The sequence below is a fragment of the Paenimyroides ceti genome, assembly GCF_030409925.1.
In genome coordinates this window covers 1-87,614 of sequence record NZ_JAUFQU010000069.1, presented here as the reverse complement: position 1 = coordinate 87,614, position 87,614 = coordinate 1, and the positions used below count along the sequence as shown (strand labels likewise).

At 32.1% G+C, this 87,614-nt stretch carries 83 protein-coding genes and 6 pseudogenes; 18 read left to right on the top strand and 71 right to left on the bottom strand.

Features of this window, described 5'->3' with window-relative positions; genetic code table 11:
- Positions 1–215: 215 nt before the first annotated feature.
- From mobB (QW060_RS24135) to QW060_RS28705, 3 genes and pseudogenes are all read right to left on the bottom strand, one after another.
- Complete coding sequence (gene mobB / locus QW060_RS24135) at positions 216–1,373, bottom strand: MobB family relaxase (RefSeq protein ID WP_290365304.1); 1,158 nt, start codon at positions 1,371–1,373, stop codon at positions 216–218.
- Complete coding sequence (locus QW060_RS24130) at positions 1,373–1,660, bottom strand: hypothetical protein (RefSeq protein ID WP_290365303.1); 288 nt, start codon at positions 1,658–1,660, stop codon at positions 1,373–1,375. The genes mobB (QW060_RS24135) and QW060_RS24130 overlap by 1 nt, the downstream gene beginning before the upstream one ends.
- Before the next feature lie 21 nt (positions 1,661–1,681).
- Positions 1,682–1,936 (bottom strand): annotated as a pseudogene (locus QW060_RS28705) (BfmA/BtgA family mobilization protein); the annotation flags it as partial.
- 332 nt (positions 1,937–2,268) lie between these two features.
- On the opposite strand from QW060_RS28705, the gene QW060_RS24125 reads away from it, so the two are divergent.
- Positions 2,269–2,421, top strand: coding sequence for a hypothetical protein (locus tag QW060_RS24125; protein ID WP_290365208.1), 153 nt, complete (start codon positions 2,269–2,271; stop codon positions 2,419–2,421).
- A gap of 102 nt (positions 2,422–2,523) precedes the next feature.
- Here the strand turns inward: QW060_RS24125 and QW060_RS24120 are convergent, their stop codons facing one another.
- From QW060_RS24120 to QW060_RS24080, 9 genes are all read right to left on the bottom strand, one after another.
- Positions 2,524–5,631 (bottom strand): type I restriction endonuclease subunit R, encoded by a 3,108-nt coding sequence (locus tag QW060_RS24120; RefSeq protein WP_290365302.1) that lies wholly within the window; start codon positions 5,629–5,631, stop codon positions 2,524–2,526.
- On the bottom strand, positions 5,624–6,814 hold the full coding sequence (locus QW060_RS24115) for an AAA family ATPase (protein ID WP_290365301.1): 1,191 nt from the start codon (positions 6,812–6,814) through the stop codon (positions 5,624–5,626). Before QW060_RS24115 ends, QW060_RS24120 begins: the two co-directional genes overlap by 8 nt.
- Before the next feature lie 20 nt (positions 6,815–6,834).
- A complete protein-coding gene (locus QW060_RS24110) occupies positions 6,835–8,025 on the bottom strand; it encodes a restriction endonuclease subunit S (RefSeq protein ID WP_290365300.1) in 1,191 nt (396 codons plus the stop codon).
- Positions 8,022–9,569, bottom strand: a complete 1,548-nt coding sequence (locus tag QW060_RS24105; protein WP_290365299.1) for a type I restriction-modification system subunit M — start codon at positions 9,567–9,569, stop codon at positions 8,022–8,024. Before QW060_RS24105 ends, QW060_RS24110 begins: the two co-directional genes overlap by 4 nt.
- A 71-nt stretch (positions 9,570–9,640) precedes the next feature.
- Positions 9,641–10,039, bottom strand: coding sequence for a hypothetical protein (locus QW060_RS24100; protein WP_290365298.1), 399 nt, complete (start codon positions 10,037–10,039; stop codon positions 9,641–9,643).
- Between the two features lie 198 nt (positions 10,040–10,237).
- Positions 10,238–10,804 (bottom strand): recombinase family protein, encoded by a 567-nt coding sequence (locus QW060_RS24095; RefSeq protein WP_290365297.1) that lies wholly within the window; start codon positions 10,802–10,804, stop codon positions 10,238–10,240.
- A gap of 125 nt (positions 10,805–10,929) precedes the next feature.
- Positions 10,930–11,493, bottom strand: a complete 564-nt coding sequence (locus QW060_RS24090; protein ID WP_290365296.1) for a PIN domain-containing protein — start codon at positions 11,491–11,493, stop codon at positions 10,930–10,932.
- Positions 11,483–11,938, bottom strand: a complete 456-nt coding sequence (locus tag QW060_RS24085; RefSeq protein WP_090410424.1) for a helix-turn-helix domain-containing protein — start codon at positions 11,936–11,938, stop codon at positions 11,483–11,485. The genes QW060_RS24090 and QW060_RS24085 overlap by 11 nt, the downstream gene beginning before the upstream one ends.
- 117 nt (positions 11,939–12,055) lie before the next feature.
- Positions 12,056–12,511, bottom strand: a complete 456-nt coding sequence (locus tag QW060_RS24080) for a hypothetical protein (RefSeq protein ID WP_290365295.1) — start codon at positions 12,509–12,511, stop codon at positions 12,056–12,058.
- Positions 12,512–12,556: 45 nt separating this feature from the next.
- On the opposite strand from QW060_RS24080, the gene QW060_RS24075 reads away from it, so the two are divergent.
- Together QW060_RS24075 and QW060_RS24070 are read left to right on the top strand one after the other, a co-directional pair.
- Positions 12,557–13,810 (top strand): Y-family DNA polymerase, encoded by a 1,254-nt coding sequence (locus QW060_RS24075; protein WP_290365294.1) that lies wholly within the window; start codon positions 12,557–12,559, stop codon positions 13,808–13,810.
- Positions 13,807–14,271: a LexA family protein gene (locus tag QW060_RS24070; RefSeq protein ID WP_125019413.1), complete on the top strand. Its 465-nt coding sequence runs from the start codon at positions 13,807–13,809 to the stop codon at positions 14,269–14,271. Before QW060_RS24075 ends, QW060_RS24070 begins: the two co-directional genes overlap by 4 nt.
- A 3-nt stretch (positions 14,272–14,274) precedes the next feature.
- Here QW060_RS24070 and QW060_RS24065 read toward each other — a convergent pair whose 3' ends face one another.
- The gene (locus tag QW060_RS24065; protein WP_125019414.1) at positions 14,275–14,613 is read right to left on the bottom strand and encodes a hypothetical protein; all 339 of its coding nucleotides are present in this window, start codon (positions 14,611–14,613) and stop codon (positions 14,275–14,277) included.
- 102 nt (positions 14,614–14,715) lie between these two features.
- Between QW060_RS24065 and QW060_RS24060 the strand changes: the two are divergent.
- Positions 14,716–15,596: pseudogene (locus QW060_RS24060) on the top strand (IS982 family transposase).
- Positions 15,597–15,901: 305 nt separating this feature from the next.
- Here the strand turns inward: QW060_RS24060 and bioA (QW060_RS24055) are convergent.
- From bioA (QW060_RS24055) to QW060_RS24035, 5 genes are read right to left on the bottom strand one after another with little or no spacing between them, the layout of a single operon-like run.
- Positions 15,902–17,167 carry an adenosylmethionine--8-amino-7-oxononanoate transaminase gene (gene bioA, locus QW060_RS24055; protein ID WP_125019415.1) on the bottom strand — a complete coding sequence of 422 codons (1,266 nt, stop codon included), beginning with the start codon at positions 17,165–17,167 and terminating at the stop codon, positions 15,902–15,904.
- Between the two features lie 43 nt (positions 17,168–17,210).
- Positions 17,211–18,209, bottom strand: a complete 999-nt coding sequence (gene bioB, locus QW060_RS24050) for a biotin synthase BioB (RefSeq protein WP_125019416.1) — start codon at positions 18,207–18,209, stop codon at positions 17,211–17,213.
- Positions 18,206–18,814, bottom strand: a complete 609-nt coding sequence (bioD, locus tag QW060_RS24045; protein ID WP_290365224.1) for a dethiobiotin synthase — start codon at positions 18,812–18,814, stop codon at positions 18,206–18,208. The genes bioB (QW060_RS24050) and bioD (QW060_RS24045) overlap by 4 nt, the downstream gene beginning before the upstream one ends.
- Positions 18,815–18,816: 2 nt before the next feature.
- Positions 18,817–19,974 (bottom strand): aminotransferase class I/II-fold pyridoxal phosphate-dependent enzyme, encoded by a 1,158-nt coding sequence (locus QW060_RS24040; protein WP_290365223.1) that lies wholly within the window; start codon positions 19,972–19,974, stop codon positions 18,817–18,819.
- Positions 19,916–20,542, bottom strand: coding sequence for a hypothetical protein (locus QW060_RS24035; RefSeq protein ID WP_125019419.1), 627 nt, complete (start codon positions 20,540–20,542; stop codon positions 19,916–19,918). Before QW060_RS24035 ends, QW060_RS24040 begins: the two co-directional genes overlap by 59 nt.
- Before the next feature lie 64 nt (positions 20,543–20,606).
- Between QW060_RS24035 and QW060_RS24030 the strand changes: the two genes are divergently transcribed.
- On the top strand, positions 20,607–22,100 hold the full coding sequence (locus QW060_RS24030) for an aminotransferase-like domain-containing protein (RefSeq protein WP_125019420.1): 1,494 nt from the start codon (positions 20,607–20,609) through the stop codon (positions 22,098–22,100).
- Between the two features lie 387 nt (positions 22,101–22,487).
- Here the strand turns inward: QW060_RS24030 and QW060_RS24025 are convergent, their stop codons facing one another.
- The 8 genes from QW060_RS24025 to QW060_RS23990 form a co-directional block, all read right to left on the bottom strand.
- Positions 22,488–22,664, bottom strand: a complete 177-nt coding sequence (locus QW060_RS24025; protein ID WP_090410428.1) for a histone H1 — start codon at positions 22,662–22,664, stop codon at positions 22,488–22,490.
- A gap of 242 nt (positions 22,665–22,906) precedes the next feature.
- A complete protein-coding gene (locus QW060_RS24020) occupies positions 22,907–23,704 on the bottom strand; it encodes a topoisomerase C-terminal repeat-containing protein (protein ID WP_125019421.1) in 798 nt (265 codons plus the stop codon).
- A 1,197-nt stretch (positions 23,705–24,901) separates the two neighbouring features.
- Positions 24,902–26,056: a hypothetical protein gene (locus tag QW060_RS24015; RefSeq protein ID WP_290365222.1), complete on the bottom strand. Its 1,155-nt coding sequence runs from the start codon at positions 26,054–26,056 to the stop codon at positions 24,902–24,904.
- Positions 26,057–26,203: 147 nt separating this feature from the next.
- A complete protein-coding gene (locus tag QW060_RS24010; protein ID WP_090410431.1) occupies positions 26,204–26,428 on the bottom strand; it encodes a hypothetical protein in 225 nt (74 codons plus the stop codon).
- Positions 26,412–26,690, bottom strand: a complete 279-nt coding sequence (locus QW060_RS24005) for a hypothetical protein (RefSeq protein ID WP_090410432.1) — start codon at positions 26,688–26,690, stop codon at positions 26,412–26,414. The genes QW060_RS24010 and QW060_RS24005 overlap by 17 nt, the downstream gene beginning before the upstream one ends.
- Positions 26,683–27,282, bottom strand: coding sequence for a ParA family protein (locus QW060_RS24000; protein ID WP_090410433.1), 600 nt, complete (start codon positions 27,280–27,282; stop codon positions 26,683–26,685). The genes QW060_RS24005 and QW060_RS24000 overlap by 8 nt, the downstream gene beginning before the upstream one ends.
- A 429-nt stretch (positions 27,283–27,711) precedes the next feature.
- Complete coding sequence (locus QW060_RS23995) at positions 27,712–28,695, bottom strand: zincin-like metallopeptidase domain-containing protein (RefSeq protein ID WP_290365221.1); 984 nt, start codon at positions 28,693–28,695, stop codon at positions 27,712–27,714.
- A gap of 192 nt (positions 28,696–28,887) precedes the next feature.
- The gene (locus QW060_RS23990) at positions 28,888–29,118 is read right to left on the bottom strand and encodes a hypothetical protein (protein ID WP_290365220.1); all 231 of its coding nucleotides are present in this window, start codon (positions 29,116–29,118) and stop codon (positions 28,888–28,890) included.
- 486 nt (positions 29,119–29,604) lie between these two features.
- Here QW060_RS23990 and QW060_RS23985 point away from each other — a divergent pair, with 486 nt between their 5' ends.
- From QW060_RS23985 to QW060_RS23975, 3 genes are read left to right on the top strand one after another with little or no spacing between them, the layout of a single operon-like run.
- Entirely contained in the window at positions 29,605–30,315 is a 711-nt protein-coding gene (locus tag QW060_RS23985) for a hypothetical protein (RefSeq protein WP_290365219.1), read from the top strand.
- A 43-nt stretch (positions 30,316–30,358) separates the two neighbouring features.
- A complete protein-coding gene (locus tag QW060_RS23980) occupies positions 30,359–30,496 on the top strand; it encodes a hypothetical protein (protein ID WP_290365218.1) in 138 nt (45 codons plus the stop codon).
- Positions 30,486–30,776, top strand: a complete 291-nt coding sequence (locus QW060_RS23975) for a DUF262 domain-containing protein (RefSeq protein WP_290365217.1) — start codon at positions 30,486–30,488, stop codon at positions 30,774–30,776. The genes QW060_RS23980 and QW060_RS23975 overlap by 11 nt, the downstream gene beginning before the upstream one ends.
- Here QW060_RS23975 and QW060_RS23970 read toward each other — a convergent pair.
- The 4 genes from QW060_RS23970 to QW060_RS23955 form a co-directional block, all read right to left on the bottom strand.
- Entirely contained in the window at positions 30,720–30,899 is a 180-nt protein-coding gene (locus QW060_RS23970) for a hypothetical protein (protein WP_290365216.1), read from the bottom strand. The genes QW060_RS23975 and QW060_RS23970 overlap by 57 nt on opposite strands.
- Positions 30,900–31,106: 207 nt before the next feature.
- Positions 31,107–33,569 carry a TonB-dependent receptor domain-containing protein gene (locus tag QW060_RS23965; protein WP_290365323.1) on the bottom strand — a complete coding sequence of 821 codons (2,463 nt, stop codon included), beginning with the start codon at positions 33,567–33,569 and terminating at the stop codon, positions 31,107–31,109.
- Between the two features lie 340 nt (positions 33,570–33,909).
- A complete protein-coding gene (locus QW060_RS23960; RefSeq protein ID WP_034751541.1) occupies positions 33,910–34,644 on the bottom strand; it encodes a LytR/AlgR family response regulator transcription factor in 735 nt (244 codons plus the stop codon).
- The gene (locus QW060_RS23955; RefSeq protein ID WP_034751539.1) at positions 34,634–35,707 is read right to left on the bottom strand and encodes a sensor histidine kinase; all 1,074 of its coding nucleotides are present in this window, start codon (positions 35,705–35,707) and stop codon (positions 34,634–34,636) included. The genes QW060_RS23960 and QW060_RS23955 overlap by 11 nt, the downstream gene beginning before the upstream one ends.
- 141 nt (positions 35,708–35,848) lie before the next feature.
- Here QW060_RS23955 and QW060_RS23950 point away from each other — a divergent pair, with 141 nt between their 5' ends.
- Both QW060_RS23950 and QW060_RS23945 read left to right on the top strand, forming a co-directional pair.
- The gene (locus QW060_RS23950) at positions 35,849–38,365 is read left to right on the top strand and encodes a TonB-dependent receptor (protein ID WP_290365322.1); all 2,517 of its coding nucleotides are present in this window, start codon (positions 35,849–35,851) and stop codon (positions 38,363–38,365) included.
- A 30-nt stretch (positions 38,366–38,395) separates the two neighbouring features.
- The gene (locus QW060_RS23945; RefSeq protein ID WP_034751532.1) at positions 38,396–38,851 is read left to right on the top strand and encodes a DUF420 domain-containing protein; all 456 of its coding nucleotides are present in this window, start codon (positions 38,396–38,398) and stop codon (positions 38,849–38,851) included.
- Positions 38,852–39,055: 204 nt separating this feature from the next.
- Here QW060_RS23945 and ilvA read toward each other — a convergent pair whose 3' ends face one another.
- From ilvA to QW060_RS23900, 9 genes and pseudogenes are all read right to left on the bottom strand, one after another.
- Complete coding sequence (ilvA, locus tag QW060_RS23940) at positions 39,056–40,300, bottom strand: threonine ammonia-lyase IlvA (RefSeq protein ID WP_034751529.1); 1,245 nt, start codon at positions 40,298–40,300, stop codon at positions 39,056–39,058.
- Positions 40,297–41,343, bottom strand: coding sequence for a ketol-acid reductoisomerase (gene ilvC / locus QW060_RS23935; RefSeq protein ID WP_034751526.1), 1,047 nt, complete (start codon positions 41,341–41,343; stop codon positions 40,297–40,299). Before ilvC ends, ilvA begins: the two co-directional genes overlap by 4 nt.
- 20 nt (positions 41,344–41,363) lie before the next feature.
- The gene (gene ilvN, locus QW060_RS23930; RefSeq protein ID WP_094772680.1) at positions 41,364–41,894 is read right to left on the bottom strand and encodes an acetolactate synthase small subunit; all 531 of its coding nucleotides are present in this window, start codon (positions 41,892–41,894) and stop codon (positions 41,364–41,366) included.
- A gap of 16 nt (positions 41,895–41,910) precedes the next feature.
- Entirely contained in the window at positions 41,911–43,611 is a 1,701-nt protein-coding gene (gene ilvB / locus QW060_RS23925; protein WP_034751523.1) for a biosynthetic-type acetolactate synthase large subunit, read from the bottom strand.
- Positions 43,612–43,618: 7 nt separating this feature from the next.
- Positions 43,619–45,295 (bottom strand): dihydroxy-acid dehydratase, encoded by a 1,677-nt coding sequence (ilvD, locus tag QW060_RS23920; protein ID WP_055133806.1) that lies wholly within the window; start codon positions 45,293–45,295, stop codon positions 43,619–43,621.
- Positions 45,295–46,182: a branched-chain amino acid transaminase gene (locus QW060_RS23915; protein WP_034751611.1), complete on the bottom strand. Its 888-nt coding sequence runs from the start codon at positions 46,180–46,182 to the stop codon at positions 45,295–45,297. Before QW060_RS23915 ends, ilvD begins: the two co-directional genes overlap by 1 nt.
- Before the next feature lie 677 nt (positions 46,183–46,859).
- Positions 46,860–48,617 (bottom strand): annotated as a pseudogene (gene mobC / locus QW060_RS23910) (conjugal transfer protein MobC); the annotation flags it as partial.
- Positions 48,618–48,800: 183 nt separating this feature from the next.
- Positions 48,801–49,031 carry a hypothetical protein gene (locus QW060_RS23905; RefSeq protein WP_290365320.1) on the bottom strand — a complete coding sequence of 77 codons (231 nt, stop codon included), beginning with the start codon at positions 49,029–49,031 and terminating at the stop codon, positions 48,801–48,803.
- A 95-nt stretch (positions 49,032–49,126) separates the two neighbouring features.
- The gene (locus QW060_RS23900; protein ID WP_290365319.1) at positions 49,127–49,357 is read right to left on the bottom strand and encodes a hypothetical protein; all 231 of its coding nucleotides are present in this window, start codon (positions 49,355–49,357) and stop codon (positions 49,127–49,129) included.
- Positions 49,358–49,717: 360 nt separating this feature from the next.
- Between QW060_RS23900 and QW060_RS23895 the strand changes: the two genes are divergently transcribed.
- Complete coding sequence (locus tag QW060_RS23895) at positions 49,718–50,251, top strand: lytic transglycosylase domain-containing protein (RefSeq protein WP_290365325.1); 534 nt, start codon at positions 49,718–49,720, stop codon at positions 50,249–50,251.
- 22 nt (positions 50,252–50,273) lie between these two features.
- On the opposite strand, the gene QW060_RS23890 is transcribed toward QW060_RS23895, so the two are convergent.
- The 11 genes from QW060_RS23890 to QW060_RS23840 all read right to left on the bottom strand — a co-directional run bounded on the left by QW060_RS23890 (position 50,274) and on the right by QW060_RS23840 (position 59,549).
- Positions 50,274–50,978, bottom strand: a complete 705-nt coding sequence (locus QW060_RS23890) for a hypothetical protein (protein ID WP_290365318.1) — start codon at positions 50,976–50,978, stop codon at positions 50,274–50,276.
- Positions 50,979–50,989: 11 nt separating this feature from the next.
- Entirely contained in the window at positions 50,990–52,204 is a 1,215-nt protein-coding gene (locus QW060_RS23885) for a hypothetical protein (RefSeq protein ID WP_290365317.1), read from the bottom strand.
- A gap of 43 nt (positions 52,205–52,247) precedes the next feature.
- Positions 52,248–52,796 carry a hypothetical protein gene (locus QW060_RS23880; RefSeq protein ID WP_290365316.1) on the bottom strand — a complete coding sequence of 183 codons (549 nt, stop codon included), beginning with the start codon at positions 52,794–52,796 and terminating at the stop codon, positions 52,248–52,250.
- Between the two features lie 11 nt (positions 52,797–52,807).
- Positions 52,808–53,575 carry a DUF4138 domain-containing protein gene (locus tag QW060_RS23875; protein ID WP_290365315.1) on the bottom strand — a complete coding sequence of 256 codons (768 nt, stop codon included), beginning with the start codon at positions 53,573–53,575 and terminating at the stop codon, positions 52,808–52,810.
- A gap of 23 nt (positions 53,576–53,598) precedes the next feature.
- The gene (gene traM, locus QW060_RS23870; RefSeq protein ID WP_290365314.1) at positions 53,599–54,630 is read right to left on the bottom strand and encodes a conjugative transposon protein TraM; all 1,032 of its coding nucleotides are present in this window, start codon (positions 54,628–54,630) and stop codon (positions 53,599–53,601) included.
- A complete protein-coding gene (locus tag QW060_RS23865) occupies positions 54,631–55,266 on the bottom strand; it encodes a hypothetical protein (protein ID WP_290365313.1) in 636 nt (211 codons plus the stop codon).
- Position 55,267: 1 nt separating this feature from the next.
- Positions 55,268–56,068: a hypothetical protein gene (locus tag QW060_RS23860; protein WP_290365312.1), complete on the bottom strand. Its 801-nt coding sequence runs from the start codon at positions 56,066–56,068 to the stop codon at positions 55,268–55,270.
- Positions 56,069–56,521, bottom strand: coding sequence for a hypothetical protein (locus tag QW060_RS23855; RefSeq protein WP_290365311.1), 453 nt, complete (start codon positions 56,519–56,521; stop codon positions 56,069–56,071).
- Positions 56,522–56,600: 79 nt separating this feature from the next.
- Entirely contained in the window at positions 56,601–59,003 is a 2,403-nt protein-coding gene (locus QW060_RS23850; RefSeq protein ID WP_290365310.1) for a TraG family conjugative transposon ATPase, read from the bottom strand.
- Positions 58,996–59,259: a hypothetical protein gene (locus QW060_RS23845; RefSeq protein ID WP_290365309.1), complete on the bottom strand. Its 264-nt coding sequence runs from the start codon at positions 59,257–59,259 to the stop codon at positions 58,996–58,998. The genes QW060_RS23850 and QW060_RS23845 overlap by 8 nt, the downstream gene beginning before the upstream one ends.
- 20 nt (positions 59,260–59,279) lie before the next feature.
- Positions 59,280–59,549: a hypothetical protein gene (locus QW060_RS23840; RefSeq protein WP_290365308.1), complete on the bottom strand. Its 270-nt coding sequence runs from the start codon at positions 59,547–59,549 to the stop codon at positions 59,280–59,282.
- Positions 59,550–59,956: 407 nt separating this feature from the next.
- On the opposite strand from QW060_RS23840, the gene QW060_RS23835 reads away from it, so the two are divergent.
- Positions 59,957–60,610: a hypothetical protein gene (locus QW060_RS23835; protein WP_290365307.1), complete on the top strand. Its 654-nt coding sequence runs from the start codon at positions 59,957–59,959 to the stop codon at positions 60,608–60,610.
- A 287-nt stretch (positions 60,611–60,897) separates the two neighbouring features.
- Here the strand turns inward: QW060_RS23835 and QW060_RS23830 are convergent, their stop codons facing one another.
- Positions 60,898–62,454, bottom strand: a complete 1,557-nt coding sequence (locus tag QW060_RS23830) for an IS1182 family transposase (RefSeq protein WP_290365306.1) — start codon at positions 62,452–62,454, stop codon at positions 60,898–60,900.
- Positions 62,455–62,504: 50 nt separating this feature from the next.
- On the opposite strand from QW060_RS23830, the gene QW060_RS23825 reads away from it, so the two are divergent.
- On the top strand, positions 62,505–63,410 hold the full coding sequence (locus QW060_RS23825) for a DUF3800 domain-containing protein (RefSeq protein ID WP_290365305.1): 906 nt from the start codon (positions 62,505–62,507) through the stop codon (positions 63,408–63,410).
- Positions 63,411–63,612: 202 nt separating this feature from the next.
- Here the strand turns inward: QW060_RS23825 and QW060_RS23820 are convergent, their stop codons facing one another.
- From QW060_RS23820 to QW060_RS28700, 4 genes and pseudogenes are all read right to left on the bottom strand, one after another.
- A complete protein-coding gene (locus QW060_RS23820; protein ID WP_290365324.1) occupies positions 63,613–64,848 on the bottom strand; it encodes a type IV secretory system conjugative DNA transfer family protein in 1,236 nt (411 codons plus the stop codon).
- 393 nt (positions 64,849–65,241) lie between these two features.
- Positions 65,242–66,399 (bottom strand): MobB family relaxase, encoded by a 1,158-nt coding sequence (gene mobB / locus QW060_RS23815; protein ID WP_290365304.1) that lies wholly within the window; start codon positions 66,397–66,399, stop codon positions 65,242–65,244.
- Positions 66,399–66,686 carry a hypothetical protein gene (locus QW060_RS23810; protein ID WP_290365303.1) on the bottom strand — a complete coding sequence of 96 codons (288 nt, stop codon included), beginning with the start codon at positions 66,684–66,686 and terminating at the stop codon, positions 66,399–66,401. Before QW060_RS23810 ends, mobB (QW060_RS23815) begins: the two co-directional genes overlap by 1 nt.
- A 21-nt stretch (positions 66,687–66,707) precedes the next feature.
- Positions 66,708–66,962: pseudogene (locus QW060_RS28700) on the bottom strand (BfmA/BtgA family mobilization protein); the annotation flags it as partial.
- A 332-nt stretch (positions 66,963–67,294) separates the two neighbouring features.
- Here QW060_RS28700 and QW060_RS23805 point away from each other — a divergent pair.
- A complete protein-coding gene (locus QW060_RS23805) occupies positions 67,295–67,447 on the top strand; it encodes a hypothetical protein (RefSeq protein ID WP_290365208.1) in 153 nt (50 codons plus the stop codon).
- A gap of 102 nt (positions 67,448–67,549) precedes the next feature.
- Here QW060_RS23805 and QW060_RS23800 read toward each other — a convergent pair whose 3' ends face one another.
- From QW060_RS23800 to QW060_RS23760, 9 genes are all read right to left on the bottom strand, one after another.
- Positions 67,550–70,657, bottom strand: coding sequence for a type I restriction endonuclease subunit R (locus tag QW060_RS23800; protein ID WP_290365302.1), 3,108 nt, complete (start codon positions 70,655–70,657; stop codon positions 67,550–67,552).
- Entirely contained in the window at positions 70,650–71,840 is a 1,191-nt protein-coding gene (locus QW060_RS23795; protein ID WP_290365301.1) for an AAA family ATPase, read from the bottom strand. Before QW060_RS23795 ends, QW060_RS23800 begins: the two co-directional genes overlap by 8 nt.
- A 20-nt stretch (positions 71,841–71,860) precedes the next feature.
- On the bottom strand, positions 71,861–73,051 hold the full coding sequence (locus tag QW060_RS23790; protein WP_290365300.1) for a restriction endonuclease subunit S: 1,191 nt from the start codon (positions 73,049–73,051) through the stop codon (positions 71,861–71,863).
- Positions 73,048–74,595, bottom strand: coding sequence for a type I restriction-modification system subunit M (locus QW060_RS23785; RefSeq protein ID WP_290365299.1), 1,548 nt, complete (start codon positions 74,593–74,595; stop codon positions 73,048–73,050). The genes QW060_RS23790 and QW060_RS23785 overlap by 4 nt, the downstream gene beginning before the upstream one ends.
- A gap of 71 nt (positions 74,596–74,666) precedes the next feature.
- Positions 74,667–75,065, bottom strand: coding sequence for a hypothetical protein (locus QW060_RS23780; RefSeq protein WP_290365298.1), 399 nt, complete (start codon positions 75,063–75,065; stop codon positions 74,667–74,669).
- Positions 75,066–75,263: 198 nt separating this feature from the next.
- Positions 75,264–75,830 carry a recombinase family protein gene (locus QW060_RS23775; protein ID WP_290365297.1) on the bottom strand — a complete coding sequence of 189 codons (567 nt, stop codon included), beginning with the start codon at positions 75,828–75,830 and terminating at the stop codon, positions 75,264–75,266.
- Between the two features lie 125 nt (positions 75,831–75,955).
- Positions 75,956–76,519, bottom strand: coding sequence for a PIN domain-containing protein (locus QW060_RS23770; protein ID WP_290365296.1), 564 nt, complete (start codon positions 76,517–76,519; stop codon positions 75,956–75,958).
- Positions 76,509–76,964, bottom strand: coding sequence for a helix-turn-helix domain-containing protein (locus tag QW060_RS23765; protein WP_090410424.1), 456 nt, complete (start codon positions 76,962–76,964; stop codon positions 76,509–76,511). Before QW060_RS23765 ends, QW060_RS23770 begins: the two co-directional genes overlap by 11 nt.
- Before the next feature lie 117 nt (positions 76,965–77,081).
- On the bottom strand, positions 77,082–77,537 hold the full coding sequence (locus QW060_RS23760; RefSeq protein WP_290365295.1) for a hypothetical protein: 456 nt from the start codon (positions 77,535–77,537) through the stop codon (positions 77,082–77,084).
- A 45-nt stretch (positions 77,538–77,582) separates the two neighbouring features.
- On the opposite strand from QW060_RS23760, the gene QW060_RS23755 reads away from it, so the two are divergent.
- Entirely contained in the window at positions 77,583–78,836 is a 1,254-nt protein-coding gene (locus QW060_RS23755) for a Y-family DNA polymerase (protein ID WP_290365294.1), read from the top strand.
- Positions 78,833–79,297 carry a LexA family protein gene (locus tag QW060_RS23750; RefSeq protein ID WP_125019413.1) on the top strand — a complete coding sequence of 155 codons (465 nt, stop codon included), beginning with the start codon at positions 78,833–78,835 and terminating at the stop codon, positions 79,295–79,297. Before QW060_RS23755 ends, QW060_RS23750 begins: the two co-directional genes overlap by 4 nt.
- A 3-nt stretch (positions 79,298–79,300) precedes the next feature.
- Here QW060_RS23750 and QW060_RS23745 read toward each other — a convergent pair whose 3' ends face one another.
- Positions 79,301–79,639, bottom strand: coding sequence for a hypothetical protein (locus QW060_RS23745; RefSeq protein WP_125019414.1), 339 nt, complete (start codon positions 79,637–79,639; stop codon positions 79,301–79,303).
- A 102-nt stretch (positions 79,640–79,741) separates the two neighbouring features.
- Here QW060_RS23745 and QW060_RS23740 point away from each other — a divergent pair.
- A pseudogene (locus QW060_RS23740) lies at positions 79,742–80,622 on the top strand (IS982 family transposase).
- 305 nt (positions 80,623–80,927) lie between these two features.
- Here QW060_RS23740 and bioA (QW060_RS23735) read toward each other — a convergent pair.
- From bioA (QW060_RS23735) to QW060_RS23715, 5 genes are read right to left on the bottom strand one after another with little or no spacing between them, the layout of a single operon-like run.
- A complete protein-coding gene (gene bioA, locus QW060_RS23735) occupies positions 80,928–82,193 on the bottom strand; it encodes an adenosylmethionine--8-amino-7-oxononanoate transaminase (RefSeq protein WP_125019415.1) in 1,266 nt (421 codons plus the stop codon).
- A 43-nt stretch (positions 82,194–82,236) separates the two neighbouring features.
- Positions 82,237–83,235, bottom strand: coding sequence for a biotin synthase BioB (gene bioB, locus QW060_RS23730; RefSeq protein ID WP_125019416.1), 999 nt, complete (start codon positions 83,233–83,235; stop codon positions 82,237–82,239).
- Positions 83,232–83,840 carry a dethiobiotin synthase gene (gene bioD / locus QW060_RS23725; RefSeq protein ID WP_290365224.1) on the bottom strand — a complete coding sequence of 203 codons (609 nt, stop codon included), beginning with the start codon at positions 83,838–83,840 and terminating at the stop codon, positions 83,232–83,234. Before bioD (QW060_RS23725) ends, bioB (QW060_RS23730) begins: the two co-directional genes overlap by 4 nt.
- Before the next feature lie 2 nt (positions 83,841–83,842).
- The gene (locus QW060_RS23720; RefSeq protein ID WP_290365223.1) at positions 83,843–85,000 is read right to left on the bottom strand and encodes an aminotransferase class I/II-fold pyridoxal phosphate-dependent enzyme; all 1,158 of its coding nucleotides are present in this window, start codon (positions 84,998–85,000) and stop codon (positions 83,843–83,845) included.
- The gene (locus tag QW060_RS23715) at positions 84,942–85,568 is read right to left on the bottom strand and encodes a hypothetical protein (protein ID WP_125019419.1); all 627 of its coding nucleotides are present in this window, start codon (positions 85,566–85,568) and stop codon (positions 84,942–84,944) included. Before QW060_RS23715 ends, QW060_RS23720 begins: the two co-directional genes overlap by 59 nt.
- A 64-nt stretch (positions 85,569–85,632) precedes the next feature.
- Here QW060_RS23715 and QW060_RS23710 point away from each other — a divergent pair, with 64 nt between their 5' ends.
- Positions 85,633–87,126, top strand: coding sequence for an aminotransferase-like domain-containing protein (locus tag QW060_RS23710; protein WP_125019420.1), 1,494 nt, complete (start codon positions 85,633–85,635; stop codon positions 87,124–87,126).
- 387 nt (positions 87,127–87,513) lie between these two features.
- On the opposite strand, the pseudogene QW060_RS23705 reads toward QW060_RS23710, so the two are convergent.
- Positions 87,514–87,614 (bottom strand): annotated as a pseudogene (locus QW060_RS23705) (histone H1-like protein); the annotation flags it as partial.

Below are 87,614 nucleotides of genomic sequence, written 5' to 3'. Positions count from 1 at the left end.
AAAACCAAGAGAGAAATAAACAAATAATTCTTTTTAAAAAAATATAGATTAAAGGCTAATGATACCTAAAGTTATTAGAAAACCTATTAGTTTGTGTATAAAAATCCTTTTCGGAAAAATAAAATAAATCCTATTATTGAAATGACAATCATTATCAATACAATCAATTTATTTTCGGTAGTTAAATTAGAGAAATATTCCATAGCAATAGTAATTTACATTCCGTAACCTTTTTCAATAGTTTTAGCAACAGTCTTGGCAACTTTAAGTGTTAATTGTACTGGGTTGGTTGGTATTTTTAAATGAGTAGGAATATTTATTCCTAATGTCTGTGACAATTGCATTTTAATAAGATTTGAAGGATTTGAAATAGTTATTCCGGCATAATTACTCAGTTCTTTTTTAACACTGTTTGCAATCCCCTGTTTAGTTAATTCACGAATTCCTTTTGTTCTTGCCTTTTTTTTATGTGCTTCATAAGATTTCGAATAATCTCTTCTGTAATTAAAATATTGATCAAAACTTTTTTCAGCGTTTTCAAAGAATACATCCCGATTAAAACCAATTGTTTTATTTACTTGATTATTCAATTTAGAATTTTGAGAACGGTATTGAGTCATTGGAGAAAGACTTATTTTATTTCTTGAATCATTGGTATTATCATGACGAGAAACAACAATATGCACATGATAGTTAAATCCACCTTTAGGAGATCCTTCTTTAATAACATCACCAGTAAAATAATCTTTTTGTAAAGATTCTTGAAGTTTTTTTATTTCGTTTTTATCAGACGAACTATTTATTTTATCTAATATTTTTTTATTTTCGATGACATTTTTATCTCGAAAATTATACGTGCGCCTCGTCTCAACTCTACCATAATACATCAGATCATTTTCAGATAATTTTTTTCCATTAATTTCTCGATTGAAATTATTTGCATACTCTTTCATCACTTCCCGGCTGTAATTCATAAGAAGATCACGCATCATCACATCACGAGCTGCAATTAAATCTTTTTCTGATAATTTAAGTTTTTCATTAATAATTTTTTCTTCTAAAAATTGATCAACTCTTTTTATAAGATGTTTCTGTTCTAAGTAAGAAGGAGAAATATTTATCATATAAAAATTAGATTCTTTAACACCTCTTTTACCTCTATTTTCATCAATATTTTGGATAACATCTTCTTTAGAAAGGTTAATATTTTCTTGATTAAAAAAACCAATAGACTCATTATTTTCCTCTTTAAAAAATGAATCTTCTTCAACAAAGCCACGCTCTTCCTTTTCTAAATATTCAAAAATATTCGCACAAGAAGAAGCGGAAGAATTATTCACGTTTGCTTTATGTGGGGTAAAATTGATGTACATTATTTATTGATTAATTGTTTTAGTTCATTTAATCTTTCAGGTGCTATAGTTGCTTCAACTTTTGAACCCATTAAACCAGATTTAGTTGTTAAAGAATTTAAAAGTTCGTTTACTAGTGGACGTAAATTATTCAATTCATTAAAATATAAATCTCTGCTTTTTTTAACCTGCGCTAATTCAATTTTATATTTTTCCAGATCCTGTTCCGCAGGAGAATTAACTTCCAAATCTTTCTTTACTTCAGTGATTACTTCGGCTTTAAAATTGACATCACTGTTATGATACATATCATAAACTTGATTACGAATTGGGATGACAGATTCCTTCTCAATATTTCGAATTATTCTGATTACATCTTCAATTCTTTTCAAACTTTTTTCGTTTGATTTTTCAATTATATTGTGCCAATCATTCGCATAATTTCTATTCAAATCAAATTTATTTTCTACGATAAATGAAGTCATTTTTTCAACAACTTCCGCAAAAGTTTTGATGTTATAATCTTCTTTTAAACGATCAAGTTTTAACTTTGTTGAAACATCAACACGAACCACATTAGACATATGTTACACTATTTAATACAGTTAATTTACTAAATTACAGTATTATAACAAAATCTTGTTACATTTTTGTTTACAAAATTATTTATAGTGTATGTTATTTTATTGATTATCAATACAATATGATTTACGGGGCAAAATTGCCCCGTATCCTCTCGCTAAACATACACTATATCTTTAATCATTCATTTTCGGATAAACAGACTTTCTTATAAAAATGGAATTTTCACTTTTTATATAAATAAAATTATTTGTAATTTTAGAATAATATTCAAACAACATTAAATTTTTAATTAGCTATGGAAGAAAAAAATGTAAAGAAATTATCTTTAAGATTGTACAAAATTCAAATGCAGTTAGAAGCATTAAATGACCAGAAACTTAATTCAATTATCAAAGAAATTGAATCCATTGACAAAGACCTTTTGAAAGAAAATAACTTAAAGTTTCCGACAAAGATGAAGCAAGAAATTTTGGAGTTTATGTAAAAAAAATGCTTTCCAATTGGAAAGCATTTTTATTTTAGTCTGAGTAAAAGTCCGAAAAAGAGAAAATTGTTTAATATTTTTTATTATTAATTTTTTTCTAAATTACAATCTCCCTCCCACTCCTTTAAACTTATCGATAAACGCACTTATCTTATGAAAAACGGTTTGCTTCTTTGTAAGATACTGAGGATTTAGAGGACTAATTTTTGGTAAAATTGTATTTAATTCAGTACCGTTTGAAGTTGCATATTCACGTTTTAATGAAGACTCAATATAACGTTTTGTTGCTTCTTCGTTTAAGTTTTCTTCTTCAATTAATTCTGTTGCTTCTTCCTTTTGTTTTACTTGTGCATATTTAAAGAACGCATCAATAACTGAAGCTTTATCTGGAATTGAATCTAAATCTGTTTCATTAATAAAATCAACCATTAAAGATTCTTTACCTCTATTACCAATACTTGCACGAATTACACGACTTACTTCTTCTACTAATTCAACTTTATCTTTTGTTTTTTTGTTGTGTTCGAAGATTAATTCTAAGATATAATCCAAATTAATTTCCTGCGATTTTAATAAATCAATTTCAAAAACTACGTCATCCCAATCTATTTCAGAATCTTCTGGTTGTTTTCCTTCCTTTTCCTTTCGTAACCAATCACGGATGTCATTATACGTTGATCTATAATCTTGAACTGTACGCTCAGGTAACAAAACGATGTCTTGCATTACTGCAATATCTTCATCAGAAACATGGTACATTTCTTTAAAGTCTTCTACTGCTTCTGAATCATTTATATCAATTGTTTGTAAAGCTTTTAAGCTTGTGAACTCATCATAATTTTGAAGTATATTCTCGACACGAAGATATTCACCAAACAACTTAGTAAACTCTTTTTTATCCTTTTCTTTTTCAATTTGATCAGGATTTGGAAATTTCTCGTTTAGTTCATTTACAACTTCTACAAAACCTCTTCTTGCTTCTCCTGTTGAATTATCTGTAAAACCTTCTAGATATTCCTTGTAACTTTTTTCTAATACAACATTCTTTGTATTGCTATTTCCAAATAAGGTAATTGCATCAACTGTTGCTTGCTCCAAATCACGGAAAGTAACAATATTCCCAAACGTTTTGGTTGCATCAAGGATACGATTCGTACGCGAAAAAGCTTGAATCAATCCGTGAAAACGTAAGTTTTTATCAACAAATAAAGTATTCATTGCCGGAGCATCAAATCCTGTTAGAAACATTCCAACTACAATCAAAAGATCGACTTCTTTATCTTTTACTCGATTAGATAAGTCACGGTAGTAATTTTGAAATGCATCACTATCAACACCATAACTTGTTTTAAACATTTTGTTGTAGTCCTTAATAGCTTTTGTAAGAAATTCTTTCGCCGTACTGTTTAATGCAGAAGGTTCAAAAGATTCATCTAAAATTTCTCCAATAGCTGTTTGTTCTTCATTAGCTGCAAATGAAAAAATGGTTGCTATTTTTAAAGGTCTATCACTGCCGATTTGCTGACGATTTAATTCTTCATAATAGCACTTTGCCGCATCTACACTACTAACGGCAAACATGGCGTTAAATCCTGAATTTCCCCCTTTAGTTCGATGCGTTTTTATGCGATAATTCTGTAAAATATATTTTGATATTTCGCTGATTCGACCAGGATGTAAAAATGCCTTTTTTGTATCTTCAGCATTCAATTTTTTTTCATCAACCTCCATTTCAACACCCTTGAATTGAGGTTTAACGTTGTGATAATCAACTTTAAACTTTAATACCTTTTCATCTCTGATGGCATCAGTAATTACATAAGAATGCAATTCTGTTCCGAAAACACTTGCTGTAGTTTCTGCACCCAATGCGTTTGTAGGAAAAATTGGTGTTCCTGTAAATCCAAACTGATAGAATTTTTTGAACTTTTTTTGTAAGTTTTTTTGCGCTTCTCCGAATTGAGAACGGTGCGCTTCATCGAAAATAAAAACTACTTGTTTATGATAAATATCTAAATCTGCATCCCCTTTCATTAAGTTGTTTAACTTCTGAATTGTGGTAACAATGATTTTATTATCACTTTTATCAATGTTTCGTTTTAAGCCAGCAGTACTATCTGATCCATTCACACTATCAGGAGAAAACTTTTGATATTCTTTCATGGTTTGAAAGTCTAAATCCTTTCGATCCACTACAAAAAACACTTTATCAATAAAATCTAATTGAGTGGCCAAACGTGCTGCTTTAAAACTAGTTAACGTTTTACCAGATCCTGTGGTGTGCCAAATGTATCCACCGCTTTCTAATGTAGACCATTTCTTTGTTTGATAAGCACTTTTTATCTTCCATAAAATACGTTCAGTTGCTGCAATCTGATAAGGTCGCATAACCAATAATGTATCTTTTACATCAAAAACAGTATAGGTTAGTAATACATTTAAAATGGTGTTTTTTTGAAAAAAAGTTGCAGTAAAATCCTTTAAATCCTTAATTAATGAATTGTCGGCTTTCGCCCAATTCATTGTGAAATCATAGCTATTTTTGTTGCGTGACACTGTATTGGCAAAATAACGAGTATCTGTACCATTAGAAATTACAAACAGTTGTAAATACTTAAATAACGAATTTGTAGAATTAAAACTCTCTTTAGAATAACGATGTACCTGGTTAAACGCCTCACGAATAGCAACACCACGCTTTTTAAGTTCTACTTGTACCATAGGTATTCCGTTGACTAAAATGGTAACGTCATAACGATTGGCATGTGTACCTGTTTGCTCTACTTGAGATATAACTTGAACCTTGTTACGAGTAACTGATTTTTTATCTACTAAATAAATATTTTGTATACGCCCATCATCAAACACAAAATCGTAAATGTGATTATCGTGTAATTTTCGGGATTTATCGATTAGACTATCGCTTGGTTTATCCAAATACTCTACTAGGAAACGATTCCATTCGTTGTCTGAGAACACGACATTATTCAGTGCCTGCAATTCGGTGCGAACATTCGCCAGCATAGCTTCATTTGATTTTAAATGCGTTGGATTCTCATAACCAAGATTTATTAAATCTTGTATAAATTCTTTTTCAAGAGCTGTTTCTGATTGATACGCCACTGGCGCTTCATTCAGCTCATAGAACTTAGTATATTTATCTAAAACAATATAATTGTTAGTTTCTGCAATGGTGTTGAAATTAGGCATCTTGTAACTGTTGTGTTTGTGGTTGTGCTTCTACTTCAAGAAGTTCATTATATTGTAATTTAAAGTTATGTTTTGTTAATAATGATTTAAAAACTTTTATAAACATATCTTTTTCTATTTCTTGAATTACTCCCATTTCATCACCTGAATGTTTACTATGACTATATAAATTAATCAAGCGAACAGCTATGGGTACATCATTCGTATTAACATACATAGGTATTAAATCTTCCCAATGATTAAAGCCTAAATAAGTAGAGGTTTTTTCTAAAACGTTTCTAAGTAAGTTAAAGTGATACTTGTGTATATTTCTGGTAATAGCCGCTGCATTTAACTCATCTAACAAGAATATATGATAAGAAAAAGGAGAATCGTTTGAGTCATTTAAAAGATATGTCCCATCATTTAGTTTTTGTAGTCTATATCTACCAGTATTTTTCTCACGATTCAATTCATTATACAAAACATTATAAAATAATGGATTATGCGTAGAAACAATGAATTTTACATTTGTCAGCTTAGCTTTCTTAATTAAATTTGATAAATCAACTGCTAGGTCAATTAAATGATTATCATCTAATGAACTCACTGGATCATCGATAAAGATATATTCTAATTCATCGAATTTATCACTTGAACGATCTTCTCTTTCCTCATTTAAAAGATCAATTATGTGCGCAATTAAACTATAGAAAACACACCAAATAAAATTACTTTCCTCTCCCTTTGATATTTTTATGTTTGTATCGCTATTATCTCCACCGGCCAAATAATCAAAGGCAATTTCTGTAAAATCATCATTTATATTTGGGGTTATATATCTGTTAGTGTATTTCTGGAAATTAGTAATAATGTTGCCATGTTGATTCTCATCTTTTAAAAAAGATAATGCTAATTCTGTAAAATTGTTAGGATGTACTAATAATTTACGATTAGTATCTGCCTCCAAGTCATTAAACCAATAAAATAAATCTTCTGTGAATGCATTGTAATACATAAACTTTATTGGAGACTCTGGTGTTTTTTGATCCTTAGGATCTACTACCTCTTTAAATTCACGAGAAAGACGTGTTTTTCCCGTACCATTAAACGCATAAATTAATTGAGTTTTACGAAATTTCTTTCCTTCCTCTTTTGTTGCTCTTATTAATTTTTGTGCTATTTCGGTTAGTGTTTGACTCATAATAGTTAGTAGGCTATTAATTAATTTTTCAAAAAGTTTAGTAACGAGTTTCTATAATATTCGTACTGCTTGTTTCTGAGTTCTATTTCTTTTTCTAATTGCGCTACAATGTTTTTGGTGGCTTCATCGTATTGATCTAATAAACGAACAATGCGTTCTTGTTCTTCAATGGATGGAACAGGTATTAAAAAGTCATTTAATTGCTTTAAATTTAAATTAGGTTGTGCTGACCCTTTCGAGTTTGATTCTATATAACTTTTCATGAGACCCGATTTCAATAAATGAAAGATATACTTTATAACAATTGAATTATTTAATCTTATAATTGCTAATGCTTGATTAGTATTAGCGGGCAGTAATTCTCTCGGTACAATGGCACATTTCCCTATTGTTGCTCCCGCAATAGTAATTAAAATGTCGTTCTCCTGTAATATTGAGCGCTTTAATTCTTTTTGATGTGTATCTTCATCGATAAATGATAATTTTTTCCGAACTATTATAGAGCCATCAAAGGCCTCTGTTTTTATGAAAGATATTCCATTGTTTGTATATCTTTTAGGTGTTGTACCCTTTGTTATTAATTTTGATATACCCTCCAAAGTTTTCCATTCCACATCCTTACTTTCAAATCTAAACAACTGCTCACGGAAGAACTCAAATTGTTTTTTACGGGTTTGGCGTTCCGTTTCTAATTCATTTTTTAATTGGTTCGTTAAAGAAGTTAATTCATCTAAAATGCGAACAATTTCTTGTTGGATTTCAAGGGATTTTTCTGGATTATCAGGGCAAGGGATTGGGATTGGGATATTTAAAATCTTATCTTTTGAAATATTATATGGAACAGCAATTTTATTTGAAATCTCGTACAAAAAATTTTGTTTACTTATTAAAAAGTAGTACAAAAATCTTTTTAGTACTAATTCTTCGTTAATTGGAAATATAGTAAATGCTACATCGTTCGCCCAGAACTTTTCAGTTTGCCATTTTACAAATCCTGCGGTACCGTACTGAGCAATTGTTATTGAATTTTCTTCACGATTATATTCATTTACATATCCCATAAATCCTACCCCTCCAGAGACTACAGGATACTTGCCATTTTCGATTAAATCTTTTTTAGTAACACGAACACCTCTAATCATTGCTGCAACTTCATACAAAGGAATCCATTCTACATTTACTCCTTGTAACAACTCTTCTAATTTGCTCATCCTTCGATTTCTTTTACAAGGTTATCAATTGCGTTACGTAAATCTGTGATGTTTTTAGCCGTAGATTCTAATTCAGAATTTAATACGTTGATATCTATAACTTCGCGTGTATCTAAAGCTTCTACATACGTACTTACCGAAAGGTTATAATCGTTTTCTGCAATTTTTTCATTTTCAATGGTAATAGCAACGTGTTCTTTGAACTCTTTCGAATCAAACAAATCCATAATTTTATCAATATGGGTATCTTCTAACATATTGTTATTAGTTACCTTTTTGTAAAATTCCTCCCCACTGGCATCAATAAACTGCGTTTTGTACTCTGACTTGTGTTTAGATAAAACCAAAATATTTACGCCAATTGAAGTTCCAAAGAATAAATTCCCTGGTAAGCTGATAACTGTTTCAACGAAATTATTATCTACTAAATATTTTCTGATTTTTTGCTCTGCCCCACTACGGTAAAAAATACCAGGAAAACATACAATGGCTGCACGTCCTTTACTTGATAAATAATTCAACGCGTGTAATACAAAAGCAAAATCTGCTTTTGATTTAGGTGCTAAAACTCCAGCCGGTGCAAAACGATCGTCATTAATTAAAGTGGGATCATCAGATCCTACCCAATTAACTGAATACGGAGGATTAGAAACAATCGCATCGAATGGTTTATCGTCAATAAAATGTGGCTCCGTTAAAGTATCTCCTAATTGAATGTTGAATTTATCGTAATTAATGTTGTGCAAAAACATATTCATACGCGCCAAGTTATAAGTGGTATGATTGATTTCTTGACCAAAGAATCCTTCTTCAATAATGTGGTTATCGAAATGTTTTTTCGCCTGTAATAACAATGCACCAGATCCTGCCGCAGGATCATAAATTTTATTTACAGAAGTTTGCTTGTGCATTGCCAATTGCGCAATTAATTTGGAAACGTTTTGAGGAGTAAAAAACTCACCACCCGATTTTCCAGCATTAGCTGCATAGTTCGAGATTAGAAATTCATATGCATCTCCAAACAAATCAATTTGACTTTCTTCGAACTTTCCAAAGTTTAATTCTGAAACTCCATTTAAAATAGATACTAAACGCTTATTTTTTTCCTCAACCGTATTACCTAAGCGTGTACTTGTAGTATCGAAATCTGCAAATAAACCTTTGATGTCTTGTTCAGAATCATAACCATTTGCTGAGTTTTCTATATCTGTAAAAATTGCTTTTAGGTCTGTATTTAAATTATCGTTTTTACCTGCTTTCTCAACCACGTTAATAAACAATTGACTTGGATATATGAAGTATCCTTTTGTTCTAATAGCATCGTCTTTGATTTCCGGTGTAATAATGTCGTTTGCTAATTTTGGATAGTTTACACTTTCGTCACCACCCTCGATATAACTAGTAAAATTCTCACTTATGAAACGATAGAATAAAGTTCCTAACACAAAGTGTTTAAAGTCCCATCCGTCTACTGAGCCACGTACTTCGTTGGCGATTTTCCATATTTTTGCTTGTAGTTCTGCTCTTTGGGCTGTGGTTGTCATTATTTAGTTTTAGTATTTATTTGTTTTAAAGGTATAAAAAGAACATTTTGTTGTTGATTCAAATTATGGATTTATTGTAAATGCTTTCTTGAATTCAAATTATTATCTGACCATAATAGCCCAATAGGTATTTCTTTTATACTTTCTATATTTTCCGCTGTAATTGGGAAAGCATATTTATCTTGAAAAAATATAACTGTTAATGGAGAATAGTCTTCTAAATCATTAAGAACCATTAATTCTAAAATAATGGTATTTTGAGGAAAATTGTCATCGGCATTTTCACGTGGATCCATAACGTAAAATGAATCTCTATTGAAGATACTTTTAGCTTGTTCTTTAATTTCAGCCAAAATCTTATCATTTAATTCTTCACCGGGTGTACCTTCAATTAAAGTATAGTACGTTTTTTGTTGATAGATTTTAGAAATTTCAACTTCAATATTGTTGATTACAATTATGTTTTCCATAATAAAGTTATTTTTGTTAAAAATAGCAATTTAGCATGACATTATACGTCAATTACCCTTTTATGTAATTTTTATAGAAATCATTATATTACTCTACCATGATAGTGATAATCTACTTCGATGTCTAAAAAATAAAATTTTTTTATTTACAATAATACATTTGGTGGGATAATATAATTCATAGAAATATATATATATTTATATATTGCTTTTTTCTACTCTATAAAACGTTGTTTTACTTATTCCAGCTTGTTTACATGCCTTATCAATACTCATTTTTTTATTGTCGTAAAGATGCTTTGCATATTGGTATTTTTCAAGAGTTTCTTTAGAAATACCTTTAGGTCTACCTAAAGTTTCATTGCGTCTCCTTGCTCCTTCTAATCCATGTTTTGTTCTTTCGCTAATAAGATTACGTTCAAATTCTGCAACTGCACTAAAAATTTGAAGTAAAAATTTTCCATTTGCAGATTGGGTATCAAATTCTGGTTCTGTTATGGATTTAAAATGAATCTTCTTTTGATTGAAAGTTTCAATTAGATCCACCATATTTTTAAGTGACCGGAATATGCGATCATTCTTATAAACCAAAATTGTATCACCTGGTCGAGCAAATTCTAAAAGTTCTAATAAACCTTTTCGATCTTCTTTTACTCCACTCGCAATATCAGAAAATATCTTCTCACATTTACGTTGTTTTAGCAGTTCAATTTGATTTTCTAGATTCTGATCTTTTGTAGAAACTCTCGCATATCCTATAATCATAAAAAGTACTATAAAAGGTTATTTTACGAAACTAATAAAAATAACGATAAAAAGCACTAAAGGAAATAAAAAAAAGACTACTAAAAAGTAGTCCTAGAAAACGGTCGATTTTTGGTATAATTAAATTACAAAAGAGCATGTAAATAATCTGCTGTTTGATTTAATCCATTTTTTCTAAAGCTTTCTAATACTTGAAATTCATCCATTGCCGGGTTTTTGCGATTTAATACCAAATCTTTAAAAGCTTGAATGGCTATTTTTGGATTTAAATCTATAATATCCGTTAGAAAATCATCAGCGCAAACTGCCTTCAATCCAAAAGAGTCTAAATAATCATCCGGAAAATCCTTTAAATTATTCGTTACAATAATATTAGCATTTACTTTAATAGCAGCAGCTAATACATGTCTATCATCTTTATCAGGTAAATTTAAATTATCAATTAATCCTTCATAATTTAATACTAAAGCATCGGGAAATGCCAAATTTGCTACGTTAATCCGCTTCTCTGCTTGTGAAGATTCAACTCCCTTTCGAATCATTACAGATTTCCATTCATCAAAAATGATTTTACTCCATTTTGGGGTATATAAATCATAATGAGCAAACCAAAATAATAAATCTCTAATAACGATAGGAAATATTACATTGGTATCAAGAACAGCTTTGTACCTTACACTATGAATCATATAAACCTATTTCGTCATCAAAGTTCATAATATCAATGATATGCTTTTTCTGTTTTTGCTTCATTTCGTTTTTATATTTGATTACATCTTCAAATAGAATACGACGATGTCTTCCAACCATTGTAAAATCAATTTCACCTTGCTCTAAAAGTTTAACTAAATGTGGTCGTGAACAACCCAATATTTCAGCTGCTTTTTGAGTAGTTACTTCCGTTGCAATAGGGACAATAGATATTGGATTTCCTTCACTCATTGACTTTAAAATTTCACTTAAAAGTTTTAAAGCCTTAAAAGGTATTTTAATTCTGTCGTTTGTTTCTTCGATTTCTATTTCAGTATCATCTTGCTTCAATTGTGATAAAATCGAAGAAAGTGCTGAATAAGATTCAATAGCCACTCGTTGTTCTTTCTTAGTGGGTCTTTTTATATAGTCTAATGCTTCCATACTTTAAATTATTTAAACAAATTTAAACGAAATAAACGAAACAAACAAAATAAACGAAAATAAATAATTTTAAACTTCGCCTATTAGTAAATAAATAACTTGCAGAAATTGGTCTTATCAATTAAATTTTCGGGAATAATCTAATATCAAATTAGTAAGATTTTCTTTTATAAAAAAGTACGAGTCCTCTTCTAAAAATCCTAATGGGGCATAATCAATATAACGTTGACGATAATTGTTATACATTTCAAAACTATGTAAAAAGTCTAACTCTGTTTTGCGATCATTTAAATAAGAATTTAAATCAAAATAACTGTCCCGAGTTGGGGAATATGAAAAAGCTAATAATTCTCCAATACCTTCAACAAACCAATTTAATAAATCATTAATTATAAATTGTTCAGGGATTTCAAAAGTATATCCATCCGTATCATAAAAAAGATAAAAATCTGTTTGAAAACGATTATTAAAATCTTCTAAATTTTTCGCTACAATCTCAATGTTAGATATATGCTCAGGTTCTAATGAATTTCCTAAATCTAACGCTAAACAAACGACGTTTCTTGGCATCATAATAATTTAACTTTAGCACGTTTACTAATTTAATAATTTTGTAGGATGTATGCTTTAGTCGATTGTAATAATTTTTACGCAAGCTGTGAAAGGGTGTTTAAACCTCAATTACGGCATAAGCCAATTGTTGTGTTAAGCAACAACGATGGCTGTGTTGTGGCGCGTTCTAACGAAGCAAAAGCACTCGGTATTCCAATGGGAGCACCCGCTTTTGAATACAGAAAGTTATTTCAGGATAATAGTGTAAATGTATTTTCATCAAACTACGCTCTGTATGGCGATATGAGTAACCGTGTAACTCGAATCCTTAGAAAATATACACCTGATTTAGAAGTTTATTCGATAGATGAAAGCTTTTTACAATTCAAGGGATTTGAAAATTATGATTTAGTATCGTATGCAAAAGCGATACGGAAAGAAGTGCTTAAAAACACTTTAATTCCAACGTGTATTGGAATTGCGCCCACAAAAGCATTAACTAAAGTGGCCAATAGGATAGCTAAAAAATATCCGCAATTAGAAGGTGTATATGCTATAGATTCCGAAGAAAAACGGATTAAAGCTTTGCGATGGTTAGCTATTGAAGATGTATGGGGTATTGGTAGACAATTTGCTAAAAAATTAAAGGCAAAAGGAGTAAATAAAGCATTAGATTTTACAAATCTTCCTGATGAATATGTCCGAAAGGAACTTACTGTAGTTGGTTTACGACTAAAAAAGGAATTAGAAGGCATATCTGCTATGGAACTTGAAGATGTAAAAACAAAAAAGAATATTGCTACGACAAGATCTTTTGATAAAACGTATGAAGATAAAACCTATCTACAAGAGCGCATTGCTACTTTTGCAACCACCTGTGCTGAAAAATTACGCAACCAACATTCTACTTGTAGAATAGTTACTGTTTTTATTTTTACCAATAGATTTCAAACAGATAAACCACAATATTACCAATCAATCAATGTAACTATCCCCTTCCCTACTAATTCATCTATTGAGATTATTAAATATGCAAAAATTGGATTAGATGCTATTTATAAAAAAGGGTATGCCTATAAAAAAGCGGGTGTTATAGTTGGTGGAATAACACCCGAAAGTGAAAAACAATTCAATTTATTCGAAGACGAGCACCCAAAGCATCGAAAACTGATGAATGTTATGGATCAAATGAATTTTAAATATGGAGTTAAAAAATTAAAAATTGGTTCTCAAGCATTAGATAAAACATGGAAAATGAGACAAGATTTATTAAGTCCTAACTATACAACAAATTGGAATGATATACTTACCATACAATGATAACATTTAAAAAAGCACCTTATTTTGGAACTGAATTAGAAAACCTAACCATCCATGCAGAAGGAGAAAAAAAGTATGTACAAGTATGTGGTGGAGTTTGTGCTGGATTCCCATCTCCTGCAGAAGATTTTTTAAGTGATCGCATCAGTTTAGACGAACGTTATCTGTCTAAAGTAGAAAGTACATTTGTAAATCGTGTGAAAGGATTATCAATGTATCCAGAGTATTTAGAAAACGATATTATCATCATACGTTCCGACTATTACCCTACGGATGGAGATGATATAGTTGTGTCTATTAATAGTTCAGAATATACATTAAAACGATACGATAAAGCGAATAATCGCTTAGTGGCTTTGAATAGTGATTATGCAAAAAGTGTAACTATTGATGAAAGCGACGAAGTCGTGATACTTGGAGTAGTTGATGCTGTGATCAGAGATAAAAGAAAAAGAAAATAAATTTTATTCATTTGAACCAAAAAAGAAATCTAAAGCACCTTGTTTTTCTTCTGGACTAAAAATCTCATCATTCACGTTATATTTTAGAACACAATTTATAATAAATTTCCTATCTTTCAATATTTCGCCTTTCATACTTTTATAATCTGATTGGTTTAAAATACCATTAAGATTAGTATTTGTTTTTAAATAAGTTATAAGTTTTGGAGATTGCAAAAACTCAATCATATCACTGCTGATATCCGTCCAATTATTTTTTAATTCTAGATCTAAATCAGTAATACTATTTAAATAGTTATAAATCTTATTTGCAGCTATTAATTGTTCCCCAGTTATCTCCATGAAGTGACTTTTTATATTTATATACCCGTAGTGCATTATAAAAAAAGTTGCTCAAAACACTAACAATTAGTATATTGTATTGACTTACAACCAGATACAGTTATGAGTAACTTAGAAGCAAGTTACAAATTAATTTTAATCGAATTACGTAAAATAGCAGAATTTGAAAATATGTATTTCAAGCCAATAAAGCCAAAGCTATCTGATATAGAATTGATTAGCTTAATGATTTTGGCGGAATTCAAATCGATTGATTCTGAACATCAACTTTTTAGAGACATAAAAGGTTTTGAAATTGCATCCAGAATTGAGCGAAGCGTTTATAACAGAAGAAAAAGAAAACTATATCCATTTATGGAAGAAATCAGAATGAAAATGGTTGAAAAATTTAATGAGTTTGAAACCTTTTTTGTAGTAGATAGTATGCCGTTGGAGGTTTGTAAAATTTCACGCTCATCACGTAGTAAAATTTGTAAAGAAACAGATTACGCTATTCCAAATAAAGGATTTTGAGCCTCTCAAAACTTACATTTTACGGGTATAAATTACATGCTGTTTGTTCAATTAATGGTGTTTTTCAGAGCTTTGATTTATCTCCTGCTTCGGTTCATGATATTCATTATTTACAAGATATTAAATTGCAACTATCCGATTGTGTGATACTTGCCGATAAGGGCTATCTTTCTAGCACTATACAGCTAGACTTATTTAATGAGGTAAATATACAATTGGAAACGCCAAAAAGAAAAAATCAGAAAGACTACAAACCACAATTTTATCAATTTAAAAAGTTTAGAAAACGTATAGAAACCTTGTTCTCACAATTGTGTGATCAGTTTATGATTAGACGTAATTATGCTAAATCTTTTAAAGGTTTTAAAACAAGGATTCTTTCCAAAATAACCACCTTAACCACTATACAATATTTAAACAGGTTCGTGTTTGGTAGAAACATCAATAATCTGAAAATTAATTTAACTTAATAATGCACTACGGGTTAAAGTAATAAAGTTATAATTTGGATACTACCTGTAAACCTTTAGGAACTAAATAATAGACCTGAGTGTATGAAAACATTTTTAGTAACAAAATTTACAGAATGCTCTAATATTAATAAATGAATCAGACATAAAATCAATCCCTTTCTGAGTATTCAGGAGTTTTAAATGAACTTTCTCGAATAAATTTTGTTTTATATTTTAGTGGAGAAAAAAACTAAACTCTAAAAACAAAATTATTTCTAGAGTTTAAGTATGTTTAATCTTAAGACGAACTAAAGAATGTCTTATTATAAGTAATCCATTACTTCTAAAATATTCTTATAAACCAAATCTAATTCTTCAGATGTAATACAATAAGGTGGAACGAGATACATTACGTTTCCTAACGGACGCATAATAATTCCCCTTTTCAGAAATTCATTATATGAAATTTTACCTATTTCATTAAAATAAGAAGTTTGTTTATCATTTTTAATTTCCCAAGCTAAAATAGTTCCGATCAATCTTACATTTTCAACTTTTGGATGTTGTTGTAATGTTTTGGAAAAATTTAAATGCTTCTCGTATATTAATTTAATATGAGTCAAAGTATCTTCTTTCAATAATAACTCCATACTTGCCAAAGCCGCGGTACAAGCTAACGGATTTGCAGTAAAAGAATGTCCATGAAATAAGGTTTTGTATTTATCATCCGACAAAAAAGCTTCGAAAATTTCATTGGAGGAAGTAGTAATTCCCATAGGCATTGTTCCTCCAGTTAATCCTTTTGAAAAACACATAATATCTGGTTTCTCAGAAAGGTAATTGGCAGCAAATAGTTTTCCTGTTCTCCCAAATCCGGTAAAGACTTCATCTTGAATCATTAAAACTTTCTGTTCTCTGCAAATTTTCATTAATACTGATAAGTCTTCCGCTTTGTGCATCAACATTCCTGCAGCTCCCTGAATCAGAGGTTCATAAATAAAGCAAGCTATTTCTTGCGAATGATTTTGAATAATTGCTTTTAAATCATTCAAATTTTCTGAAGTCGGTGTATCCATGAAAATAACTTCGAAAAGCATTTCTCCAAACGGTTTCGTCCAAACACTTCTTCCGCTTACCGACATTGCACCAAAGGTATCGCCATGATAAGCGTCTTTAAAAGCGAGAATTTTCGTCTTTTTCTTCCCTTGATTATACCAATATTGAATACACATTTTCAAAGCTACTTCAACAGCAGTCGAACCATTATCCGAATAGAAAACTTTTTGTTGATTATCAGGTAATAAACTTAATAAATTCTCCGAAAGCTGGACAGCGGGTTCATGTGTAAATCCGGCAAAAATGACCTGCTCCAACGTATTCAACTGCTCCGAAACCTTTTGTGCTATGTACGGATGTGCATGGCCGTGAATCGTTACCCACCATGAAGAAACCGCATCAATATATCGATTCCCTTGATTATCAAAAAGATAGACTCCTTTTCCTTTTACAATAGGAATTGTATCTTCGGCAATCTTCATTTGCGTATAAGGATGCCAATTGACGTCTTTGTCGCGTTGTTGTAAACTCATTGTAGAAATTAGATTTTAGAAATTATAAAAACAAACTCTTAACTTATAATTCACAGCTTATAACTTTTTCCGATGCTCTTTTCATTGGTTTTAATCCCAATGTCTGCAACATTTGCATATCCTCCGAAACTCCTGGATTTGGGGTCACCAAAAGGGTTTCTCTTTCTCCTGTAAAGATAGAATTGGCTCCTGCCATAAAACACCACCCTTGCTCAAATTCGGTCATTTCAATTCTTCCTGCGCTGAGTCGAACCATCGATGACGGCATAATTATTCTCGCTGTAGCAATCATTCTAACCATTTCCCAAGTATTCGTTTTTTCATTATCCTGAAGCGGTGTTCCTTCGACTCTAGATAATGCATTAATCGGAACAGATTCTGGATGTTTTGGCATTGTCGATAACGTTAAAAGCATCGAAATCCTGTCTCCGTGTGTTTCTCCAAGGCCTATAATTCCCCCTGAGCAAACGGTAATTCCTGCTTTTCTGACATTGTTAATAGTATTAATTCTGTTATCGAAAGTTCTTGTTGAAATAATTTCTTCATAATATTGTTCCGAAGTATCCAAATTGTGATTGTAAGCATACAATCCTGCTTCCTGAAGACGAATTGCCTGTTCCTCGGTAAGCATTCCTAACGTACAGCAAACTTCCATTCCAAGTTCGTTTACACCCTTTACCATGTCAATAACTCTATCGAAATCACGATTGTTACGAACTTCTCGCCACGCTGCTGCCATACAAAAACGTGAGGATCCACTGTCTTTTGCTTTTTGAGCATGTGCAATCACCTGTTCCGTCGGCAGCAAAGCCTGAACTTTTATATCCGTGTGATAACGTGCCGCTTGTCCACAATAAGAGCAATCTTCGGGGCAACCACCTGTCTTAATAGATAACAATGTCGACATTTGAACTTCTTCAGGATTGTGCCATTCGCGGTGAACGCTTGCTGCTTTGTAGATTAATTCTAGTAAAGGCTGATTATAAATTTCTTCGATTTCCTCTTTGGTCCAATCATTCCTCAATTTTGTTTTATCTCTCATATCTTTTCTAATTGTTTTGTAATACTTTCTATATTTTCTTTTGTTATGTTTTCGATTTCCGGAATTCTTATAATTTTTGTTTCTGATGAAATATTTTTACAAATAATCCTTTCAGTATCTGATGGGAAGTCTCCGTTGAGAATTAAATATTGCAATGTAATTTTTCTTTGATTTAAAAGCATTATCGACAATAAAGTATGATTGATACAACCTAAATAATTTTTGACAACCAATGCCGTTGGGAGATTTAATTCTTCAATTAAATCAATAATAAATTCACTGTCATTGATTGGAACCATGAGTCCCCCAGCACCTTCTACAATAAGATTATTTTTTGTTTCAGGAAGTTTTATTTTATTTAAATCAATAGTAATTCCTTCTTCTTTTGCAGATTGATGCGGTGATGCTGCCAACTGAAAACAGTAGGTTTCTGCATGGCAAACTGTATCTTTTCCAACCCATTTTTTGACTTTCATGGTGTCTGAAAAACCGAGATCTCCAGATTGAACGGGTTTCCAATACTCTGCATTAAAATATTTTGTCAAAATTGCCGAACAAACCGTTTTACCTATTTCTGTTCCGATTCCAGTAATAAATAATTTCATTTTTAAATGTTTTGCTTAATAATATTTGTAAGCGTTATAATATCCTCTTCTTTATTAAAACTATGCAAGCAGATCCTCAATCTTTCTGTTCCTTCTTTTACCGTGGGACTGAAAACAGCATATGTCAAAAATCCACTATCAAATAGAGTTTCTTTCAAAGCTATTAATTGACGATTATTGGTAATTAAAATTGCCTGAACTGGACTATTTTCTGAAGAAATACTTTGAAGGTTATGCTTTCGAAAAATTTTAATATTTTTCTTTAATTCAACGCATAAATGTTGATTTGCTTCTAGAAAATTATATCCTTCTTTTATACTCATCCATAGAAAATCATGTGCTGAAGTTGTATAGATAAAAGAGGCTGCGAAATTAATGAGGTAAGATTTAATTACTTCATTTGTTAAAATAGATGCACCATGCGTTCCCAAAGCTTTTCCGTAAGTAATTACCGTAGCTAAAACACTATTTTGCAAATGCAATTGAGCAACCAAACCATACCCAAAAACACCAAAAGCATGCGCTTCATCGATAATCAGATGTGCTTTATATTTTTTCGTTATTTCGACAATATCCTTAACAGGAGCAATATCCCCATCCATCGAATAAAGACTTTCAATCGCCACATAACAAATCCCATTTTGTCCTTTTAAAATTAGCTCTAAATGTTCAACATCATTGTGCTTAAATTTTAATTTCTTAGCATATGACATTTTACAAGCATCATGCACAGACCGATGAATTTTTTCATCCACAATAATCGTATCATGTCGATTTGGAAGTGTTGAAAACAGAGCTAAGTTCGCATTATATCCAGAAGGGAAAAGTAAAGCTGATTCAAATTTATGTTCTTTGGCAATGAAATCTTCGACTTCGGTAACAACAGAACTATTTCCACTTATTAATCTAGAGCCTGTGCTCCCTTTTAATAATTCGGGATTTTCTAAGATTTTTTTTAATAATAAATCCTGAAATTCTTTGTTTGTAGCCAATCCTAAATAATCATTGGAATAAAAGTCGATTCCTTTCTCTTTTGGTTTTAAAATTCTTAAGATTCCGTTTTCTTTTCTTTCTTCTAAAGCTTCCTTAAAATAGAGGAAATTATTGTGCATGATTCCATTTTGAAACCTCCTTTGAAATTGCATTAACCCACTGCTCATATAAATCTTTTTCAATGGTTAAAATAACTTCTGCATGAACCTTCCAGTCTTCCGAAAATTCCTCCAATTGATTAATCATTTCTTCCAAATGTCCCTCTTCTTCTAGAATAATTGATTTCACTATAATTTTGGAAGAAACCTTAGTTAAAATATCCTGATAAATAGGGTACAATTCATCAGCACGAACTTCAATAGCATAGGTCACAAATAAATAAGCCGCATATTTCAAATCTTCTTTATTCAAATTGAAATTCTGCTGAAGATATTTACAAGCTTTAATATCTAAAGAGTGTAAGTATTGCCTCGTTGCAATGGAAGCCAAAAGTTCATTATTTTTATACGTTTTGCAGACTTCAGGACTGATTTTTAAAATTTGTTTTTTCAGATAATAAGCGTGACGATGCTCTTCTGCTGCGTGTTTAAGTTGAATTAAACTAACTTTCGTCGGATGCTCGCAAGCAGATATTTTTCTTGCTCCTGCATTTTCCATGAAAGACAGCGTATTCAGCCATTTAGCATGCATTTCATTTTGCTGAACTATTTTTTGTAAAAGGTTGTAAAAATTCATTGTTTTTATTTGTGCGACAAAATTATTATCTTTCCGGACACTATAAGGTACCATTTTAAATATCATGAGTAGTCCGGTTAATATTCCTTTTCAAAGTTTCATATCTATAGATCGAGATTCTTCTACATCTATTTACTTACAAATTACTTTTCAGTTTATCAATGCTATCCAAAGAGGTTATCTACCTACTGGTCTGAAGTTACCTGGTAGTCGGACGCTTAGTGAACTTTTAGGTGTTCACAGAAAAACCATTATAGCAGTTTATGAAGAATTGGATGCGCAAGGTTGGGTTCAAATCCATTCCAATAGAGGGACATTTATTCTAGATAAAGAACCAGAAAAGATAAAAATTAAGAGCTCAGAATCTCTACAGCTTTATTCCTATCCAAGACAAACGGGATTTAGTTTCAATAAGACTAATATTCTTGATAATCCTTACGAATATGGTGATTTTTTGTATCGATGGAATGATGGTACTCCAGATTACAGAGTCACACAAATTGAGACCTTTACTAAATTTTATTCGGCTAGCTTAAAAAGAAAACAAAATCAAAAAAAATGGGCTTATTCTAAAGAAGAAGGAAGTATCTATTTTAGAAAGCAACTGTCTAATTATCTGAATTTGACTAGAGGATTACATATTTCAGATAAAAATATTCTTATAACAAGAGGAGTTGATGCAAGTATTTATATTATATCTCAAATTTTATTAGAAAAAGGAGACAAAGTTGTTGTTGCTGAAACAAGTTACTTTGCCATTAACATGATTTTTCAAAAAAATGGAGCCCAAATCCTAACAATTCCTATAGATAAATACGGTATACAAGTTGACAAATTAAGAGAATTATGTGAGCATACAACCATTAGGGCGCTATACCTTACACCACACAATCATTATCCTACAACTGTAACTTTAAGCGGTAGTAGAAGAATGGAACTTCTTCAACTTGCTGATGAATTTGGCTTTGTTATTTTAGAAGATGATTATGACTACGAATTTCAGTATGACAAAAACACCACACTTCCAATTGCCAGTGCAGACACCAACGGTATGGTGGTGTATGTAGGTTCTTTTGGAAAAACATTGCCACCAGGATTTAGAACTGGATTTGTTGTTGCTCCAGAAAATCTAATATATGAAATGCGAAAATATCTTGGCATTATTGATCGAGAAGGAGATATTATGATGGAACAGGTATTGGGGGAGTTAATAGAAGAGGGTGAAATACATCGTCACTTAAAAAAGTCAATAAAAATTTACCAGCAGCGTCGTAATAATTTTGCAAATATTTTAAAAGAGACATTCGGTAATGATATAAACTATCAAATTCCTACTGGTGGGCTTGCCTATTGGATAGAATGGCAAAAATCAGTTAATCTACTCAAAATAAGCCAAGAATGTGTTAAATATAATTTGTTAATTCCAAGAACATTACTTTATCAAAACAAATCTATCACTGCTATGCGAATCGGTTTCGGACATCTAACAACTGAAGAAATGAAAAATAGCATAGAAATATTATCAAAAAGTATAGTAAGCATATCCACCTCTCATTAATAATATGGGAGATAAGTAGATATTTATCACATAAGTAAGTTAAGTAGAAAGGTAAGGAATTAATTTAAAAATAAAAAACATGAATGTCTATTGCCTCTTTTAGAAAAATCATTTTTGCTTTTTTATAATATACTAAAGTAGAAAAACTTATAGCGAAATTTATAAAAAATTATGGTTGTATTGAAATTTATGAAAAATCGCTGCTTAAGATAATGTAAGAGTTACACTTTTATAAAACCCTATTATGGTCCTGAAAATTGGAGTTGTACAATAGTTATGCTTATATACATGTATTTACATATGTATATATTTACATATGTATATATTTATATATATCGTACTATAATCAAAAAATAAAGCCGTATCTTAATGTATACGGCTTGTCTATTATTTTTTAGATTCCTCTAAAGATAACTTTCTAAATTCTTTTAAAAGTTTCTCTAAAGCTAAAGATGATTTTCTCGCTCTAGTTCCAGCAGCTTTATTTTCTTTTTCCATTTGTAATTGAGCATCTGAATTGAACGTTTCAAATTCTGCGTTCAATTGTTCTAAAAGTTCTTTCATTATAATACTATTTTATGCAAATATAGCATTTGAAACAGTAATAGGGAGGAACTTTACATTAATATTTTAATGCTTTAAAATTGAAAATTATCGTAATCATCTTAAAAAGAAGACTAAATTATAAAACAATATTTAAATATAAAGCTATATTTATATTTAAATATGTATATATTTTTTTATATGTATATTTATATATATTACTATACATATATATTTTTAAATAAATGATAACAAGTAAGTTATTATGACACTTTACATTTAAAATTTTCATCTAATGAAAGCCTTCCCTCAAAATTCTTATCTTTCCACCTAAAAGATTTAACATCAGTTTGATCTCCTCTAAGTAATATTTCTACATCAATAAAAGATAAATTATAGTCAAAAATAGATGGCCAAATTATAAAATCACATTTAATATCTGATAAGTAATTAGTACAACCAAAGAATTTTTCCATTTTTAATACAGTACCGCTACACTTCGGACAATCTCCTAAAGAGTAATCAAATTGCACTTGAAAAGTACTGTCATTTACAAAAAGTTTTGCTTGAAAATTAATTCCTTGTTTTGAAGTAAAATTTAAAAAAGGAGTGTAGTTGCCAGTAACTAATAACCTTACAATATCTTCAGTCATTACAGTTCCATTATAAGAACGGTAAATAAACATTCCACATTTTCGATTAAAATAATTTTCACATCCCCAGCCTTGCTTTGTTCTTAGAATTTCGCCATCACAATTAACACACTTAACATTATCTACAATTTGATTTCCAAACTTATAATTAATATAACCGTGTACTATTTTTAATGCAGCTTCAAATTTTTCACCTTTATCATCCACAAAATCTGAATAAATTTTTGTTTCGTAATTGTGAAGTAAGTCAAATAGCATTTCGGGAGTGATAATTTTTTTCGAATAAGATTTATAAATAAAAAAATTGCACAACTGCTTATTATTTTCAACGAAATTACATTGAAATTTATCCTCAAACTCTAAAAGCTCCCCTTTGTTGCAAATGGGGCATGTACCAACTCGTTTCATTCTATAAAATTAGCTATTATTTACAAAAATTCGCCGGGCACTGGTGAAAATATCGTCTTTCCTTTTCGGACTTTTTTATCAATAATGGGTAAATGATTAAAAAAATTCCTTTTAAAATGGGAATATGATTTTGAACGTTTCTTATTTTAATTTTAATATTAATTTTAATATTAATTTTAAGTAACCGTTTTTTTAAGGTATAAAACATTGTTTACTAATGTTTTACACTCTATACTTTATGCTTTTTTGGGTAGTGGAATCTCGAAGTTATGGGTAGTAGAATATCGATTGAATGGGTAGTGGAATCTCGATTTTTGGGTAGTGGAATCTCGAAATAAACTCACGTGGGTAGTGAAATGTCGATTTTTGGGTAGTGAAATCTCGATTATTTACCTTAAAAACTGACTCTAAAATCAAAAAAACCTCAATGGGTAGTGGAATCTCGAATATTAAAGGGAAAAAATGCATAAAATGTGGGTAGTGGAATCTCGAAATAAAGGAGAATAGTGATTTTTCATTGATTTTTGGGTAGTGGAATGTCGATTTTTAATTACTAACTTAATAAAGGTACGATAAATAAATAATTTATATTAGGATTAATAACACAAATATGTGCTTACTTGTCCAAATTACTCTTGTATAAACAAATGATAATTAATGCATTAATACCATATGGGTAGTGAAATGTCGAAAATATATTTAAACATAGTTTAAATATCAGTACATTTATATAACGATGGGTAATGGAATGTCGAAAATTAAAAGTTATGTTAGATATCGGACCTAACTAACTTCAACCACTATATAATTTATTTTTAATTAATTAAAGTTAAATGGGTAGTGGAATCTCGAAATAGTTATATAAGTAATAGTGATATATGAAAAGCTTAATATAGTGATGGGTAGTGAAATCTCGAATATAAAATTAGATTAATTAATTGCAACTACTGTGTGACTTGTAATAGTAATAAGTTACAAAAATCCTTCGTAAAGAAGGGTAGTGGAATCTCGAAATGTAATAAAAGAACCTTCTATATTAATTTCTTCGATTTATTTTTAAAATGGGTAGTGGAATGTCGAATATTAAAACAGATATTATAATCGAAACTACTATATACATTGAAATTTCGAATAAAATATTAGACCCTCACCTTAAATATGGGTAGTGGAATGTCGAAATATTAATAAAAAATGCTCCTACAACGGAGCATTAAATATTGGGTAACCTTTGGGAGATATTTGAGCATGCTTCGTTGCAGAATAAAGAGAAATAACTTCTTCTTGAATTTCATCTAACAATGCTGAAAAAGGAATATCAGTAACGAGAGGTTTAGTTTTATCCTTTCTTCTTGCAATATTATATCTCTTAACCACATTTTTATATGCATTACTAAAAAGAAATTTTGCGCCAAAATCTATGTCAAAGATTTTTTCTAAATGCTCTAACTCTTTTTGAGTAAAATTATGCCTTTTCTTAATATAAGAAAGTTTATACAATTTGAATTGATCATCTTGACTTGATAAATTTATAGATTCTGCTGCTGCACTTCCAATAGATTTAAGTTGATATCTCGTTATACCTATGTAATTTCCATTTACAGAGCTATTAAAAGAGAAAGAGGAGGATTTGTCTAACACTTTCTTAATCGGGTCTAAAAAGCCTTTTTTAAGCGTTCTTAAATCTTTGTAGTTAATTCCCCAGGTTCTATTCATATATTCTAAAGTAACCTTGGTTCCATCTTCTCTAAGAGTATTTAACCAGAGTGCAAATAGGAACTGTTTGTGAGATTTTACAGAATAGACTAAAGAATATAGAACGTAATTATAATTAGCTAAAGCTACTATCTTTTTAAACCAATAAGGATTAATATAAAAAGATACTTGCCCTTTATAAATGGTTGGATCAATAATTAATCCACCATAAAATTGTTTTTTTTCTACTTCCCCTTTTGAGTTATAAAACTTGACCGTATGCCATTCTTGTTTATAATTAACTAAAAATTGAAGTCCTTTTTTAGTTAACTCTAAATTTCTTGATTTAGAAATATCCGCAGTTCTCATTACTATTTTAGCATAAGATTCGTCGTCTTCTAAATATGTTTTCTTAAATAAATCCAATTGAAAACTCTCATCTGAAACTCCATATTGGAACTGTTTGTTTCGTAACGTATTTAAAATATTAATTATAATACGGTTCGCTTCAATTGGCATAGATTCTTTAACAACAAAATTGCCATTATCTTCATGAAAAAATAGATCTCGATAAAATTCATTAGAAATCTTAACCTTATCAGCAATCTTATTGCTGCTAAACGTTTCCTTTACCTTATTATCTTTTTCTTCCTGATTCATGACTTATAATTTTCTTTCTCGTTAAAGTGCTGTAATTTAATAATTATTTTAGTGACCAAATAAAATTTAATCGTATATTTGAAATACGAAAAGGAAAACAAAATTTATTTTGTTTTTCGAAAGAGGGGCTTCGGCTCCTCTTTTATTTTAGGGTCGGGTAGGGTTCTTACCGTTTAAATAATTAGCTACTTGTTGCTGACTTTCTTTTTCATAAACATTACAGAATAACCATTTGTTTTCTCCTGTAAAGTTTTCATCAAAATACTTAACCAGGCGTTTTACTCCAGCTGATCCTTGTACAGCACGATATTTAACCCAGTTACCATTTAATAGCTTTACGTTTACTACATATACTTTATTTGACTTTTCCATGATAACGCTTTAAGAATTCATTGTATTCTTCCTCATAAACGTTTACTAATGCAGTATTAATTAATTCTTTCACAGTCATTCCCTCAATCAATGATGCTTTATTTTTAAGAAATGTAATCATTTCACTCGGAACTTTTACATACAATCCTTTTTCAGACGTTGAAGGTTTCTGTACCGGCACCACTTTTTGTACTGGTGTTTCTACTTGTGTTTTTTTTACCTGATTAACTAATGCAGATAAATCTACTTTTTTATTAGCCATTACTTAAAAGTTTAATCATTAATTCTCTTGTCAAATTCTGAAGTTGATTACTCGCTTTGTGCTTTCCTTCAACTCCTTTGGTTACAATACTGTTGGTAATTGCATCATAGTCGTTGATTACTGTGTTAGCAATAGGAACATCCAACTCATTAAAATTCTCACTTAATCTATCTTTAAGTGATGAATTAGCTTTAATTCTATTAAAAACGATTAAAGATCGATCTACAGCATTATTATCTTTAATAATCTGTACAGTTTTATCAATAGCTAATAAATCATTAATACTCGCTTGCGTTGGTATTACAATTAAATCAGCTTGTTGTACCAATGAGTGTATTTCTTCGAATAGGTAAGGAGGTGTATCGATAATGATGAAATCGAAATCTTCATGCGGTATTTTATTAATTTTACGATCCACATCAATATACGTCAACTGGTCATTTAAGTCTTTTACTTGAAGTAAAGTACCTTGATAATCCCAATCAATTAAGCCAACCTTCGCATCTTGGTTAAGTAAATTTGCAACATTATAAGATAATGTACTTTTTCCAACACCACCTTTCTGATGAGTAAATAAAATGATCTTAGCCATAATTCATCTATTAATTTTCATCAAAAATAAATCAAAATATATTGATATACAAATATTTGTATAGTTAAATATTAATATATCTACATATAAATATATATTTATATATTATTATCGTTTATAAAACATATATTTTATAAACACTTAATAACAAATGGGTTAAGCACACTAATTTCTATCGTAAAAGAACAACTAAAAACTAATCCGATTAAAAGAGGATTTGTTTTGTGAATGCCTCCTTTAATTATTGCACAAAGGATTATCTTCCGAGTGTAAAGTATTAAAGGAGGTCGATAGAAATTTAACTTTGAAATAGGGTGGGTGGGTAAGAGAATTATTATAATACTAATGGATGGAGCGTCTGAATAAATCCAATCCGCCCCGAAGGGGCAAATTTTTACGCCCTTTATTATTTTAAAAGGCGTAAAAGGTTTATGATTTAAGGTAATTTATTGCTTTGTTCGCATAACCAAATGCTTCTTCTAAAATTTCATGTTTTTTCTCTTCCGCTGTATGCTTTAACCAACTTTTTAGATAGATAATTGAGTTAATAAACTGCTCCGAATAATTAAATTCTAACGAAAACAATAAAGAACCCAGTTCAGCAATTAACTCTTCAAAAGCATATTTGTTTCTGCCATCTTCAAAATTTTGGTCTAAACGGTTTAATCGGTCTTTGTGTCCTGTCCAATGAATAATTTCATGAAAAACAGTTGAATAATATGCATCCTTATTTTTGAAATACTGCGGTTTTGGTAAATGAATTTCATCTCTTCCTGGAATATAATACGCTTCGCCTTGTACTAAATGTTGTAATGATAAATTTTTGGTTTCAATTAAACCATTAATAAAATTTTCGGCACATTCGTCAAGCTCAATGAGTTCAACATCAGCAATAATTGGAAACTCACAATCATTTATATTTTCAACGTTATCCGTATGAAATACACGATAATACTTCATAAAGCTTTTTACCCGATATTGCTTTTGTTTGGTGCTATCTAAAGCCTTAAAATCAGCAAGTTGAATACGTTCTTCCGTTTCTTTATGTCTAATATCATAACTAAAGTATTGTATTGGTAATGACTTTGAACCTTTCTTAATTTTACCTTTTGATTTAGTAATTTGATTAAAAGTCGCATAATAGCAATTTGAACGCTTATTTATCAACATATCAAGTGCCAATATAAATTGGTTTAATCGTGTGTAAGATTGTAAAGAAAGTCTATTAGCAGGCATAAAAGATACATTTTCTTTTAAAAAATGTTGCCAATGTTTCTCTTCTACACTTTCCAGTTGTTCAATAATTGAACTAAAGAACAAATCGTTATAATTATTCTTTGTAGTTTGAGCTTGGCTCTTTTCTGTTGTTTTAAAGGTTCTTTTTGCTTGGGGAGTTTTTACATTTGTTTCCATAATAAAATAATATTTAATAGTTCTACAATTTTTATTAATCATTCTTCGTGAGTTGTCGCTTATGGCTTTTCTGTGCGAAATAGAACTATTGCCTACCGAACGATTTATAAAAGGAAAAATCCATTTGGCCGCTACAGAACTGAAGCTGACAAATGGATTCGACTGGTAAATATATTTAGGAGTGTCTGCGAGTTAGAAATACACGATAGATATCACCTTAAAATTGGCGTTATTTTTCCTAAAAATAATGACGATTTTAATGTGATATCTATTTTTGTAGTTCTTAAGAAGTAGAAACCTCAATAGATTTTTATAAAGCGGAATAGGCAATAATTTTGCAACAAGAAAACCATATATGGCGATCACTCCGAGTAGAATGATGTAAAAAGAGGAAGATCTTTTTTCAATATGTTGATGGAACAATAAAAACCAAGCAAAAAGAATAAATTAAAACATTAATTACTTTTCCTTTTAACTGGGATAAACACACTAATTTCTATCGTAAAATGAACGACTAAAAACTCAACCGATTTTAAGAGGTTGTGTTTTGTGAATTTATTGTTTAATTGTTTACAGCAAGGGGTTATTTCCCGGGTGTAAAGTATTAAACAGTTAGATAGAAATTTAACTTTGAAATAGGGTGGGTGGGATTATTATCATGTTCATTTATAAAAAATCAATATAATAAAAGAGCTTATCAACACCTAAATTTCCATATTCGTATTTTGTATATATTTTATTTAAAATCGCATTAAAATTTAAAATTAAAATACAAATTACGCACTATATCTTTTTATTATATCCCGTATTATACCTATGTTGATAAGAATAAACAAATAATTTCTTAAATAAATGTTATTGCGTATATTTGAGAGTTATGCGGCAGCTTAAAAGACGACACAGAGACGAATGACAGATAAAAGAAACATACAGACAATTGCACCATTTTTGGCTGACGACTTTGTTGACTTGGACGAACCAATCTTCAACACAGACACTTATTCAGCTTTTTTGGAGAACAACGCAAACCGACTTGGGACTTTTAAAAAGTATTTGATTTGCAAACTACACGACAGTTGGGTAATTGACGTGAATGATAATATTGATAAATTCAGCCTAATACTTAACGACTATTCAACTTACGTTTTTGCCGACAAAATAATTGAGAGATATAACTTGCCCATTGACTCTGACAACATTGCATTTCCGTTGACAATTGAGCTTACAGGAAAGCTAAAAGTTGAATTCAATAAAGTTGACGAAGATGGAAATCTTATTCAGATTAACCAGACACAATTAGACGAATATCTTTACGAGCAAGTAACACATATAGACAAAGAACAAATTGAAATCGTTTTTCACTTTTGGAAATCAAACCTAAAAGACGACAAGCCAGGAGAAAGAATAATTGTAATAGTTTCTGCAAATAATTTGACTTTAACAGAAAATCAAGACCAATCTTGGACAGAAATTTTTGGCGACAAGTTTGACGAACTTTATAAGTATTTTAAGGAGCAATTTGACAGTGACAGATATGTTTCTGACCAAAACGAATGCGAGAAACTAATTGATGAATTTGAACAAAATCAACTGACGAATGAAAGAAAGCCGACCGCATAACACGGGTTTTGCGTCAGGCGGGATGACGTGAAAACTTGGAGCTTTGTGCTTCTATTTAAGTTCAGTGCTGGTTGACAGTTTTGTGCTCCGAAACCCGCCCGAACGCAAAGCCCGAAAACGTTATGGGCAACCCCACTACCGAGCAACCCGACATTCGATTTTAAAACACAATGGAGAATAAACCGAAAATAATAAAAGTAAGAGAGTTGCTTACAAATGACTCTCTACAAATTCCAAGTTACCAACGTCCTTACAAATGGACAACAAAAAATGTCAATCAACTTATTGACGACATTTTAATACACAAAGAAAAATCAGAATACCGTTTGGGAACGCTTGTAGTTCACAATCACGACAATATTTCTGACATTGTTGACGGACAACAACGAACAATTACATTGACGTTAATTACAACAAATGTTCTTAAATCCTCTTTTCTGAACATATTCCTTTACTTCTGAAAGACAGTTAACAATCAGGTGTATAATTGTCTCTGATCTTAATAAAAGACAATCGATTTCAATCTCCTGTTCCTGAATTGCAGCTTCCAACTTACGATATGTCTCATTGTAAAATTTATCCATTAAATAACCCTTTTTGTGATGTAATCTGATATAATTAATCCTTTGCTTTTAAAAATTTTGATATGAGCGTAAGACTTGCCATGAATTTCTTTCCATGAGTCTGCTTATCTTTTACAAAAAAACAACAATCTGGCTACTGTCGTAATTACGGACAATAAATTTCAGTCTCCTATTATCAAGCATTATCTATTCAGCAAGATCTCTGTTTTACATTCCATTACCCATTTGGATTCCCTGATTAGACTCTCCCTGCTTCTGATCGTCATTTTTAATACCTCTTTCTTTTTTAGCCTTTCCTTTCGTATCCACCTTACCAAAATTATAGCTAAAGGTCAACCCAAAAGAGCGGAATGGGAGTGTCATATTATTTGTCTGTGTATAATCAGGAGTGAATACCTCGCTTTTGAAATGGGTGTTTTCCCAGAATGGATTTGTAATATTTAATCCAATACTAGCGGTTTTGTCCCATAGTTCTTTTTTCACACCTACGGTCCACATACTCATGGAAGGGGAAGTACCCTGGAATGTACGTCTCGGTGAATTGAGCATGACAAATGTCTCTGCTATTAAATCATTGCTGATCTTGTAGCTCCCGTTTACAAAAGCCCGATACATAAAATGTAACTTGTCAACCTGCGTACTCATTTCCTCATTAAAGGGGTTTCCTTTTGCTTCATAGGTAAACAAACTGATATTGCTTCTTAGCGTTAAATTTCTAATGGGTGAAAAAGACAAAAACAAATTTGTTCCAAAAGATTCATTGGTGCCGATATTATCAAAAGTAGTCAATGAAATCTGCTGTCCAGGGGTGCTAAGACTATCTATCTGATTCAAGCTTTCGATAACGTCGTTGGTCCTGCGATAAAATACAGAAGCATTAAAAACCGTCCCCTTTTTAAATGTTGAATAACCCAACTCAACGTTGTGGGAAAGCTCAGGCTTAAGCTCTGGATTTCCTTGTCTCTGAACAATAGGGTCTGCCGTATTTCTAAATGGATTTAAATAAAACAAGCTTGGTCTTTGAATACGTTGGTTGTAACTCAGTTTTAAACTAGACATCCTTCCAAGCTTTTTCGATATCACCGCAGTGGGTAATATATTTGTATAGTCATTTTTAAAGGCTTCAAAACCACCTATTGCATCGCCATTAAGTTTTGTGTGTTCCATTCGAACACCTGCTTTTACCTCATATTTTTCTGCAAACTCAAAACCATATGATAAATACCCAGCTACTACGTCTTGGTTGTAGTTAAAGTCATAAGAGCGATCATCCGAAATATGAAAACTGCCGTCTGTTCCTTCTTGAATCAAAGATGAGCTTGTAATATCCCGAAGTATGGTTTTAACTCCCATTTCCAATGTTGTACTACCAAGAGGTTGTACGTAATCTGCTTGAAGTGTAAATTCATCATTTATTCCTTTATTTTCTCCGATTTCGTCAAGACGACCTCCTGTTTCATAAATCGTTTTGTAATCGGTAATACTGTTGCTTCTGGAAAACTGACCTGACAATGTTAATTCCTGCTTAGGATTTGCAAATTTCCTGGTGTAATCTGCTGACCAGTCAAAGCCGTCAGACGCAGTTTTTTGATCTCTATTGGACAATAATGAAGAATTACTATTATTTGGCAAGAAGAACGTTGAGTTGGTGTTTCCATCCATATTCATTTCAAATCCGTTTACTGAAAATGTGGTAGTAAATAGATCTTTATCGGTCAGGTCATAATCTATACCGATAGACCCGCGAAGTCCAGATCGAGTAGTCTTTTGGTCACTGAACTGCCTCAATACAGGGTCTCCACCAATTGTAAATTGTTCGAAATCATTGGTAACCGTTTGAGGCCACATATAATTGCCTCCTACATTGGCGACAACGCTAAATTTTCCTTTTCTAGCATTAAAGTTTGCATTTCCATTATTGTGTCTGGTTCCAAGACCTCCAGAAATAGAACCGTTAACTCCGCCAATATCTTTCTTTTTGGTAATGATGTTAATAATACCAGAAGTCCCTTCTGCATCATATTTAGCCGAGGGACTAGTAATAACCTCTACGCTTTTTATTTGATCCGCAGGAATGGTCTTTAAGGCATCGCCAACATTATTAGCCATCATACCAGATGGCTTTCCGTTGATCAAGATTCTGACATTTTGATCTCCACGCATCGAAACATTACCATCTATATCCACTGAAAGCATGGGGACTTTACGTAAAACATCTGTCGCATTGCCACCTGCAGAAGTTACGTCACGCTCAGCATTGAAAACCAATCGGTCAATTTTGTTTTCGATTATAGGTCGTTCGCCAGTAATTACAATCTCATCAAGCACGTTTGTGTTGATGCTCATCAATATTGTTCCCAAATTGTTGTCACCAGGCTTTAATGTGTAGTTTGAAAACACTTTTGGAATGTACCCTATAAAATCAATTGTAATATTGTATGTCCCCGGTTCTAAGTTTTCCAAAGAAAATTTTCCTTTCTCATCAGCAATAGTACCGGTTAATTTTTTAGCATCAGTAATCGGATGTACGGAAATGGTGGAATAATAAATTCCTTCTTTACTTATTGAATCTACCACGGTTCCTTTTATTATAGCTTTAGGGCTTTGAGCCCATACACTATGAGTAAGAGTTGTAAATAAAATTAGTGTAATAAATTGTTTTAATTTCATATAGATCTATATTTCGTTTTGCAAACTAAGCCTTTAGGGCATATTGTTTTTTTATGCCACAAACTTCCGAAAGCCTGTGTTCGCTCACAAAAATTATAGACGAAGGAGCCACTTTTGATCGTGAACTAGTATTATACTGCCTTATATAATTTGAGTAGATGAAAAAAAGAGAGGTATCATCCAAAAAAAGGATAATCTGTAAGAACAAAACATTGAAAACTACATTTTTTTCTAACAATTCTGAGTGAAAAATAAATTATTGAGGTAAGTCTGAAACCGACAAATACCTGGCAGTAAATTGATTAATTTCTTTGATTTTTATCTTTAATATAGACTTTGGTTACTTAATCCATAGATCCACAAATTGGTCATATTTATCTTTATAGGTAGCACCTACTGGGATTATTTTATCCCCGATTTTAACGCTGTTTTTTAAAAGTGCATCCACACGGGCAAAAGAAATAATATAGGAACGATGAATTCGGAGAAATCCACTTTTGGTGAGTTTCTCTTCCAACTTTTTTAAGCTCATCAACGAAAGCATAGGTTTAGCACCATTGACCAGATGAATTCTGATATAATCCTTGAGTCCCTCAATATATAAAATACTATTGATTTCCAATCGAATAACCTGTGAATCAACCTTTATAAATATAAATTGTTGGTTATCATATGATACAATATCAGCAGACTCGTTTCCTTGTTCGATTCGTTTTCTTACTTTTGAAATTGAAGTTATAAAATCTTCATAATCAAACGGTTTAAGTACGTAGTCAATAGCATCCACGCGATATCCTTCTAATGCAAATTCACTGTAAGCTGTCGTAAAGATGATAAACGGTTTATGCTTACTGGCATCTGCTGCCAAAACCCTTGCAAGTTCCATACCGGTAAGATCTGCCATTTGAATGTCGAGCAGTAGTAATTGAACAGGATTGGATTGAATATAATTAAGAGCATCGATCGCATTGTCAAATTCAGCAACAAGTTCCAGAAAAGGTGTTTGTCTGACAAAGGAGCTAATCATATTCAATGCTAAGGGCTCGTCATCTACGGTTATACATCTAATTTTCATTTAAATCAATTTTAAGTTGCACCTCAAAGCCATCAACCTTATTTATTGCCAAGGAATACCTGCCAGGATAAATTAGTTCCAGCCGTCTTTCCGTATTCTGTATTCCGATACCATGGTTTTGATCATCATCCAACTTGTTGTCCACGATTTTTTCAAAAACTTTATTCTTTGTATAGAACACCAATGATTGATCTTTTTCTGTAATCCTAATGGTAATCGGACTATGTGTCTGTGTGCTGATGCCATATTTGAATGCGTTTTCTATAAAAGGCAAAAACAGCATCGAAGCAATTTTTTGATCAGGAGAGACGATATCCACCGAAAAATCAATTGAAACCTTCTGGGCAGATCGCATTTTCATCAATTCCAAATAATTGGAAATAAACTCTATTTCTGATGCAATAGTAGAAGATTGATTGGATGTGTTATATAAAACGTGCCGCATTATTTTCCCTAATTTTTTAAGAGCATTTCTAGATTGGTCAACATCTGTATAGGTCAAAGCATTTACCGTGTTGAGACTGTTAAAGAAGAAATGAGGGTTAATTTGTGATTTTAAAAACGAAAGCTCCATTTCTATCTTGTCTTTTTCTACTTGTAGGCGTTTATTCTTCTCATCTTGCCATTTTTTAATCAATATGCCAATAATATTGACACCAAGCACCAATATTTCAATCAAGAAAATATAGAAAAATACGGATAAATTGCCATGTCCCTGTTTTTTTTGGGTATTATGTAACCCAGCTATTTTTCTTATTTCCTCCGAAACATTGAGCAACTCATCCAACTTACTGAGAATTATAATAATCAATACACACGAAAGAAATAAAGTGAGATAGTATTGAAAATATTTTCTTTGGAAGAGTAATTTAGGTGCCAACCATTTTGTATTGAAATAAGTAAGTCCCAGCATCAAAATGAAAAAGAAAAATTGATTGACCCAATAAACAAAAGGCAATGCGATCCCATAAGAATGCGGAATCATAAGAAACAGTAATACTGCTAAGAGGGTTATACCCACTAAGGTTGTAACTGTATTTTGATTTCTTGTTATGATTTTCATAGGATGCTAAATTCCATTTTCTATTAAAAATTTACAAAATTTATCGACAAACTCACTGATTTTATGAGTGAGTATGCTATTTTGTTAAGTGAAGAAACTCCGGATACTTCACGATTCAAAAATACAACTTCATGGTAAAAAATGAAAGATTGGTCTATTAGATTTCTTTCAAAGGTAGAAAAAATCTTCCTTTGCTTGTTTAAACAAGACATAATGAAAGAGAATATCAAAGTGCTTATCTATTTAAGTGTATTTTTCTTATTATCAACACCTGCGATTGCTCAAAAAATGGGAAATGTTATCGGTACTGTGGAAGATATGGACACCCACGAGAGACTTATTGGAGTGAGTATTAGCGTTAACGAGACCTCGTTTGCTACGCTTACTGACAGTACGGGAACTTTTAGGCTTAACGTTCCTGTAGGCACCTATACGATTAACGCTTCCTCAGTGGGGTATCAAAAGTTTACACAATACAATATAGAAGTAAGCTCAGGCAATGACAGGATTATGCACTTTGAATTGCAACCGGAAGCGGCACAACTTGAAGGCGTTACAATCACAGTCAATAGAAGTGCTTCTGCAACTGCAACCGATATGATTACTCCTATGTCTGTCCAGAAATTGACATCTCAGGAAATAAAATCAAACCCCGGAGGAAATTTTGATGTTTCAAAAGTGGTACAAACGTTACCCGGAGTCGGTTTAAGCAATGGTGTAGGTGAGCGGAATGATATTATCATACGTGGTGGTGCACCCAATGAAAACGTTTATTATCTGGATGGTATAGAAATACCAGTTTTAAACCACTTCCAGACACAGGGAAGTTCGGGAGGTGCACAGGGAATTTTGAACGTCTCGTTTATCGAGGATCTCAAACTGACAACATCTGCATTCGATTCGAGATACAGCGATGCATTGTCTTCTACCTTTGTTATCAATCAAAGAAACGGTAACCCCGATCGTTTGTCGGGAAATATTCGTGCAAGTATGACAGAAACCGCATTAACGCTGGAAGGTCCGCTTTCCCCTAAAACAACATTCCTGAGTTCTGTGCGTAAATCCTATTTAGGAATGCTGTTTAAAATGGTAGATCTCCCAATCCGTCCAGACTTTTATGATTTTCAATATAAAGTTAATCACAAATTCAATGATAAGACAACATTAACTGCTATTGGTATTGGAGCCATTGATAAGTTTGGATTTGCACCTACAAAGGAATCTACTCCCGAACACACTTATATTCTCCGTTCAACGCCTTATGTAAACCAATGGACTTATACCATGGGCTTTAATCTTAACAGAAAGATCGAGAATGGCTACATGAACTTCACCTTAAGTAGGAACATGTTCAATACAACATTGGATAAATTTGAAGACGAGAACAAAATTGAACAGAACAGGACTTTATTAATCGAATCAGATGAAGTGGAAAATAAGTTCCGTTTTGATTACAATAAGTTTGTTAACGGTTGGAAGTTTTCAGCTGGTTTGGATGCCCAATACGTAGGTTATAACGGAGATGTATTTAATAAAGTGTCTGCTGAGGTAAAAGATGAAGATGGCAATGTTGTAGCCCCAGAAAGAACCATCCAGTTCAACAGTAAGATCGACTTCTTCAAATATGGATTGTTTGCGCATGCTTCAAAACGTTTTCTGGATGACAGATTACTCTTATCGGGAGGTATCCGTACGGATATGAACAGCATGACCGAGACAGGAAATGATCCCTTGAAGACACTTTCTCCTCGTTTATCCGCTTCTTATCGTCTGAGTGACCAATGGAACTTGAATGCATCTGCTGGTACTTATTTTAAGGCACCTATATATACCGCATTGGGATATAAGGATGAAGCAGGTAATTTCATGAATAAAGATATGGACTATACCCGTTCAACTCATTATGTTCTGGGAACTGAGTTCTTACCAAAGAATTCACTGAGGTTCACATTGGAAGGTTTCTATAAGAGATATAGCGATTACCCTGTGTCTGAAACAACAGGAATTTCATTGGCCAATCAGGGAACTCAGTACGGATCGGTTGGTAGCGAACGCATATTATCGATAGGTATAGGAGAAACGTATGGAATTGAAGCTTTTATGCAGCAAAAGATGACTAAGAACCTTTTCTATCTGCTTAGTTATTCTTATGTAGTTAGTAAATTTTCGGGAGTAGATGGCGTATTAGCTCCTTCATCCTGGGATAACAGACATCTGTTTTCTGCAACTTTAGGGTATAAAATGAAAAATGACTGGGACTTGGGACTGAAGTATCGTTTTACAGGAGGAAATCCTTATACACCATATGATCTGGCAGCCTCACAACAAAACTATTTGTTGCTGGGCCAGGGAATTCCAGATGCTTCCTTATTGAACCAGAACAGACTTTCCAATTTCAACCAACTGGATTTCCGAGTGGATAAGAAATTCAACTTTAAAAAGACATCGTTGGGCATATATCTAGATGTACAAAACTTATTGATGCAAAAAAATGAAACCAACCCGAACTTTACGTTTAAGCGAAACGAAGATAATACAGGCTTTGTGACTACCAATGGACAACCTATTACTGCTGATGGAAGCAACGCCATACCAGTTATTCTTTACAATAAAACTGGACATCCTTTACCTTCCCTTGGAGTAATTTTCGAGTTTTAACAGAAAAACATTTAATTAAAAATCAAAATTATGAACATTACGTTGTCAATTATAGTGGGAATGCTAATATTGTCAATTTCAGCCCCCTTTATTTCGGTTTATGCTGTTTCTCAAATTAAGAAAAAGAACCTTGATGTCCACGTCAAAATTCAAAAACGATTGTTCTGGACCTGTATTGTTGCACTGATTATTTTAGAAGTTCAAATAAGGGTTTCGGGTGGATCAGGCAGTCTCGTTTCTAACAGTAAATATACCGGGACGTTATTCTTTAATAGTTTATTGATTGCACATATCATAGGTGCGGTAATCACCTATATTTTCTGGGGAATTACTGTTTTCAGTGCTAATAAGAATTTGAAAAAGAAAAAAACATTACCAGGAAAATATTCGACAGTACACAAAAAGCTAGGTTACGGAACTATCATAGGTCTATTTTATACTGCTATAACGGCTGCTATTGTTTGTACCATGGCCTTCTTCTTGTGAATTTAATTTCTCATGAGAGAATGCGTAGTCCGTTAATTTTAAAGCAGTACAGGCAGAAACAGATGTTAAGGTCTCTTTTATTTATGCTATCACATTTATCAGGAGCAATATTCTTGTTGCTCATTTGAGAATATTTTTTGAATTTTGAAAAAAGTGACGGAAGTTAAAGGAGTGGAAAGATTTCTATCCACTCCTATTTTAACCCTAGAAAATCAAATGTGTAAACAATTCTTTCTGTTCGTTTAGATGCTGATAATTTATTTTTTTAGTTTTCATTTTTTGTTCCATACTATCTAAATCAGAACTGTATTTTAGTTCTACGCCAACAACAGCCGGACCTTCTTCGCGGTTGTTCTTTTTAGTGAACTGGAAATAAGTAATGTCATCATTTTCTCCTAAGACATCATTTACAAATTCTTTTAATGCTCCTGGTCGTTGTGGAAAGTTGATGATGAAATAATGCTTCAATCCTTCAAACATCAAGGATCGCTCTTTTATTTCTTCCATTCTTGTAATGTCATTGTTGCTGCCACTAACAATGCACACCACATTTTTACCTTTGATTTGGTCTTTATACGAATCCAAGGCTGCAATACTCAATGCACCAGCTGGTTCTACAACAATGGCTTCTTCGTTATATAATTGTAAAATTGTTGTGCAAACTTTCCCTTCAGGCACTAAGACGATGTCATCTAACGAATGTTGGCAGATTTCAAATGTTTTGTCGCCCACCCGTTTTACGGCAGCTCCATCTACAAATTTATCAATGTTCGTCAATGCAGTATTTTTACCGTTTTCCAACGATGTTTTCATAGAGGCTGCTCCTTGTGGTTCTATACCGATAAGGTTAGTTTCAGGACTCAATTGTTTAAAAACCGAAACGACCCCTGCTGCCAAACCGCCACCTCCAATTGGGAAGAATAAAAAATCAATTTTACATTTGCTGTCTTCCACAATTTCCAATCCTACAGTTCCTTGTCCGGAAATAACCAATTCATCATCAAACGGATGAACGAAAACTGCCTTATTCTTCTGGCTGAAAAGAAGGGCTTCGTTGTAGGCATCGTCAAAAGTATCACCTTTCAACACAACCTCTACATTTTCTTTTCCAAAGAGTTTTACCTGCTTTATTTTTTGTGCAGGCGTGGTAATAGGCATATAAATAACGGCTTTTATGTTCAGTTTTCTACACGCAAAAGCCACTCCTTGAGCGTGATTACCCGCACTTGCACATACAACGCCTAGTTTTATATCATTTTCGGAAAGCGAACTTATTTTATGATACGCTCCACGCAATTTGTAGGATCGTACAGGTTGTAAATCTTCCCGTTTCAAATAAACCTGAGCAGCAAATCGCTCGCTCAGGTTTTCGTTTTTCACAAGAGGCGTATGCACAGCCACACCTTTCAGGTTTTCGGCTGCCTCTTGTATTTTTGCTAAATGTATCATTTGGTTTGAGGTCTTAATTTTCGAACTTGCATTCCAGTTTGCCACAACTCACTTTGTTGTATTTCTTTGAGTTCTGCGTTGAGTTTTTCTCTGTAATCTGGCTTGCTGTTGGCTTCGATAACGATGGCTGCTTCTTTACCTGAAAGCACGTCATCATACAGTTCATTAAAAACAGGAGTGGTAGCTTCTCTAAATTTACCTTTCCAATCCAATGCTCCTCGTTGTGCAGTGGTACTGCAATTGGCAAACATCCAATCCATTCCGTTTTCGGCTACCAAAGGCATTAAACTTTGGGTCAATTCTTCTACAGTTTCGTTGAAGGCTTCACTTGGCGAATGTCCTCGCTGACGAAGCACATTATATTGAGCCTCAAAAACACCTGCGATAGCTCCCATCAAAACGCCTCGTTCGCCAGTCAAATCGCTGTATACTTCTTTTTGAAATGTGGTTTCAAACAAATAACCAGAACCGATAGCGATGCCTAATGCCAATGCTTTTTCTTCAGCTTTTCCGGTTGCATTTTGAAAAACGGCATAACTGGAATTTAAACCTTGCCCTTTTAAAAATAATGTTCTTAACGAAGTTCCCGAACCTTTGGGAGCCACCAAAAACACATCTACATCTTTAGGTGGCACGATACCTGTTTTTTCATGAAAAGTAACGCCAAAACCATGTGAAAAATACAGGGCTTTTCCTGTTGTCAAATTTTTTTTCATCGTTTCCCATGCTTGTATTTGCCCTGCATCTGATAATAAATTCATGAGTAAAGTGCCTTTTTCGCAAGCGGTTTCCACTTCGAAAAGAGTTTCATTTTCTACCCAACCATCAGCAAGTGCTTTGTCCCAACTCTTTGTCCCTTTTCGTTGTCCTACAATTACTTTTACGCCATTATCTTTCAAATTTAAGGCTTGTCCCGGACCTTGCACGCCGTATCCAATGACTGCAACAGTTTCGTTTTTTAATATTTCTCTTGCTTTCTCTAATGAAAACTCTTCTCGTGTTACGACATTTTCCATTACGCCGCCAAAATTTAATTGTGCCATTTTATATTGTATTATTTTTTTTAATTGATTTCTAATTCTTTTAAATAAGTACTTAATTCTTTCATTGGTTTGGTAACTGCTACTCTTCCTGAGCGGGCAAATTCCAGAATACCAAAGGGTTTCAATTTCTCAAATAAAACCTGTGTATCTGCTTTGTGCCCTGTTTTTTCAATGACGATAAAATCGGGATCTACGGTGAGAACTTTGGCACTATTTTCTCTAACCACTTGCTCTACATTGTTGGATTTAAGTTCTGTTGTTTTGATTTTATATAACGCAATTTCCTGATGTACTACTTCATTATCTTCGTGTACAAAGGCTTTCAGAACATCAATTAATTTGTCGATTTGCCCAACAACTTTATCTATTTGTTCTCTGTTTGTTCTCAAAACGATAGTGTAACGGTGCACATTTTTAACCTCTGTTTCAGAAGCGGTGATGCTGTCAATATTCAAATGTCGTCTTGTAAATATGATGGTGATGCGGTTGAGCATTCCGATTGTATTTTCCGTAAATATGGATACGGTAAATGTTTTGTTCATTGTTTCCATTTTATCCGTTTTATAATTATTGTAATCTTATTTCAGCTACCGAAGCACCTGTTGGCACCATCGGAAAAACATTATCTTCTCTGGCAACTTTCACTTCCAACAGGTACGCATTTTCTGTGTTTAAAAGTTGGTCTAATGCGTTGTTCAAGTCCTCCTGTCTTTCAACTTTTTGACCTTTGATGTTGTAAGAGGCTGCCAAAGCCACAAAATCAGGACTTTGAATGTCGGTAAACGAATATCTTTTTTCAAAGAACATTTGTTGCCATTGCCTCACCATTCCCAAATAACCATTGTTTAAGATGATGATTTTCACGCCGATATTATTCTGCATCATGGTTCCCAATTCCTGCAAGGTCATTTGAAAACCACCATCTCCAATGATAGCTACGACTTGTTTTTCCGGATTTGCCATTTTTGCTCCAATAGCGGCTGGAAGTGCAAAACCCATCGTTCCCAATCCGCCAGATGTAACATTACTTTTGGTTTGATTATACTGATAGAACTGTGCCGCCATCATTTGGTGCTGTCCCACATCGGTTACAACGATTGCATTGCCCTTGGTTTTTTGAGAAAGTAAATCAATCACCAAATCCATTCTCAGTTCATCTGAAAATTCCTTTTCTCTATTTTCTGAAAGTACCTGTAATTCCTTTTGCTTCGCTTGATGAAATTCATCCAACCAATTTTGATGAGTTTGTTTTTCTACCAAATCTGCTAAAACGGTTAGTGCTTCTTTGGCATCGGCTACAACAGGAGCATCGGCTTTTATGATTTTATTGATTTCGGCAGTGTCTATATCAACATGAACCACTTTTGCTTGTGTTGCATACCGGGAAACATCACCTGTAACACGGTCGTCAAAACGCATTCCCACGGCAAGCAACACATCGCACTCATTGGTTTTTACATTGGGTGCATAATTGCCATGCATGCCTACCATTCCAACAAATAAAGGGTGATGACTTGGAAAAGCTCCTAATCCCAAAAGCGTAGAAGCCACCGGAATACCCGTTTTTTCGGCAAAAGCCAATAATTCTTCTTCTGCATTGGAAAGCATAATTCCTTGTCCGACAATCATCAAAGGTTTTTTTGCCTCATTCAAAAACTTGGTTGCTGCTTGCACTTGATCTACATTCAATTTTGGCTTAGGTTGGTAGCTTCTCACCGATGTACACTTTTCGTAAGAGAAATCCAGTTTTTCAAACTGGGCATCTTTGGTAATATCCACCAAAACCGGCCCCGGACGACCAGACGAGGCGATGTAAAATGCTTTGGCTAAAGTGGGTGCTATATCTGCTGCTTTGGTTACCTGACAATTCCATTTGGTTACCGGCATCGAAATTCCCATGACATCGGTTTCCTGAAAAGCATCAGTTCCCAAGAGATGAGAAGCCACCTGTCCGGTGATGCAAACCAAGGGCGTAGAATCAATCAGGGCATCGGCTAAACCTGTAATTAAATTGGTGGCTCCCGGACCCGAAGTAGCAAATACAACCCCTGTTTTTCCTGAAGTTCTAGCATATCCTTGAGCTGCATGTATAGCACCTTGCTCGTGTCTTGTCAAGATATGATTTACTTCTTCAAGATGATGAAACAAGGCATCATAAATTGGCATGATAGCACCGCCTGGATAACCAAATATCGTTTTTACACCTTCGGCTTTCAGGCTTTGTATCACCGCTTCTGCACCTGTTATTTTTAATTCCGTTGTTTTCATTTTTTAATTATTTATCGGTTACACACCCCAATGAAGCACTCGAAACGCATTGTGCATATTTGTACAAAACCCCTTTATTTGCTTTCAATGGAGGTTGTTTCCATGCTGCTTTTCGTTTTTCCAATTCCTGTTCAGATACTTTTAAATTGATCGTATTATTTTTTGTGTCAATCGCAATCAAATCTCCATCATTTACCAAGGCAATTGTTCCACCTACAAAAGCTTCCGGAGTGATGTGTCCTACCACAAAACCATGCGTTCCACCCGAAAATCTACCGTCGGTAATTAAAGCCACTGAATTTCCCAATCCTGCACCCATAATTGCTGAAGTTGGTTTGAGCATTTCAGGCATTCCCGGTCCGCCTCTTGGTCCGCAATAACGGATTACTACCACATTCCCGGGTTTTACTTCTCCGTTTCGCACACCATCAATCACTGCATATTCATCGTCAAATACTTTGGCTGTTCCTTCAAAATAATCGCCCTCTTTGCCACTTATTTTAGCTACACTTCCCTCGGTAGCTAAATTTCCGTAGAGCATTTGCAGATGTCCATTTGCTTTCACTGGATTTTCCAATGGAAGAAATACTTTCTGACCTTCGGTTAAATCTTCCACAGCTTCCAAATTTTCAACAATTGTTTTTCCTGTAACAGTTAAACAATCTCTATGTAATAAATTGTGTTTCAATAAATATTTCATTACTGCTGGAACACCACCTGCTTCGTGCAAATCTTCCATGAGGTATTTTCCACTTGGTTTTAAATCTGCCAACACTGGAACACGGTTACTTACCTTTTGGAAATCATTCAAAGTCAATTCCAAATCCACCGAATGTGCCATTGCTATCAGGTGCATTACGGCATTGGTAGAGCCGCCCAAAACCGTTACCATGGTCATGGCATTTTCAAAGGCTTTTCGGGTCATGATGTCTTTGGGCTTAATGTCTTTTTCCAACAACACTTTGATGGCTTTTCCTGTATCAAAACATTCCATTTTTTTATTGCTGCTCAACGCAGGATTGGATGAACTGTAAGGTAAACTCATTCCCAAAGCTTCAATAGCCGAAGCCATCGTATTTGCTGTGTACATACCGCCACAAGCACCCGCGCCAGGACAAGCGTTTTTGATTATACCTTTGTAATCTTCATCGGAAATGGTGTTACTGAATTTTTTACCTAAAGCTTCAAAAGCTGAAACGATATTGAGCGATTCTCCTTTCCATTTTCCAGAATGGATCGTTCCGCCATAAACCATGATTGCAGGACGATTTAATCTTCCCATGGCGATGATAGAACCAGGCATATTTTTATCGCAACCTACTACCGCCAATACAGCATCGTACCATTGGGCACTCACCACCGTTTCTATGGAATCGGCGATCACATCTCTGGAAACCAAAGAAAAACGCATACCGTCAGTTCCGTTTGATATACCGTCACTCACACCAATGGTATTAAATATCAATCCTACTAAATCCTCTTGTTGCACACCAGCTTTTACTTCTTTAGCCAAATCGTTGAGGTGCATGTTGCAGGGATTTCCTTCGTAACCCATACTCACAATTCCCACTTGTGCTTTTTGCAAATCGTCTTCGGTTAAACCTATTCCATAAAGCATGGCTTGTGCTGCAGGTTGGGTTTCATCTTGTGTGATGGTTCTACTGTATTTGTTGAGTGTTTTCATTAGTTTAAATTGAGCTGTTTTAAAGGTTCTCGTACCAAAAGTGAATAAGCATCTTGAAGTTTTTTACCTAAGGAATCATTCCAGTTTTTTGGAAATTGATAAGTGTCCACCGATAATATACCCACTACCTCGGCAGCCGTTCCGCAGTAAAAGGCACTATCAGCTTGAAAAAGATCTTCTCTGGTAAATTTTCCTTGATGCAGTTCCAGACCTAATTGTTCGGCTAACTCCAAAACAGTGGCTCTGGTGATGCCCGGAAGGATGTTTCCTAATTGAGGCGTGAATAGTTTTCCGTCTTTTTCAAAGAACAAATTTGCACCCGGACCTTCGGCTAAAAATCCATCGCTATCCAAAAGCAAGGCTTCGTCGAATCCATTGTCTTTTGCTTCGTTGGTTGCCAAAATCGAATTGACATAATGACCGCAGACTTTCGCTTCAATGTGGATGGATTTTGGATGTGGACGGCAATAGGAGGAAACCGTTAATCGTAGTAATTTTTCTCCCAAATACGCTCCCCAGTCCCAAGCGGCAATCATCACCGAAACCCTGGTAGGTTTTGACAAACTCATATTTTGTCCACAATACACCAATGGTCGGATGTAAGCATTTTTTAAATTGTTTTTTTCCAGTAACTCGTAAGTAGCTTGGACTAACTCTTGAACAGTGCAATCGAAAGGGATTTTTACCAATTCGCAGGATTTTTTCAAGCGTTCATAATGTTCTTCGGCTTTAAATACTTTAGTTCCATTTTTGGTTTCATAAGAACGAATACCTTCAAATGCACCGTAGCCATAATGAAGCGTTTGACTGTACAAATCGGTTGTAGATTCGTTAGCCTTTACAAATTTTCCGTCCAAAAAAAGGACTGTTTCGTTGTTTGAATACATATTTATTTTTTTTATTGAGTTGATAATTGATTTTTGGGAATAAAAAAAGCCTTTCCCGAAATGAGAAAGGCTTACAATTTGGCATAAAGCAGCATCTCTCACGGTGGCGAGCTAATAATAATGCTGATAATAATAGTGTTGTTATATGATTTCATTTTGTTCTTTTTAGTTTAATGTCAATAAAAAAAGCCTCCTGATTTCTCGGGAGGCTTTCAAATATATCTTTTAGATTATATCAAAATTATTCCTCCCCGGTATGTGAAATCACACCCGCAATAATAATAGAAGAAATAATAATTGAATTGTACATTTTTTTTCTGTTTTCAAGTGCAAATATAGCTAGTAATTTTTAAACCCACAATTTTTTTATGCTTTTTTTAATGTGAAGTTTCTATGTGCTGGATACGTTGGAAAAAATAGCACATTGTAAGGTGGGTGTTAGTTGATCTGATGTCACTTACAAAATGCGAAGTATTAACAGATTTATTTTTATTTAATTCCATATCTATTTTTATATGTCTTTATGATTCAAACGATTAATTGACACTTATGTCTTTTTAAGTGTTAATAAGACATTTCAACAAAAATCAAATGTGCCAAATTTGGGTTGGCTAAAATTTTTCCGTGCCAGTGTTTGTCTTTAAGATATTTCTGTTATGTCTTGTTAAATTGCGCTTCTATTGAACCAAATGCTGTAAGTTTGGGTCATTCTTAATGCGTTCAATTTCGTTTTTAACAACATTCAGGATGTCTGATTTTATCTGCTTGTAATTACTCTCAATTTCCTGCTTCATTTTATCCTCGCCCTGCTCATTTACAAAAGACAAGATTTGCGGTATCTTTTGATAGGCTTCGGTTTCGGTAGCTACCTTTTCATTATCTACTACTATTTCAGCGTGAAATATCTTTTGCTCGATACGTTCATCGAAGTTATCCGATACAGAACCGACAAACATACCTTGTGTCAATGTTGAGATTTTGGATGCAGGTATCAGACTATCCAATTGCGTAGAAATAGAAGTTGATTTATCATTTCGGTTAATGGTCAAACTCTGGCGTTTTTGCAATACTTTTCCGAACCGTTCCGAAAGGCTTTTTGCCGTTTCGCCAACAACCTGACCACTAAAAATATTACCTACAGTATTTTGGATAACTTTAGCTTCCTTGTCTCCGTAATCCCGTATCAATTGAGAGAAATCCTGAAAGCCCAGACAAACTGCTACTTTATTGCTACGGGCGGTTGCAATAAGGTTATCCAGCCCTCTGAAGTAGATTGTTGGCAACTCATCTATGATAACCGAACTTTTTAATTGCCCTTTTTTGTTGATGAGCTTTACAATTCTGGAATTGTACAATCCCAATGCTGCGGAGTAGATGTTTTGTCGGTCGGGATTGTTTCCTACACAAAGTATTTTTGGTTCTTTTGGATTGTTGATGTCTAAAGAAAAATCATCGCCTGTCATTACCCAGTACAATTGTGGAGAGATCATTCTTGACAACGGAATTTTAGCCGATGCTATTTGTCCTTGCAACTGGTCTTGTGCGCCACTTTGCCACGCATCCATAAAGGGCGATAGGTAGTTTTCTAAATCAGGATATGATGTCAAAATAGTAAATACGTCCGAATACTTTTTGTTCAGTAATTCAATAGCGTGAGGAAATGTACAATACTTGCCATCCTCATAGATTTTCAGATACCAAATAATAGCAGCCAAAAGAATAATTGGGCTTTCCACGAAAAAATCCCCTTGCTTTTGTATCCACGACCTGTTGAGGTTTAGCATTATGGTATATGCTGCTTCGTAAGCATCTGAAATGTCCGTCATAAAGTCGGGATTGAGTGGATTGCAACGGTGGCTCTTACGTGGGTCGTCAAAGTTAATGACGTAAAATTTGGGCTGAACTTTGTACTTATCCCGATGCTTTAGTAAATGATTGTAGGCAATGGTTGAAAGGTCATCAAACTTGAAATCGTAGATGTACATACTGAAGCCTTTCTCTATCTGTTGCTTGATGTAATTGTTTACGATTGCATACGATTTTCCGGAACCCGGAGTACCCAACACGATTGATGCCCTGAAAGGATTTACGATGTTTATCCAACCGTTGTTCCATTTTCCTTTGTAGTAAAATTTGGTGGGTAGGTTAACGGAATATTCATTTTCCATCAGCTTTGTTTCTTGCTGAAAGCTCTCGTTCTCATTATTAAAAACATCATCCATTAGGTTAGTACGGAGCAATCGGCTCATCCATACGCCTGCCATCAACAAGGCGATATACCCTAATGAGATAGTAAGGATATACAGAAATGTGCCTATTACCGGGGATAGCTTTAACAACGGTGTGTTCAGGAAGAATAGCACAAAGCCAACACCCAAAGCCACATAAATTTTAGACCAGGTTATCTTCTCATTCTTTACGCCCTTTGTTCCTAAGTAAAACCACGAAAATTATAAAAAGTATACAGCCGAAATTCATTGACTTTAAAAATAATCCTTCTTTGGATTTCACTATTGGCTTAATTTTACGCAAGGGGAATCCACAATTGGGGCAAGCGGTTGCTTGATCTGAAACATTATGGTTACACTCTTTACATGAAATCAGCATAAGGCAAGGCTTTAATTATTACTCTTTTTCTTTTTAAATAGATCCATATTGATGTTCCAATTCTTTTTCTCCTCTTCGCTCATTCCTAAAAAGTAATGATTAAATACGAAATAAGCCCCTATTAAACCAAATACAAAATAGATGATATTTTGAATAATTACAGGAATTTCCAAAAAAGCTAAAGACAATAAGCTTATCAATAAAAAAATAATAATTAAAAAAATAAAAGGTTTTACCTTCATGGTATAAAATTATATTAACTTCTTTTTGAGAATACTAAATATAATAAAAAACTAGATATAGACTCCTTTTTTTAACAATTGAAAACGAAAAAAAGTTATATTTGAGTAACCTTTTCTGGTGGATCATTTTGTTTAAGTGTAATTTCTTGATCAAAGAATTCATTGAGATCAAAACTGTTTTGACGAAGAAATTTTAAATATTGTACCATTATATGTGAATCCATACGGCTATCCATATAAGCAATAGTCTTATGGTGACATCCAATGTTTTCAGAAATCAGTTTTTGAGTCAGTTTTTTCTCTTTTCTAAACTTGTTAATTTTCATATGAAAAAAATTATTTTAATCATATACGTTTTAATAATCCATTTAGTTAAAAGCTATTCGCAAACACAGGACACCATATTTTTAAAAAATGACAAAGAATTTCTTAATAGTATACAATTTAGCGAAAATACAAACTTTTATAATGAGTTATCATTAAATAATTATAAAAATAAATTTACTTATTTAAATAATATAACATTATTAAATATCGAGTATAATGATGTTACCTATTTTTATGTGAAAAAATATCTAGAGTATAAATGGATCCCCAAAATAATAGGTCTTTCTACCTACTATTTTCCAATGTTTGAATCTAAATTAATCCAATACGGTTTACCCAACGAACTAAAATATTTAGCTATTGTAGAATCGAATCTTAACCCTCGTGCCATATCGCATGCCGGAGCTAAAGGTATTTGGCAATTTATGCCAGCCACTGGTAAACAATACGGGTTATACCATAACCAATATGTTGATTTGTATTATGACCCCGTAGCTTCCACCGATGCAGCAGCCCGATATTTAAAAGAATTATACACGAAATTTGGAGACTGGAATTTAGCAATCTCCGCTTATAATTGTGGACCAGGGCGAATTGATGCTTTAATTAGAAAACACAAATCAAGGAACTATTGGAAATTAAGACCATATATGCCAAGGGAAACTCAAGCATACGTACCTACATTTATAGCTATTAATTACATTTTCAATTTCTACAAGGAACATAAAATGAAACCTATGTATTTTAAGTATTCCTTTTTTGATTTTCAGATTATAAGAAACGAAAAACCACAATCAATAAAAAAGGACGAACTATTTAAATTTGCAAATCCACACATACTAAATAACTACATTGCCAAGAATGTATATTATTACAAAATAAAAGAGCGGTAAATTCGCTCTTTTATTTTAATAATTATTTTGTGTACGTTTTCACATAGTTGAATGGATACTCAACTTCATGACCGTTTACAAAATTAAATGTGAAACTGTTTGAACCATAATTTTGATTTAATAATCCCAATTCGAAAGAAGATAGCATCTCCGTTCCTTGGAAATTGGTAGTAGATGTGTTTAAAATTGGTTTATTTTCGGTAATTGTAAAATCAAATGGTTGCGCACTTACCACCACAACCTGTACTTTATTTACAGAATATGAACTACCATCGGTTGTCTCGTAGTAAATTTTACCATTAGAGTGTTCGGGTGCTCGGTTGATTAAATTATTTACAAATACATAAGGCTGACCGTTTGATTCGATCGTATAAAAATCTTTTTTTGTATCTACTCTATGTTCCGGTAAAGAAAATATTGCGGTTGTTCGCCCATAGTTATTCGGAGTTAAGGTGATGTCATCATTCAATTGATAAACAAAATTTCCGTTTACCGTACTACCATTTACTTTTACAATTCCATCGAAATCAATATTCATAGTAACCGATTGCACATCGATACCAGGATAAAAAGTAAAATCTACTGGGATTTCATTTTTATCTGTTGAAACAAAAGAACTTTGAATTTGTATTGAAGAAATGTTATTTTCTTGTAGTACAAAATTATCATCTTCATTACATGAAGTAAGCGCGAAAGCGACTGAAATAAATAAAATTAGCTTTTTCATAAACAATTATTTTAATTTAAAGATCCGTTTAAATAGACATTGATATTATAATTTTTAGTTTTCTCGTTCCCATTACTACTAACTAGTTTAAAAGTTACTGTACCAGAACCCCATATTGTTGAAGATTGAGCAACAAAATTCGCATCTAATATGACGTAATTTGAACCTTCTTCCAATATATAATGACCTTGCCAATTTGTATCCAATGGATCGGTATTTTGATTTCCATTAGAACTTCCCCCATAATATTTAAGAAGGGTATTAGGTGTTCGAATACATTCTAAATAAAATGTTTCGTCTGGGTCATATTTTTGTAGGTTTATTTTTATGTATTTATCAGTTCTTCCACCAGTTCTAGTAAAATGATAAGGACTAGAATTCCAATTACCTACTACATAAAACTCTAATAAATCACTGGTATTTGTAGCTACAGAAGAACTAGTTCCCCACGTAAAATTTGCATCGAAAACTTTATATTTTAAATCAGCTATTAAGCCTTTAGTTAACTCAATATTTTGCTGATCAATTGCAATAACATTTATAGGCTGCACCCCATAACTATCTGGTTTATATTTAATAGTAAAAACACCAGATTCATAAGGGATAATCGTAGAATTGGTAATTGGAATTCCATTTACAGATAAAATAGCGTTTGTTTGAAATTTCACACCTGTAATGGTATTTGTACTTACTAAATTCTCCACTTTGATTAAAGTGGTTTCCCGCTGATCATAAGGGACAACATTATTAGGAAAAGGATTAAGCTGATTATCCAAAAGACTCAATTCAAAATCTAGTTCTTGATTCGAAACACCAAACGATTTTGTCTGACTTGTTTCATAACCTTGACTGTTTTTCATAGTTACAGTAAGCGTTTGAGCAGAACTATTGTTGTTAGAATTAAAAATTAATGTCAACTTACCATCGGTAAGTTCTTCATAATTTAACCAGGTATCTTTTGTAAGTAACACTCCCCCGTTATTAACTTGTGCATCCATCAAAGAGAATTTAAATTTATAATCAGGATTAGGATTTTCAATATCACCTGATATTATAGGATGTATAGATACATCTAGGGGAATATTATTGACCAGATTACTTTCCCCAGTTATAACAATATCAAAAGGGAATTTATAATCAGAATTTCCATTAATGATATTCTCTTCATCATTAGCGCAGCTTATCATTAACATACAGCATAAAAACAATTTAAAAATCTTATTCATAGCTTAAAAATTTATTGGATTATTCAAATTCTATATTCATTTTTTAAAAATTAATCTTTACTCCGACTTGTCCAAAAAGAAGTTCTTTATCAATGGTAGATTGAAATACATTTTGATATTTGAATCCACCAGTTAATGAGAAAGCGGGAAACACAACCAATTCTAATTCAACTCCGCCATACGCTCCGAAATTGTTACTATTATAAACAGGTAAAACATCTTGAATAATTCCAAAATTTTTTAATTTTTCGTTACTATACAAACCACCTAGATAAAGCTGTACATAAAACGGGTGTGGAATAACCTTTTCTAACGAATATGTTCCTGCGATTCCAATTCTTTTACTCTCGAAATTACCCTGATATCGTTCAACACCATAAAATGATACATTATAGTCTTGTTTTAAAAGATCTAAGTCAGCTCGTAAACCTAAAAACTTATTGCCAATAAGCTTCTGAACATTCAGATTGTAGTTTGTTCCCTTGTTTACAAAGCCGTAATTCAATCCTAAACTGTACTGCCCAGCATAATGCGATTGGGCGAAGGTAGAGGAATATAAAAGTCCGAAAAGGAATAAAAGTGTCTTTCTCATAATTCAATATTTTAATTGTAATTCCGGGCGTTATCTATCAATGAAGAGATAATTTTAAAATTTAAATTTCGATCTCCATTTTTTTCAGTTAATTCAAAAAGCAATTGTTTATCATCACCTACAGAAAATTTATCGAACATAAAAACGATGTCATTTTTCCCTTTTGGAATCACTTTACTATCTGGAGTTAGATTTACAATATTCACATCTATTGTTTGTTCACTGGTAGCTATACCCTTATCATTGGTGATATAAAACTTATATGCGTTTACATCATAATTAATATTACTGTTATTGTCGATTCGCATTAAAATGTAAATCTTGTTATGATTCACGTAAACACCTTTTAAAATGAGCTTTATATTCTTATAAGATGTGATGTTTCGGTTTTTGATATAACCCGATTCTTTTAATAGCCTTTGGCTTATGGTTTCATTATTATTTGATTTATTTGGGCTTGGCACTTGACTAACCGATGTATTTTGATTTGTCTCATCAACCTTTAAAATGAGTTCTTGCGGATCATTATCGTATTGAAGCAAAAAATTATAGGTTTTATTATCAACTGTTTTTACAAAAAGGTTTGTTTCTTGAACATTTGGCTCTAAAAACTGAATAAACAAAATATCATCTACTTGTCTAATTCCTATTTTATCGTGAATAGAAACTGAATTTTGATAAAAATCTACTTTAGCAGGAAACTGAACGGTGATAAACTTATCCGTTGATGCTTTCAATGTTCTTAGTTGTGCATTAGTATTTATTGCTAATCCCAACATCAATAGTGTAATTAATAACTTCATCATTTCTGAATTAATAATACTTTTTGATTATCTATAAATTTTACCGAACGTTCTTTTACTTTATTTGAAACCACACTTCCTACTACATTACCTGCTTTTCCTAATATTCCTCCACGCCTTGCAACATGATCAACGGCAGTATTTCTTCCTTGTTTTAAAGTTTCATCCATAGAAATAGGAATTCCCTTTAAGCCATCATTACTGTAAACCATTAAGTTAATTGGAATGATAGATCCATTTATATTCGCTGTTTCAATGACAATCTCAGCACGGTATTGATTGAATCGTACAATGCCAAAAAGAGAAGTGTTCCGTGGTATCTTAGTTCCATTAACTACGCCTTCTTCATTGGTTTGAAACCGTAAGGTTTGTCCATTTTTCACTTCTTGTGTTCCTCTTACCACTGCTTTTATGGTACTGTTACCTACCTGTTTTCCTTTTTCAAATAAATCTTTTTTTGATTGTTGAACGGTACTCACATTATTCACGTAGGTTTCAGTTGTTTGCACAGTTGTTCGCTGTTCAATTTGCTGAACCCGGTTCTCTATATATTCGTTCTTATTTGCGGAAGAATAGCCTATATTATTATTCACTGGTTCTTCAACCTGCCACATAGATGAGTTCCCGTATCTATTGTAATTAGATGGTTGAGCCGGTGTGGTATTATCTACTTTTTGATGAATAGGTTCATAATTTGAACCGACACTACTGCCCGATTTTGTCTGGTTGAAATAATCCATATTATCTTCAATATCATCTGTTTTTTTTCTTGCAAAAAACTGGGTCATTCTTTGGTTTGGATCTCCTTTAACGGTATCAAATTTCTGTAATGCTTGTAATCTATTTTCATATTGTTCTTTCTCTTCAGACAATGGGATATCTATTGAATTTACTTCTTTATTTGCAGTATCTTTTCCTGATACAAAAGAGAAACCAACCCCAATAACACCTATGGAAACAATACCAAAAATGGCATAAACAATATACTTCCGTTTATCTTCTTCACTTAAGTTTCTAATATCCCAATTCATCTATTCCATTTCTTTAAGCTGTTCAACATCTTGAATTAAAACCTTATTTTCTTCTACATAATCAACTATCAAAAGCCCATAAGGGTTGTAAGGATAATTGATTGAAACATCAATCATAGATAGTTTAATTTCTATGTTATATACTTGTTTTTGTCCTGTATTGATTATCTGAATTTGTGAAAGAAAACGAAGCGTATATTTCCCATTTTCTTCCACCCATTTCATCGTTTCAGGAAGTACTTTTGCGTGTTGAATGATGTTATACTGAAGTAATTGATTGTAATATCCTGCGTTTTCTTTGTTCTTAAAGATTCGAATCACGTTGTTATCTAACAACCATGCTAATTTTTCTTTTTTGTCTTTGTAATTAAAAGCATCAATATCGTAGGCATAATTGACAAATAAATCTGCATTTGCCATTACTTGACGGATTCGATCTTTCTTTTCATCAATTAAAGTAAGTGGAAGCATTTGCCCTTTGCTATCAATGGCATACACGTGGTTCCGACTATGTAGATAGGTTTGGTAACTGAAATATGCAGATGATACTACAGAAAGCACTGTAATAATAGCCATTGCGTAAATAGCTGCATTATTTCTTTTGAGTTTGTTAAATATATTTTCTCCTACTTTCATACTAATTGAATAAATTTTCTACCAATCGTTTGGTAGCTGCAAATAATTTAATTTTCAAGAAAAATGATATGCCCAGTCCTGCTATATACATCAATAATCTTTTCGTTAAATTGGAAGGATCATCAGGGTTGATGCTTTGAATTTGTGATGTATGTGTCATTACTAAATTTGACAAATGAAATATGGCCATATACGGTATAGGCAATATTAAAATTCCTACATACTTTTTAATCCAACGGTAAAAAAAATCTTTTGTACCGTCGAGCTGAGAAAAGACAATCGCTAGTGGAAAAACGAATCTCATAATTTGAATTAGAAATACTCGCTCTATCAAATAGAATCCGTAAACCAAATTATCTAACACCCATAAAAAGCAATAAATCGCATAAAAGATTACAATAATACAATTCGCGACGAACGAATCAATAAAGACATTTAAGCAATCAAACCCAGAACAGCCATCCTGAAGCATTTGGAGTTCTAACATAGCATTGGTAAATACTTCTGTATTGAAAGGAACTGTTTTAGTTGTTATAGAATCATCGATTTGAGAGAATATATTTTCAATCATATCAATAATCCAATCGGCAGAAATAATAATCATACCAGCTCCTAAAACTTCCATAAAGCCTCCCAATCTAGGCTCTTCATGATCCATAGTCTGAAAGTACTTACCTAAGTATTTAAATCCTAATAAGGCAATTGCAAACGCTTTAAACCCTGTAATGGTATAGTTTAAAATGTTCTCACTTTCTATTGATTGTCTTATACTATTGATAAAAGAAAAATCAAATGCCTCCATCTACAGATTTTTAAGAATGTATAGCTTGGTTTTTATTTTTCTTGCGTTTGATGATATTACTTGATTTTCTTTTTCCAACATATCAATTCGTTCCTTATCGGTCATATTAAAAAATCCTGACGAAGTAATTTTATTAATCATCTTCGCTGAATTATTAATTGCAGTGAGTGAATTGGAAACAGAATTTATTGTTGCCTTAGCTGTAGAAGCATTTTTAATATTTTTTGCCAACTTCTCAACCTGTTGCGCACTTTTGATAGCTTCTTGTTGCCGATCGATCATATCAGATATGAGTTGTAACTGACCGACGTACGAATTAACTTTTTCAATTTTCTGAACGTTGGTTTTTACCAATTCATAATTATCCATTGATACTTGCAGGCTTTTCAGCCCATCAGCGATTTGTTCCCCCAACAAAATATCTGTAGCAGGTGCTTCTGTAACGGTAATCATTTGTGCATTACTACTAATTCCTACTAATAATGCAACGAGTAAAAAAATTCTTTTCATAGCTTATTTTTTACATAATTCATTAACTAATCATTTTTGCAATGGCTTTTTCCATATCGCCACACTCTTCGTAATAGTTCATTAGCTGCTGATTCTTATTACCTTCGGTTTGGTATGCCCAAAATACTTCAGGTGGTGTTTCCAATCGATAAACGCCGTGTACATTTCCACGCATGATAAACACTTCAGAATACGGTTGTTCAGCAGAAAAATTACTTTGTATAGATACTAATTCGTTGTAAGCATGCTCGGACAAATGAAAACGCCTTTGAATTTCCCGATAATCCTTAGCATTCAACACGTATAACATTTGTGTATTTTCTATAATGGAACGAGCTGTTGTATTTTCAGGTAATTGGGTTATAGATTGTAACACAATTCCAATAGCAGAATTTTGTTTTCGTACGGCTTGAAAGAAATATTCCACCTTATTCAGAACCCCTTCAAACTTTAATTGCTTAGCAAATTCATCGAAAAATATATAACCTCTTGTAGATTTATCCTTCCAAATAATGTCCTCAATGGTAATTCCGATCAACTGAAGCATAATTGTAAGTAGCAACTCATTATCTTTAATTTCGTCTAATTCAAAAACAATAATTCGTTTATCCATTAAAGACTGGATAATTGTATTTTCATCTTCCCGATAGAGAAAATCATACAATCCGTTTTTTCTGAAATCAGACAATAAGAACAAGAACTCTCGTAAATCAAAATACTCCGTATCAATCTCTAGATCAAACAACAATTTATCCTTAGATTTTTCTACAAAATCAATAAAGTCTAAAAAAGAGAAGTACGAATCCCCATCTTTCTGTTTTGATAGATAATAATGCTCAATGATTTTTTTAAGAGCGGTACTCTCTTTTTGGCTAGCTACTTTATCTCTTCTATAATGCGTTTGAACGAATAGCGTTAATTCTTCTACTTTTTTGGAAGTAATTTCCCCTTGTATTAAAAAGGGGTTTATACCTAAACTTTGACCTTCTTGATAAGTGATATACGCTGTATCGGGATAAAGAGCTGAAAGCTTTTTATAAGATCCACCTAAATCTATAATTACTGTTTTACTGTTATTTTGCTCATTAAAATTTCTAAAAATATGATTTGCCAAGAAAGATTTACCATATCCCGTAGGCGCAACCACAAAGAAATTCCGGGCATTCATGTACTTCTTTTCTTCGTCCCAAGTATCGATACGCACAGGAATATTTGAATTAAAGCGAGAATTAAATAAAATTCCTTCGTCATCATTCTTATAATTGGTTGTATTATTAAACAATGAAACCGCTAAATTTAAATTTGCCCTATAGGTTTGTTTATTGGAAAAATACTGCGAGAATAAAGGAAATGAGTAATTAAAAGTCGCATTCAGATAATTGGAAATAGGCAAATAGGCTTTAATATCCAATTCTCTACACTTCTGAATAATTTGATTAGAGCGTACTTTTAAATCTTCAATATTCCCTGCAATGGCTATAATATTATTATGACCACGAATGATTTGAACATGATCTCTTTCATTAATTACATCTTCAATAATTATTTTGGTTTGATCAAATCCGATTTTATTTTCGTTGGAAAACTTCTGTGATTTTTCAAGTTGTTCATTTCGTTTTTCTAAATCCCGAGTATGTTTTTTACTATCATCTATAAAAATAATTTGATTGTAAACGTGATCGAAATTGAGATCAAACCCAAATATGTCACCGTTACTTTGAAAGAATTTATAATTAGCGGTAGAAAAGTCTTTATCTAATTTATAAGATGCTACGGTATCAGGCATTTGCTTTTCATCATTGATACAAACGGCAGCCAAGAATTTATCGCCAATCTGAATATGATCTTTCTCAAATATTCGATCTGTTATTAACTCATTGGTAAACCCATTAAAAAAATAATCTTCATAAGCCAAGGTTTCGTCAAATGAAAAAGCACGAATTCTAAAAGCGTTTCCGCTGTTAAGCTTTTGATTATTGAGAAACGAAACCGTATTTTCTACAGCATCAATAAAACTGTTAATCTTATCATCATATTGGGTGAACTTCTTTTTTGTTAACCTTTTAAAAGGATTTTGAATTTTATCGTTAAAAAAAGTTTCTATGCTTGTTCTTACAAAAAACAAATGGCAGGTATGTTCCAAATAGGAACGATCCTTAAAGTATTTTTTAGTTGATCTCTGTAAAAAATTAGTATCTGACCAAGAATGGGTGCTTAAATTGTTTTGAGTATAAATGTCCTGCTTACAAATAATTGTATTTGTAGGAAGATATTTAAAAGCTTTATTCCAAAAATCATTGATAGCCTCTAAGTCATCTTCACCCAAAGAGTATTTCTCGGACAAGTCAATTTGAAACCCCATTGCAAAAACACCATTAGTTGCCCAAATTTTATTTTCATCTATTGCCAATGCGGTATCATTCATATTTCGATATTTTTTTGGGTAACTTTTCATCAGATAAACTAGAGAACAATCCTCTATTAGAAAGAAGGGAAACACAAATCAAATAAGAAACTCCTATAATTAATAATATAACTATAAGTTTTGGGATAGTAACTCCTGTTGTTAATGACATTAAAGAGCATATAACAATAATAATAAAGACCATAAAAGCCTTTACATTCATACCCCAGATTGAAGGTTCTTTTCTAAAGTGTTTATAATTTTTAATCTTTCTCATAGCCAGAAAGTATTTTTAAATTATAAACTTGTCGATCCTACATATTGATATAAACTAACGATAACTCCTACGATTACGCAGTAAAGTACAATGCTAAAAACACCTTTTTTCCAATCGCCCCCTTCTTTAGTGAAATGACCTAAGTTAACAAGAGCGACAACTATAAAAAGAATAGAAGCGACAATCGGAAAAATAGACGAAATCTGTTGCTTTAAATTGTTTGCCGGTGATTGCAAATCAAGGTTTTGGGCGATAGTATTCTGTGCGATAGCAAAGGACGCTATCGCCAAATAAATTAATTTCTTTTTCATGAATTTTCTTTTTCAAAAACCAAGTTATAATTTTTTTTTCTAACTATACACTCCTTTTTATGTTAATATTTCATTTTAACATTTGGATAAACATGAATGTAAAATATATATTTCTATATATACATATATGTATATATAATGAATTAAGAAGCTTGAAAATTAAATTAATGAGATTTTAAACGTAACACATTAGATAAGTGAAAGTAGAATTAAAAGGAGGACTGATCAGAATATGTTAAAATATTCTTTATATTTGATTAATATAAAATGCGAAACAAAATAATAAAAACATGCGACTATCTTCCCTTAATGACACAAAAGAAGTATTAAAGCTTCGCATATAAATAAGTTGTACGCAAGCTTTCTAAACTTCATGCCAGAAACTAATGGAAATAATCTTATCGCTAATTGGAGGTTTTTTAATCGGATATTTAACTTCCTATTTTAAAGAAAAAGGGAAAAACAAAGCAATAATTGAAGATACCTCACAAATAACAGAAGAAAAGGAAAAAGTTACTTCAAAATACGGTCTAGAAACAACTAGACGTAAAATTCAATATGAAACTAAAAGTAACGCTTATATGAAATATTTTACTCTTTTAGACGAACAATCACAAGTTGGAAATTTAGAAGCGCAACAAGAATTTCTTCCTGTTCTCACAAAATTCAATACAGATTATTTATGTAACGTTGGCGATACAGAAAAAGAGTTAAAAGCTGCCTCAGAATTTTCTAATTCTATTCAAGCAATTATGATGAAATCTCAAGAAAGATATTTTAAGTTCAAAAATGAAACAAATTCTTTAAAATTAATAGCTGGAGATAGCGTACTAACTCTTTTAGATGAAATGGATCGTTTGTCACAATTATCATTCGATGTATCTGCACAAATGATGAAAGATTTAGCTAAACAAATCATCGAAAAAGATATGACATCAATGAATGAACAAAAAAATCTTCTAGAAAATTTAGCTGCGCAAACTCTTGAAATAAAAGAAAAACTTGTTGCTGAAATAAGAAGAGAACTTTCTGAAATATAAATAAGCCAGCGTACAACAAGGGTTTGGCGCAATGGCGGGTTAAGTCATAAAACAAAGTTTCGGCTTTCTATTCCGCAAAAAGCCAATTATATTGACTTTTTTCTTAAATTTATTCAATTAATTGGCTTTTGCTTACCGTGTCGCTAAATTGAAACTTTTCGCTTCAATTTCCGCCACTGACGTCAAGCCCCGAAACGTCAGGCTGTGAAAAAAGTCCTTTTCAGCAAAGAAACAGCTTGTAGAATGAATTTATACACACTTATAAGGTGCTTTTAGAGCACCTATTTTTATGCACAGATTTTTTCTTCTGAAATTTTGAAAGGTTTATATGGAAGGAAATGATGTCGTTTTTGGATAAAAATAGTACCGCCTGGGTACTTGGGTATCCATTGGTGCAGTTTTTCCATTAGGTTGTCAAAACCTAAGATATTGCGAACTCTTTTCATATTGTACACCAACATGATTAATGCTACTTCTCCATTCACGTTCTTTAAGCCTCGTAGATTGGTATAATACAAATTCCATTGCCGCTTAATGGTGCCAAAAATATGTTCATTGATTTCTTGTCGTTGGCAATATAATGCTGGATTTGATTCGTAATTTTCTTTGTTCTTTTCTACATATGCAGCATATTCACTGCGTTCTATCTCTCTTCGGCCATCGTGCCGACCTGTACATAAATGTTGCACTGCGCAACTTTGACAAGCTCCTGTTCGGTATTTCTTAAACTGATAACTAACATCATTATCACGCTTTTTGCGGTGCAATCTACCTGTAGTACGTAAGGTTTGTCCTGCTGGGCAAGTATAAGTATCTGATGCCTCATCATATACAAAGTGCTGAACCATATAATCAGGCTGTGTGCCTTTGGTATTGCTGTTGACAAGCTCTTGGCGGGCTACAATTGTATCTATATCTGCTTCTTGGCAAGCTTGTAGTTCTTTTCCGGTGTGGTAACCTTTATCTGCTAAGACCGTTAATTGTTTTGCTTCGATATTATCTTTTGCTTCTTTGCTGATAGCATACAAGGCATTTTTATCATTGCGATTGATCGTGTGTGTAGCCACTACTAATTTATGCTCTTGATCCACGGCTGCCTGCACATTATAACCCACTTCTACAACAACTCCTCTTACCAATAAGGCTCTCGCATCTGGATCTGTTGTGCTTACTTGTGGTTCTTGGCTTTGAGCCAGCTGATCTTGTAAGGCTTCGTATTTTATCTTATGTTGCTGTAATCGAGCTAGTTTTTCTTGCACATTACCAAGGCTTATCGCTTCATCTTCACAGGCATCGGTCTGCTCAAATTCTTCTAGCAATGCCTTGCTTTTTTGTGCTATGTAATCCAAGTGGCGTTGGATCTTTTTAGGATTGTAATTATTTTTTTTGCTGTTGTTGCCTCTAATTTTGGTGCCATCTACGGCGATTACTTTTCCGCCTACTAATCCTACATCTTTCAGAAATGAAACAAATAGTTTAAACAGATTTTGTAGCGCCGTCGCATTGATTTTACGAAAGTCGGCTATGGAATGGTAATTGGGATGTAGTCCCTGCAACAACCATTGCAATTCTATATTTCGGATGGCTTCACGCTCAAGCTTTCTGCTGCTACGGATGCCATTGAGGCAAGCGTAAAGATAGAGTTTGAGAAATAAAGAATCACTAAAAGATGACCGACCTTCTTTCTTTTTATCCGAGGAAGTTAAAGAGCGAACACCTAGTTGCTGAAGATCTAATTTTTCTACAAAAGCATCTATAAATCGGACATCATTATCGGTAGCAATTGCAGCTTCTAAACTAGAGAATGTAAGTTGATGTCTGTCTAAACCATTGATTATAGGCATAAAACCGTGAATTATGAATACCTTATGAATTTATGAAATATTAACTATATTTGAAAGGAGTTTGTGTACTTTTTTCACAGACTGCCGTTACCTGCAATATTCCTCAAACTATGTGTACATATTTTGCTTTTAGCGATGAATGTGGATTATATAATCCTAAAAAACCAAATTTAAAAGTTCATCCTTATTACATTCGTTCAACAATATTAATCAAATCTTCAGAGTGGAAAATACTTAAAGAAAAGTTTTTTGCACTTAAGAAAGAATATGATTTGCCAATAAATAAAGAAATTAAATGGGCTTATTTGTGGAGTTTAAGAATTCATCAAAAAAATAAAACACCAATTAAAGACAATAAAGATTTTAAATTTCTAGAAAATTATGATTATCATAAATTAATTGAATTTGTAGAAAAAACTTTATGTTTATTGAACGATATAGAATATAAGAAAATCGTCCTAACTGTAACAAAAAACAAGAACAATTCACAGTATTCTGAACCCAAAATGCTTAAAATGCATTTACAAGAACATATGCAAAGAATTGAAATGGAAATTCAAGATTCAGAAGAAAATTTAGCTGTTTTATTTTTTGATCCCGTAAGTGAAAACACAGACAAATTATTAAGAGATGTATATTTCGAACTTATAAATGAAGGCGATTTTATAGAAAAATATAGTCATATTAAAGATAGCTTAAATATTGAACATTCACATCAAAGTGTTGGTATTCAAATAGCCGATTATATTTCAGGTACATTCTCAGCAATGCTAAGAGGAATCACATCAAATAATTATGAACTTGGACAAAAGATGTTTTTTGAATATGTGTATCCAAATTTAAGAAGATATAATGGTAAAATAATGGGCGCAGGAATACGTGAAGTTCAATCCGATTCTCAATTTAGAAATTATCTGAAAACAGAATTCGAAAAAATCAGTAAAAAATATTTATAAAATACTGCAGGTAATAACTAAGCTTTCGTCTTGCCCGGAGGGCACGAGATGAAAGCCCGTTGAACGGAACCGCAGAAAGCTTAATACTTAATATGGAGTTTTCTAAATGCAGTTGTTAAATATACAAGCAGTAATTTTACTATTACTGCTTTTTATTGAAGAGCATTTTGTTTTAGATTAATTTTGTATTACAACCAATTTTTTAAAATAAATTCTTCACATCATCAAATATTTTTTGAAAATGTAATTCCAAATCTTCTTTAGAAACCGTTCTTACAAGATTCAAATGAGGTTTATTTATATCTGCTTTTTTGAATTTTATTACTTGAGATTTCCCACCGCTAATAAATGCAAATTGTCCTACTTTAAATTGGGTAAATTCAAAAGCCCGGACTTTAGAAACTTCACGTTGAGAAATGGTTCTCGAATTTGTAGACCCAAATAAATCTGAAGCACCTTTTAAGTTTTTAGAAACTTGTTTTTCTTTTACCAATTCAAAATATTGTTCGTTGAATTTAGCCGTATCGGGATCATTAGATTTACCTAGGATTTGAGTTCCCAGGTTGGAAGTAATTTCACGGAAATCATCACGGCCGTACTGTACATATCCTTGCGAAATGTCTTGTATGGCGTAAACTGTACTTACACCAAAACTTCTCATGGTAGCAGGTATTTTTGCCATATTTAAAAGCTTAACCGTAGGTGCTTCGTCTAATAACACAAAACTTTGTTTCCTATTGCGTTGCATCATTTGTGAAGTTGTTGTTTGTAATATAGCTGCTAATAGTGGCGTTAATGCAGAAGCATTTTTGGGTTCATTAATAACCGACAGTACAATATTAATTTTTGGATCGTTAACATTCAAATCTATTTCGTTTCCTGATAAAATGTAAAAGGCTTCAAGATTTACTATCTTACGTAATAAAGAAGCTAGCGAAGCTAATACAGCGGCTGTTTGTCTAGTAGATTGAATACCCATTAAAAAAGCGGAAGCTTGACTCATAACTCGTGAGTCGGTTTTTAACCAATCTACCAAAGGTTTAAATGGCTGTGCATTTTCTTCCTCATCTGCATTCAGCAATTCTTCCAAGCTTAAAAAAAATGCGACTGCATGGGGCAAGGTACAATATTCAGGATGATAAGTTCGTAATTTTAAAATAATTGCTGCGAACAAACCTGCCCCGGCTGAATAAAAGAAATCTTCCTTTTCATCTTTTCCTTTTAGATTTAATAAAATTGATTTTGATATGTTTTCTATATCTATTTCGTTTTCTATATACTGTGGAGCAATTGGATTGATACGATAGGAATAATTAACATTATGCAATGAAATGGCTTTTAAACGATCCCCAAATAGTCCAAAAGCTATTTCAGATAATTCCCCATTTTTATAATCATAGATAACACCAGTAAATTGATGTTCTGCAAAATGTTTCATTAAATAATAAATAGGACTTTCCGTTTTTCCTGATCCCGCTCCAGCAACTATAAATACACCTGTATTTACATTGGGGATATAAATATTACTTTTATTGGCCGGAAAATAAACTTGTTTTGGATCGGCTTCCTTTGGCTTCGATTTAAAAAAGGATGTCAATAATCCAATTAAAAATGGTGGTAAAACCAAGAGAGAAATAAACAAATAATTCTTTTTAAAAAAATATAGATAAAGGCTAATGATACCTAAAGTTATTAGAAAACCTATTAGTTTGTATAAAAATCCTTTTCGGAAAAATAAAATAAATCCTATTATTGAAATGACAATCATTATCAATACAATCAATTTATTTTCGGTAGTTAAATTAGAGAAATATTCCATAGCAATAGTAATTTACATTCCGTAACCTTTTTCAATAGTTTTAGCAACAGTCTTGGCAACTTTAAGTGTTAATTGTACTGGGTTGGTTGGTATTTTTAAATGAGTAGGAATATTTATTCCTAATGTCTGTGACAATTGCATTTTAATAAGATTTGAAGGATTTGAAATAGTTATTCCGGCATAATTACTCAGTTCTTTTTTAACACTGTTTGCAATCCCCTGTTTAGTTAATTCACGAATTCCTTTTGTTCTTGCCTTTTTTTTATGTGCTTCATAAGATTTCGAATAATCTCTTCTGTAATTAAAATATTGATCAAAACTTTTTTCAGCGTTTTCAAAGAATACATCCCGATTAAAACCAATTGTTTTATTTACTTGATTATTCAATTTAGAATTTTGAGAACGGTATTGAGTCATTGGAGAAAGACTTATTTTATTTCTTGAATCATTGGTATTATCATGACGAGAAACAACAATATGCACATGATAGTTAAATCCACCTTTAGGAGATCCTTCTTTAATAACATCACCAGTAAAATAATCTTTTTGTAAAGATTCTTGAAGTTTTTTTATTTCGTTTTTATCAGACGAACTATTTATTTTATCTAATATTTTTTTATTTTCGATGACATTTTTATCTCGAAAATTATACGTGCGCCTCGTCTCAACTCTACCATAATACATCAGATCATTTTCAGATAATTTTTTTCCATTAATTTCTCGATTGAAATTATTTGCATACTCTTTCATCACTTCCCGGCTGTAATTCATAAGAAGATCACGCATCATCACATCACGAGCTGCAATTAAATCTTTTTCTGATAATTTAAGTTTTTCATTAATAATTTTTTCTTCTAAAAATTGATCAACTCTTTTTATAAGATGTTTCTGTTCTAAGTAAGAAGGAGAAATATTTATCATATAAAAATTAGATTCTTTAACACCTCTTTTACCTCTATTTTCATCAATATTTTGGATAACATCTTCTTTAGAAAGGTTAATATTTTCTTGATTAAAAAAACCAATAGACTCATTATTTTCCTCTTTAAAAAATGAATCTTCTTCAACAAAGCCACGCTCTTCCTTTTCTAAATATTCAAAAATATTCGCACAAGAAGAAGCGGAAGAATTATTCACGTTTGCTTTATGTGGGGTAAAATTGATGTACATTATTTATTGATTAATTGTTTTAGTTCATTTAATCTTTCAGGTGCTATAGTTGCTTCAACTTTTGAACCCATTAAACCAGATTTAGTTGTTAAAGAATTTAAAAGTTCGTTTACTAGTGGACGTAAATTATTCAATTCATTAAAATATAAATCTCTGCTTTTTTTAACCTGCGCTAATTCAATTTTATATTTTTCCAGATCCTGTTCCGCAGGAGAATTAACTTCCAAATCTTTCTTTACTTCAGTGATTACTTCGGCTTTAAAATTGACATCACTGTTATGATACATATCATAAACTTGATTACGAATTGGGATGACAGATTCCTTCTCAATATTTCGAATTATTCTGATTACATCTTCAATTCTTTTCAAACTTTTTTCGTTTGATTTTTCAATTATATTGTGCCAATCATTCGCATAATTTCTATTCAAATCAAATTTATTTTCTACGATAAATGAAGTCATTTTTTCAACAACTTCCGCAAAAGTTTTGATGTTATAATCTTCTTTTAAACGATCAAGTTTTAACTTTGTTGAAACATCAACACGAACCACATTAGACATATGTTACACTATTTAATACAGTTAATTTACTAAATTACAGTATTATAACAAAATCTTGTTACATTTTTGTTTACAAAATTATTTATAGTGTATGTTATTTTATTGATTATCAATACAATATGATTTACGGGGCAAAATTGCCCCGTATCCTCTCGCTAAACATACACTATATCTTTAATCATTCATTTTCGGATAAACAGACTTTCTTATAAAAATGGAATTTTCACTTTTTATATAAATAAAATTATTTGTAATTTTAGAATAATATTCAAACAACATTAAATTTTTAATTAGCTATGGAAGAAAAAAATGTAAAGAAATTATCTTTAAGATTGTACAAAATTCAAATGCAGTTAGAAGCATTAAATGACCAGAAACTTAATTCAATTATCAAAGAAATTGAATCCATTGACAAAGACCTTTTGAAAGAAAATAACTTAAAGTTTCCGACAAAGATGAAGCAAGAAATTTTGGAGTTTATGTAAAAAAAATGCTTTCCAATTGGAAAGCATTTTTATTTTAGTCTGAGTAAAAGTCCGAAAAAGAGAAAATTGTTTAATATTTTTTATTATTAATTTTTTTCTAAATTACAATCTCCCTCCCACTCCTTTAAACTTATCGATAAACGCACTTATCTTATGAAAAACGGTTTGCTTCTTTGTAAGATACTGAGGATTTAGAGGACTAATTTTTGGTAAAATTGTATTTAATTCAGTACCGTTTGAAGTTGCATATTCACGTTTTAATGAAGACTCAATATAACGTTTTGTTGCTTCTTCGTTTAAGTTTTCTTCTTCAATTAATTCTGTTGCTTCTTCCTTTTGTTTTACTTGTGCATATTTAAAGAACGCATCAATAACTGAAGCTTTATCTGGAATTGAATCTAAATCTGTTTCATTAATAAAATCAACCATTAAAGATTCTTTACCTCTATTACCAATACTTGCACGAATTACACGACTTACTTCTTCTACTAATTCAACTTTATCTTTTGTTTTTTTGTTGTGTTCGAAGATTAATTCTAAGATATAATCCAAATTAATTTCCTGCGATTTTAATAAATCAATTTCAAAAACTACGTCATCCCAATCTATTTCAGAATCTTCTGGTTGTTTTCCTTCCTTTTCCTTTCGTAACCAATCACGGATGTCATTATACGTTGATCTATAATCTTGAACTGTACGCTCAGGTAACAAAACGATGTCTTGCATTACTGCAATATCTTCATCAGAAACATGGTACATTTCTTTAAAGTCTTCTACTGCTTCTGAATCATTTATATCAATTGTTTGTAAAGCTTTTAAGCTTGTGAACTCATCATAATTTTGAAGTATATTCTCGACACGAAGATATTCACCAAACAACTTAGTAAACTCTTTTTTATCCTTTTCTTTTTCAATTTGATCAGGATTTGGAAATTTCTCGTTTAGTTCATTTACAACTTCTACAAAACCTCTTCTTGCTTCTCCTGTTGAATTATCTGTAAAACCTTCTAGATATTCCTTGTAACTTTTTTCTAATACAACATTCTTTGTATTGCTATTTCCAAATAAGGTAATTGCATCAACTGTTGCTTGCTCCAAATCACGGAAAGTAACAATATTCCCAAACGTTTTGGTTGCATCAAGGATACGATTCGTACGCGAAAAAGCTTGAATCAATCCGTGAAAACGTAAGTTTTTATCAACAAATAAAGTATTCATTGCCGGAGCATCAAATCCTGTTAGAAACATTCCAACTACAATCAAAAGATCGACTTCTTTATCTTTTACTCGATTAGATAAGTCACGGTAGTAATTTTGAAATGCATCACTATCAACACCATAACTTGTTTTAAACATTTTGTTGTAGTCCTTAATAGCTTTTGTAAGAAATTCTTTCGCCGTACTGTTTAATGCAGAAGGTTCAAAAGATTCATCTAAAATTTCTCCAATAGCTGTTTGTTCTTCATTAGCTGCAAATGAAAAAATGGTTGCTATTTTTAAAGGTCTATCACTGCCGATTTGCTGACGATTTAATTCTTCATAATAGCACTTTGCCGCATCTACACTACTAACGGCAAACATGGCGTTAAATCCTGAATTTCCCCCTTTAGTTCGATGCGTTTTTATGCGATAATTCTGTAAAATATATTTTGATATTTCGCTGATTCGACCAGGATGTAAAAATGCCTTTTTTGTATCTTCAGCATTCAATTTTTTTTCATCAACCTCCATTTCAACACCCTTGAATTGAGGTTTAACGTTGTGATAATCAACTTTAAACTTTAATACCTTTTCATCTCTGATGGCATCAGTAATTACATAAGAATGCAATTCTGTTCCGAAAACACTTGCTGTAGTTTCTGCACCCAATGCGTTTGTAGGAAAAATTGGTGTTCCTGTAAATCCAAACTGATAGAATTTTTTGAACTTTTTTTGTAAGTTTTTTTGCGCTTCTCCGAATTGAGAACGGTGCGCTTCATCGAAAATAAAAACTACTTGTTTATGATAAATATCTAAATCTGCATCCCCTTTCATTAAGTTGTTTAACTTCTGAATTGTGGTAACAATGATTTTATTATCACTTTTATCAATGTTTCGTTTTAAGCCAGCAGTACTATCTGATCCATTCACACTATCAGGAGAAAACTTTTGATATTCTTTCATGGTTTGAAAGTCTAAATCCTTTCGATCCACTACAAAAAACACTTTATCAATAAAATCTAATTGAGTGGCCAAACGTGCTGCTTTAAAACTAGTTAACGTTTTACCAGATCCTGTGGTGTGCCAAATGTATCCACCGCTTTCTAATGTAGACCATTTCTTTGTTTGATAAGCACTTTTTATCTTCCATAAAATACGTTCAGTTGCTGCAATCTGATAAGGTCGCATAACCAATAATGTATCTTTTACATCAAAAACAGTATAGGTTAGTAATACATTTAAAATGGTGTTTTTTTGAAAAAAAGTTGCAGTAAAATCCTTTAAATCCTTAATTAATGAATTGTCGGCTTTCGCCCAATTCATTGTGAAATCATAGCTATTTTTGTTGCGTGACACTGTATTGGCAAAATAACGAGTATCTGTACCATTAGAAATTACAAACAGTTGTAAATACTTAAATAACGAATTTGTAGAATTAAAACTCTCTTTAGAATAACGATGTACCTGGTTAAACGCCTCACGAATAGCAACACCACGCTTTTTAAGTTCTACTTGTACCATAGGTATTCCGTTGACTAAAATGGTAACGTCATAACGATTGGCATGTGTACCTGTTTGCTCTACTTGAGATATAACTTGAACCTTGTTACGAGTAACTGATTTTTTATCTACTAAATAAATATTTTGTATACGCCCATCATCAAACACAAAATCGTAAATGTGATTATCGTGTAATTTTCGGGATTTATCGATTAGACTATCGCTTGGTTTATCCAAATACTCTACTAGGAAACGATTCCATTCGTTGTCTGAGAACACGACATTATTCAGTGCCTGCAATTCGGTGCGAACATTCGCCAGCATAGCTTCATTTGATTTTAAATGCGTTGGATTCTCATAACCAAGATTTATTAAATCTTGTATAAATTCTTTTTCAAGAGCTGTTTCTGATTGATACGCCACTGGCGCTTCATTCAGCTCATAGAACTTAGTATATTTATCTAAAACAATATAATTGTTAGTTTCTGCAATGGTGTTGAAATTAGGCATCTTGTAACTGTTGTGTTTGTGGTTGTGCTTCTACTTCAAGAAGTTCATTATATTGTAATTTAAAGTTATGTTTTGTTAATAATGATTTAAAAACTTTTATAAACATATCTTTTTCTATTTCTTGAATTACTCCCATTTCATCACCTGAATGTTTACTATGACTATATAAATTAATCAAGCGAACAGCTATGGGTACATCATTCGTATTAACATACATAGGTATTAAATCTTCCCAATGATTAAAGCCTAAATAAGTAGAGGTTTTTTCTAAAACGTTTCTAAGTAAGTTAAAGTGATACTTGTGTATATTTCTGGTAATAGCCGCTGCATTTAACTCATCTAACAAGAATATATGATAAGAAAAAGGAGAATCGTTTGAGTCATTTAAAAGATATGTCCCATCATTTAGTTTTTGTAGTCTATATCTACCAGTATTTTTCTCACGATTCAATTCATTATACAAAACATTATAAAATAATGGATTATGCGTAGAAACAATGAATTTTACATTTGTCAGCTTAGCTTTCTTAATTAAATTTGATAAATCAACTGCTAGGTCAATTAAATGATTATCATCTAATGAACTCACTGGATCATCGATAAAGATATATTCTAATTCATCGAATTTATCACTTGAACGATCTTCTCTTTCCTCATTTAAAAGATCAATTATGTGCGCAATTAAACTATAGAAAACACACCAAATAAAATTACTTTCCTCTCCCTTTGATATTTTTATGTTTGTATCGCTATTATCTCCACCGGCCAAATAATCAAAGGCAATTTCTGTAAAATCATCATTTATATTTGGGGTTATATATCTGTTAGTGTATTTCTGGAAATTAGTAATAATGTTGCCATGTTGATTCTCATCTTTTAAAAAAGATAATGCTAATTCTGTAAAATTGTTAGGATGTACTAATAATTTACGATTAGTATCTGCCTCCAAGTCATTAAACCAATAAAATAAATCTTCTGTGAATGCATTGTAATACATAAACTTTATTGGAGACTCTGGTGTTTTTTGATCCTTAGGATCTACTACCTCTTTAAATTCACGAGAAAGACGTGTTTTTCCCGTACCATTAAACGCATAAATTAATTGAGTTTTACGAAATTTCTTTCCTTCCTCTTTTGTTGCTCTTATTAATTTTTGTGCTATTTCGGTTAGTGTTTGACTCATAATAGTTAGTAGGCTATTAATTAATTTTTCAAAAAGTTTAGTAACGAGTTTCTATAATATTCGTACTGCTTGTTTCTGAGTTCTATTTCTTTTTCTAATTGCGCTACAATGTTTTTGGTGGCTTCATCGTATTGATCTAATAAACGAACAATGCGTTCTTGTTCTTCAATGGATGGAACAGGTATTAAAAAGTCATTTAATTGCTTTAAATTTAAATTAGGTTGTGCTGACCCTTTCGAGTTTGATTCTATATAACTTTTCATGAGACCCGATTTCAATAAATGAAAGATATACTTTATAACAATTGAATTATTTAATCTTATAATTGCTAATGCTTGATTAGTATTAGCGGGCAGTAATTCTCTCGGTACAATGGCACATTTCCCTATTGTTGCTCCCGCAATAGTAATTAAAATGTCGTTCTCCTGTAATATTGAGCGCTTTAATTCTTTTTGATGTGTATCTTCATCGATAAATGATAATTTTTTCCGAACTATTATAGAGCCATCAAAGGCCTCTGTTTTTATGAAAGATATTCCATTGTTTGTATATCTTTTAGGTGTTGTACCCTTTGTTATTAATTTTGATATACCCTCCAAAGTTTTCCATTCCACATCCTTACTTTCAAATCTAAACAACTGCTCACGGAAGAACTCAAATTGTTTTTTACGGGTTTGGCGTTCCGTTTCTAATTCATTTTTTAATTGGTTCGTTAAAGAAGTTAATTCATCTAAAATGCGAACAATTTCTTGTTGGATTTCAAGGGATTTTTCTGGATTATCAGGGCAAGGGATTGGGATTGGGATATTTAAAATCTTATCTTTTGAAATATTATATGGAACAGCAATTTTATTTGAAATCTCGTACAAAAAATTTTGTTTACTTATTAAAAAGTAGTACAAAAATCTTTTTAGTACTAATTCTTCGTTAATTGGAAATATAGTAAATGCTACATCGTTCGCCCAGAACTTTTCAGTTTGCCATTTTACAAATCCTGCGGTACCGTACTGAGCAATTGTTATTGAATTTTCTTCACGATTATATTCATTTACATATCCCATAAATCCTACCCCTCCAGAGACTACAGGATACTTGCCATTTTCGATTAAATCTTTTTTAGTAACACGAACACCTCTAATCATTGCTGCAACTTCATACAAAGGAATCCATTCTACATTTACTCCTTGTAACAACTCTTCTAATTTGCTCATCCTTCGATTTCTTTTACAAGGTTATCAATTGCGTTACGTAAATCTGTGATGTTTTTAGCCGTAGATTCTAATTCAGAATTTAATACGTTGATATCTATAACTTCGCGTGTATCTAAAGCTTCTACATACGTACTTACCGAAAGGTTATAATCGTTTTCTGCAATTTTTTCATTTTCAATGGTAATAGCAACGTGTTCTTTGAACTCTTTCGAATCAAACAAATCCATAATTTTATCAATATGGGTATCTTCTAACATATTGTTATTAGTTACCTTTTTGTAAAATTCCTCCCCACTGGCATCAATAAACTGCGTTTTGTACTCTGACTTGTGTTTAGATAAAACCAAAATATTTACGCCAATTGAAGTTCCAAAGAATAAATTCCCTGGTAAGCTGATAACTGTTTCAACGAAATTATTATCTACTAAATATTTTCTGATTTTTTGCTCTGCCCCACTACGGTAAAAAATACCAGGAAAACATACAATGGCTGCACGTCCTTTACTTGATAAATAATTCAACGCGTGTAATACAAAAGCAAAATCTGCTTTTGATTTAGGTGCTAAAACTCCAGCCGGTGCAAAACGATCGTCATTAATTAAAGTGGGATCATCAGATCCTACCCAATTAACTGAATACGGAGGATTAGAAACAATCGCATCGAATGGTTTATCGTCAATAAAATGTGGCTCCGTTAAAGTATCTCCTAATTGAATGTTGAATTTATCGTAATTAATGTTGTGCAAAAACATATTCATACGCGCCAAGTTATAAGTGGTATGATTGATTTCTTGACCAAAGAATCCTTCTTCAATAATGTGGTTATCGAAATGTTTTTTCGCCTGTAATAACAATGCACCAGATCCTGCCGCAGGATCATAAATTTTATTTACAGAAGTTTGCTTGTGCATTGCCAATTGCGCAATTAATTTGGAAACGTTTTGAGGAGTAAAAAACTCACCACCCGATTTTCCAGCATTAGCTGCATAGTTCGAGATTAGAAATTCATATGCATCTCCAAACAAATCAATTTGACTTTCTTCGAACTTTCCAAAGTTTAATTCTGAAACTCCATTTAAAATAGATACTAAACGCTTATTTTTTTCCTCAACCGTATTACCTAAGCGTGTACTTGTAGTATCGAAATCTGCAAATAAACCTTTGATGTCTTGTTCAGAATCATAACCATTTGCTGAGTTTTCTATATCTGTAAAAATTGCTTTTAGGTCTGTATTTAAATTATCGTTTTTACCTGCTTTCTCAACCACGTTAATAAACAATTGACTTGGATATATGAAGTATCCTTTTGTTCTAATAGCATCGTCTTTGATTTCCGGTGTAATAATGTCGTTTGCTAATTTTGGATAGTTTACACTTTCGTCACCACCCTCGATATAACTAGTAAAATTCTCACTTATGAAACGATAGAATAAAGTTCCTAACACAAAGTGTTTAAAGTCCCATCCGTCTACTGAGCCACGTACTTCGTTGGCGATTTTCCATATTTTTGCTTGTAGTTCTGCTCTTTGGGCTGTGGTTGTCATTATTTAGTTTTAGTATTTATTTGTTTTAAAGGTATAAAAAGAACATTTTGTTGTTGATTCAAATTATGGATTTATTGTAAATGCTTTCTTGAATTCAAATTATTATCTGACCATAATAGCCCAATAGGTATTTCTTTTATACTTTCTATATTTTCCGCTGTAATTGGGAAAGCATATTTATCTTGAAAAAATATAACTGTTAATGGAGAATAGTCTTCTAAATCATTAAGAACCATTAATTCTAAAATAATGGTATTTTGAGGAAAATTGTCATCGGCATTTTCACGTGGATCCATAACGTAAAATGAATCTCTATTGAAGATACTTTTAGCTTGTTCTTTAATTTCAGCCAAAATCTTATCATTTAATTCTTCACCGGGTGTACCTTCAATTAAAGTATAGTACGTTTTTTGTTGATAGATTTTAGAAATTTCAACTTCAATATTGTTGATTACAATTATGTTTTCCATAATAAAGTTATTTTTGTTAAAAATAGCAATTTAGCATGACATTATACGTCAATTACCCTTTTATGTAATTTTTATAGAAATCATTATATTACTCTACCATGATAGTGATAATCTACTTCGATGTCTAAAAAATAAAATTTTTTTATTTACAATAATACATTTGGTGGGATAATATAATTCATAGAAATATATATATATTTATATATTGCTTTTTTCTACTCTATAAAACGTTGTTTTACTTATTCCAGCTTGTTTACATGCCTTATCAATACTCATTTTTTTATTGTCGTAAAGATGCTTTGCATATTGGTATTTTTCAAGAGTTTCTTTAGAAATACCTTTAGGTCTACCTAAAGTTTCATTGCGTCTCCTTGCTCCTTCTAATCCATGTTTTGTTCTTTCGCTAATAAGATTACGTTCAAATTCTGCAACTGCACTAAAAATTTGAAGTAAAAATTTTCCATTTGCAGATTGGGTATCAAATTCTGGTTCTGTTATGGATTTAAAATGAATCTTCTTTTGATTGAAAGTTTCAATTAGATCCACCATATTTTTAAGTGACCGGAATATGCGATCATTCTTATAAACCAAAATTGTATCACCTGGTCGAGCAAATTCTAAAAGTTCTAATAAACCTTTTCGATCTTCTTTTACTCCACTCGCAATATCAGAAAATATCTTCTCACATTTACGTTGTTTTAGCAGTTCAATTTGATTTTCTAGATTCTGATCTTTTGTAGAAACTCTCGCATATCCTATAATCATAAAAAGTACTATAAAAGGTTATTTTACGAAACTAATAAAAATAACGATAAAAAGCACTAAAGGAAATAAAAAAAAGACTACTAAAAAGTAGTCCTAGAAAACGGTCGATTTTTGGTATAATTAAATTACAAAAGAGCATGTAAATAATCTGCTGTTTGATTTAATCCATTTTTTCTAAAGCTTTCTAATACTTGAAATTCATCCATTGCCGGGTTTTTGCGATTTAATACCAAATCTTTAAAAGCTTGAATGGCTATTTTTGGATTTAAATCTATAATATCCGTTAGAAAATCATCAGCGCAAACTGCCTTCAATCCAAAAGAGTCTAAATAATCATCCGGAAAATCCTTTAAATTATTCGTTACAATAATATTAGCATTTACTTTAATAGCAGCAGCTAATACATGTCTATCATCTTTATCAGGTAAATTTAAATTATCAATTAATCCTTCATAATTTAATACTAAAGCATCGGGAAATGCCAAATTTGCTACGTTAATCCGCTTCTCTGCTTGTGAAGATTCAACTCCCTTTCGAATCATTACAGATTTCCATTCATCAAAAATGATTTTACTCCATTTTGGGGTATATAAATCATAATGAGCAAACCAAAATAATAAATCTCTAATAACGATAGGAAATATTACATTGGTATCAAGAACAGCTTTGTACCTTACACTATGAATCATATAAACCTATTTCGTCATCAAAGTTCATAATATCAATGATATGCTTTTTCTGTTTTTGCTTCATTTCGTTTTTATATTTGATTACATCTTCAAATAGAATACGACGATGTCTTCCAACCATTGTAAAATCAATTTCACCTTGCTCTAAAAGTTTAACTAAATGTGGTCGTGAACAACCCAATATTTCAGCTGCTTTTTGAGTAGTTACTTCCGTTGCAATAGGGACAATAGATATTGGATTTCCTTCACTCATTGACTTTAAAATTTCACTTAAAAGTTTTAAAGCCTTAAAAGGTATTTTAATTCTGTCGTTTGTTTCTTCGATTTCTATTTCAGTATCATCTTGCTTCAATTGTGATAAAATCGAAGAAAGTGCTGAATAAGATTCAATAGCCACTCGTTGTTCTTTCTTAGTGGGTCTTTTTATATAGTCTAATGCTTCCATACTTTAAATTATTTAAACAAATTTAAACGAAATAAACGAAACAAACAAAATAAACGAAAATAAATAATTTTAAACTTCGCCTATTAGTAAATAAATAACTTGCAGAAATTGGTCTTATCAATTAAATTTTCGGGAATAATCTAATATCAAATTAGTAAGATTTTCTTTTATAAAAAAGTACGAGTCCTCTTCTAAAAATCCTAATGGGGCATAATCAATATAACGTTGACGATAATTGTTATACATTTCAAAACTATGTAAAAAGTCTAACTCTGTTTTGCGATCATTTAAATAAGAATTTAAATCAAAATAACTGTCCCGAGTTGGGGAATATGAAAAAGCTAATAATTCTCCAATACCTTCAACAAACCAATTTAATAAATCATTAATTATAAATTGTTCAGGGATTTCAAAAGTATATCCATCCGTATCATAAAAAAGATAAAAATCTGTTTGAAAACGATTATTAAAATCTTCTAAATTTTTCGCTACAATCTCAATGTTAGATATATGCTCAGGTTCTAATGAATTTCCTAAATCTAACGCTAAACAAACGACGTTTCTTGGCATCATAATAATTTAACTTTAGCACGTTTACTAATTTAATAATTTTGTAGGATGTATGCTTTAGTCGATTGTAATAATTTTTACGCAAGCTGTGAAAGGGTGTTTAAACCTCAATTACGGCATAAGCCAATTGTTGTGTTAAGCAACAACGATGGCTGTGTTGTGGCGCGTTCTAACGAAGCAAAAGCACTCGGTATTCCAATGGGAGCACCCGCTTTTGAATACAGAAAGTTATTTCAGGATAATAGTGTAAATGTATTTTCATCAAACTACGCTCTGTATGGCGATATGAGTAACCGTGTAACTCGAATCCTTAGAAAATATACACCTGATTTAGAAGTTTATTCGATAGATGAAAGCTTTTTACAATTCAAGGGATTTGAAAATTATGATTTAGTATCGTATGCAAAAGCGATACGGAAAGAAGTGCTTAAAAACACTTTAATTCCAACGTGTATTGGAATTGCGCCCACAAAAGCATTAACTAAAGTGGCCAATAGGATAGCTAAAAAATATCCGCAATTAGAAGGTGTATATGCTATAGATTCCGAAGAAAAACGGATTAAAGCTTTGCGATGGTTAGCTATTGAAGATGTATGGGGTATTGGTAGACAATTTGCTAAAAAATTAAAGGCAAAAGGAGTAAATAAAGCATTAGATTTTACAAATCTTCCTGATGAATATGTCCGAAAGGAACTTACTGTAGTTGGTTTACGACTAAAAAAGGAATTAGAAGGCATATCTGCTATGGAACTTGAAGATGTAAAAACAAAAAAGAATATTGCTACGACAAGATCTTTTGATAAAACGTATGAAGATAAAACCTATCTACAAGAGCGCATTGCTACTTTTGCAACCACCTGTGCTGAAAAATTACGCAACCAACATTCTACTTGTAGAATAGTTACTGTTTTTATTTTTACCAATAGATTTCAAACAGATAAACCACAATATTACCAATCAATCAATGTAACTATCCCCTTCCCTACTAATTCATCTATTGAGATTATTAAATATGCAAAAATTGGATTAGATGCTATTTATAAAAAAGGGTATGCCTATAAAAAAGCGGGTGTTATAGTTGGTGGAATAACACCCGAAAGTGAAAAACAATTCAATTTATTCGAAGACGAGCACCCAAAGCATCGAAAACTGATGAATGTTATGGATCAAATGAATTTTAAATATGGAGTTAAAAAATTAAAAATTGGTTCTCAAGCATTAGATAAAACATGGAAAATGAGACAAGATTTATTAAGTCCTAACTATACAACAAATTGGAATGATATACTTACCATACAATGATAACATTTAAAAAAGCACCTTATTTTGGAACTGAATTAGAAAACCTAACCATCCATGCAGAAGGAGAAAAAAAGTATGTACAAGTATGTGGTGGAGTTTGTGCTGGATTCCCATCTCCTGCAGAAGATTTTTTAAGTGATCGCATCAGTTTAGACGAACGTTATCTGTCTAAAGTAGAAAGTACATTTGTAAATCGTGTGAAAGGATTATCAATGTATCCAGAGTATTTAGAAAACGATATTATCATCATACGTTCCGACTATTACCCTACGGATGGAGATGATATAGTTGTGTCTATTAATAGTTCAGAATATACATTAAAACGATACGATAAAGCGAATAATCGCTTAGTGGCTTTGAATAGTGATTATGCAAAAAGTGTAACTATTGATGAAAGCGACGAAGTCGTGATACTTGGAGTAGTTGATGCTGTGATCAGAGATAAAAGAAAAAGAAAATAAATTTTATTCATTTGAACCAAAAAAGAAATCTAAAGCACCTTGTTTTTCTTCTGGACTAAAAATCTCATCATTCACGTTATATTTTAGAACACAATTTATAATAAATTTCCTATCTTTCAATATTTCGCCTTTCATACTTTTATAATCTGATTGGTTTAAAATACCATTAAGATTAGTATTTGTTTTTAAATAAGTTATAAGTTTTGGAGATTGCAAAAACTCAATCATATCACTGCTGATATCCGTCCAATTATTTTTTAATTCTAGATCTAAATCAGTAATACTATTTAAATAGTTATAAATCTTATTTGCAGCTATTAATTGTTCCCCAGTTATCTCCATGAAGTGACTTTTTATATTTATATACCCGTAGTGCATTATAAAAAAAGTTGCTCAAAACACTAACAATTAGTATATTGTATTGACTTACAACCAGATACAGTTATGAGTAACTTAGAAGCAAGTTACAAATTAATTTTAATCGAATTACGTAAAATAGCAGAATTTGAAAATATGTATTTCAAGCCAATAAAGCCAAAGCTATCTGATATAGAATTGATTAGCTTAATGATTTTGGCGGAATTCAAATCGATTGATTCTGAACATCAACTTTTTAGAGACATAAAAGGTTTTGAAATTGCATCCAGAATTGAGCGAAGCGTTTATAACAGAAGAAAAAGAAAACTATATCCATTTATGGAAGAAATCAGAATGAAAATGGTTGAAAAATTTAATGAGTTTGAAACCTTTTTTGTAGTAGATAGTATGCCGTTGGAGGTTTGTAAAATTTCACGCTCATCACGTAGTAAAATTTGTAAAGAAACAGATTACGCTATTCCAAATAAAGGATTTTGAGCCTCTCAAAACTTACATTTTACGGGTATAAATTACATGCTGTTTGTTCAATTAATGGTGTTTTTCAGAGCTTTGATTTATCTCCTGCTTCGGTTCATGATATTCATTATTTACAAGATATTAAATTGCAACTATCCGATTGTGTGATACTTGCCGATAAGGGCTATCTTTCTAGCACTATACAGCTAGACTTATTTAATGAGGTAAATATACAATTGGAAACGCCAAAAAGAAAAAATCAGAAAGACTACAAACCACAATTTTATCAATTTAAAAAGTTTAGAAAACGTATAGAAACCTTGTTCTCACAATTGTGTGATCAGTTTATGATTAGACGTAATTATGCTAAATCTTTTAAAGGTTTTAAAACAAGGATTCTTTCCAAAATAACCACCTTAACCACTATACAATATTTAAACAGGTTCGTGTTTGGTAGAAACATCAATAATCTGAAAATTAATTTAACTTAATAATGCACTACGGGTTAAAGTAATAAAGTTATAATTTGGATACTACCTGTAAACCTTTAGGAACTAAATAATAGACCTGAGTGTATGAAAACATTTTTAGTAACAAAATTTACAGAATGCTCTAATATTAATAAATGAATCAGACATAAAATCAATCCCTTTCTGAGTATTCAGGAGTTTTAAATGAACTTTCTCGAATAAATTTTGTTTTATATTTTAGTGGAGAAAAAAACTAAACTCTAAAAACAAAATTATTTCTAGAGTTTAAGTATGTTTAATCTTAAGACGAACTAAAGAATGTCTTATTATAAGTAATCCATTACTTCTAAAATATTCTTATAAACCAAATCTAATTCTTCAGATGTAATACAATAAGGTGGAACGAGATACATTACGTTTCCTAACGGACGCATAATAATTCCCCTTTTCAGAAATTCATTATATGAAATTTTACCTATTTCATTAAAATAAGAAGTTTGTTTATCATTTTTAATTTCCCAAGCTAAAATAGTTCCGATCAATCTTACATTTTCAACTTTTGGATGTTGTTGTAATGTTTTGGAAAAATTTAAATGCTTCTCGTATATTAATTTAATATGAGTCAAAGTATCTTCTTTCAATAATAACTCCATACTTGCCAAAGCCGCGGTACAAGCTAACGGATTTGCAGTAAAAGAATGTCCATGAAATAAGGTTTTGTATTTATCATCCGACAAAAAAGCTTCGAAAATTTCATTGGAGGAAGTAGTAATTCCCATAGGCATTGTTCCTCCAGTTAATCCTTTTGAAAAACACATAATATCTGGTTTCTCAGAAAGGTAATTGGCAGCAAATAGTTTTCCTGTTCTCCCAAATCCGGTAAAGACTTCATCTTGAATCATTAAAACTTTCTGTTCTCTGCAAATTTTCATTAATACTGATAAGTCTTCCGCTTTGTGCATCAACATTCCTGCAGCTCCCTGAATCAGAGGTTCATAAATAAAGCAAGCTATTTCTTGCGAATGATTTTGAATAATTGCTTTTAAATCATTCAAATTTTCTGAAGTCGGTGTATCCATGAAAATAACTTCGAAAAGCATTTCTCCAAACGGTTTCGTCCAAACACTTCTTCCGCTTACCGACATTGCACCAAAGGTATCGCCATGATAAGCGTCTTTAAAAGCGAGAATTTTCGTCTTTTTCTTCCCTTGATTATACCAATATTGAATACACATTTTCAAAGCTACTTCAACAGCAGTCGAACCATTATCCGAATAGAAAACTTTTTGTTGATTATCAGGTAATAAACTTAATAAATTCTCCGAAAGCTGGACAGCGGGTTCATGTGTAAATCCGGCAAAAATGACCTGCTCCAACGTATTCAACTGCTCCGAAACCTTTTGTGCTATGTACGGATGTGCATGGCCGTGAATCGTTACCCACCATGAAGAAACCGCATCAATATATCGATTCCCTTGATTATCAAAAAGATAGACTCCTTTTCCTTTTACAATAGGAATTGTATCTTCGGCAATCTTCATTTGCGTATAAGGATGCCAATTGACGTCTTTGTCGCGTTGTTGTAAACTCATTGTAGAAATTAGATTTTAGAAATTATAAAAACAAACTCTTAACTTATAATTCACAGCTTATAACTTTTTCCGATGCTCTTTTCATTGGTTTTAATCCCAATGTCTGCAACATTTGCATATCCTCCGAAACTCCTGGATTTGGGGTCACCAAAAGGGTTTCTCTTTCTCCTGTAAAGATAGAATTGGCTCCTGCCATAAAACACCACCCTTGCTCAAATTCGGTCATTTCAATTCTTCCTGCGCTGAGTCGAACCATCGATGACGGCATAATTATTCTCGCTGTAGCAATCATTCTAACCATTTCCCAAGTATTCGTTTTTTCATTATCCTGAAGCGGTGTTCCTTCGACTCTAGATAATGCATTAATCGGAACAGATTCTGGATGTTTTGGCATTGTCGATAACGTTAAAAGCATCGAAATCCTGTCTCCGTGTGTTTCTCCAAGGCCTATAATTCCCCCTGAGCAAACGGTAATTCCTGCTTTTCTGACATTGTTAATAGTATTAATTCTGTTATCGAAAGTTCTTGTTGAAATAATTTCTTCATAATATTGTTCCGAAGTATCCAAATTGTGATTGTAAGCATACAATCCTGCTTCCTGAAGACGAATTGCCTGTTCCTCGGTAAGCATTCCTAACGTACAGCAAACTTCCATTCCAAGTTCGTTTACACCCTTTACCATGTCAATAACTCTATCGAAATCACGATTGTTACGAACTTCTCGCCACGCTGCTGCCATACAAAAACGTGAGGATCCACTGTCTTTTGCTTTTTGAGCATGTGCAATCACCTGTTCCGTCGGCAGCAAAGCCTGAACTTTTATATCCGTGTGATAACGTGCCGCTTGTCCACAATAAGAGCAATCTTCGGGGCAACCACCTGTCTTAATAGATAACAATGTCGACATTTGAACTTCTTCAGGATTGTGCCATTCGCGGTGAACGCTTGCTGCTTTGTAGATTAATTCTAGTAAAGGCTGATTATAAATTTCTTCGATTTCCTCTTTGGTCCAATCATTCCTCAATTTTGTTTTATCTCTCATATCTTTTCTAATTGTTTTGTAATACTTTCTATATTTTCTTTTGTTATGTTTTCGATTTCCGGAATTCTTATAATTTTTGTTTCTGATGAAATATTTTTACAAATAATCCTTTCAGTATCTGATGGGAAGTCTCCGTTGAGAATTAAATATTGCAATGTAATTTTTCTTTGATTTAAAAGCATTATCGACAATAAAGTATGATTGATACAACCTAAATAATTTTTGACAACCAATGCCGTTGGGAGATTTAATTCTTCAATTAAATCAATAATAAATTCACTGTCATTGATTGGAACCATGAGTCCCCCAGCACCTTCTACAATAAGATTATTTTTTGTTTCAGGAAGTTTTATTTTATTTAAATCAATAGTAATTCCTTCTTCTTTTGCAGATTGATGCGGTGATGCTGCCAACTGAAAACAGTAGGTTTCTGCATGGCAAACTGTATCTTTTCCAACCCATTTTTTGACTTTCATGGTGTCTGAAAAACCGAGATCTCCAGATTGAACGGGTTTCCAATACTCTGCATTAAAATATTTTGTCAAAATTGCCGAACAAACCGTTTTACCTATTTCTGTTCCGATTCCAGTAATAAATAATTTCATTTTTAAATGTTTTGCTTAATAATATTTGTAAGCGTTATAATATCCTCTTCTTTATTAAAACTATGCAAGCAGATCCTCAATCTTTCTGTTCCTTCTTTTACCGTGGGACTGAAAACAGCATATGTCAAAAATCCACTATCAAATAGAGTTTCTTTCAAAGCTATTAATTGACGATTATTGGTAATTAAAATTGCCTGAACTGGACTATTTTCTGAAGAAATACTTTGAAGGTTATGCTTTCGAAAAATTTTAATATTTTTCTTTAATTCAACGCATAAATGTTGATTTGCTTCTAGAAAATTATATCCTTCTTTTATACTCATCCATAGAAAATCATGTGCTGAAGTTGTATAGATAAAAGAGGCTGCGAAATTAATGAGGTAAGATTTAATTACTTCATTTGTTAAAATAGATGCACCATGCGTTCCCAAAGCTTTTCCGTAAGTAATTACCGTAGCTAAAACACTATTTTGCAAATGCAATTGAGCAACCAAACCATACCCAAAAACACCAAAAGCATGCGCTTCATCGATAATCAGATGTGCTTTATATTTTTTCGTTATTTCGACAATATCCTTAACAGGAGCAATATCCCCATCCATCGAATAAAGACTTTCAATCGCCACATAACAAATCCCATTTTGTCCTTTTAAAATTAGCTCTAAATGTTCAACATCATTGTGCTTAAATTTTAATTTCTTAGCATATGACATTTTACAAGCATCATGCACAGACCGATGAATTTTTTCATCCACAATAATCGTATCATGTCGATTTGGAAGTGTTGAAAACAGAGCTAAGTTCGCATTATATCCAGAAGGGAAAAGTAAAGCTGATTCAAATTTATGTTCTTTGGCAATGAAATCTTCGACTTCGGTAACAACAGAACTATTTCCACTTATTAATCTAGAGCCTGTGCTCCCTTTTAATAATTCGGGATTTTCTAAGATTTTTTTTAATAATAAATCCTGAAATTCTTTGTTTGTAGCCAATCCTAAATAATCATTGGAATAAAAGTCGATTCCTTTCTCTTTTGGTTTTAAAATTCTTAAGATTCCGTTTTCTTTTCTTTCTTCTAAAGCTTCCTTAAAATAGAGGAAATTATTGTGCATGATTCCATTTTGAAACCTCCTTTGAAATTGCATTAACCCACTGCTCATATAAATCTTTTTCAATGGTTAAAATAACTTCTGCATGAACCTTCCAGTCTTCCGAAAATTCCTCCAATTGATTAATCATTTCTTCCAAATGTCCCTCTTCTTCTAGAATAATTGATTTCACTATAATTTTGGAAGAAACCTTAGTTAAAATATCCTGATAAATAGGGTACAATTCATCAGCACGAACTTCAATAGCATAGGTCACAAATAAATAAGCCGCATATTTCAAATCTTCTTTATTCAAATTGAAATTCTGCTGAAGATATTTACAAGCTTTAATATCTAAAGAGTGTAAGTATTGCCTCGTTGCAATGGAAGCCAAAAGTTCATTATTTTTATACGTTTTGCAGACTTCAGGACTGATTTTTAAAATTTGTTTTTTCAGATAATAAGCGTGACGATGCTCTTCTGCTGCGTGTTTAAGTTGAATTAAACTAACTTTCGTCGGATGCTCGCAAGCAGATATTTTTCTTGCTCCTGCATTTTCCATGAAAGACAGCGTATTCAGCCATTTAGCATGCATTTCATTTTGCTGAACTATTTTTTGTAAAAGGTTGTAAAAATTCATTGTTTTTATTTGTGCGACAAAATTATTATCTTTCCGGACACTATAAGGTACCATTTTAAATATCATGAGTAGTCCGGTTAATATTCCTTTTCAAAGTTTCATATCTATAGATCGAGATTCTTCTACATCTATTTACTTACAAATTACTTTTCAGTTTATCAATGCTATCCAAAGAGGTTATCTACCTACTGGTCTGAAGTTACCTGGTAGTCGGACGCTTAGTGAACTTTTAGGTGTTCACAGAAAAACCATTATAGCAGTTTATGAAGAATTGGATGCGCAAGGTTGGGTTCAAATCCATTCCAATAGAGGGACATTTATTCTAGATAAAGAACCAGAAAAGATAAAAATTAAGAGCTCAGAATCTCTACAGCTTTATTCCTATCCAAGACAAACGGGATTTAGTTTCAATAAGACTAATATTCTTGATAATCCTTACGAATATGGTGATTTTTTGTATCGATGGAATGATGGTACTCCAGATTACAGAGTCACACAAATTGAGACCTTTACTAAATTTTATTCGGCTAGCTTAAAAAGAAAACAAAATCAAAAAAAATGGGCTTATTCTAAAGAAGAAGGAAGTATCTATTTTAGAAAGCAACTGTCTAATTATCTGAATTTGACTAGAGGATTACATATTTCAGATAAAAATATTCTTATAACAAGAGGAGTTGATGCAAGTATTTATATTATATCTCAAATTTTATTAGAAAAAGGAGACAAAGTTGTTGTTGCTGAAACAAGTTACTTTGCCATTAACATGATTTTTCAAAAAAATGGAGCCCAAATCCTAACAATTCCTATAGATAAATACGGTATACAAGTTGACAAATTAAGAGAATTATGTGAGCATACAACCATTAGGGCGCTATACCTTACACCACACAATCATTATCCTACAACTGTAACTTTAAGCGGTAGTAGAAGAATGGAACTTCTTCAACTTGCTGATGAATTTGGCTTTGTTATTTTAGAAGATGATTATGACTACGAATTTCAGTATGACAAAAACACCACACTTCCAATTGCCAGTGCAGACACCAACGGTATGGTGGTGTATGTAGGTTCTTTTGGAAAAACATTGCCACCAGGATTTAGAACTGGATTTGTTGTTGCTCCAGAAAATCTAATATATGAAATGCGAAAATATCTTGGCATTATTGATCGAGAAGGAGATATTATGATGGAACAGGTATTGGGGGAGTTAATAGAAGAGGGTGAAATACATCGTCACTTAAAAAAGTCAATAAAAATTTACCAGCAGCGTCGTAATAATTTTGCAAATATTTTAAAAGAGACATTCGGTAATGATATAAACTATCAAATTCCTACTGGTGGGCTTGCCTATTGGATAGAATGGCAAAAATCAGTTAATCTACTCAAAATAAGCCAAGAATGTGTTAAATATAATTTGTTAATTCCAAGAACATTACTTTATCAAAACAAATCTATCACTGCTATGCGAATCGGTTTCGGACATCTAACAACTGAAGAAATGAAAAATAGCATAGAAATATTATCAAAAAGTATAGTAAGCATATCCACCTCTCATTAATAATATGGGAGATAAGTAGATATTTATCACATAAGTAAGTTAAGTAGAAAGGTAAGGAATTAATTTAAAAATAAAAAACATGAATGTCTATTGCCTCTTTTAGAAAAATCATTTTTGCTTTTTTATAATATACTAAAGTAGAAAAACTTATAGCGAAATTTATAAAAAATTATGGTTGTATTGAAATTTATGAAAAATCGCTGCTTAAGATAATGTAAGAGTTACACTTTTATAAAACCCTATTATGGTCCTGAAAATTGGAGTTGTACAATAGTTATGCTTATATACATGTATTTACATATGTATATATTTACATATGTATATATTTATATATATCGTACTATAATCAAAAAATAAAGCCGTATCTTAATGTATACGGCTTGTCTATTATTTTTTAGATTCCTCTAAAGATAACTTTCTAAATTCTTTTAAAAGTTTCTCTAAAGCTAAAGATGATTTTCTCGCTCTAGTTCCAGCAGCTTTATTTT

Coding starts and splice junctions, on each gene's coding strand:
- mobB (WP_290365304.1), bottom strand. CDS start 1,373: ATGTACATCAATTTTACCCCACATAAAGCAAACGTGAATAATTCTTCC.
- QW060_RS24130 (WP_290365303.1), bottom strand. CDS start 1,660: ATGTATCATAACAGTGATGTCAATTTTAAAGCCGAAGTAATCACTGAA.
- QW060_RS24120 (WP_290365302.1), bottom strand. CDS start 5,631: ATGCCTAATTTCAACACCATTGCAGAAACTAACAATTATATTGTTTTA.
- QW060_RS24115 (WP_290365301.1), bottom strand. CDS start 6,814: ATGAGTCAAACACTAACCGAAATAGCACAAAAATTAATAAGAGCAACA.
- QW060_RS24110 (WP_290365300.1), bottom strand. CDS start 8,025: ATGAGCAAATTAGAAGAGTTGTTACAAGGAGTAAATGTAGAATGGATT.
- QW060_RS24105 (WP_290365299.1), bottom strand. CDS start 9,569: ATGACAACCACAGCCCAAAGAGCAGAACTACAAGCAAAAATATGGAAA.
- QW060_RS24100 (WP_290365298.1), bottom strand. CDS start 10,039: ATGGAAAACATAATTGTAATCAACAATATTGAAGTTGAAATTTCTAAA.
- QW060_RS24095 (WP_290365297.1), bottom strand. CDS start 10,804: ATGATTATAGGATATGCGAGAGTTTCTACAAAAGATCAGAATCTAGAA.
- QW060_RS24090 (WP_290365296.1), bottom strand. CDS start 11,493: ATGATTCATAGTGTAAGGTACAAAGCTGTTCTTGATACCAATGTAATA.
- QW060_RS24085 (WP_090410424.1), bottom strand. CDS start 11,938: ATGGAAGCATTAGACTATATAAAAAGACCCACTAAGAAAGAACAACGA.
- QW060_RS24080 (WP_290365295.1), bottom strand. CDS start 12,511: ATGATGCCAAGAAACGTCGTTTGTTTAGCGTTAGATTTAGGAAATTCA.
- QW060_RS24075 (WP_290365294.1), top strand. CDS start 12,557: ATGTATGCTTTAGTCGATTGTAATAATTTTTACGCAAGCTGTGAAAGG.
- QW060_RS24070 (WP_125019413.1), top strand. CDS start 13,807: ATGATAACATTTAAAAAAGCACCTTATTTTGGAACTGAATTAGAAAAC.
- QW060_RS24065 (WP_125019414.1), bottom strand. CDS start 14,613: ATGGAGATAACTGGGGAACAATTAATAGCTGCAAATAAGATTTATAAC.
- bioA (WP_125019415.1), bottom strand. CDS start 17,167: ATGAGTTTACAACAACGCGACAAAGACGTCAATTGGCATCCTTATACG.
- bioB (WP_125019416.1), bottom strand. CDS start 18,209: ATGAGAGATAAAACAAAATTGAGGAATGATTGGACCAAAGAGGAAATC.
- bioD (WP_290365224.1), bottom strand. CDS start 18,814: ATGAAATTATTTATTACTGGAATCGGAACAGAAATAGGTAAAACGGTT.
- QW060_RS24040 (WP_290365223.1), bottom strand. CDS start 19,974: ATGAGCAGTGGGTTAATGCAATTTCAAAGGAGGTTTCAAAATGGAATC.
- QW060_RS24035 (WP_125019419.1), bottom strand. CDS start 20,542: ATGAATTTTTACAACCTTTTACAAAAAATAGTTCAGCAAAATGAAATG.
- QW060_RS24030 (WP_125019420.1), top strand. CDS start 20,607: ATGAGTAGTCCGGTTAATATTCCTTTTCAAAGTTTCATATCTATAGAT.
- QW060_RS24025 (WP_090410428.1), bottom strand. CDS start 22,664: ATGAAAGAACTTTTAGAACAATTGAACGCAGAATTTGAAACGTTCAAT.
- QW060_RS24020 (WP_125019421.1), bottom strand. CDS start 23,704: ATGAAACGAGTTGGTACATGCCCCATTTGCAACAAAGGGGAGCTTTTA.
- QW060_RS24015 (WP_290365222.1), bottom strand. CDS start 26,056: ATGAATCAGGAAGAAAAAGATAATAAGGTAAAGGAAACGTTTAGCAGC.
- QW060_RS24010 (WP_090410431.1), bottom strand. CDS start 26,428: ATGGAAAAGTCAAATAAAGTATATGTAGTAAACGTAAAGCTATTAAAT.
- QW060_RS24005 (WP_090410432.1), bottom strand. CDS start 26,690: ATGGCTAATAAAAAAGTAGATTTATCTGCATTAGTTAATCAGGTAAAA.
- QW060_RS24000 (WP_090410433.1), bottom strand. CDS start 27,282: ATGGCTAAGATCATTTTATTTACTCATCAGAAAGGTGGTGTTGGAAAA.
- QW060_RS23995 (WP_290365221.1), bottom strand. CDS start 28,695: ATGGAAACAAATGTAAAAACTCCCCAAGCAAAAAGAACCTTTAAAACA.
- QW060_RS23985 (WP_290365219.1), top strand. CDS start 29,605: ATGACAGATAAAAGAAACATACAGACAATTGCACCATTTTTGGCTGAC.
- QW060_RS23975 (WP_290365217.1), top strand. CDS start 30,486: ATGGAGAATAAACCGAAAATAATAAAAGTAAGAGAGTTGCTTACAAAT.
- QW060_RS23970 (WP_290365216.1), bottom strand. CDS start 30,899: ATGGATAAATTTTACAATGAGACATATCGTAAGTTGGAAGCTGCAATT.
- QW060_RS23965 (WP_290365323.1), bottom strand. CDS start 33,569: ATGAAATTAAAACAATTTATTACACTAATTTTATTTACAACTCTTACT.
- QW060_RS23960 (WP_034751541.1), bottom strand. CDS start 34,644: ATGAAAATTAGATGTATAACCGTAGATGACGAGCCCTTAGCATTGAAT.
- QW060_RS23955 (WP_034751539.1), bottom strand. CDS start 35,707: ATGAAAATCATAACAAGAAATCAAAATACAGTTACAACCTTAGTGGGT.
- QW060_RS23950 (WP_290365322.1), top strand. CDS start 35,849: ATGAAAGATTGGTCTATTAGATTTCTTTCAAAGGTAGAAAAAATCTTC.
- QW060_RS23945 (WP_034751532.1), top strand. CDS start 38,396: ATGAACATTACGTTGTCAATTATAGTGGGAATGCTAATATTGTCAATT.
- ilvA (WP_034751529.1), bottom strand. CDS start 40,300: ATGATACATTTAGCAAAAATACAAGAGGCAGCCGAAAACCTGAAAGGT.
- ilvC (WP_034751526.1), bottom strand. CDS start 41,343: ATGGCACAATTAAATTTTGGCGGCGTAATGGAAAATGTCGTAACACGA.
- ilvN (WP_094772680.1), bottom strand. CDS start 41,894: ATGGAAACAATGAACAAAACATTTACCGTATCCATATTTACGGAAAAT.
- ilvB (WP_034751523.1), bottom strand. CDS start 43,611: ATGAAAACAACGGAATTAAAAATAACAGGTGCAGAAGCGGTGATACAA.
- ilvD (WP_055133806.1), bottom strand. CDS start 45,295: ATGAAAACACTCAACAAATACAGTAGAACCATCACACAAGATGAAACC.
- QW060_RS23915 (WP_034751611.1), bottom strand. CDS start 46,182: ATGTATTCAAACAACGAAACAGTCCTTTTTTTGGACGGAAAATTTGTA.
- QW060_RS23905 (WP_290365320.1), bottom strand. CDS start 49,031: ATGAAGGTAAAACCTTTTATTTTTTTAATTATTATTTTTTTATTGATA.
- QW060_RS23900 (WP_290365319.1), bottom strand. CDS start 49,357: ATGAAAATTAACAAGTTTAGAAAAGAGAAAAAACTGACTCAAAAACTG.
- QW060_RS23890 (WP_290365318.1), bottom strand. CDS start 50,978: ATGAAAAAGCTAATTTTATTTATTTCAGTCGCTTTCGCGCTTACTTCA.
- QW060_RS23885 (WP_290365317.1), bottom strand. CDS start 52,204: ATGAATAAGATTTTTAAATTGTTTTTATGCTGTATGTTAATGATAAGC.
- QW060_RS23880 (WP_290365316.1), bottom strand. CDS start 52,796: ATGAGAAAGACACTTTTATTCCTTTTCGGACTTTTATATTCCTCTACC.
- QW060_RS23875 (WP_290365315.1), bottom strand. CDS start 53,575: ATGTTGGGATTAGCAATAAATACTAATGCACAACTAAGAACATTGAAA.
- traM (WP_290365314.1), bottom strand. CDS start 54,630: ATGAATTGGGATATTAGAAACTTAAGTGAAGAAGATAAACGGAAGTAT.
- QW060_RS23865 (WP_290365313.1), bottom strand. CDS start 55,266: ATGAAAGTAGGAGAAAATATATTTAACAAACTCAAAAGAAATAATGCA.
- QW060_RS23860 (WP_290365312.1), bottom strand. CDS start 56,068: ATGGAGGCATTTGATTTTTCTTTTATCAATAGTATAAGACAATCAATA.
- QW060_RS23855 (WP_290365311.1), bottom strand. CDS start 56,521: ATGATTACCGTTACAGAAGCACCTGCTACAGATATTTTGTTGGGGGAA.
- QW060_RS23850 (WP_290365310.1), bottom strand. CDS start 59,003: ATGAATGATACCGCATTGGCAATAGATGAAAATAAAATTTGGGCAACT.
- QW060_RS23845 (WP_290365309.1), bottom strand. CDS start 59,259: ATGAGAAAGATTAAAAATTATAAACACTTTAGAAAAGAACCTTCAATC.
- QW060_RS23835 (WP_290365307.1), top strand. CDS start 59,957: ATGGAAATAATCTTATCGCTAATTGGAGGTTTTTTAATCGGATATTTA.
- QW060_RS23830 (WP_290365306.1), bottom strand. CDS start 62,454: ATGCCTATAATCAATGGTTTAGACAGACATCAACTTACATTCTCTAGT.
- QW060_RS23820 (WP_290365324.1), bottom strand. CDS start 64,848: ATGAAACATTTTGCAGAACATCAATTTACTGGTGTTATCTATGATTAT.
- mobB (WP_290365304.1), bottom strand. CDS start 66,399: ATGTACATCAATTTTACCCCACATAAAGCAAACGTGAATAATTCTTCC.
- QW060_RS23810 (WP_290365303.1), bottom strand. CDS start 66,686: ATGTATCATAACAGTGATGTCAATTTTAAAGCCGAAGTAATCACTGAA.
- QW060_RS23800 (WP_290365302.1), bottom strand. CDS start 70,657: ATGCCTAATTTCAACACCATTGCAGAAACTAACAATTATATTGTTTTA.
- QW060_RS23795 (WP_290365301.1), bottom strand. CDS start 71,840: ATGAGTCAAACACTAACCGAAATAGCACAAAAATTAATAAGAGCAACA.
- QW060_RS23790 (WP_290365300.1), bottom strand. CDS start 73,051: ATGAGCAAATTAGAAGAGTTGTTACAAGGAGTAAATGTAGAATGGATT.
- QW060_RS23785 (WP_290365299.1), bottom strand. CDS start 74,595: ATGACAACCACAGCCCAAAGAGCAGAACTACAAGCAAAAATATGGAAA.
- QW060_RS23780 (WP_290365298.1), bottom strand. CDS start 75,065: ATGGAAAACATAATTGTAATCAACAATATTGAAGTTGAAATTTCTAAA.
- QW060_RS23775 (WP_290365297.1), bottom strand. CDS start 75,830: ATGATTATAGGATATGCGAGAGTTTCTACAAAAGATCAGAATCTAGAA.
- QW060_RS23770 (WP_290365296.1), bottom strand. CDS start 76,519: ATGATTCATAGTGTAAGGTACAAAGCTGTTCTTGATACCAATGTAATA.
- QW060_RS23765 (WP_090410424.1), bottom strand. CDS start 76,964: ATGGAAGCATTAGACTATATAAAAAGACCCACTAAGAAAGAACAACGA.
- QW060_RS23760 (WP_290365295.1), bottom strand. CDS start 77,537: ATGATGCCAAGAAACGTCGTTTGTTTAGCGTTAGATTTAGGAAATTCA.
- QW060_RS23755 (WP_290365294.1), top strand. CDS start 77,583: ATGTATGCTTTAGTCGATTGTAATAATTTTTACGCAAGCTGTGAAAGG.
- QW060_RS23750 (WP_125019413.1), top strand. CDS start 78,833: ATGATAACATTTAAAAAAGCACCTTATTTTGGAACTGAATTAGAAAAC.
- QW060_RS23745 (WP_125019414.1), bottom strand. CDS start 79,639: ATGGAGATAACTGGGGAACAATTAATAGCTGCAAATAAGATTTATAAC.
- bioA (WP_125019415.1), bottom strand. CDS start 82,193: ATGAGTTTACAACAACGCGACAAAGACGTCAATTGGCATCCTTATACG.
- bioB (WP_125019416.1), bottom strand. CDS start 83,235: ATGAGAGATAAAACAAAATTGAGGAATGATTGGACCAAAGAGGAAATC.
- bioD (WP_290365224.1), bottom strand. CDS start 83,840: ATGAAATTATTTATTACTGGAATCGGAACAGAAATAGGTAAAACGGTT.
- QW060_RS23720 (WP_290365223.1), bottom strand. CDS start 85,000: ATGAGCAGTGGGTTAATGCAATTTCAAAGGAGGTTTCAAAATGGAATC.
- QW060_RS23715 (WP_125019419.1), bottom strand. CDS start 85,568: ATGAATTTTTACAACCTTTTACAAAAAATAGTTCAGCAAAATGAAATG.
- QW060_RS23710 (WP_125019420.1), top strand. CDS start 85,633: ATGAGTAGTCCGGTTAATATTCCTTTTCAAAGTTTCATATCTATAGAT.